Source organism: Pedobacter sp. MC2016-24, assembly GCF_015223055.1.
Classification (GTDB): Bacteria; Bacteroidota; Bacteroidia; order Sphingobacteriales; family Sphingobacteriaceae; genus Pedobacter.
Genome location: NZ_JADFBX010000001.1, coordinates 691,534 through 806,876, shown reverse-complemented (window position 1 = coordinate 806,876; position 115,343 = coordinate 691,534). Strand labels below are relative to the sequence as shown.

At 42.2% G+C, this 115,343-nt stretch carries 99 protein-coding genes and 2 riboswitches (1 of these 101 running past the window's edge); of the genes, 57 read left to right on the top strand and 42 right to left on the bottom strand.

Going from position 1 to position 115,343, the window contains the following annotated elements:
- Together IM797_RS03655 and IM797_RS03650 are read left to right on the top strand one after the other, a co-directional pair.
- Positions 1 to 279, top strand: partial view of an STAS domain-containing protein gene (locus IM797_RS03655; protein ID WP_194125723.1) — the 3' portion only. The gene continues 108 nt to the left of window position 1, outside the view; the window shows 279 of its 387 coding nt (coding positions 109–387); the start codon falls outside the window, past its left edge; the stop codon is at positions 277 to 279.
- Complete coding sequence (locus tag IM797_RS03650) at positions 279 to 1,190, top strand: ribonuclease Z (protein ID WP_194125722.1); 912 nt, start codon at positions 279 to 281, stop codon at positions 1,188 to 1,190. The genes IM797_RS03655 and IM797_RS03650 overlap by 1 nt, the downstream gene beginning before the upstream one ends.
- Positions 1,191 to 1,296: 106 nt before the next feature.
- On the opposite strand, the gene IM797_RS03645 is transcribed toward IM797_RS03650, so the two are convergent.
- The 3 genes from IM797_RS03645 to IM797_RS03635 are packed head-to-tail and all read right to left on the bottom strand — an operon-like array spanning position 1,297 to position 4,041.
- Positions 1,297 to 2,253 carry an MlaD family protein gene (locus IM797_RS03645; protein ID WP_194125721.1) on the bottom strand — a complete coding sequence of 319 codons (957 nt, stop codon included), beginning with the start codon at positions 2,251 to 2,253 and terminating at the stop codon, positions 1,297 to 1,299.
- Between the two features lie 34 nt (positions 2,254 to 2,287).
- Positions 2,288 to 3,130, bottom strand: coding sequence for an N-acetylmuramoyl-L-alanine amidase (locus tag IM797_RS03640; protein WP_194125720.1), 843 nt, complete (start codon positions 3,128 to 3,130; stop codon positions 2,288 to 2,290).
- A 32-nt stretch (positions 3,131 to 3,162) separates the two neighbouring features.
- Positions 3,163 to 4,041: an N-acetylmuramoyl-L-alanine amidase gene (locus IM797_RS03635; protein WP_228098700.1), complete on the bottom strand. Its 879-nt coding sequence runs from the start codon at positions 4,039 to 4,041 to the stop codon at positions 3,163 to 3,165.
- Between the two features lie 56 nt (positions 4,042 to 4,097).
- On the opposite strand from IM797_RS03635, the gene IM797_RS03630 reads away from it, so the two are divergent.
- The 3 genes from IM797_RS03630 to IM797_RS03620 are packed head-to-tail and all read left to right on the top strand — an operon-like array spanning position 4,098 to position 9,437.
- On the top strand, positions 4,098 to 6,806 hold the full coding sequence (locus tag IM797_RS03630) for a putative LPS assembly protein LptD (protein WP_194125718.1): 2,709 nt from the start codon (positions 4,098 to 4,100) through the stop codon (positions 6,804 to 6,806).
- 10 nt (positions 6,807 to 6,816) lie between these two features.
- Positions 6,817 to 8,064, top strand: a complete 1,248-nt coding sequence (locus IM797_RS03625) for a competence/damage-inducible protein A (protein WP_194125716.1) — start codon at positions 6,817 to 6,819, stop codon at positions 8,062 to 8,064.
- A 50-nt stretch (positions 8,065 to 8,114) separates the two neighbouring features.
- Positions 8,115 to 9,437: a dihydrolipoamide acetyltransferase family protein gene (locus IM797_RS03620; RefSeq protein ID WP_194125715.1), complete on the top strand. Its 1,323-nt coding sequence runs from the start codon at positions 8,115 to 8,117 to the stop codon at positions 9,435 to 9,437.
- A gap of 74 nt (positions 9,438 to 9,511) precedes the next feature.
- Here IM797_RS03620 and IM797_RS03615 read toward each other — a convergent pair whose 3' ends face one another.
- The 4 genes from IM797_RS03615 to IM797_RS03600 all read right to left on the bottom strand — a co-directional run bounded on the left by IM797_RS03615 (position 9,512) and on the right by IM797_RS03600 (position 14,728).
- The gene (locus IM797_RS03615) at positions 9,512 to 10,753 is read right to left on the bottom strand and encodes a homoserine dehydrogenase (RefSeq protein ID WP_194125714.1); all 1,242 of its coding nucleotides are present in this window, start codon (positions 10,751 to 10,753) and stop codon (positions 9,512 to 9,514) included.
- Positions 10,754 to 10,757: 4 nt separating this feature from the next.
- Positions 10,758 to 11,816 (bottom strand): homoserine O-acetyltransferase, encoded by a 1,059-nt coding sequence (gene metX / locus IM797_RS03610; protein WP_194125713.1) that lies wholly within the window; start codon positions 11,814 to 11,816, stop codon positions 10,758 to 10,760.
- A gap of 6 nt (positions 11,817 to 11,822) precedes the next feature.
- Positions 11,823 to 13,127 carry an O-acetylhomoserine aminocarboxypropyltransferase/cysteine synthase family protein gene (locus IM797_RS03605; RefSeq protein ID WP_194125712.1) on the bottom strand — a complete coding sequence of 435 codons (1,305 nt, stop codon included), beginning with the start codon at positions 13,125 to 13,127 and terminating at the stop codon, positions 11,823 to 11,825.
- 200 nt (positions 13,128 to 13,327) lie between these two features.
- A riboswitch (SAM riboswitch) is annotated at positions 13,328 to 13,441 on the bottom strand.
- A gap of 165 nt (positions 13,442 to 13,606) precedes the next feature.
- The gene (locus tag IM797_RS03600; RefSeq protein WP_194125711.1) at positions 13,607 to 14,728 is read right to left on the bottom strand and encodes a PLP-dependent aspartate aminotransferase family protein; all 1,122 of its coding nucleotides are present in this window, start codon (positions 14,726 to 14,728) and stop codon (positions 13,607 to 13,609) included.
- A gap of 115 nt (positions 14,729 to 14,843) precedes the next feature.
- On the opposite strand from IM797_RS03600, the gene IM797_RS03595 reads away from it, so the two are divergent.
- The 6 genes from IM797_RS03595 to IM797_RS03570 all read left to right on the top strand — a co-directional run bounded on the left by IM797_RS03595 (position 14,844) and on the right by IM797_RS03570 (position 21,748).
- Positions 14,844 to 15,332, top strand: a complete 489-nt coding sequence (locus tag IM797_RS03595) for a lipocalin family protein (RefSeq protein WP_194125710.1) — start codon at positions 14,844 to 14,846, stop codon at positions 15,330 to 15,332.
- A gap of 212 nt (positions 15,333 to 15,544) precedes the next feature.
- Positions 15,545 to 16,264 (top strand): DUF4397 domain-containing protein, encoded by a 720-nt coding sequence (locus tag IM797_RS03590; protein WP_194125709.1) that lies wholly within the window; start codon positions 15,545 to 15,547, stop codon positions 16,262 to 16,264.
- Positions 16,265 to 16,274: 10 nt separating this feature from the next.
- Positions 16,275 to 19,091 carry a TonB-dependent receptor gene (locus IM797_RS03585; RefSeq protein ID WP_194125708.1) on the top strand — a complete coding sequence of 939 codons (2,817 nt, stop codon included), beginning with the start codon at positions 16,275 to 16,277 and terminating at the stop codon, positions 19,089 to 19,091.
- Positions 19,082 to 19,894: a DUF4249 family protein gene (locus tag IM797_RS03580; RefSeq protein WP_194125707.1), complete on the top strand. Its 813-nt coding sequence runs from the start codon at positions 19,082 to 19,084 to the stop codon at positions 19,892 to 19,894. Before IM797_RS03585 ends, IM797_RS03580 begins: the two co-directional genes overlap by 10 nt.
- Before the next feature lie 74 nt (positions 19,895 to 19,968).
- Positions 19,969 to 21,039 carry a sensor histidine kinase gene (locus IM797_RS03575; protein WP_194125706.1) on the top strand — a complete coding sequence of 357 codons (1,071 nt, stop codon included), beginning with the start codon at positions 19,969 to 19,971 and terminating at the stop codon, positions 21,037 to 21,039.
- A 1-nt stretch (position 21,040) separates the two neighbouring features.
- Positions 21,041 to 21,748 carry a LytTR family DNA-binding domain-containing protein gene (locus IM797_RS03570; protein ID WP_194125705.1) on the top strand — a complete coding sequence of 236 codons (708 nt, stop codon included), beginning with the start codon at positions 21,041 to 21,043 and terminating at the stop codon, positions 21,746 to 21,748.
- 21 nt (positions 21,749 to 21,769) lie between these two features.
- Here IM797_RS03570 and IM797_RS03565 read toward each other — a convergent pair whose 3' ends face one another.
- The 3 genes from IM797_RS03565 to IM797_RS03555 all read right to left on the bottom strand — a co-directional run bounded on the left by IM797_RS03565 (position 21,770) and on the right by IM797_RS03555 (position 23,556).
- Entirely contained in the window at positions 21,770 to 22,390 is a 621-nt protein-coding gene (locus IM797_RS03565; protein WP_194125704.1) for a hypothetical protein, read from the bottom strand.
- 87 nt (positions 22,391 to 22,477) lie between these two features.
- Positions 22,478 to 22,900, bottom strand: a complete 423-nt coding sequence (locus tag IM797_RS03560; RefSeq protein WP_194125703.1) for a cytochrome c — start codon at positions 22,898 to 22,900, stop codon at positions 22,478 to 22,480.
- A gap of 2 nt (positions 22,901 to 22,902) precedes the next feature.
- Positions 22,903 to 23,556, bottom strand: coding sequence for an SCO family protein (locus IM797_RS03555; protein ID WP_194125702.1), 654 nt, complete (start codon positions 23,554 to 23,556; stop codon positions 22,903 to 22,905).
- A gap of 196 nt (positions 23,557 to 23,752) precedes the next feature.
- Here IM797_RS03555 and IM797_RS03550 point away from each other — a divergent pair, with 196 nt between their 5' ends.
- Together IM797_RS03550 and IM797_RS03545 are read left to right on the top strand one after the other, a co-directional pair.
- Positions 23,753 to 24,370 (top strand): GNAT family N-acetyltransferase, encoded by a 618-nt coding sequence (locus tag IM797_RS03550; protein ID WP_194125701.1) that lies wholly within the window; start codon positions 23,753 to 23,755, stop codon positions 24,368 to 24,370.
- A gap of 20 nt (positions 24,371 to 24,390) precedes the next feature.
- Positions 24,391 to 25,728: a sigma-54 dependent transcriptional regulator gene (locus tag IM797_RS03545; RefSeq protein WP_194125700.1), complete on the top strand. Its 1,338-nt coding sequence runs from the start codon at positions 24,391 to 24,393 to the stop codon at positions 25,726 to 25,728.
- 2 nt (positions 25,729 to 25,730) lie between these two features.
- Here IM797_RS03545 and IM797_RS03540 read toward each other — a convergent pair whose 3' ends face one another.
- The gene (locus IM797_RS03540; RefSeq protein WP_194125699.1) at positions 25,731 to 27,140 is read right to left on the bottom strand and encodes an MFS transporter; all 1,410 of its coding nucleotides are present in this window, start codon (positions 27,138 to 27,140) and stop codon (positions 25,731 to 25,733) included.
- A gap of 365 nt (positions 27,141 to 27,505) precedes the next feature.
- Here IM797_RS03540 and IM797_RS28630 point away from each other — a divergent pair, with 365 nt between their 5' ends.
- The 14 genes from IM797_RS28630 (at position 27,506) to IM797_RS03470 (ending at position 43,443) form a co-directional block, all read left to right on the top strand.
- Complete coding sequence (locus IM797_RS28630) at positions 27,506 to 27,583, top strand: potassium-transporting ATPase subunit F (RefSeq protein WP_084240239.1); 78 nt, start codon at positions 27,506 to 27,508, stop codon at positions 27,581 to 27,583.
- Positions 27,584 to 27,592: 9 nt separating this feature from the next.
- Positions 27,593 to 29,311, top strand: coding sequence for a potassium-transporting ATPase subunit KdpA (gene kdpA, locus IM797_RS03530; RefSeq protein ID WP_194125698.1), 1,719 nt, complete (start codon positions 27,593 to 27,595; stop codon positions 29,309 to 29,311).
- Between the two features lie 6 nt (positions 29,312 to 29,317).
- Positions 29,318 to 31,348 (top strand): potassium-transporting ATPase subunit KdpB, encoded by a 2,031-nt coding sequence (gene kdpB, locus IM797_RS03525; protein WP_194125697.1) that lies wholly within the window; start codon positions 29,318 to 29,320, stop codon positions 31,346 to 31,348.
- A 15-nt stretch (positions 31,349 to 31,363) separates the two neighbouring features.
- On the top strand, positions 31,364 to 31,930 hold the full coding sequence (locus tag IM797_RS03520) for a K(+)-transporting ATPase subunit C (RefSeq protein ID WP_194125696.1): 567 nt from the start codon (positions 31,364 to 31,366) through the stop codon (positions 31,928 to 31,930).
- Positions 31,931 to 32,053: 123 nt separating this feature from the next.
- A complete protein-coding gene (locus IM797_RS03515) occupies positions 32,054 to 33,124 on the top strand; it encodes a porin (protein ID WP_194125695.1) in 1,071 nt (356 codons plus the stop codon).
- A gap of 174 nt (positions 33,125 to 33,298) precedes the next feature.
- Positions 33,299 to 34,429, top strand: a complete 1,131-nt coding sequence (locus tag IM797_RS03510) for a sensor protein KdpD (RefSeq protein ID WP_194125694.1) — start codon at positions 33,299 to 33,301, stop codon at positions 34,427 to 34,429.
- A 207-nt stretch (positions 34,430 to 34,636) separates the two neighbouring features.
- Entirely contained in the window at positions 34,637 to 36,391 is a 1,755-nt protein-coding gene (locus IM797_RS03505; protein WP_194125693.1) for an ATP-binding protein, read from the top strand.
- Positions 36,392 to 36,561: 170 nt separating this feature from the next.
- Positions 36,562 to 37,569 (top strand): beta-ketoacyl-ACP synthase III, encoded by a 1,008-nt coding sequence (locus IM797_RS03500; protein WP_194125692.1) that lies wholly within the window; start codon positions 36,562 to 36,564, stop codon positions 37,567 to 37,569.
- Positions 37,570 to 37,573: 4 nt separating this feature from the next.
- Positions 37,574 to 37,960: an acyl-CoA thioesterase gene (locus IM797_RS03495; protein ID WP_194125691.1), complete on the top strand. Its 387-nt coding sequence runs from the start codon at positions 37,574 to 37,576 to the stop codon at positions 37,958 to 37,960.
- A gap of 140 nt (positions 37,961 to 38,100) precedes the next feature.
- On the top strand, positions 38,101 to 38,430 hold the full coding sequence (locus IM797_RS03490) for a hypothetical protein (protein WP_228098699.1): 330 nt from the start codon (positions 38,101 to 38,103) through the stop codon (positions 38,428 to 38,430).
- Positions 38,431 to 38,722: 292 nt separating this feature from the next.
- Positions 38,723 to 41,026: a TonB-dependent receptor domain-containing protein gene (locus IM797_RS03485; protein ID WP_194125689.1), complete on the top strand. Its 2,304-nt coding sequence runs from the start codon at positions 38,723 to 38,725 to the stop codon at positions 41,024 to 41,026.
- A 10-nt stretch (positions 41,027 to 41,036) separates the two neighbouring features.
- The gene (locus tag IM797_RS03480; RefSeq protein WP_194125688.1) at positions 41,037 to 42,317 is read left to right on the top strand and encodes a sialidase family protein; all 1,281 of its coding nucleotides are present in this window, start codon (positions 41,037 to 41,039) and stop codon (positions 42,315 to 42,317) included.
- A gap of 53 nt (positions 42,318 to 42,370) precedes the next feature.
- A complete protein-coding gene (locus tag IM797_RS03475) occupies positions 42,371 to 42,805 on the top strand; it encodes a hypothetical protein (protein WP_194125687.1) in 435 nt (144 codons plus the stop codon).
- A complete protein-coding gene (locus IM797_RS03470) occupies positions 42,805 to 43,443 on the top strand; it encodes an SCO family protein (protein ID WP_194125686.1) in 639 nt (212 codons plus the stop codon). The genes IM797_RS03475 and IM797_RS03470 overlap by 1 nt, the downstream gene beginning before the upstream one ends.
- Before the next feature lie 114 nt (positions 43,444 to 43,557).
- On the opposite strand, the gene IM797_RS03465 is transcribed toward IM797_RS03470, so the two are convergent.
- Positions 43,558 to 45,348 (bottom strand): hypothetical protein, encoded by a 1,791-nt coding sequence (locus IM797_RS03465; RefSeq protein ID WP_194125685.1) that lies wholly within the window; start codon positions 45,346 to 45,348, stop codon positions 43,558 to 43,560.
- 136 nt (positions 45,349 to 45,484) lie between these two features.
- Here IM797_RS03465 and IM797_RS03460 point away from each other — a divergent pair, with 136 nt between their 5' ends.
- The 4 genes from IM797_RS03460 (at position 45,485) to hemN (ending at position 49,645) form a co-directional block, all read left to right on the top strand.
- Entirely contained in the window at positions 45,485 to 46,672 is a 1,188-nt protein-coding gene (locus IM797_RS03460) for a PAS domain-containing sensor histidine kinase (RefSeq protein ID WP_194125684.1), read from the top strand.
- The gene (locus tag IM797_RS03455; protein WP_194125683.1) at positions 46,673 to 47,731 is read left to right on the top strand and encodes a response regulator; all 1,059 of its coding nucleotides are present in this window, start codon (positions 46,673 to 46,675) and stop codon (positions 47,729 to 47,731) included. It begins immediately after the preceding gene.
- Positions 47,732 to 47,814: 83 nt separating this feature from the next.
- A complete protein-coding gene (locus IM797_RS03450) occupies positions 47,815 to 48,303 on the top strand; it encodes a lactate dehydrogenase (RefSeq protein WP_194125682.1) in 489 nt (162 codons plus the stop codon).
- A complete protein-coding gene (hemN, locus tag IM797_RS03445) occupies positions 48,281 to 49,645 on the top strand; it encodes an oxygen-independent coproporphyrinogen III oxidase (protein WP_194125681.1) in 1,365 nt (454 codons plus the stop codon). Before IM797_RS03450 ends, hemN begins: the two co-directional genes overlap by 23 nt.
- Before the next feature lie 77 nt (positions 49,646 to 49,722).
- On the opposite strand, the gene IM797_RS03440 is transcribed toward hemN, so the two are convergent.
- From IM797_RS03440 to IM797_RS03405, 8 genes are all read right to left on the bottom strand, one after another.
- A complete protein-coding gene (locus IM797_RS03440; RefSeq protein WP_194125680.1) occupies positions 49,723 to 50,409 on the bottom strand; it encodes a sulfite exporter TauE/SafE family protein in 687 nt (228 codons plus the stop codon).
- Entirely contained in the window at positions 50,406 to 50,831 is a 426-nt protein-coding gene (locus tag IM797_RS03435; protein WP_194125679.1) for a FixH family protein, read from the bottom strand. The genes IM797_RS03440 and IM797_RS03435 overlap by 4 nt, the downstream gene beginning before the upstream one ends.
- Before the next feature lie 3 nt (positions 50,832 to 50,834).
- Complete coding sequence (gene ccoG, locus IM797_RS03430) at positions 50,835 to 52,232, bottom strand: cytochrome c oxidase accessory protein CcoG (protein WP_194125678.1); 1,398 nt, start codon at positions 52,230 to 52,232, stop codon at positions 50,835 to 50,837.
- Position 52,233: 1 nt separating this feature from the next.
- Positions 52,234 to 53,031: a cbb3-type cytochrome c oxidase N-terminal domain-containing protein gene (locus IM797_RS03425; RefSeq protein WP_194125677.1), complete on the bottom strand. Its 798-nt coding sequence runs from the start codon at positions 53,029 to 53,031 to the stop codon at positions 52,234 to 52,236.
- Positions 53,028 to 53,195, bottom strand: a complete 168-nt coding sequence (locus IM797_RS03420; RefSeq protein ID WP_194125676.1) for a hypothetical protein — start codon at positions 53,193 to 53,195, stop codon at positions 53,028 to 53,030. Before IM797_RS03420 ends, IM797_RS03425 begins: the two co-directional genes overlap by 4 nt.
- 20 nt (positions 53,196 to 53,215) lie before the next feature.
- Positions 53,216 to 55,327: a cytochrome-c oxidase, cbb3-type subunit I gene (gene ccoN, locus IM797_RS03415; protein WP_194125675.1), complete on the bottom strand. Its 2,112-nt coding sequence runs from the start codon at positions 55,325 to 55,327 to the stop codon at positions 53,216 to 53,218.
- Between the two features lie 72 nt (positions 55,328 to 55,399).
- Positions 55,400 to 55,585, bottom strand: a complete 186-nt coding sequence (gene ccoS, locus IM797_RS03410; RefSeq protein ID WP_194125674.1) for a cbb3-type cytochrome oxidase assembly protein CcoS — start codon at positions 55,583 to 55,585, stop codon at positions 55,400 to 55,402.
- Positions 55,582 to 57,984 (bottom strand): heavy metal translocating P-type ATPase metal-binding domain-containing protein, encoded by a 2,403-nt coding sequence (locus tag IM797_RS03405; protein WP_194125673.1) that lies wholly within the window; start codon positions 57,982 to 57,984, stop codon positions 55,582 to 55,584. The genes ccoS and IM797_RS03405 overlap by 4 nt, the downstream gene beginning before the upstream one ends.
- 247 nt (positions 57,985 to 58,231) lie before the next feature.
- Between IM797_RS03405 and IM797_RS03400 the strand changes: the two genes are divergently transcribed.
- The 5 genes from IM797_RS03400 (at position 58,232) to IM797_RS03380 (ending at position 67,318) form a co-directional block, all read left to right on the top strand.
- Positions 58,232 to 59,431 (top strand): Pycsar system effector family protein, encoded by a 1,200-nt coding sequence (locus tag IM797_RS03400; RefSeq protein WP_194125672.1) that lies wholly within the window; start codon positions 58,232 to 58,234, stop codon positions 59,429 to 59,431.
- Positions 59,432 to 59,437: 6 nt separating this feature from the next.
- A complete protein-coding gene (gene ppk1 / locus IM797_RS03395; protein ID WP_194125671.1) occupies positions 59,438 to 61,411 on the top strand; it encodes a polyphosphate kinase 1 in 1,974 nt (657 codons plus the stop codon).
- A gap of 5 nt (positions 61,412 to 61,416) precedes the next feature.
- Positions 61,417 to 62,274 carry an SdiA-regulated domain-containing protein gene (locus IM797_RS03390; protein WP_194125670.1) on the top strand — a complete coding sequence of 286 codons (858 nt, stop codon included), beginning with the start codon at positions 61,417 to 61,419 and terminating at the stop codon, positions 62,272 to 62,274.
- Positions 62,275 to 62,341: 67 nt separating this feature from the next.
- The gene (locus tag IM797_RS03385; RefSeq protein ID WP_194125669.1) at positions 62,342 to 64,696 is read left to right on the top strand and encodes a GAF domain-containing protein; all 2,355 of its coding nucleotides are present in this window, start codon (positions 62,342 to 62,344) and stop codon (positions 64,694 to 64,696) included.
- A 15-nt stretch (positions 64,697 to 64,711) separates the two neighbouring features.
- Positions 64,712 to 67,318, top strand: coding sequence for a BamA/TamA family outer membrane protein (locus IM797_RS03380; protein ID WP_194125668.1), 2,607 nt, complete (start codon positions 64,712 to 64,714; stop codon positions 67,316 to 67,318).
- 113 nt (positions 67,319 to 67,431) lie between these two features.
- On the opposite strand, the gene IM797_RS03375 is transcribed toward IM797_RS03380, so the two are convergent.
- From IM797_RS03375 to thiS, 9 genes are all read right to left on the bottom strand, one after another.
- Entirely contained in the window at positions 67,432 to 68,280 is an 849-nt protein-coding gene (locus tag IM797_RS03375; protein WP_194125667.1) for a S1 RNA-binding domain-containing protein, read from the bottom strand.
- A gap of 69 nt (positions 68,281 to 68,349) precedes the next feature.
- A complete protein-coding gene (locus IM797_RS03370; protein WP_194125666.1) occupies positions 68,350 to 69,390 on the bottom strand; it encodes a HesA/MoeB/ThiF family protein in 1,041 nt (346 codons plus the stop codon).
- 14 nt (positions 69,391 to 69,404) lie between these two features.
- Positions 69,405 to 70,517 (bottom strand): 2-iminoacetate synthase ThiH, encoded by a 1,113-nt coding sequence (thiH, locus tag IM797_RS03365; RefSeq protein ID WP_194125665.1) that lies wholly within the window; start codon positions 70,515 to 70,517, stop codon positions 69,405 to 69,407.
- Between the two features lie 29 nt (positions 70,518 to 70,546).
- Positions 70,547 to 71,311, bottom strand: a complete 765-nt coding sequence (locus IM797_RS03360; protein ID WP_194125664.1) for a thiazole synthase — start codon at positions 71,309 to 71,311, stop codon at positions 70,547 to 70,549.
- Positions 71,312 to 71,340: 29 nt separating this feature from the next.
- A complete protein-coding gene (locus IM797_RS03355; RefSeq protein ID WP_194125663.1) occupies positions 71,341 to 71,970 on the bottom strand; it encodes a thiamine phosphate synthase in 630 nt (209 codons plus the stop codon).
- Positions 71,967 to 72,722 carry a hydroxymethylpyrimidine/phosphomethylpyrimidine kinase gene (locus tag IM797_RS03350; RefSeq protein ID WP_194125662.1) on the bottom strand — a complete coding sequence of 252 codons (756 nt, stop codon included), beginning with the start codon at positions 72,720 to 72,722 and terminating at the stop codon, positions 71,967 to 71,969. The genes IM797_RS03355 and IM797_RS03350 overlap by 4 nt, the downstream gene beginning before the upstream one ends.
- Positions 72,710 to 73,306: a thiamine phosphate synthase gene (locus IM797_RS03345; RefSeq protein ID WP_194125661.1), complete on the bottom strand. Its 597-nt coding sequence runs from the start codon at positions 73,304 to 73,306 to the stop codon at positions 72,710 to 72,712. The genes IM797_RS03350 and IM797_RS03345 overlap by 13 nt, the downstream gene beginning before the upstream one ends.
- An 11-nt stretch (positions 73,307 to 73,317) precedes the next feature.
- Positions 73,318 to 75,201, bottom strand: coding sequence for a phosphomethylpyrimidine synthase ThiC (gene thiC, locus IM797_RS03340; protein ID WP_194125660.1), 1,884 nt, complete (start codon positions 75,199 to 75,201; stop codon positions 73,318 to 73,320).
- A gap of 36 nt (positions 75,202 to 75,237) precedes the next feature.
- The gene (thiS, locus tag IM797_RS03335; protein WP_194125659.1) at positions 75,238 to 75,438 is read right to left on the bottom strand and encodes a sulfur carrier protein ThiS; all 201 of its coding nucleotides are present in this window, start codon (positions 75,436 to 75,438) and stop codon (positions 75,238 to 75,240) included.
- Between the two features lie 74 nt (positions 75,439 to 75,512).
- A riboswitch (TPP riboswitch) is annotated at positions 75,513 to 75,600 on the bottom strand.
- A 118-nt stretch (positions 75,601 to 75,718) separates the two neighbouring features.
- Here thiS and IM797_RS03330 point away from each other — a divergent pair.
- The gene (locus tag IM797_RS03330) at positions 75,719 to 76,873 is read left to right on the top strand and encodes an MFS transporter (protein ID WP_194125658.1); all 1,155 of its coding nucleotides are present in this window, start codon (positions 75,719 to 75,721) and stop codon (positions 76,871 to 76,873) included.
- A gap of 47 nt (positions 76,874 to 76,920) precedes the next feature.
- Here IM797_RS03330 and IM797_RS03325 read toward each other — a convergent pair whose 3' ends face one another.
- Positions 76,921 to 77,325 (bottom strand): YtxH domain-containing protein, encoded by a 405-nt coding sequence (locus IM797_RS03325; RefSeq protein WP_194125657.1) that lies wholly within the window; start codon positions 77,323 to 77,325, stop codon positions 76,921 to 76,923.
- Positions 77,326 to 77,531: 206 nt separating this feature from the next.
- Here IM797_RS03325 and IM797_RS03320 point away from each other — a divergent pair, with 206 nt between their 5' ends.
- From IM797_RS03320 to IM797_RS03305, 4 genes are all read left to right on the top strand, one after another.
- Complete coding sequence (locus IM797_RS03320) at positions 77,532 to 78,707, top strand: MFS transporter (RefSeq protein ID WP_194125656.1); 1,176 nt, start codon at positions 77,532 to 77,534, stop codon at positions 78,705 to 78,707.
- Between the two features lie 149 nt (positions 78,708 to 78,856).
- The gene (bla, locus tag IM797_RS03315) at positions 78,857 to 79,774 is read left to right on the top strand and encodes a class A beta-lactamase, subclass A2 (RefSeq protein ID WP_194125655.1); all 918 of its coding nucleotides are present in this window, start codon (positions 78,857 to 78,859) and stop codon (positions 79,772 to 79,774) included.
- 36 nt (positions 79,775 to 79,810) lie between these two features.
- The gene (locus IM797_RS03310) at positions 79,811 to 80,329 is read left to right on the top strand and encodes a hypothetical protein (protein ID WP_194125654.1); all 519 of its coding nucleotides are present in this window, start codon (positions 79,811 to 79,813) and stop codon (positions 80,327 to 80,329) included.
- Between the two features lie 65 nt (positions 80,330 to 80,394).
- Complete coding sequence (locus IM797_RS03305) at positions 80,395 to 81,177, top strand: DUF3050 domain-containing protein (RefSeq protein ID WP_194125653.1); 783 nt, start codon at positions 80,395 to 80,397, stop codon at positions 81,175 to 81,177.
- 4 nt (positions 81,178 to 81,181) lie between these two features.
- On the opposite strand, the gene IM797_RS03300 is transcribed toward IM797_RS03305, so the two are convergent.
- Entirely contained in the window at positions 81,182 to 83,113 is a 1,932-nt protein-coding gene (locus IM797_RS03300; protein ID WP_194125652.1) for a DUF2207 domain-containing protein, read from the bottom strand.
- Positions 83,114 to 83,117: 4 nt separating this feature from the next.
- Positions 83,118 to 83,669: a LemA family protein gene (locus IM797_RS03295; RefSeq protein ID WP_194125651.1), complete on the bottom strand. Its 552-nt coding sequence runs from the start codon at positions 83,667 to 83,669 to the stop codon at positions 83,118 to 83,120.
- 200 nt (positions 83,670 to 83,869) lie between these two features.
- Here IM797_RS03295 and IM797_RS03290 point away from each other — a divergent pair, with 200 nt between their 5' ends.
- Genes IM797_RS03290 through IM797_RS03280 form a run of 3 tightly spaced genes read left to right on the top strand, consistent with a single transcriptional unit; the run spans position 83,870 to position 88,734 of the window.
- Entirely contained in the window at positions 83,870 to 86,104 is a 2,235-nt protein-coding gene (locus IM797_RS03290; protein ID WP_194125650.1) for a transferrin receptor-like dimerization domain-containing protein, read from the top strand.
- A gap of 49 nt (positions 86,105 to 86,153) precedes the next feature.
- Positions 86,154 to 88,268: a prolyl oligopeptidase family protein gene (locus IM797_RS03285; RefSeq protein ID WP_194125649.1), complete on the top strand. Its 2,115-nt coding sequence runs from the start codon at positions 86,154 to 86,156 to the stop codon at positions 88,266 to 88,268.
- Positions 88,269 to 88,299: 31 nt separating this feature from the next.
- Positions 88,300 to 88,734 carry a nuclear transport factor 2 family protein gene (locus IM797_RS03280; RefSeq protein WP_228098698.1) on the top strand — a complete coding sequence of 145 codons (435 nt, stop codon included), beginning with the start codon at positions 88,300 to 88,302 and terminating at the stop codon, positions 88,732 to 88,734.
- Positions 88,735 to 88,765: 31 nt separating this feature from the next.
- On the opposite strand, the gene IM797_RS03275 is transcribed toward IM797_RS03280, so the two are convergent.
- A complete protein-coding gene (locus tag IM797_RS03275; protein WP_194125648.1) occupies positions 88,766 to 89,248 on the bottom strand; it encodes a redoxin domain-containing protein in 483 nt (160 codons plus the stop codon).
- Between the two features lie 100 nt (positions 89,249 to 89,348).
- Between IM797_RS03275 and lspA the strand changes: the two genes are divergently transcribed.
- Positions 89,349 to 89,867: a signal peptidase II gene (lspA, locus tag IM797_RS03270; protein ID WP_194125647.1), complete on the top strand. Its 519-nt coding sequence runs from the start codon at positions 89,349 to 89,351 to the stop codon at positions 89,865 to 89,867.
- Here the strand turns inward: lspA and IM797_RS03265 are convergent.
- The 3 genes from IM797_RS03265 to IM797_RS03255 are packed head-to-tail and all read right to left on the bottom strand — an operon-like array spanning position 89,864 to position 92,153.
- Positions 89,864 to 91,198, bottom strand: coding sequence for a HAMP domain-containing sensor histidine kinase (locus tag IM797_RS03265; protein WP_194125646.1), 1,335 nt, complete (start codon positions 91,196 to 91,198; stop codon positions 89,864 to 89,866). The two genes, lspA and IM797_RS03265, sit on opposite strands and share 4 nt — an antisense overlap.
- Position 91,199: 1 nt before the next feature.
- A complete protein-coding gene (locus IM797_RS03260) occupies positions 91,200 to 91,874 on the bottom strand; it encodes a response regulator transcription factor (protein WP_194125645.1) in 675 nt (224 codons plus the stop codon).
- A gap of 9 nt (positions 91,875 to 91,883) precedes the next feature.
- On the bottom strand, positions 91,884 to 92,153 hold the full coding sequence (locus IM797_RS03255) for a hypothetical protein (RefSeq protein ID WP_194125644.1): 270 nt from the start codon (positions 92,151 to 92,153) through the stop codon (positions 91,884 to 91,886).
- Between the two features lie 233 nt (positions 92,154 to 92,386).
- On the opposite strand from IM797_RS03255, the gene IM797_RS03250 reads away from it, so the two are divergent.
- On the top strand, positions 92,387 to 92,962 hold the full coding sequence (locus tag IM797_RS03250; RefSeq protein WP_194125643.1) for a hypothetical protein: 576 nt from the start codon (positions 92,387 to 92,389) through the stop codon (positions 92,960 to 92,962).
- A gap of 68 nt (positions 92,963 to 93,030) precedes the next feature.
- Here IM797_RS03250 and IM797_RS03245 read toward each other — a convergent pair whose 3' ends face one another.
- Complete coding sequence (locus tag IM797_RS03245; protein WP_194125642.1) at positions 93,031 to 93,750, bottom strand: DUF4397 domain-containing protein; 720 nt, start codon at positions 93,748 to 93,750, stop codon at positions 93,031 to 93,033.
- A 204-nt stretch (positions 93,751 to 93,954) separates the two neighbouring features.
- On the opposite strand from IM797_RS03245, the gene IM797_RS03240 reads away from it, so the two are divergent.
- The 3 genes from IM797_RS03240 (at position 93,955) to IM797_RS03230 (ending at position 98,943) form a co-directional block, all read left to right on the top strand.
- The gene (locus IM797_RS03240; protein WP_194125641.1) at positions 93,955 to 96,240 is read left to right on the top strand and encodes a c-type cytochrome; all 2,286 of its coding nucleotides are present in this window, start codon (positions 93,955 to 93,957) and stop codon (positions 96,238 to 96,240) included.
- 611 nt (positions 96,241 to 96,851) lie between these two features.
- Entirely contained in the window at positions 96,852 to 97,487 is a 636-nt protein-coding gene (locus IM797_RS03235; protein WP_194125640.1) for an outer membrane beta-barrel protein, read from the top strand.
- Between the two features lie 106 nt (positions 97,488 to 97,593).
- Positions 97,594 to 98,943 carry a PhoH family protein gene (locus IM797_RS03230; RefSeq protein ID WP_194125639.1) on the top strand — a complete coding sequence of 450 codons (1,350 nt, stop codon included), beginning with the start codon at positions 97,594 to 97,596 and terminating at the stop codon, positions 98,941 to 98,943.
- Here the strand turns inward: IM797_RS03230 and IM797_RS03225 are convergent.
- Entirely contained in the window at positions 98,940 to 99,128 is a 189-nt protein-coding gene (locus IM797_RS03225; protein WP_194125638.1) for a hypothetical protein, read from the bottom strand. The genes IM797_RS03230 and IM797_RS03225 overlap by 4 nt on opposite strands.
- Positions 99,129 to 99,276: 148 nt before the next feature.
- Here IM797_RS03225 and IM797_RS03220 point away from each other — a divergent pair, with 148 nt between their 5' ends.
- Both IM797_RS03220 and rpiB read left to right on the top strand, forming a co-directional pair.
- Positions 99,277 to 101,139, top strand: a complete 1,863-nt coding sequence (locus tag IM797_RS03220; RefSeq protein WP_194125637.1) for a M1 family metallopeptidase — start codon at positions 99,277 to 99,279, stop codon at positions 101,137 to 101,139.
- A gap of 199 nt (positions 101,140 to 101,338) precedes the next feature.
- Positions 101,339 to 102,184 carry a ribose 5-phosphate isomerase B gene (rpiB, locus tag IM797_RS28580; protein ID WP_194125636.1) on the top strand — a complete coding sequence of 282 codons (846 nt, stop codon included), beginning with the start codon at positions 101,339 to 101,341 and terminating at the stop codon, positions 102,182 to 102,184.
- Between the two features lie 49 nt (positions 102,185 to 102,233).
- Here the strand turns inward: rpiB and IM797_RS03210 are convergent, their stop codons facing one another.
- Positions 102,234 to 103,970, bottom strand: coding sequence for a thiamine pyrophosphate-dependent enzyme (locus IM797_RS03210; RefSeq protein ID WP_194125635.1), 1,737 nt, complete (start codon positions 103,968 to 103,970; stop codon positions 102,234 to 102,236).
- Between the two features lie 222 nt (positions 103,971 to 104,192).
- Between IM797_RS03210 and IM797_RS03205 the strand changes: the two genes are divergently transcribed.
- Entirely contained in the window at positions 104,193 to 106,781 is a 2,589-nt protein-coding gene (locus IM797_RS03205) for a phosphatidylglycerol lysyltransferase domain-containing protein (RefSeq protein WP_194125634.1), read from the top strand.
- A 3-nt stretch (positions 106,782 to 106,784) separates the two neighbouring features.
- On the opposite strand, the gene IM797_RS03200 is transcribed toward IM797_RS03205, so the two are convergent.
- Complete coding sequence (locus IM797_RS03200; protein WP_194125633.1) at positions 106,785 to 107,477, bottom strand: alpha/beta fold hydrolase; 693 nt, start codon at positions 107,475 to 107,477, stop codon at positions 106,785 to 106,787.
- A gap of 17 nt (positions 107,478 to 107,494) precedes the next feature.
- Positions 107,495 to 108,259 (bottom strand): AcvB/VirJ family lysyl-phosphatidylglycerol hydrolase, encoded by a 765-nt coding sequence (locus IM797_RS03195; RefSeq protein WP_194125632.1) that lies wholly within the window; start codon positions 108,257 to 108,259, stop codon positions 107,495 to 107,497.
- A gap of 565 nt (positions 108,260 to 108,824) precedes the next feature.
- Here IM797_RS03195 and IM797_RS03190 point away from each other — a divergent pair.
- The 5 genes from IM797_RS03190 to IM797_RS03170 are packed head-to-tail and all read left to right on the top strand — an operon-like array spanning position 108,825 to position 114,779.
- Positions 108,825 to 109,925 carry a porin gene (locus IM797_RS03190; protein ID WP_228098697.1) on the top strand — a complete coding sequence of 367 codons (1,101 nt, stop codon included), beginning with the start codon at positions 108,825 to 108,827 and terminating at the stop codon, positions 109,923 to 109,925.
- A gap of 17 nt (positions 109,926 to 109,942) precedes the next feature.
- A complete protein-coding gene (locus IM797_RS03185; protein ID WP_194125630.1) occupies positions 109,943 to 111,418 on the top strand; it encodes an anion permease in 1,476 nt (491 codons plus the stop codon).
- Between the two features lie 10 nt (positions 111,419 to 111,428).
- Positions 111,429 to 112,097, top strand: a complete 669-nt coding sequence (locus IM797_RS03180) for a succinate dehydrogenase cytochrome b subunit (RefSeq protein ID WP_194125629.1) — start codon at positions 111,429 to 111,431, stop codon at positions 112,095 to 112,097.
- 6 nt (positions 112,098 to 112,103) lie between these two features.
- A complete protein-coding gene (locus IM797_RS03175) occupies positions 112,104 to 114,020 on the top strand; it encodes a fumarate reductase/succinate dehydrogenase flavoprotein subunit (RefSeq protein ID WP_194125628.1) in 1,917 nt (638 codons plus the stop codon).
- Positions 114,021 to 114,032: 12 nt separating this feature from the next.
- The gene (locus IM797_RS03170) at positions 114,033 to 114,779 is read left to right on the top strand and encodes a succinate dehydrogenase/fumarate reductase iron-sulfur subunit (protein ID WP_194125627.1); all 747 of its coding nucleotides are present in this window, start codon (positions 114,033 to 114,035) and stop codon (positions 114,777 to 114,779) included.
- Positions 114,780 to 114,782: 3 nt separating this feature from the next.
- Here IM797_RS03170 and IM797_RS03165 read toward each other — a convergent pair whose 3' ends face one another.
- Positions 114,783 to 115,274 (bottom strand): Lrp/AsnC family transcriptional regulator, encoded by a 492-nt coding sequence (locus IM797_RS03165; RefSeq protein ID WP_194125626.1) that lies wholly within the window; start codon positions 115,272 to 115,274, stop codon positions 114,783 to 114,785.
- Between the last annotated feature and the right edge of the window lie 69 nt (positions 115,275 to 115,343).

Sequence of the window (115,343 nt, the reverse complement as noted above, 5' to 3'; positions counted from 1 at the left end):
AACGCAGAAGGACATTGTAACATTGTGTTGGATTTATCTTCGATTAAACAATGTGACGATTCTCAGGATCTGAGCAGCTTGCTGTTTGGCCACCGTTTATGTAAAAAAGACAATGGTTTATTTATTTTAACCGGCGTTAATCCAGTAGTTTCTGAAATTTTAGCAATGTCTAAACTGGATCAGCACCTGATCATTGTATCTAATGTAGCTGAAGCTACCGATCTGATTTTTATGGAAGAGATCGAAAAGGAATTGTTGGGGAGTGTAGATAAAGGTTAATGAAATTTGAGGTTACTATTTTAGGCAGTAGTTCTGCAACACCTGTATACAATAGGAATCCTACCGCGCAGTTGTTAAACTGTAATGAGAAATTTTACCTGATCGATTGTGGCGAGGGCACCCAGCAACAGTTGATTAAGTTCGGCTTCAAAGCGAGCAAAATTGACTATGTTTTTATCAGTCATTTACATGGAGATCACTATTTTGGCCTGATCGGGTTATTGTCGAGCCTGCATTTAAATGGTCGTGTAAAACCGATCCGGATTTTTGCTCCTGCGGCGCTGGAAGAAATTCTGGCTGTCCAGTTTAAATATTCAGAAACCATCATCCGGTATCCGATCGAGTTTACAGCGATTGAAGCGATTGAATCTTCAGTGATTTTTGAAAATGCAGATTTAACGGTTCAGACTGTTATTTTAAACCATCGGATTCCCTGTACAGGCTTTAGATTTACACAAAAGAAGCGTTTGCGTAAGGTATTGGTAGAAAAGTTAACTGCCGAATCCATTGCTCCGGAATATTATCCTTTGCTCAAAAGGGGAGTAGATCTGGAATTGCCTGATGGCCGGGTTTTGTTGAATGCCGACTATACGATAGACTCTGATCAGCCCAAATCTTATGGATATTGTTCTGATACACTGATGGATGAGCGGTATTTTGATAGCATCCGCAATTGCGATACCTTATATCATGAAGCCACATTTTTACATGAAATGCTGGACAGGGCAAACCATACACATCATACGACTGCTTTACAGGCTGCTGAAGTAGCTAAAGAAACTGGCGCAGGTAAGTTGCTGATTGGTCATTTTTCATCGCGTTACAAGGCCTTATTGCCTTTGCTGGAAGAAGCAAGATCAGTATTTGAAGATACCGAGCTGGCACTTGAAGGAAGTACGTATACGATTTAAAGATTTAGCTCACAAATGCATGTGCAGCGACGCTGCAAATGTATTCCATAAAAAAAATCCCCTGCTCATTCCTGAACAGGGGATTTTTTTATGGAGTTTATGAAAGTTAATCGTCTTTTTTCTTGTTACCGCCACCAAATACAGAGAAGTGGACATAACGTTTAGGATTTTGTTTCAAATCGATCATTAGGTTATCCAGATTTTTAGAAGCATTGGTCAGGTTTTCATACATTTTGCTGTCGTTAACCAACATGCCTAAGCTACCTTGTCCATTGTTCACTTTAGATACAATACTTTGTAAATCAGCAACAGCTTTATTCGCGTTCTCTATCGTTTGTTTAAAGTTTGCGGCAGCTACCTGATCGGTAATCGTATTCACATTCGCCAAAATGCTATTGATCTTTTGATTGTTCTGTTTAAGGTTGATTGTAATCGCTTCTACATTAGAAAGGATGGATGCGATTCTGGATCCTTCAGAACCTACCAGGTTATCTACTTTTTTAGAAGTCGACTCTAATGAAGCCAATGTTGCAGAAATGCTATTGAAGCTCTTATCCACGTTTTTCTGAAAGTTCGGATTCAGGATCGTATTTACACTGGTTAAGATGGAATCCATTTTGCCGATGATCAGCTCTGCTTTTTTCTGTACCGGTTGTACAGTTTCCAGCAGGCCTTTGGCTACATTCGCATTTAAGGTATCTCCATCTTGTGCAAAATCCTGTCCGGTTCCCAATTCCATAACTATGGCTTTACTACCCAGAAGATCTGTGCCTTCCAGTTTAGCAATGCTATTTTTAGGAATTTCGTATTTCCCTTTAATTTTTAAAGTGGCCAGGATACTTCCATCGGCCTGCAATTGAAGTTTGTCTACGCGACCGATTTGAAATCCATTGATGAGTACAGGTTTGGAAACACCCAGTCCATCTACCCGGGAATACTTCGCATAAAGTACCGTTTCATTTGAAAAAATGGCATTCCCTTTTAAGAAATTATAACCAATAATTAATAAGGCAATAGATATGGCGGCCATTATACCTACTTTGGTTTCGTTTGCTATCTTCATTTACGATCAGTTATATTTCTAATAATTTGAATGTTTAATTTATTTCAGTTTCTTTTTTATAGGTGTGTACAGCTTTGAAAATGGCATTTACAATTTCAGCCTGTCCACTGGCAGAGTTCATATAGCTTTCTTCATCCGGATTGGATATAAATCCGATTTCTGTGAGCACTGCAGGCATTCCGCATCTTTGCAAAATCAGAATTCCCTGCTCTTTAACCCCTCTGTTTACTCTGTTGTTGTCGTTTGTATAGGCATTTTGCATCAATCGTGCCAGTTTCAAACTTTTGTCTCTAAATGTATTTTTGAACAAAGATAATATAATAAATGTTTCAGGATCATTGGGATCATAGCCATCGTAATTTTGTTTGTAGTTTTTTTCAGATTTGATGTCGGCATTTTCCCTGATGGCTACATCCTGCTCATCCAAACGGTGAGATCCCGCTACAAAAGTTTCGGTTCCGCTGGTGCTTTTATTTTTTACATAGCCATATTGTGCTACTTTTTTGCCACGTACCGTTTTGTACCCGGTCACCACCCGGCGGTCGGGCATGGAATTGCAATGGATGGAAATAAATATATCTGCTTTGTTGTCGTTCGCCAGTGCAGCGCGTTTATGAAATTCTACGTCAACATCAGTTTTCCTGGTGTACAGAATTTTAACATCAGGCATGTCCTCTTCAAACTTTTTGCCCAGTTTTAAGGCCACTTGCAGCGCGATGTTTTTCTCCATAGAAAAACTGCCCACGGCACCAGATTTTGCTCCGCCGTGTCCGGCGTCAATTACAATGGTTTTAACTTTGTATCCCTGTGCAAAAGTCAATTGAGAGGTTATCAGTAGTAAGGAGCTAAATAGGAATAGGTTTCTTTTCAATCTCATCGTGCTTCGCGCTTTTTTGTTTTTTTGGTGTGTTAGCCTTCTATACTTTTTTTATAGTTTTCAATAGCCTTCAATAAGCATTCCGTTATTTCATGCTGACCGGCCTGAGAGTTCATATAGTTCTCCTCTTCGGGATTGCTGATGAATCCAATTTCGGTTAAGATTGCCGGCATACCCGCCCTGGCCAGCACAGCCAGACTTTTTTCCTGAACACCCCTGTTGACACGTCCCACAGCTACATATTGATCCTGGACCAATTTGGCCAGTTTTAAACTTTGTGTACGGAAAGTGTTCTTCATTAAAGACAGGATGATGTAATTTTCAGGGTTGTTCGGGTCAAATCCTTCGTAGTTTTCTTTGTAGTTATCCTCCAGGAAAATGGCCGCATTTTCACGTTTGATCACTTCATCCTGTTCATTCAGTCTACCCATACCCGAAACGAAGGTTTCTACACCTTTTGTAGAAGTACTTTTCCTGCTGACAGTTTCTGTGACCGGTATTTTTTTGCCTTTTTTTCCCTTTCTGTAACCGGTTACGACAGTGGATCTGAAAACCGGCATGTCGTTACAATGTATAGAGATAAATAAATCTGCTTTTGCGTTATTGGCGATGGCAATTCGCTCATATAAGGGGATAAAAACGTCTGTACTCCGGGTATAAATTACTTTTACATCCTTCATATTTGCTTCGATCGCCGCGCCAAGGTTCAATGCGGTTTTTAAAGCCACATCTTTTTCCGTTGAATAAAGCCCTCTTGTAGAGCCGTCACGGCCACCATGCCCGGCATCAATTACAATAGTTTTTATTTTATATTCTTGCGTAAACGCCTGATTACTAGTTGTAATGTTGATCAGCAAAGAAATAAATACAATCAAAATTACATTTGACCTAAGCAATGGTATATTTTTCATTAATTTTGAACGTTTTGGATTAAACATTAATGCAAAAATAACATTCACACACGAATTTGAAACTTTTACGCGATATCATTTTTTTTAAAACACTTGTTTTACTAGTATTTATTGGTAATCAGGCGTTCGCTTTAACCAACTTTTCACCATATCAAGACATTCGTCAGCAGCTGGACACGGCTAAGAAATCGCCTGTTAAAACGAAGTTGAATGACACGACCAAAAAGACTCTGGTTAAAACCAATCCTAAAGATACCGCGGCATCTGAAAAGGTACAGTATGGTGCACGTGACTCGGTGGTATTGGACAAAGAAAGTGGTGTTGTTTATTTGTATGGTAAAGCGCGGGTTTTGTATCAGGATATTGAGCTGGATGCAGACTACATTACTTATAACAGCAAGACCAATATGATCTATGCGCGGGGCACCTACGATAAAAAAGGAAAGTATATCGGGCGACCTATTTTTAAAATGACCGGCCAGAGTACTTCTATGGCCGATTCACTGAAATTTAATGCCAAAACCAAGGCGGGTCAGATTCATGGGGTGTTTACCGAGCAGGAGGGTGGTTTCTTTTCAGGCGGGATCGCAAAGAAACAACCGGATGATGAGATTCACAGTAAGGGCCAGATTTACAGTACCTGTAATTTACCACATCCGCATTTTGGATTGCACATCACCAAGGGAATTGTGACTAAAAATCAGATTATTACCGGACCCGTATACCTGGAGATTGAAGATATACCCTTGCCACTGGCTTTGCCATTTGCCTTTTTTCCCAAACCCAATAAAAAGAGTTCCGGGGTGATTTTGCCTACACCAGGCGAAGAGGCGACCAGAGGATTCTTTTTACAGGACGGTGGTTACTATTTCGGACTGAGTGATTACTGGGATGCGAAAGTTACCGGATCAGTGTATAGCTACGGTTCCTATAGTGCACGCGTGGCCTCTACGTATACCAAAAGATATAAATACAATGGTAATGTTGATTTGAGTTATGCCTACACCAAAAGTGGAACGCAAGGTACAAGAGACTATCAGACCGCTAAGGATTTTCGGATCAACTGGACGCACTCCCAAAACGCCAACGCTAATCCAGGTACTATTTTTTCTGCCAGTGTGAACGCGGGAACTTCTGGTTATGGAAAAAATACTGCTGGTGGGGATACTTACAATCAAAATCTGATTGCCAATAACATCCTGAACTCTTCCATTTCTTACGGTCGTACCTTCTCGAACGGAATTAACTTATCAACTTCCTTTAACCACAGTCAGGAAACCCGTGCTAAAACGGTATCCTTAACCTTGCCAAACGTGAGTTTGTCGGTGCCTACTTTTAATCCTTTCGATTCCAAAAGCCGGGTTGGTGAGCAGAAATGGTATCAGAAGATTACGGTGGGCTATACCATGCAGGCAACCAATACCATCAACACAGCAGATTCATTGTTGTTTACCAAGCAAAGTTTAAGTCAGTTCCGTACGGGAATTCAGCACAATGTACCGATCAACATGTCGTTTAACATATTGAAATATTTTAACTTCAATACCAATGTAAATTATAGTGAAAAATGGTATTTTCAATCCATTCGTAAAACCTATGGCAAACTGGCCAATGGAAGTGATGTGACTTTTATAGATACGATTCCAGGTTTTAACCGCTCCAATGAGTACAGCGTGGGCGGTGGTTTATCTACAAAGGTATACTCTACAGCACAGTTTAAAAACCTGGGCAAATTGAAGGCCATCCGTCACGTGATGACGCCTAGTGTAAGTTTCAGTTATAAACCAGATTTCTCCTCACTTAGTAAAGGCATTTACAAAATCGCCAAATATCAGAATGGGGAGACCGTGTATACTAAAGATTACAACACCGGAGAACTGGTGCCCATGAAGTATTCTATCCAGGAGCAGGGCGTATACGGAGGGCCGTCTATTGGTAGAAGTGCCACGATCAATTTTGGTATTGACAATACGGTGGAAGCTAAAATTGCTTCGCTGAAAGATACAACCGGTACCGGCGAGCGAAAGATTGCAATTATCCAGGGCTTAGGGATTAACGGTAGTTATGATTTATTGAAAAAGGACTTTAAATTATCTGACCTGAGCTTTAGCGGGCGTTCACAGTTTACCGATAAATTGGGGATCAATTACCGTGGTACACTAAACCCGTACCTGTACGAAGACATTGCAAACGATCAGGGTGTGGTGACCAGGACCTTGGTAGATAAATATACCTGGTCTAAAGGGCAATTGCCAAGGCTGACCAATTTTGGATTCTCTTTTGATTATAGTCTGAACCCGGAATCTTTTAAAAAGAAGAATGAAATAACCGACAAGCTCAATGAAAAAAAGGTTGGCGGCGGAATTACACCAGAGCAGGCTGAAGCACTGGCACAGATCAGCCGTGACCCCAATGCCTTTGTTGATTTTAACATTCCATGGAACTTTAGTTTTCAGTACAGTTTTGATTACCGGACCGATGCAGTAGGCCAAAACAGTTCCATAACGAATAACTTAAGCTTTAGTGGTGATGCAAACGTGACACCCAAATGGAAAGTAACCTTTACTTCGGGCTGGGACTTTCAACGGCAGACCATCTCCATGACCAATTTTGCGATTTACAGGGATTTGCACTGCTGGGACATGAGTTTCAACTGGGTTCCATTTGGTGCTTATCAATCGTACTCGGTGATCATTAAGGTGAAAGCTTCAGTTTTGCAGGATTTGAAATTGAGCAAAAGAAAATCTTACGTTCCTAAATTCTAAACCAAATCATATGTTAGCCGAAATTATAACCATAGGAGATGAAATCCTGATCGGTCAGATTGTGGATACCAATTCTGCCTGGATGGCGAAAGAATTAAACCTGATCGGCGTTAAAGTGAAGCAGGTCACTTCTGTGTCTGATGATGCAGCGCACATTACAGAGGCTTTAAAACAGGCGATGCAACGCGTGGATGTCATTTTAATTACTGGTGGCCTTGGGCCAACCAAAGATGACATTACGAAGTTGACCCTGGCTAAATATTTTAACATGGGCATGCGCAGGGATCAGCCTACGCTGGATCATGTGACCAGTTTTTTTACCCGTTTAAACAGACCGATGATTGAGATGAACCGGCAACAGGCGGATGTACCGGATGGTTGCGAAGTGATTCAAAACAAAAACGGAACAGCGCCCTGTATGTGGTTTGAACAGGAAGGCCGGATCATTGTATCTATGCCCGGTGTGCCTTTTGAAATGATGTACCTGATGACCGAGGATATTTTACCGCGGTTAAAGCAAACCTTTAACTTACCTGCTCTAGTTCACCAGACCATTCTTACTGCGGGTTTAGGGGAGTCTTTTTTAGCTGCAGAAATTGAAGATATTGAGGATAGTTTACCCGCTCATATTAAACTCGCTTATTTGCCCAAGCTGGGACAAGTAAGGCTACGTTTAAGCGGTTCGGGAAGCGATGAAGTTGCGCTGAAAGCAGAGATCGCCGGTTATGTTCGCCAATTGGTGAACCGCGTACCGAAATATGTGGTGGTTGAAGATGATATTGCGCTGGAAAAAGCTTTGCTAAACCTCATGGCTGAAAAAGGTTTGACTTTGTCAACTGCCGAAAGTTGTACCGGAGGCTATATCGGGCATCTGATCACACAACATCCCGGCAGCTCTTCAGTATACCTCGGTGGTGCAGTTACGTATTCTAACGCGCTTAAAACTGCCATATTAGGCGTTTTGCCAGAGACATTGGCGAATTATGGTGCGGTAAGCGAAGAAACGGTTAGGGAAATGGCCATGGGTGCTGTGAAAAACTTTAAAAGTGACTATGCCATTGCGGTAAGTGGCATTGCCGGACCGGATGGTGGAACAGCTGATAAACCAGTTGGAACGGTATGGATTGGTATCGCTTCAAAGGACAAAGTAACAGCACGTTGCTTTAGTTTTGGAAGCCGCAGAACACAAAATATTGAGCGTGCCGCCATCGCTGCATTAACGCTTGTTTTGAATGAGATTAAACATCATGTAGTTTAAGTCTGCAAAAAACTTTACTTTTGCAGCCGATATCAATCATAAAATAAAAAATGGCTCAATACGAATTATTGTTACCTAAAATGGGGGAGAGTGTTGCCGAAGCAACCATCATTAAATGGACTAAACAGCCTGGAGATACAATAGAACTGGACGATACGATTCTGGAAATTGCTACCGATAAAGTAGATTCTGAAGTGCCGTCTCCAGTTACAGGTAAGCTCATCAAACAGTTGTTTAATGAGGATGATGTCGTACAGGTCGGCGCTGTGATTGCTATCATTGAAACAGACCTGGCTGCTGAAAGTCCGGCAGCGGAGGTGCAAGCGCCTGTAGCTGTTGAGGAAGTCGCACCAATTGTTGAAAATATACCAGGCACGGAACAACTGACAGCAACTGCTTCAGCAGAATCTATTCGCTTTTATTCGCCATTGGTTAAAAATATTGCTGTTCAGGAAGGAATCAGTCTTAAAGAACTGGATAACATCCAGGGAACAGGCGCTGAGGGGCGTTTGACCAAAGACGATCTTTTGGCGTATATTCAAGGTGGCCGAAAAGAGTCTGCTGCCCCTGTTGCAAGTCCGGCTACAGCTGAAAAACCTGCAGCGAATAATTTGACTCCTGCTGCCAAAACGGCTCCAACTCCCGCCACTGTAAGTATGGCTGGCGGCGATGAGATCATGGAGATGGACAGGATGCGTAAGCTGATTGCAGACCACATGGTGATGAGTGTACAAACTTCACCACATGTGACTTCATTTGTAGAAGCTGATGTGACCAATATGGTGATGTGGCGTGAAAAGGTAAAGCGTAATTTTGAAAAACGCGAAAATGAAAAGATTACATTCACACCTATTTTTATTGAAGCGGTAACTAAAGCGATTAAAGATTTTCCAATGATCAACGTTTCTGTGAACGGTACCCAGATCATCAAAAAGAAGGACATCAATATCGGTATGGCTGCGGCTTTACCAAGTGGAAACCTGATTGTACCGGTGATTAAGAACGCGGATCAGTTGAACCTGGTTGGTTTAACCAAGGCTGTAAACGACCTGGCGGGACGTGCACGTAATTCTAAATTGAAGCCTGACGAAACACAGAACGGAACATTTACATTGACCAATGTGGGTTCATTTGGTAACGTGATGGGGACGCCGATCATCAACCAACCTCAGGTAGCCATCCTGGCTGTTGGCGCCATTAAAAAGAAACCAGCGGTGTTGGAGACTGAATTTGGTGATGTAATCGCCATCAGGCATATGATGTTCCTTTCCTTATCATACGATCATAGGGTAGTGGACGGTGCTTTGGGCGGATCTTTTGTACGTCGCGTAGCAGATTACCTGGAAAACTGGGATGTCAACAGGGAGATGTAATCATTTCCTTTATCACATATCAAAAAAAAACGGCCCTGTTGAAGGGCCGTTTTCATATCAAAACAAAACAAAAATTAACTAAAAAGTACTTCTTCATCTGCAACAGTTTTAATCTGCTGCTCGGTATAGGTATATTTACCAGTATGTGCAATAAATACGTCTTTCTGTTCTAACAAATTTTTGTTGGCCAGTAAGCTTTTTAAGCTTACGCTACCAATGATGTACTTATAGTCATCACGTGAAAAACGTTCTACAATATTTTCAATTTTAAGTTTCTCAACGGTATACTCATGTGTATAACGCAGGTACACTTCTATATTTACATTGTCTGTATGTAACAGGCCATTGTGCTGGTGATATTTTTTATATTCATAACGGTAACCGTAACGCAATGCTGCAATGTCTGACAATACCGCCGCACCCGTTGGGTGACCACCTGCACCTTTTCCAAAAAAGAACTGTTTATCGGCAAAGGCAGCTTGTACCGTTACACCATTGTATTCATTCTCTACGTTAAACAGGAAATCATCCGATTTTACGAATTTAGGCAATACATAAGTAACCACCTGTTTGGTGCTGATTTTACGCGCTGTAGGCACCAGTTTGATTTTGAAGTTCTTTTCCCGCGCATAGCGGATGTCATTTTCAGAAAGGTTCTGGATACCAATATTCAGAATCTTATCCGGATTGATGAACAGACCGTAGGCATGGGCAGTTGCAATGGCCAGTTTAAATTTAGGATCATAGCCTCCAACGTCCAGAATCGGATCTGTCTCGGCAAAACCTAAGTCCTGCGCCTGTTTCAATGCTACACCATATTCCAGGTTCTCATTGAATATCTTTGATAAAATATAGTTGGATGAACCGTTAAAGATACCGCTGATGCCATGTAACAACTCATTGTCGTAATATTCTTCGAGATTCCGGATGATCGGAATACTTCCGCACACTGCGCCTTCATACAATAAAGAAGCGTTGTGTTTTTCTTGTAGTTCTACCAGTTCTGCAAGGTGTGTGGCAATCATTTTTTTGTTTGCTGAAACTACATTTTTGCCACTTGTTAATGCTCTTTTGGTAATTTCAAAAGCCACATCCGCATCATCGATCAATTCTACAATGGTATTGATCTCCGGATTATTTAAGAGTTCATTGTGGTCTGTCGTGAAAAGATGTGCATCTAAACTGCGCTTCTTATCTGGGTTTTTAATGGCGATTTTAATGATTTCAAGGTTTAAATCCTGACCACGGATAATGTCGTGTAATCCCTGGCCAACTACCCCAAAACCAAATAAACCGATCTTAAGTTTTGTGCTCATCTAATTATGCTGTTTTATGTAATTTAACTATTTTCTTATTTATACTTTCCTTTAAAAAATTGCCAATAACGCGGGTTAAAGCATCTGTCTCGATGAGGAAACCATCATGACCATAGGCAGATTTCAGACTGTGAAATGCTGCTCCTGCGATGTGATTTGCCAGGAATTCCTGTTCCGTAATTGGAAACAATACATCATTCTCTATGCCGATGACCAGGGTATTCGCCTTAATCAGGGCCAGTGCGTGGCTGGTGCTTTGACGTCCACGTCCAACATTGTGGCTGTCCATCGCCTTGGTGAGGTACCAATAGCTATAGGCGTTGAACCGTTTGCAGAGTTTTTCTCCCTGATAATTCTGGTAAGATGAAGCCCTGAAAGATCCGGTTTTATCATTTACACTTTCCAGTTGTGTCGCGGTATATGCGTCATATGTTCTGTAAGAAAGTAAAGCGATACTGCGGGCAACTTTCAAACCTTTTAATCCGCCATCAGGTTTTTGCGCGTAAAAACTACGGTCGGCTGTAATGGCCAGCCGCTGACTTTCATTAAAGGCTATGCCCCATGGAGAGTGCACTGCATTGGTAGCCATGAGGATCAGATTTTCAATGTACTGCGGAGCGGTAATTGCCCATTCCATAGCCTGCTGACCGCCTAAAGAGCCTCCAACGAGCACTTTAATGTGCTGAATGCCCAGGTGGGCAGCCAACAACTGGTGTGCAGAAACCAGGTCCCGGATGGTGAATTCCGGAAATGCCAAATAGTAAGGCAAACCCGTCACCGGGTTTGTGCTTAAGGGATTGGTACTTCCATAATGTGAGCCTACAATGTTGGCACAAATGATGAAATGCTCATCCGGATTGAAAAGTGCATTGTTACCAAAAAGACCTTTCCACCAGTCCAGCACGTCTGCATTTGCAGTCAGCGCATGACAAGCCCAGATCACGTTGTCTTTACTGGCATTTAATTTACCATAGGTTTGATAAGCAATTTCCAACTTGCGCAGCTTTTTGCCGCTTTCCAGTTTGAAAACCTTATTGTAACTATATGTGGAGGTCGTACTCATTTAATTTTACTTTTTTATACTTGCAAATGCTTGTTCAAAATCGGCTTTGATATCGTCGATGTGCTCAATACCTACAGATACACGCAATAAATTTGGCGTAACACCTGCTTTGGCTTGTTCTGTTTCAGACAGTTGCTGGTGTGTTGTTGCAGCTGGCTGGATGATCAGCGTTTTAGCATCCCCTACATTTGCCAGGTGGCTTACCAGTTTTAAATTGTCAACCAATGCGATGGCCTGGTCTTTATCTCCATGCAGTTCAAAAGACAATACTGCACCAAAACCATTTTGCAGGTATTTTTTTGCATTGCTGTGGTATGGGCTGCTTTCCAGGCCAGGATAGTTTACACTTTTCACCGCATCATGACCTTCTAACCAGGTTGCAAGTGCCAGGGCATTGTCAACATGACGTTGTACACGAAGCGATAAGGTTTCCAGTCCCTGGATCAGCAGGAAAGAATTGAAAGGGGAGATGGCCGGACCAAAATCCCTCAAACCTTCTACACGGGCACGAATGATGAACTGGATGTTTCCAAATGGTCCGCCGATGCCAAAAACATCGTTAAATACCAAGCCGTTATAACCTTCAGATGGTTCTGTGAACTGAGGGAATTTACCATTGCCCCAGTTGTAATTGCCGCCATCTACAATCACACCACCAATACTTGTTCCATGGCCGCCAATCCATTTGGTAGCGGATTGAACTACGATATGTGCGCCGTGTTCTAAAGGTTTGAACAGGTAACCTGCAGCACCAAAAGTATTGTCTACAATAAGTGGAAGGTCGTGTTTGTTGGCTATGGCAGATATCCTTTCAAAATCAATGATGCTGAAAGCTGGATTTCCAATGGTTTCCAGGTAAATGGCCTTGGTATTGCCATCAATTTTAGCCGCAAAATCATTTGGGTCATCGCCATTGGCAAATTTAACTTCAATGCCTAAGCGTTTAAAGGCTACTTTAAACTGATTGTATGAACCTCCATATAAGTGAGAAGAAGAAACGAAGTTATCTCCCGCCTGTAGTATATTGTTTAATGCAATGAATTGTGCGGCTTGTCCGGATGAAACAGCCAATGCTGCAACGCCACCTTCGAGGGCAGCAACACGTTTTTCAAATACATCTGTGGTCGGATTCATGATCCGGGTATAGATGTTTCCGAATTCTTTTAAAGCGAACAGGTTTGCACCATGTTCGGAGTTTTTAAAACCGTAAGAAGTGGTTTGGTATATAGGAACAGCCCGGGAACCTGTTGTAGGATCTATTTCCTGACCGGCATGAACTTGTAGGGTTTCGAATTTATGAGACGTTGACATATGATCTTATGGGTTAAATTTTTTAAGAAATCAGACAGCACTGTATAAGTGATTAGCGTACCCTATAAGGGCCTTCCAACTGAATAAGAAAATGCAAAAGGAAGATTTTTGGAAATTATCGCATGCAACAGCACATACAGTTCGTATGCGGCATACAATAATGATCGGAGTAATTGGTGTAAATCGTTTTCATTCGTTTTAATTTATCTTTCCAGGTAACACCATGTTATCTGGTCAGGAATTGGCACCTTCTCCATTTTGGGAGGGTTGCCAGTGGGTCAATGAGCCTGTCTCTCGCCACTTCTTTATAAATCAAACCTTAACATAAGAAGGTTGACTTTAACAGCTTTCACTGTTTAATGCTTCAAATGTAAATCTAACTTGCAAAATAACCAAAATATAATTCTGATTATTTTTTAATGCATTGATTTATAATGATATAAAATACATCGTTATAAATCAATGCGGAATATTCTAGCCTATATTTGGGCGAAAGCTTGTTCGAAATCTGCAATAAGATCGTCAATATGTTCCAGTCCTGCAGATATCCGAATTAAATTCTGTGGCGTTTTGGTATCCGGACCTTCTACAGATGCGCGGTGTTCGATTAAACTTTCTACACCACCCAGACTGGTTGCCTGGGCAAATATTTTTACTTTATTGACCAGGTTGCGTGCTTCCGGGGCACCTCCTTTGACTAAAATGGAAAGCATGCCACCGAAATCACGCATCTGCGCTTTGGCTGTTTCGTGGCCAGGATGTGATGTCAGACCGGGATAGTAAACTGCCGCTACTTTGGGATGTTGTTCCAGGTATTGTGCCAGCGCCATACCATTGGTGCTGTGTCCACGCATTCTATAGGCCAGTGTTTTGATGCTCCTGACCAATAAGAAGCAGTCGAACGGTGAAGGTACCGCACCCCCAATCTGTTGTACATTCCTGATCTTTTCCCAGAATTCGTTTTTTTCTGCGGTTATCAGTGCGCCACCCAATACATCGCTGTGACCACCAATGTATTTGGTTGTGGAGTGCATCACAAGATCTGCACCCAGTGCGATTGGATTTTGCAGGCAAGGAGATGCAAAAGTACTGTCGCAAGCCAGGATCAGGCCATGAGCCTTACTGATTTTAGCAATGGCTTTCAGATCTGTAATTTTTAATAGCGGATTTGAAGGGGTTTCGACCCAGATCATGACGGTATTGCCTTTGATGTGCTGCTCAATCAGATTTAGATCAGTCAGATCAATAAAATCAATCGCAATGGTATCGGCAAATATCGTTTGCAATTGTTTTTTAAAGCCCCAGTACATATCGTCAGGTGCGATGATGTGACTTCCGGGTTTGATTGCCTGAAAAACGCTCATCCCGGCTGTATTGCCCGAAGAAAAGGCACAACAATCTGCGCCCTGTTCCAGTTCTGTGAGGATATTTTCCAGTGCAGAGCGGTTTGGATTGCTTACCCTGCTATACATGTGTCCACCGGAATAGCCACCATCCTCGTTCCTTAAAAAGGTTGTCGATAAATTTATTGGGGGCGTTACGTCCTGTGTACTGATTTCATATAAATTTCCTGCATGTATCGCAATCGTTTCTGCTCTCATTATTATGGGGTTATTTGTTTAACTGATGTTCATCCTGCGGTGACGGTTAAAGGTAAAAATTATTCTGCGCAAGTTTTGGCAAGATTTATGTAATTGAAAAAGAAAGTAAAAAGATATGAAAAGAATATTCCTTATAGCAGCCATTTTTTGTAGTGCATTGATGGTTTTGCAAGGCTGTTCACCTAAGGGTGCGGCTACTCCAACGCTTAAGAGAGGTAACATTACTGGGAACTGGACTTTAAGTGACATTACATTTGAAGGTATTCCGCAATCGTCGGTAAAATCATTATTTGGTGAGGGTTCATATACTTGCTTTGTGGGTAGTAGCTGGAGATTAACCAATAGTGGAAATGGTAGTTATAGCCTACCTGGCGGTGGTACCTGTGCAGCTAAAACACAAACCATTTACTGGTCTGCCAGTACTAAAGAAGATACTTTCCAATTTAAAAAACTGTATGAAGGTGATAAAGCCAAAAATGTAACCGAAGGCTACAGATTGGTGCTTTCATCTACCAACGGTGAAACTATGGTTATCAAAACACCTGTTGAATATGGCAATTCTACAGCTTACATTGTCCTGAATTTCACCAAAGCGGCAAAATAAGTTATTTCATTTACCTATGGATAACGGGGGAAGGCATAATTGTCTTCCCCTTTTTGTTTTCGATGTGATTTCTTCGCAGAAAAAATCGGTTTAATATAAATTTAAAGCCTGTTCATCTCAATTAACATTTGTTAACACCTTAATTTTTAAAATTCGCTTCATAAACCAGGAAATGGATTTAAAAATTGTTTAACATTTTAATCTCAATTGTGATGAAAATTTTTACCAAACGAACCGCTCAGGCGCGTGCAAAACGAGCGCTCCCACTCATTTATGCAACTTTATTACTGTGCAGCTTATTGCTAAATTCCTGCACCAAGGATGTAGCAACGACAGCTACTGCTTATTTAAGTATGGTAAACGCTTCTCCAACATTGGGTACCTATAATTTCTATCTGGATGGTACGAAACTAAATACGGCAGCGGTACCTTTTGGAGGTACAACGGCTTATGCAAATTATACTGCAGGCGAGCACACTGCTAAGTTTACGACCGAAAGTGCTTCGGAAAGCTTATTGAGTAAAAGCATAGCGCTGGATGCAGATGGGGTTTATTCCCTGTTTTTAATTGAACGGCCTGAAAAGCTGGATGCTTTACTGGTCAGGGATGTCATGACCGTTGCCTCAACTAGTCAGGCCTTTATCCGTTTCATCAATTTATCTCCCGATGCACCGGCATTGGATCTGTCAGTTGCTGGTGCAGCAACCCCATTGGTTTCTGGAAAGTCGTATAAAACAGCCAGTGATTTTCAGGCAATCGATCCGAATACTTATTCCTTTGACATTAAGGACAGCAGTACCGGAAATGTTAAAACCACTTTGACCTCTGTGACGCTTACTGCCGGAAAATATTATACCGTGATGTCAAGAGGTGTACTGAATGTTGGAGAAACTGACCAGCCCTTTTCGGCGCAATTGATTACTAATTTGTAAAGGCAGGTATATGAGGATATTTTTATTGCTGCTGGTGCTTACGGCAACCACAGGTTATACTGCTATGGCCCAAAGGCCCCTGGTAACCGAGGCCAAGATTAGTGGCTTTTATACGCTGTCATTGGATAAAATGATGGATACCTTAAATGCAAAATGTCCGGTTCATATAGTATACGATCGCGACATGCTTAGTCAGTACGATGTGGTCGACCATTTTAACGATGAAAACCTGAAAGATTTATTGGCGGCTGTATGCAAAAAAAATGGCTTGCGCTATTGGGTTGATGCCGATCAGACGATTTATATTATCCGCATTCCGGAAGATGTAAACCGCTTAAAGAAAAATAAAGCCGCAATTGGCCTCAAAGATGAGGGCCGGGGTGTTCATGTCGGGCAAACGGTGAATTCCGTAAAAGATGTGGTGGAGCGGAAAACACCAGCCCGACAAATCCCTTTCAACATTACGGGTAGGGTGATCGACCGGTCAAGCGGAGAGTCTTTACCCTCTGCCCATGTCCAGTTGCGCCATTTAAACATCAGCACATCGACGAATGCTGACGGTTATTTTACTTTGATCAATGTCCCTGCAGATACCTGTCGACTGGATATTAATTTCTCCGGATACCAGCAGGATACCTATTACCTGAATGCCGAAAACATCAAAAAGGAAATTGTAATTGGTCTTTTCCCGGCTGTGCGGGCTTTGAATGAAGTTGTCATTACCGATAAGCGTGCGGAGGGCTTGATGAGCACCAATAAACGCAGGGTTAGCGTATTACAGATTTCGCCTTCGAAGCTGGAGGAACTGCCCAATATCGGAGAAAAAGATATTTTACGTTCTTTTCAGCTTATGCCGGGCATTAGTGCAAGCAACGAGTCTTCTTCAGGCGCTTATGTGAGAGGCGGAACTCCCGATCAAAACCTGGTGCTGTTTGATGGTTTTACCGTTTACCAGGTTGATCACCTGTACGGCTTTTTTAGTGCATTCAATAGCAATGCCGTAAAAGATGTAACTATGTATAAGGGCGGTTTTTCAGCCAAATATGGCGGCCGTTTGTCGAGTGTTACCGATATTGTGGGGAAGGAAGGAAACAGTAAGGAAACCAATATTGCGGGGGATCTGAGTTTATTGAGTGCCAATGTTTTTGTTGAAAAGCCGATTAATGACAAATCAACCTTGCTGCTGGCTTATCGCCGGTCTTATCAGGGACCTTTATACGATAAGATTTTCAATAAATTCAATAGCAGCAGCGCCACAACAGCTGCCGGAGGAAACAGACCTGCCAATGCTGGTACTGGTGGTCCGCCAGGTGGCGGTGGGGGAGGTTTTGGCGGAAATGCGGCTTCAGTGAGTACACCTGCTTCTTATTTTTACGATTTAAATGCGAAGTATACTTATGCGCCCGATGATCAGAACAGGTTTTCCTGGAGCATTTACCAGGGTAATGACAACCTGGATAACAGCCGTACGCTAACTTTGCCTGCTGCAATCAATAGTGGCAGAGACATCAGTATGTCGGATAAGACCACTTATGGTAATCTTGGATCCAGTTTAAAATGGTCTAGTCGCTGGAATTCTAAATTGTATTCGAATACGCTGTTGAGCTATTCTACTTACCATAGCGATCGTGACAACAGCACGAAGCTTACGGTTCAGGATGATGATGGGAATGACCAGGAAATCAGTACGGGTACTTTTGAGAAAAATAACCTGAAAGATTTTAGTTTAAAATCCGATTGGGAGTACCAGCTTGGTGGTCAATTTAAGGCCTTGTTCGGAGCCTTCGGATCCAGGCAAAATGTGAGTTATGAGAGCAGCCAGAATGATACCAGTAAACTCATTGATCAGCATACCAAAGCCTTAATACTTGGTGGCTATGGGGAACTGGAGGCTGATTTAACCACGCAGTTGCAGGTTAAAGCAGGTTTACGGGAAACCTGGTATGATCAAACCCGGAAAACCTATTTAGAGCCCCGATTTTCTGCAACCTATGCGGTGACGGATAAATTTACACTCAAAGCATCAACGGGTAAATTCTACCAGTTTACGAATCGTGTGCTCAGGGAAGATATTTTATCCGGAAGCCGTGATTTTTGGGTGCTTTCTAATGGAGATGCCATTCCGGTGAGTGCGGCAGTGCATTATATTGGTGGATTCAGTTATGAGACCGGACAGTTCTTGTTTGATGTAGAAAGTTATTACAAAAAGCTGGACAATCTATCCGAATACGCTCAAAGGCTTACCGGAAACCGGAGGGGGGGCACTGTTTCACTGGAAGAGCATTTTTACAATGGTAGCGGTTATGCCAAGGGAATTGAATTGATGCTGCAGAAAACCAGGGGTAGGTATACCGGGTGGATCAGCTATACCCTGGCTGAAGCCACCAATAATTTTGCAGCCTATGGTGGGGAGTTCGCTGCCAGTCAGGATACCCGGCATGAGTTCAAAACTGTCAACTTATACCACTATGGCAAATGGACTTTTTCGGCGACCTGGATTTTTGCTACCGGAAAACCTTATACTGCACCATTAACCAGTTATACGATAGACGACTACACTGGTACCGCTAAAACATTTTTGACCATCAGTGATAAAAATGCTTTACGGATGCCGGCCTATCACAGACTGGATGCATCGATTACTTACGATCTGATCAAGGTAGACAGTCGCAAAACAGGTAGCATCGGTTTTTCCCTGTTTAATATTTACAACCGTGCCAATGTATGGTATAAACAATATAATGTTGTGAATAACCAGGTGGTTACCTCCAATGTCAATTATTTAGGACTTACACCCAATTTAACCCTTAGCTTAAGATGGAAATAAAAGAAATATACAGGTATGTTGTGCTGGCCGGTATTGCCGTCATTGTGGTCACTTCCCTGTTCTCCTGTAAAAAAGAAAATGCAGTACTGGCAGATTATACAAGACCGGTAGTACAGGCTTACCTCATCCCAGGAACAATTGTAACCGTAAAAGTCTATTATCAGAAGTACCTGGATGATACCATTTCGCATGGTTTTCCTTTAAAAGCGCTGAAACTGAAATTGTCTGATGGAACGCAGTCGGTTTCGCTTACGGAAACCGCAGATGGTGTATATCAATATGCAGATTCCAGTTTTATCAAGGACAGAATGACCTATAAATTGAGCTTTGACTATCTGGACAAGACGATAAGTGCAGAAACTACCGTTCCGGATAAACCTGTTGGTTTTTCAGCCTCGGCCAATACCCAGGCTGTTCCCGTGTTTTCTTTTGGTACGGAGCCAGAAGCATTTGTTCCAGTTGTTTTCAAATGGAGTAATCCCGATCAGGGACACTATATGATGGTTTTTAAGAATACGGATGCTTACCCAAGTCGCGTTAATTCACGTGACACCCGTGCGTATAAGGATGCTGAAGAAATCCTGGGCCAGGTGTCTTCATTCCAGACGCAGCAGATGACTTTTAACTTCCTGGGAAATTATAAGGTTTTGCTGTTTCGCATCAACAAAGAATACAGTGATGCATTGAACAGTGGTGGAGGAACCTCTTTAAATTTAACCAATCCCTATACCAATGTTGTCAATGGTTTGGGTGTTTTTACAGCTATGCGTGCCGATACTTTGGATTTAAAAGTCTATCAATAGAAAAGTTAAAAAATGTGAAACTTTCGTTTGAACCGGCCTGAAATTCGGTACTTACACCTTCATTTGATCAACTCATGCACAAAACAAAATATAAACAAGTACTCCATGCCCTGGTACCCATGTTGATTTGGCTGGTTGTACTTAGTTTGCCCTTTTTTTCCAGGGTGGTTAATTTGCCCCCGGAGATGCGGAATGGTTTGCTGAAAAGCCAGGTGCTGACCAATGTGTTGCTGATTGTAATTTTCTATGTGCATACGTATCTGGTCTATCCGCTAAAGGATAAAAAGAATGGTATGGTTATTTACATTACGCTGTTATTGGTTTGTTTTGTTGTATTCATTATCGCCAACAGGTTTTTAATGCCCGAGATACCCCGATTCCCCAGGCATGATTTTCCTCCAGGTGGCACAGATCATTTTGGTAAAGGCAGGCACGGATTTATGCCAGGGCCACCGATGGCCTTTTTGCCTTTTGCTTTCGTAATTATGGTCAGTTACTGTTATAAGCTTTACCTGGATAAACAACAACAGGAGCGGTTAATTGCGGAGCGGGAACGCATCCATTTAAAAACGGAGCTGGAGTTTTTATCTTCTCAGATTAGTCCGCATTTTATGTTCAACCTGCTCAATACCTTAGTTGGGATGGCGCGTAAAAAATCGGAACTGATGGAGCCTTCTTTAATCCGGTTGTCGCAGCTGATGCGCTACATGCTGTATGACAACGACGGAAAGCAAATCAACCTGGGCAAAGAGGTTGATTATTTGAAAAACTACATCAACCTGCAACTTTTGCGTTTTGCTGATGACGTGCGCATTGAGTTGCAGTGTTCTGGTCCGTTTGAGCGCTATACGATTGCACCGATGTTGCTGATTCCTTTTGTTGAAAATGCTTTTAAGCATGGAATAGGGATGCTGGAGGATCCAATCATCATCATCAAGCTTGCGCTGGATGAGAAAGAAGGTAAACTGCGTTTGCAGGTCATGAATGAGGTAGTCGCTGCACAAGTCGGGAGTCCGGAGCGTTCTTCCGGTATCGGATTGGCCAATGTCAGGCGCAGACTGGAACTTTTATATCCCGGAAGGTTTGTTTTTGAGATCAAAAGGGCGGACCATATTTTTTTAATTGAACTTGAAATCACGTTATGATATGAATTGTATACTTGTAGATGATGAAAAGCCTGCATTGGAGCTATTGGAAGATAACGTAAGACAAATACCTTATCTGCACGTTTCGGCTTGTTGTCGCAAGCCAATGCAGGTATTGGAAGTTTTGAAAACGCAGCAAATTGACCTGATGTTCCTGGATATCCACATGCCTGGTTTGAACGGTCTGGAGTTGCTGCGGTCGCTGAGCAATCCACCTATGGTGATCCTGGTGACGGCTTATGCAGAACATGCTTTGGATGGTTTTAACCTCGATGTGGTAGATTACCTGGTGAAACCAGTGCCCTTTTCCCGGTTTTTAAAAGCAGTACAAAAGGCGCATGAGCTTTACCAGGCCCGGCATTTGCAGTCGAGGAGCATTTTAACTGAGCATGACCATGTTTTTGTGAATGCCAATTATTCCCTGGTAAAAATCAGGATACAGGACATTACCTTTATTGAAGGTATGAAAGATTACGTGAAAATTAACCTGGTAGATGGTAAACCGGTAATGACCAGGATGGGCTTAAGGTCAATTGAAGAGAAGCTGGGCACGGAACGCTTTATGCGGGTGCATAAATCTTATATCATTGCGCTTGATAAAATTGAATCTGTGCAGAAAGCACAATTGGTAACAGCAGGTGTAGAAATTCCGATAGGTGAGGGCTATCGGAATTCTTTGCAAACTTATGTCGCTGACAAAAATTTATAGTTCAGTCTTGTTTTTTAGGCTTTATTTTGAATAAGGAAAGTTTTTTATGGGTTTTTTTGTGACCTCATCAATCATATTCATACTTGAATATACACTGTAATAACTCAGATCATTCGTGTTAAATCTCCAAAGTAAATTGCCGGATCTACTGTCATTCAGAAACATGGTTAGCGCTGCTGAACCTGTAATCGATGCAGCTGCTGTTGCCGGCGCTGGCTCTTGCCTCGTGTTGAAATATTCGACTTCGTACTTTTCTGAAATGATCGCATCAACACTCAGTACTTTTGCAATTTCTTCTTTCGTAAAATTACCGAGACTGTCCAGCATTCCTGCTTTTTTTAATAAGAGATTCGTTTTGTCAAGATCCTGGTAAGTGATTTTGTTTTTTGTTTTACGGCTTAATAAAGCAGAATATATCGCCGACTGAACTTTATAGGAGAGTTCAATTTCTTTATCTCTATTCGCTCCATAATCGGTATACCGGGGTGGAATCTTGTAACTTAGCTTCACTTCCGCGGGCAAAATTGCGAGTGTTTTGTGCTGGTTACTCAGTTGTTTGAAGTCTGGACTGGTGTAAATCTTTTGCGCGTAGCCGAAGGTACCAATAGCCGTAGCTATGGTTAATAAAAAAAATTTTTTCATAATTTAAATGTTTCATTAGTGTGTAACCAATGATAAAGAAAAAAAAGGATTTACCGTGTAATAATTAATATAAACAGCGAAAATTTTTTACCGGCAGTTTTTAAGGTCCCGGGCTATTTCTTCCTGTGTATACATGCCTTGTTTGTTGCCAAATGAATTGCTGATGTAGACTACCAGTTGTGCCATATCGATATTGGCCAGTGTTGGAAAATCAGGCATGCTGCCTTCATACATCTGGCCATTTACAATAATCGGGGATTTGATCCCGTTTTTGATGAAACAGGCAATCTGTTGTTTATTCTTTTTTAAAAAAATGGTATCTGTTAATGGGGGTGTTAATTTTCCTAAACCTTCACCATTAGCACCGTGACAATTCTGGCAGTGTTTGATGTAAAGATCCCGGCCATTGACATAATACACATCTTGTTTGATTTTACCAGCATCCTGACAAGAATAGATGATGGTGGCGATTACCAAAAGAAATAATGAGCCGATCAGGAACTTTCGCATGCTTATTTTTTATCTTCAGCCAGTAAAACAGGGATATCTTTCATCAATTGCTCCACCTGTTTTGGATTTGTTCCGTCATAAGCACCACGTATGCGCTTTTGTTTGTCGATCAATACCAGCCAACCCTGGTGTACATAACCTTCTCTGGCAGTCGTATCTTCCATGACCGCAACCAGGTAGCTGTGCTCTGCAATTTTGTAAATGCTGTCTTTTGATCCGTAAGCAAATTGCCATTTACCATTGTCAACACCCAGCTTTTGTGCATATTTTTTAAGTACAGCTGGTTTGTCATATTTAAAATCAATGGTATGTGAAAGGTACATCACTTCCGGATTGTCTTTGTATTTTTCAAATATGGTTTTCATATTCCTGTGCATGGTTGGACAGATGGTAGAACAGGAGGTGAAAAAGAAATCGGCAATGTAAATTTTATCTTTGAAATTGTCATTGGTGATGTAAACGCTATCCTGGTTTAAAAAACGAAAATCAGGAATGGTTTGATAAACGGTATCTACGTGACTTGTCCCGTCTGCATTTTTTACCGTTTCAGCAGCGCGTGGGCCCAGAATTGGTAATTTTTTATCTCCTGTACAAGAGGAGAGGAACATAACAGCAGCAGTGAAGAGGATTAAGGATGTGGAAAGTTTAAACTTCATGATAATCGATTGTAAAACCTTGGCAAAGGTAACTAAAATGAAATTAACCCTGTCATTTTGATAAGGTATTGAATTGCCATGATAGGGTCATGAAATAAATACCGGCTTTAAGGGCTTGATAATTATCAGGTTGAGTTTACATGTGGCATTCCGGCACAGGACTTGGAATGGTGTCTGTAACAAAAATAAAATGATCATGGAACATCCAATGATATTTGTGCGTATTGCCACAATGAATGATATTAAATACGCCGATGAGATCGTGCAGGAAATAGAAGCCTCAGCCATTTTACGCGGCTCCGGAATCTCCAAAAGAACTCCAGCTTCAATTGCCGAGAAAATGCGGGCAGACAAAGCAGTAGTTGCAGTTACGGCAGCCGGGGAATGGGCAGGTTTTGCCTATCTGGAAGTTTGGGAAGGCGGAGCCTTTGTTTCCAACTCTGGTCTTATTGTTGCACCTCGTTTTAGAAATGCGGGGGTTGCAAAAGCCATTAAAGAAAGGATATTTAAGATGTCACGCCGACTTTATCCAGACGCAAAGGTTTTTAGCATCACCTCTGGAACGGCGGTAATGAAAATGAACAGCCGTTTGGGTTTTCAGCCTGTTGGTTTTGAAGAAATCACACAGGATGATATTTTTTGGGCTGGCTGTAAAAGTTGTGTGAATTACGATATTCTTCAAGGTAAAAAGAAGTGTAATTGTTTGTGTACTGCAATGTTGTTTGATCCTCAGACCGCAGTGGTGAGCCCTGAAAATTCTGCTGTATTGACAGAACAGGGTTATAAATCGCAACTTGTCTCGAATAATTACTAATATTGTCGAAATTATCAGCTATGCAATACACGGTTCTAATTATAGATGACGAAAAAAAGATTTGCAGCCTTTTGGCACGCATCATAGAACTGGAAGGTTTCAAAGTTTTTCAGGCCAATACCGGGAAGGAAGGTTTGAAAATCTTAGCCGCTCAGGATGTTTATGTCGTAATCAGCGATGTTAAATTACCTGATTTTAATGGCGTAGCACTGGTTAAAGAAATTAAAAAGATCAAGCCTCATGCAGAGGTAATCAATCTGACTGCTTTTGGAACCATTGCAGATGGCGTAATGGCCATGCGTAATGGTGCATTTGATTACATCACCAAGGGGGATGATAACGATAAGATCATCCCCCTGGTTTACAAAGCGCTGGACAAGGCGAAATTGCAATACCGGGTTACAGAACTCGAAAATAAGGTGATTAAGAAATACAGCTTTAGCAGCATTTTAGGTCAGTCTAAAGCACTTAGGGCAGCTGTAGATTTGGCGCAAAAGGTAGCAGTAACAGACACTACGGTGTTGCTTCTTGGCGAAACTGGTACCGGTAAAGAAGTGTTTGCCCAGGCCATTCATTACGAAAGTCTGCGGAATACCAAACCATTTGTGGCCATCAATTGCAGCGGCTTCAATCATGAATTGCTGGAAAGTGAACTTTTTGGACATAAAGAAGGGGCCTTTACTGGTGCAACCCGCGATAAAAAAGGTTTGCTGGAAGAGGCGAATGAAGGAACCATTTTTTTAGACGAGATCGGGGAGATGAACCTCGACTTACAAGCCAAATTACTTCGCGTACTGGAAAATCAAACCTTTATTAAAGTTGGGGACACACAGACCAGCAAAGTTAATGTGCGTATCATTGCGGCCACCAATAGAGATTTGAAACTGGAAGCCGAAGCGGGTAAATTTCGCCTCGATCTTTATTACCGCCTATCCGTTTTTTCTATTGAGCTGCCGCCGCTTTCCCAACGTAAATCTGACGTGCTGTTACTGGCCAGATACTACCTGAAAGAATTTGCCATGAAGGTAAATAAACCAGATTTTCAGATGAGTAACGGTTTTGAAGCGCTATTGTTGAAACACAGTTGGAAAGGCAATATCAGGGAGCTTAAAAATGTCATGGAAAGGGTCGTGATCCTGGCGGATAGCCAGGAGTTGAATTCGGCTCTACTTCCCTATGAGTTTCATGTGGACACCAAGGGGGCGGAAGCCGATGTGCTTAGAATGGAGACTGTTGAAAAGCAGCACATCATTAAAGTCCTGAAGCATACCCAGGGAAACAAGACGGAAACTGCCCGTTTACTCGGTATTGGACTGACTACTTTATACCGCAAGATGGAAGAATACCAGATCAGCTGATTTTAGCCAGCCTTTCTTTTTTGTGATAGCTGAATGAGCACTGCACATAAGGGCATCAATGCAAATAAGCCAAATAACCATAAAGAAGCCTGTTGCGCGCCTTGTAGTCCGCCGGGTTTAATAATCCCTGCCGAATTGACGACAAGGCCAGTTAGCGCCGTGCCAACGGCCGTTGACAAAAGTTGGACAGTAGTTATGGATGCCGAGGCTTTTTCTTCTTCTCCTTTGGCACTGGACGTCAGTACCCTGGTTAGCAAATGTGGCCAGCCCATACCTACGCCAATCCCTATGGAAAACAAGCAGATGCACATCAGAATGAAGTAAAGGCCCTGACTGCTTTGCGTTAAAGGCATCAGGATGGCGAAGCCAACCATACCTGCCAAAACCGTAAAAGGGCCGAGTGTCATCAACAATTTGGCTTTTTCTTTCGGAAATCCAGAAAAGGATATGGAGGCAAATGACCAGCCAAAAGCAATCACAACGGTCAGGTATCCCGATGCCAGTGGTGAAAAACCGTGAATAACCTGCATGAAATAGGGGATGTAAATTTCAACAGCCGTAGCAATGCTCAGTAAAGCAATAACCAGGTAAGTTGCGCCCAGCGGCCTGGTTATTTTGTATGCACCTGTTGGAAGTAAACGGTTGCCCGATTTTTTTTCTATCCACAACAAATAACCAAAAAGTAATGCAGCAAAGGACAGTCCTGCGATATTTGCGGATAAGGAATCGGTAATGCTGCCTACCGAAATGGCCAGTGTTGCTATGGTCAGTAACAACAGCTGTACTCCAGGTAATTTTTGTCGGGTAGGATTTGATGAAGCCTTTGCAGGTAATATGTTTTCTGTTAACACCAATAACAGGATGGCAATGACTACGAGTGTGAAAAATGCGGATCTCCAGTGACCATATTGGGCAAATAATCCGCCGATGAATGGTCCGGAAAATGCAGAAATGCCCCACATTGCCGAAACCAGCGCCATTGCCCGGGGCCAGAGTTTTTCTTCAAATACAATTCTGATCATGGCATAGGAGAGGGCAAACAGTAATCCGCCACCAACTCCCTGGATGAAGCGTCCGATCAATAATATACCCATATTGGGTGCAAGGGCACTTACGGTTGAACCTGCCGCAAATAAAACGGCTGCAATTCTATAGGCCACTTTCGGTCCCCGCCGGGCCAGATGTTGAGAAGATATTACAGAACCCATAATGGCCGCCACTACATAAACGGTGGTTGCCCAGGCGTAAAAAGATAAGCCGCCAAGTTCGGTAGTGATGGACGGCATGATGGTGGTTGCCAGGTATACATCGGTAGCATGCAGCATGACACCTCCTGCAAGTGCAATTGATCTGAGTCCGTTTTTACCAGATAATAATTCCGACCATTTGGTTGTTGTGCTGCTATTTTCCATCGTTTAGTAATATCCAACAAAGGTACCTCAATAAAGTAATTAAACAAGCTTAAGCTTGTTTAATTACTTTATTTCAACTTTCAGGAAAAGTCAGAAGCTTGACGCTGCCTGTCGTTTTGATAAAAAACCCTTCCATTTTGAAAGGGTTTTTTTAAGGTGTAAGATTGGTGGATTGTGATTTTTATTTGTTTGTTTCTGATAATCAGTGTTTTAATGGTTGTTTATTTATTGTGGTATGCCAATTGGCTAGGGCTTACCAAAAACAATACAACTATGTTAACAATCCTTTTATTGCTGCTGGCCTTACTTATCATGTGCTGGTTATTTTACAAATCTATCGACTGGTTCGAAAAAATCTAACAATTATGATTGCATTATTCCTTATCGCTATCGCCGTATTCATTTATATGATTTATGTGCTGATCAAACCCGAAAAATTTTAATTATTTGTTATGAACACTGAATTACTTGGTATCATTTTTACCTACGCAATCACCTTATTGATCGGGATCCCTTTGGGTATTTACCTGGCCAAGATGTTTGCGGGAGAGAAAGTCTGGACAGACTTTCTAAAGCCTATTGAAAAGGGCATTTACAAATTGTCAGGGATTAATCCCGATGAGTCCATGAACTGGAAACAACACATGAAGGCGTTATTAACGATCAACATGGTTTGGTTGGTGTATGGCTTTTTTGCGCTGATGTTCCAGGATAAATTGCCATTAAATCCAGATGGCAATGCCGGACAAAGCGCTGATCTTGCTTTCAATAGCGTCATCAGTTTTGTGGTAAACTGTAATTTACAGCATTATTCCGGCGAAAGCGGTGCCACTTATTTTACACAGCACTTTGTATTTATGTTTTTACAGTTTGTTAGTGCTGCTACGGGTATTGCTGCTGCTGTTGTGCTGTTCAAAGCTTTCAGAGATAAAACCACTACCAATTTAGGTAATTTCTGGGTATTTTTTGTCCGCTCTATTACCCGTTTGTTGCTGCCACTTTCTGTTGTCATGGCTATTGTTTTGGCTTTCAATGGAACAACAACCAGCTATGAAGGTAAGGATCAGTTTATTTCGCTTCAAGGTGATACTGTACATGTTTCCCGGGGTCCGGCAGCAGGTTTTGTGGCCATTAAACACCTGGGTACAAATGGCGGGGGCTGGTTTGGAGTGAACAGCACGCATCCTATAGAAAATCCAAATTACCTGACCAATATGGTCGAAGCCATTTCCCAGGTGATTATTCCAATTGCCATGATCTTTGCCTTCGGATACTTCATCCGAAGAAAGAAAATGGCCTGGGTCATTTTTGGAATTATGACACTCGGCATGATGTTGCTCCTGGTGCCGACCATCATCAGTGAAACTGGTGGAAGTCCAGCCATAGCAAAAATGGGTATTTCACAGCTTACCGGTGCTATGGAAGGAAAAGAAGTCCGCTTCGGGCCAACGGCTAGCGCCTACTGGAGTACCATAACCACCATCATTTCTACCGGCTCTGTTAACGCCATGCACGATAGTACGATGCCACTTACCGGCATGTATCAACTCATTGCCATGATGATGAATTGCTTTTATGGGGGCTGTGGCGTAGGTATATTAAACTACTTCATTTTTATCATCATTGCTGTGTTCATTTCAGGCTTAATGGTTGGGCGAACGCCAGAGTTTCTGGGACATAAAGTAGAAGCCCGGGAAGTAAAAATTGCGTCCATCATTGCGCTGTTGCATCCTTTTATTATCCTGGTAGGTACAGCACTGGCGGCATATACCATCACTTATTTTCCTGGTGCCGACTGGGTGGTTAAACCTTCGAGCTGGTTAAACAATCCAGGTTTCCATGGCTTTTCAGAGATGTTATATGAAAACACTTCTGCAGCGGCAAATAACGGTTCTGGATTTGAAGGGCTGGGCGATAACAATACCTTTTGGAACGTGCTGACTGGTTTTGTGTTGATCCTTGGCCGTTTCTTACCCATCATCGGTCCGGTGGCCATTGCAGGTTTACTGGCATCGAAAAAATATATCCCAGAATCGGCCGGTACCCTGAAAACAGATACACTGACTTTCGGATTTATGACTTTCGTTGTGATCGTGATCATCGCTGCACTGGCCTTTTTCCCAGCGTTAACCTTAGGTCCTTTGGCAGAATATTTTACCCTTATTAAGTAATTTCCAATGAAAAAATCTAATATATTATTTGAACCTGCTTTGGTCAATACGGCATTAAAGCAGTCGTTTATCAAACTTGATCCTCGTTTGATGATTCGCAACCCGGTTATGTTTACTGTCGAGATCGGGACATTTGTGATGTTGTTTGTAACCATTTATTCAGTAAGCAACCGCAGTCAGGGTTCTTTCGGATACAACCTGGCGGTGTTCATCATCTTATTGCTTACCGTACTTTTCGCCAACTTTGCAGAAGCAATTGCAGAAGCAAGAGGAAAGGCACAGGCCGATAGTTTACGCAAAACGAGGGAAGAAACACCTGCAAAAGTAGTTTTAAGCAATGGTGATGTGGTGGTGCGTTCATCCAGCCAATTGCAAAAAGGCGATGTGTTTTTTTGCGAAACAGGTGATACCATCCCTACGGACGGCGAGATCATTGAGGGGATTGCTACGATTGATGAATCGGCAATTACCGGCGAATCTGCCCCGGTTATCCGAGAGTCTGGCGGTGATAAATCTTCGGTTACCGGTGGTACCAAAGTCCTTTCTGATCAGATTAAGGTACAGGTTACTACTCAACCTGGGGAAAGCTTTCTGGATAAGATGATTGCACTTGTTGAAGGGGCTTCCCGTCAAAAAACACCCAATGAAATTGCCCTAACCATTTTACTGGCAGGCTTTACCCTGGTGTTCATTATTGTATGTATCACACTTAAACCTTTTGCTGACTATGCCAATACACCGATCACCATTGCAGCATTCATATCTTTATTTGTTTGTCTGATTCCAACGACTATTGGTGGTTTACTTTCTGCGATCGGTATCGCGGGTATGGATCGCGCCTTAAGGGCAAATGTGATTACCAAATCTGGTAAAGCAGTAGAAACTGCCGGTGATATTGATGTTTTGCTGCTGGATAAGACCGGAACCATTACTATTGGTAACCGTAAGGCTACGCATTTTTACCCTACCGCCGGTATTGTCATCAAAAAATTCACAGATGCTTGTGTACTGAGTTCACTTGCTGATGAAACGCCTGAAGGAAAATCAATCCTGGAACTTGCCGCAGCAGAGGAACATGCCATTTTAACTGAAGCACCGGCGGGAGCTAAATTTATCAAGTTTACAGCTGAAACACGTTCCAGTGGTTTAGATACACCTGATGGAAGAAGGATCAGAAAGGGAGCATTTGATTCTATCCGGAACATTGTACTGACTGCCGGAAATCCTTTTCCAATGGATATTGAGGAGCAGGTTAAAAAGATTGCCAGCAATGGCGGTACACCCCTGGTTGTTTCAGAAAATGAGCAGGCTTTGGGCGTTATTGAATTACAGGATATTATTAAACCCGGGATCAGTGAACGTTTCGAGCGCTTGCGTAAAATGGGTGTGAAAACAGTGATGGTTACTGGCGACAATCCGCTTACAGCTAAATTCATCGCTCAAAAAGCAGGTGTGGATGATTTTATTGCCGAGGCCAAGCCAGAGGATAAAATGAATTATATCAAGGATGAGCAGGCACAAGGTAAGCTGGTGGCCATGATGGGTGATGGTACCAATGATGCTCCGGCATTGGCCCAGGCAGATGTAGGTGTGGCGATGAACAGTGGAACGCAAGCCGCTAAAGAAGCTGGAAATATGGTGGATCTGGATAATGATCCAACCAAGCTGATTGAAATCGTAGAAATTGGTAAGCAATTGCTGATCACACGTGGTACGCTGACTACCTTTTCTATCGCCAATGACGTGGCCAAATATTTTGCCATTGTGCCGGCCTTGTTCATTGTCTCTATTCCTGCTTTGCGCAGTTTGAATATCATGAACCTGCACAGTCCGGAAACGGCAATTCTTTCTGCTGTAATTTTTAATGCGCTGGTTATTCCATTGCTGATTCCTGTTGCACTTCGGGGGGTATCCTACAAACCAATTGGTGCTAGTGCATTGTTGCGCAGAAACTTACTCATTTATGGAATCGGTGGCGTTATTGCCCCATTTATAGGAATCAAATTAATAGACATGCTGATCAGTCTGATCGCTTAATAAAAAAATAATATTATGAAACGATACATCATACAATCGCTCAGGTTAACCGTAGTACTGATGGTACTGCTGTGTGTTATTTATCCATTAGCCATTGCTTTTGCAGGCAAATTTACACCAGGTGCCGGTAGTGGGGAAAAGGTGATCAAAAATGGAAAAGTAGTGGGTTATGCCTTAATCGGACAATCTTTTACCAAACCAGAATATTTCTGGGGAAGGCCTTCTGCTGTCGGTTACAATGCGGCCGGATCAGGTGGTTCAAATAAAGGTCCTTCTAATGCCGACTATTTAAAAGAAGTGTCAGCACGTGCTGATACGCTTTTGAAATACCACCCATATCTTAAAAAGTCAGATATCCCGGCAGATCTGGTAACCGCTTCAGGTAGTGGTTTAGATCCTGATATCTCAGAACAAGGCGCGATTATACAGATTAAAAGGGTTGCTAAATACCGTGGGTTGACCGATAGAGCAGTGGCAGAATTGGTAGTGAAAAATACCGAGGGACCGCTGTGGGGGATGTTCGGACCTTCCAAAGTGAACGTGTTGAAATTGAATGTAGCGCTTGACGAGTTAAAAAAATAGGACCGGTAGGCGACTGCGGACATCCTGAAATCAATTCAGGATGACGACCGTAGAAACAGGGATACACTATAACAACAGATAATTCAACAAATTGATAATTCAACAATAACAAACATTATATAAATGAAAAAACTTTTAACATTAGCCCTTGCCCTTTCAACAGGATTAATTCTGCGTGCGCAGGATGTATCTAAAATTAAAGTATCTGGTTACCTGGAGACTTATTATGGCTACGATTTCAATAAGCCGGCTGATAACAACAGGCCTGGTTTTATTTATTCGCACAACCGCCACAATGAGGTCAATCTGAATCTGGGATTTATTAAAGGCAGTTACGATAACGGAAACATTCGCGCGAATATGGCGGTGATGGCAGGTACTTATTCAAATGCCAATCTGTCTGCAGAACCTGGGGTCCTGAAGAATATCTACGAAGCCAATGCAGGACTAAAGCTCTCTAAAACAATTAATTTATGGGTAGATGCTGGGATATTTTCATCGCACATTGGTTTCGAAAGCGCGGTGTCTAAAGATTGCTGGGTGTTGACCAGAAATATTTCTTCAGAGAATACACCTTATTTTGAGTCGGGTGCCAAATTGAGTTATGCAACCGATGATGGGAAATTCTCAGCTGCGCTATTGTATCTGAACGGTTGGCAACGAATTACGCGCCAAAATGGGAACAGTAAACCTGCGGGGGGTGTACAGCTGACCTGGAAACCTACAGATAAGATCACCATCAATTATAGCAATTATTTGGGTACGGAGGGTGCCGATTCTGTACGTGTAAATCGTATTTATCACGACGTATATGGTATATTTCAAGTGACAGATCAGTTCGGTCTGACACTTGGATTCGACTATGGTACGCAGCAAAGCAGTAAAGGGTCTGACCGTAAATCGGAAGTGTTATCGCCAGTAGCGATAGCGCAATATGCCATCTCCGATCAATGGAAAGTGGCTGGAAGGTTTGAATATTATCGGGATAAAAATGGTATTTTTATAGCTACAGGAACTCCGGATGGATTTAATACCAGGGGCTATTCACTGAACCTGGATTATGCACCGATCAGTAATGCTGTGGTACGTTTGGAAGGTAAATTATACAACAGTAAAGATAAGGTCTTTGTCAGGGATTTAAATGCCGTAAATAACAATGCCGCAGTAACGGCAAGTATTGCGGTGTCTTTTTAACAGCGGTTTTGGTATATAGGGCCGGATTGGTACACCGGTCCTGTATTAATCTTGTATGGCAAAATGAAACAGAAAGTAAAAGAGATACCCATATTGATCTTAGTTTTATTACTCCTGGTAGGTGTGTGGTATTTAATTAGTGAAGCCTATATCATTATCAAATGGTAAGCAATAATGGAAGACGAACATAAAGAAACTTCGGTCAGAAAATTTCTGGATCTTGTGAAAAAATCGAGACGTGGAAAGTTTAAAGTATACATTGGCATGAGTCCTGGTGTAGGTAAAACCTATCGCATGTTGCAGGAAGCACATGCTTTGCTGAACAATGGAATTGACATCAGGATCGGGTATATTGAAACGCATAACCGGGCAGAAACACATGCATTGCTGGCCGGGGTACCTGTAATTCCACGCAGAAAAATCTTTTACAAAGGTAAAGAGCTGGAAGAAATGGATGTCAGTGCCATTTTAAATGTGCATCCTGAGGTTGTGATTGTAGATGAGCTGGCGCATACCAATGTTGAAGGAAGTAAGAATGGCAAAAGGTGGCAGGATGTTGCGGATCTGCTGGAGGCGGGTATCAGTGTGATTTCTGCGGTGAATATTCAGCACCTGGAAAGTATGAACGAAGAGATTGAAAAAATCACCACCATACCGATTACCGAGCGAATTCCAGATAAGATATTGGAACTGGCAGATGAGATTGTAAATATTGACCTGACTGCCGATGAGCTGATCGATCGTCTGAAAGCAGGCAAAATTTATGATCCAACTAAAATTGAACGTGCATTGAGCAATTTTTTCCAGCCGGAACGCATTCTTCAACTGCGGGAACTGGCGTTGAAAGAAGTTGCGCACCATGTTGAACGTAAGATCAGCATTGAAATACCGAAGCAAATTAAGTTAAGGCCGGAAAGGTTTATGGCCTGCATTTCGACAAATAGCGCGACTGCAAAAATTGTGATTCGCAAAACTGCACGCCTGGCTTCGTACTATCGTTCGCCATGGGTGGTATTGTATGTACAGAATGACCATGAGCGCGGCGACCGGATTAAATTGGATTTGCAGCGGCATCTGATCAATAATTTCAAATTGGCTACAGAATTGGGCGCTGAAGTGATTAAGGTGAAAAACAATGACATCACCAAAACGATATTGAATATTGCATCAGAAAAGGAGATCACCACCATTTGCATTGGAAAGCCGCATTTAAATTTATTTCAAATTATCATGAGAACTGCAATTTTTAACCAACTTTTGCGAAGCATTTCAACAACAGAAACAGATCTGGTGATTTTGAGTTAGTTTAAGGCGATAGGTAGCTCGTACGCTGTTTGTTTATTTCTGCGTCCTTCTTGAATAGGTTGTAACTGCAGGTCCGAATCCTGAAATAAATTCAGGATGATGACGGGGAAGCGAGAGCGACGGGCAAAAAGACACGATGGAGAAAAAATATGACGGTTAACAAAACATGACGATGGCTAATATAAATGCAGTAAAAGAAACAAGACCATGAAAATTAAAACAAAACTTCGCCTCGGATTCGGATTCTTATTCCTGGTGATCCTCTTTTTTGGAGGTATATCTTTGTACTATATGAACGAGATTTCGATTCGTTCCAAAGTGATATTGAAGGACAATTACGAAACGCTTAATTTCACCAGTAAGATGCGTTCTGTTCTGGATGAAAATCCCTTGCCTTTATCTGCAAAGTCCATTCAGGAGTTTGACAAGCAATTGCAACTGGAAGCCAGGAATGTAACCGAGCCGGGAGAAGGCGCTGCGGTAGCCCAGGTAAAAAAGGCTTATGCTACGATCGTTGATTCGGAAAAGTCTCTGACTGTCAGGCAAAATGCGGTATCTGAGCTGCGCAGGCAGCTTAAAGATATCGATTTGCTCAATATGAATGCCATTGTACGTAAAAACGGACTTGCGCAGCATGCCATTGAAAGGGCAGCCATGTATGTGATCTTTGCGGCTTCCATCTGTTTTTTGATCCTGTTTTCGTTCATTGTAAATTTTCCGGGCTTTGTGGCCAATCCTTTGCGTGAGTTTGCCGATGCGATCAGGGAAATTGGCAGGAAGAACTACAAACAGCGATTGGAATTTAAAGGTTCAGATGAGTTTTCCGAACTGGCTAGTTCCTTTAACGTGATGGTGGGGGAACTGAACAAATGGGAAAATAGCAATCTGGCCAAGATACAATCAGAAAAGTTACGTATTGAGACGATCATTGAACAAATGCAGGATGCGATTATTGGTTTAAATGAAAAGCAGGAAATCTTGTTTTTCAATAAAGTCGCAGAACAATTGCTCAATCTGAACCAGCAACAGGTCATTGGTATGAATGCCCTGGAATTGAGTAAAAAAAATGATTTGTTGAAACGCATACTTCAAGGGAGTAAAGGAGAAAAGCACATGAAAATTTATGCTGACAACAAAGAATCCTATTTTCAGCTGGAACGCAGGGAAATTACGGTTCCGGGCTACGATGACGATGGCGAAAGCGCAACGGTGGTTACCGGGAAAACAGCGGGAGAAGTATACGTCTTAAAAAATATTACCCAATTTAAAGAGCTGGACGAAGCTAAGACCAATTTTATCGCTACGGTTTCGCATGAACTTAAAACACCCATCTCATCCATCAAAATGAGTTTAAAGCTGATGAACGATGATCGGGTGGGTAGTATGAATCCAGAGCAAAAAGAATTGCTGCAGCACATCAGTGAAGATTGTGGTCGTTTATTGAAAATTACCAGTGAATTGCTCGACCTTGCACAGGTTGAAACTGGTAATCTGCAGCTTAATTTTGTGCAATCTGATCCACGTAAAATTGCCATATATGCCATGGATGCCGTTCGTTTTCAGGCTGAACAAAGAAATATAGAACTGGAATTACTGGCTAAAAATAATTTGCCAATGGTGAATGTCGATGTGGAGAAAACAGCCTGGGTATTGGTTAATTTCTTGTCCAACGCGTTGCGCTACAGTCCCGAAAAGACAAAGGTGATCATTGAGATTCTTGAAAAGGACGCTGAGATCGAATTTTCCGTCCGGGATTTTGGAAAAGGTATCGAAGAGCAATATCAAAAGCGCCTTTTCGATAAATATTTTCAGGTACCTACCGATGGGAATAACAAGACAGGTTCGGGGCTTGGACTAGCGATTTCTAAAGATTTTATTGAGGCAGAGAATGGCCGGATCTGGGTGGAAAGTGCATTGGGTGAGGGAAGTAAATTTTGTTTTTCTTTACCGCCCATACATTAATATCAGCCAAATACCTTGTCATTTTAAAACAGAAAACAAAAAAGCTGTAAGAGAAATTGCAACAGCTGCAAAAGTCCTGCGGGAATATCTGCAAGAACCCGTAACTTTGCAAAAAAAATGTAACAGGCAAGTGGTATACTTGCCTGTTTTTAATTGATACAGCACACACAATGAGAATACGTAAAAACGCAGTGATAACTGCGGTAGGTGGTTATGTTCCTGATACTGTTTTAAGTAACCTTGACCTAGAAAAAATGGTGGATACCAATAATGAGTGGATCGTAGCCAGGACCGGAATAAAGGAGCGACGAATTGTCAACGATGCGTTAATCGCGACTTCCGACATGGCGACATATGCTTTAAATCGCTTAATGGAAGATGGTGATGTTGATCCTGATGAAATAGATTGTGTGATCGTTTCAACTTCAACTCCTGATTATGTGATGGTATCTACCGGCAGTATGGTTTGCGAAAAAGCTGGTTTGAAAAATGCATGGGGTATTGATACCAACGCAGCCTGCAGCGGATTTTTATATGCACTAACACTGGGTGCAAGTATGATAGAAAGTGGTCGTTGTAAAAAAGTCGTGGTTATTGGAGCCGATAAAAACAGTTCTATTGTGAATTATACCGATCGCAATACCTGTATTCTTTTTGGAGATGGTGCCGGTGCCGTTCTACTGGAGCAAACGGAAGAACCGGTAGGATTAATGGATAGCTTTTTCAGAACCGATGGAACGGGAAAGGAAAACCTGATCGTTACTGCCGGCGGATCAAGACATCCTGCTTCTCAGGAAACTTTAGATGAGAAACTGCATTATGTTCGCCAGGATGGCCGTGTTGTATTTAAAGCTGCGATTAACGGCATGACCAATACCTGTAATGAAATTCTAAAATCGAATGATTTGTTGGCAAGTCAGATCGATTACCTGATTCCGCACCAGGCCAATTTACGGATCATACAAGCTGTGGGAGAGCAACTGGGCTTGTCTGAAACGCAGGTCAAAGTAAATATCGATCGTTATGGCAATACTACCGCTGCAACAATTCCATTGTGTTTGTGGGATTTTAAGGATGATTTTAAATACGGAGATAAACTGATGTTGACTGCTTTTGGTGCAGGATTCTCCTGGGGCGCAACTTATTTGAAATGGGGTACACTCCGCAAAAAAGATTAATTGGATGACAGTAGAAGAAAAAATACAAGCTTCGGAAACCCGCATTTTTAAAGCGGTATTTCCCAATACAACCAATCATTATGACACGCTATTTGGCGGTACTGCCATGCACATGATGGATGAAGTTGCCTTTATTACCGCAACAAGATTTAGCCGACAGATCATGGTTACAGTAAGTAGCGACCGGATCGATTTTAAAAAGCCCATTCCTGCGGGTACCATTGTAGAACTGATTGGCCGGGTTAGCCATATTGGCAATACCAGTTTAAAAGTGAGCGTTGAAATATACATCGAACAGATGTATTCTGACAACCGCGAAAAAGCGGTAACAGGCGAGTTTTCATTTGTTGCAATCGACGAAAATAAAAAACCGATTTCTATCATCAAGTAGAAAATCTTCTCCGCAACTGAGAAAGCTATTCTATCTAAAAGAGTAGCTTTTTTTATGTTTCCTGTTGGATCATCGGTAATGATGATTACATTTGCAGCAAAATGTTGCTAAAACCCATATCCATATTGCTTTTGTTAAGTTTGATCAGTTCAAACTTCGCAAATCTATTTGTATTTGCAGGTTTTGAACTCAATCAAAAATATATCGCAGCAGAACTCTGTATCAATAAAAACCGTCCGGAACTTCATTGTAATGGAAAGTGTTATTTGATGAAAAAACTGAAACAAGCTCAGGATAAGGAGCAGAAACAGGAACGTCAGTCGCAAAAAACACAAATTCAAGATGCAGTAGTGGTGACGCCAATGGTATTTAAACAATATGCACTAGCGGAAACAAAACTTCACATTCCCGGTTCTATGGGCATGTTGCAGAGTATTAAAAATTCTATATTTCATCCGCCACAAGGGTAAAATTGACCGTTCTCCTCTGAGACTGGAATCTTTTGCCCTGAAGAAGGACAAAATTTCCTAGGTCTCTTCGGAGAAGGTAAATTTTCCACCGACAGACAGAGCAGGGCGGCAAAGCAGGGTTACTGTTGAATTGCAAAGCAGGGTTGCTGTTGAATTGCGTAGCAGGGTTACTGTTGAATTGCAAAGCAGGGTTACTGTTGAATTGCGTAGCAGAATTATTGTTGTATTGCCAGGCAGGTCTGTTTAGTGTTTACTCATTTGTTTTTTTTAGAATTTTTATACCATTTGTTTAATGGATCGATACAGATATATTTTATTATCTATTGGCCTGGTGTTTTGCTTTTTGCAGAGCCAGGCCCAGACACAGCCCATAAAAGGGCATATTTATGATTCACAAACCCGCCAGCCTTTGGCCGGGGTTGTGATTGCTACCGGTCAGACGGTATTGGCTAAATCTGATGCACAAGGTTATTTTGAACTTGTAGCTGCTCCAGCAGGCACTGCGTTGAATGCCCGATTATCTGGATACAAGGTTCAGATGATTAAATTGATTGCCGGTGTAAGCGAGCTTAATGTACAGCTTGATGCGGATGCAGTAAGTTTAAATGAAGTCAGGATAGGCAGTTACAATGGCAATAAAAGCAGTAAAGAAACGCCCGGATCGATTGCGGTAATTACTGCGAGGGACATTACCCGCGGAAGTGCCGTCTCGCTTCAACCGGCCTTAAACGGAATCCCGGGTGTGCGCATGGAACAGAGTACTTTATCGGAAGCCCGGATTTCCATTCGTGGAAATGGCGTAAGGGCGGCATATGGGATTCGAAATGTAAAGGTTTACCTCAATGAGATTCCGGTTACGGAAGCCGATGGTACCACTCGGATTGAAGCCTTAGATGTGAACAGCATCGGCAGGGCAGAAGTGATTAAAGGTCCGGCTTCCAGCATTTATGGCGCGGGAACGGGCGGAGTCATCAATTTTCAATTGCAGCGTTCACCTTATCAGGAGCAGAGTATAGAGGCTTCCGGACTAATTGGTGCTTATGGTTTACATCGCCTGGCTACAACTTACCGCAGTGGTGGGGATAAGCTGAATAGTTATGTTTCTTATGGTTGGCAGGAATATGATGGCTATCGCGAACACAGCAATGACATGCGTCGCTTCCTGTCGGGTAATTTTCAGCTTTTTCCAAGCGACAAGCGCATTGTGACTTTGTTACTCAACCGGACTACTCAATATTCGCAGATTCCTGGTTCCCTAACACAGGATCAGGTGTCTGCCAATCCCCTGCAGGCAAATGCTACAAACCTGGATAAACAGGCCGGCAGGTATCAAACCTGGACCCGGGTTGGATTGGGGCAACAGTATCGTTTTAATGCGCAATTTTCCAATTCTACCAGTGTATTCACGTATTTTTACGACTTGAACCATCCCCTGCCTTACGCTTACATTCGCAATTTTTACCAAAGCTATGGCGGTCGTACACGTTTTAGTTATGATCCTGACTTTAAGGTCCTGCCAACGCATTTTACAATGGGTGCAGAGTTTAACGAAGGCCTTACCAAAGGAACCCAATATGTGAACAATCAGGGTAAAGAAGGGGCTGTAAATTCCAATATTGATTATAGAAATACACAGTTTTCTTTGTTTTATCAATCCGAAACAAAGCTTAGTCCACAAACAACTTTAACATTGGGACTGAGTTATAACAGTTTGAAATATGATGTGCGGGATTATCTAAAACAAAACCAGAGCGGGATCAAGAAATTTGATCCGCAGGCTAGTCCCCGTATTGCTTTGAGCCATAGCTTTGGTCAGGCTTTAAGCTTACACGCCAGTGTCAGCTCAGGTTTCTCCCCACCTTCAAGTTCTGAAATTAAGAATGTTGATGGTTCGATCAACCCGACGCTTCAGGCTGAAAAGGCCATGAATTACGAGATCAATGCCAAAGGAAATTTGTTGAAATCCAGATTAGCATATGATCTGGCTGTATTTAAGATGGATATGAAAGGTGAATTGATCGCACAGTCTATACAGCAGGGAATTACCATTTATAACAACGCTGGAAAAACCAGCCACAATGGGCTGGAACTGGCCTTGTCTTACCAGGTGTTTAAACCCGAAGACCATCAGGAGCTGGTTAGCCTACGGCCTTTTGTGGCCTTGACCTATTCAGATTTTAAGTTTAGAGATTACAAAACGCTGAATGCCCAAAGCCAGGTTACCGCAACATACGATGGTAATAAGCTTACCGGGATTGCCCCATGGGTTTTAAACGCAGGAATAGATCTTGAAACCCGGACGGGTATCTATTTTTATGGCAGTTATTTCTACAGCGATCGCCTTCCTTTAAATGATGCCAATGTTGATTTTAATCCGGCTTACCAGGTTTTAAATGCCAAGCTGGGTTATAAAAAACAGTTGGGCAAGTTTTTGGAAGCCAATGTGTATGCTGGCCTGGACAACCTGTTGAATAAAAGTTATAGTTCAATTGTTTCTTTAAATGCAGTAGGTTATGGCGGTGCTCAGCCTGCTTATTATAACCCATCGCCAAAAAGAAACGGCTACGCCGGATTAAACCTGAAATATCTATTCTAATTTAATGATCATGAACAAAGCTATCACAATTGCCCTTAGTGTACTGGTTATTTTTGCTTCTTGTACAAAGAAGAGCAGCAGTCCTGCAGATCAGCGACTGCAAACCGAAGGTATCGCGGCTGTTGGACCTTATTTCACAAAGGACCACAAAGGCATTCCCGTGCTCTGCTGGACAGAACAAAATGGTAAAGATTCCTTGTATATCCTTAAATATGCCCGGTATGATCTGGCCAAAGCAGTTTTTGGTCCTGCGATTACTGTGCCTGCATCTGCGGGATGTAGTGCAACAGCCGAAAGTATGGGGAAAATTGCTTTTAAATCTGATGGATCGGTCGTTGCATTATTTTCCCGACGCTTCCCTACAGAGAAAAACCCTTATGCGGGGGCGATTTATTATAGCCTGTCGGCAGATGCCGGCAAGAGCTGGTCAGCGGCTAAGTTCCTGCATTCTGATACCTCGCATGCTTATGGGCGCAGCTTTTTCGACATTGCCAGGTTAAAGAATGGTGAGCTTGCTGCCATTTGGCTGGACGGACGTTTTGGTAAAGCCCTTAAAGGTTCTGCGCTTTTTTACAGCCAGACAGAAAAAGGGAAGGGCTTTGAAAGGGATACTTGCTTAGATCAAGGAACCTGCGAATGCTGCCGGACTGCCATATTAACTGATGCTGCGGGAAATATTCACCTGGCTTATCGAAGTATCAGTTTTCCTGACCCTTTAGCGGGAAAGCAAGTACGCGACATGGTATATAAGCTTTCAACGGATAATGGCAAAACATTTTCTGAAGTTAAACCCATTAGCCATGACAATTGGGAAATTGAAGGATGCCCGCATTCCGGCCCTACATTGGCGGTGGTAAAAAACACCTTACATGCAGTCTGGTTTACGGCAGGAGGCAGTCCGGGCTTGTACAGTACCCAGGCCGACATAGGAGCCGATTTTGCCAAAAGGCAGTTGGCAACGGCTGAAGGCCGGCACCCGCAAATGATTGCTTTAGTGGATGGTCAAACAGCTATGGTTTGCGAAGAATCGGCCATTGCTGAACCTGAACACCATATGAAAATGGATCACAGCAAGGGTACGGGGATGATGCAGCATGGGCCGGCTGCGGTAGCAAAAATTGTACTGCGCATCCAGGCTGCGGATCATAAAACCACCAGTCTTAATGTCAGCGATGGACTACTTCTGGATCATCATGCGGTTTTAACTCAAGCTGGTAAACAGATTCTGATCGCCTGGGTGAGAGATGCGCATCATGGTGCTCAGATCCATTATGCCAGTGTAGAACCTTAAATACTTAATTTTAAAATCACAAAATATACATGAATATCATAAAATATATAACCATGAAAAAACGAGTTGGATTGTTCTGTGTGAGCCTTGCGGCAATTGCCTGCACACCAAAAGAAGATTACAAAGCTGTCCGTGATGAAGTGATGAAGTTTCACGATGAGGTAATGGTAGATCAAAGTACGGTAGTCAATAACCAGATGCAATTGGATACTTTACTGAAAGATTTAAAAGGACTTAAGACGCGCTTTCCAGAGGCAGATACCGCGAAGGAAAAAGTTGCAATTACTGCATTGATCGCTGATTTAACCAGGGCTGAAGATAGCATGAACGATTGGATGCATAAATTTGAGCCTGATGTAACCGGCAAATCAAATGAGGTGGCTGTTGAATATTTCAAAGCTGAAAAAGCAAAAATTGCGGCAGTGGACAGTCTCTATAAAAAAGAAATCAAATCATCTGGAGATTATCTGCGTAAATTTAAAAAATAATGAGGACGATACGATTTGGCCTTGCCTTAATTTGTCTGGCCTTATATAGCTGTAAGGATAAACAGCAGCGTCTGCCTTTTTTGCAAATGGATATAGCAGAAAAAATAGTAGATGGCAAGAAAGTTCCGGACACCAGTTTCAGGACCATTCCGGATTTTAAATTGTGGAACCAGGATAGCACGGTAGTTACCTCGAAAAATTTTGATGGGACGATCTATGTAGCTGATTTCTTTTTTACTTCTTGTCCGACAATCTGCCCGGTGATGCACCGCAACCTGCTGAAGATTTATAAAAAATACGAAGGAAATCCGGAGGTCAAATTTGCCTCGCATACCATTGATGTCAAATACGACACACCTTCGAGGATGAAAAGTTATGCAACAAAATTGGGGGTCCAAGGTACGCAATGGGAATACCTATGGGGAACGCGGGATGAGATTTATGCCCTGGCAGAAAGAAATTATCTGGTTGCCGCACAGGAAGATCGTAAAGCTCCCGGTGGCTTTGTACATCAGGGCTACCTGATTCTGGTTGACAAAGAAAAAAGGATCAGGGGTGCATATGATGGCGTTCAGGATAAGGATGTGGCCAAATTGATGAAGGATATGGACATCCTGTTGGCTGAATACAAGAAATAATTTCTTTTTATAGAGATCCTGAAATAGCATAGGGCTTACGTTTCAGCAGGCCTTGAATGATGTGGTAGTAGGAGACCCTGAAATTATTTCAGGGTCCCGAAGCCATGACTTTAATTAAGACAGGCTGAGTTTTAACGCATTTAAACGTTGTTCTGCTTGTAGCAACTGGTTTTGCATTTCTGTAACCGCGATGCTGTTTTGCCATTTCAGTTCAGGTACCAAAGCCTTGTAATAATTGATCCCATGTAAAAGCTCATCTTTGAATTTGCTAAAATATTTGCTCTTTTTTGCACTGATTTCATTTAACTGCGCAGCCAGATCTTTTTTCAGATAATCGACATATAGGTTTAGCTCATTGATGAACAGATTGGGTCTGTTTACATTAGCCAGGAGGTCTATGCGTCCATAAATGTGGTTAACCATGTCTTTCAGGCTATATTTACGCGAGAAATAAGCCAGGTTGGGTCCAGGACAAATGCTTACGGCTCTGTTTTCCCTGGGTTTTAATAGGTCGTTCTTGATGTAAGCCGAAGCGCACAAGCCTTCACAAAGGCACACTTTTTCGGTAATTGCATTCAACTGTTCCTGGTAAAGTTCATGGCTGATCGCCTGTTGCTGCAGGTCTTTAATCTTTAAATTTTGATATTCCCTGGAAGCGGTACAAATGGGAAGGGCGGTAAATTCCGTATTGGTACAGAGAAACTTTTTGGTGCAGGGACTTCCGGGCCTGCCTTTTTCTATCCGTTCCAATCGTTGCTTTTCGATGCTACTGCCTTTGAAATTGTTAAAAAGAACTCCTAATGGTGAGGCGTTGCTGAGGTAATAATCGGTTGTTTTTGCATCAGCCAGTCGATTTAAAGTTTGCTCGTCTACGTTGGTCGCCTCAGGTACCAATAAAAACGGGCTTCCCCAGCCAGCCGCATCAAGGTCATAGTAATTTAACAAAAAAGCATGTTCTTCGGCTGTACCAATTCCGCCCTGTGCGGTAATGCGTTGTTCGAGCCTGGTCAATACAGGTATCGCTTTAGCATCCAATGCTTTCGAATATATTTCATACAGTTCCAGGTAAAGATCCGCTCTTTTTTGTTTAAACTCTTCCAGGATCGGCCCCAATAAAAAGCCTTCTGTAGCAAAGGCATGACCGCCACAATTTAAACCTGATTCTATACGGAATTCTGATACCCACAATCCTTTTTTGGCAAGCATTTTTGCCTGTATGGTGGCCGACCTGAAGTCGCTAACCTTCAGGATGATACTTTTAGTCACGGGGATATTCGCAGCCGGATAAAATGCTTCACATTTTTCCATATAGCTATACAATCTCGGGTTCAAACCGGCAGAAATGACTACCGCTGCATTGATCTCGCTGTTTACAAAGCCGCGCATGGCAGCCAGGGCATCTGTATGGTCATCTCCCAGATATTCATTTTCAGCATTGTAATTTGCCTTGTCTACTTTCGACATGATGTTTACGTCAATAGCGCCAGGTTTAATGCTGGCTTTCAGGCTGTTGGCTAGTTCGGATTTTTCGTTCGTGTCTTCCGTTTGGAGCATGGCTGTGAATTGCGCTTTCAACACCGAGTTCTCTGGCAAAAGTTCAAAGTACCGCCAAAGATCTGTACCAGCTTCGAACAAACCTTTTTTAAGCGTGCTGAACTGCTGGTTTACGAGTTTGTTCAGTAAGTTCAGATAGGCAGTTATGCGTAGGGCCCGGCTATCGGGCATTTTTTTGTCAATTGGCTGATAGTCTTCCTGGTTAGCCTGGGCGTGGAATTTACGCATGCGTTCCGTGAGTTCATCATCTACGATCGATACTACCGATGAAATGCCATATTTTGCGATTTTTAACGGTGTGTCTATAGAATAACCCAGCCCAAGGACAGGAATATGAAAAGTATGATTCATGAATTGATTTTAATAGTTCAGAATACAAAATAGCATACTATATTTAGGTTAAAATATGATGAGGATCACGATATAATATGACTGTCGCGATGAAACGAACATCTGCAAAAATTATATACATTTGTGCAACTAAACTATGGAAGAGAATTCAAGATTATTGAAAGCGATTATTGAAACTGCAATTGATGGCATCATTACCATTGATAATCGTGGTAACATTGAAAGTCTTAATCCGGCTGCATTGCGGTTGTTTGGTTATAGTATAGAAGATGTAAGTGGTAAAAACATCAAGATGTTGATGCCTGAACCTGACAAAAGCGGTCATGATGGTTACATTTCCAGGTACCAGACCACTGGTGAGAAACGCATTATTGGTAAGGGCCGGGAGGTTCGCGGATTGAGGAAGGATGGTACCACATTTCCTTTTCGCCTTGCGGTAAGTGAGGTAGAATATGAAGACCGCATCATTTACACGGGTTTTATCCATGACCTTTCTAAAGAAAAGGAAGCTGAAGAACGTTTGCGTGAATATGCTGCGGAGCTTGAAGAACTGGTGGAGGAAAGAACACGGTCCCTTAAAAAGACCGTTCGGGCGCTGAGTGAGGCCAAGGAGGAGGTGAGTTTATCGCTTGAAAAAGAGAAGGAACTTAACCAGATGAAGAGTCGTTTTGTATCTATGGCATCCCATGAATTCAGAACACCTTTAAGTTCTGTACAGCTTTCTTCATCACTGATCGAGAAATATGCCCTGCCTTTTGACAATAAGAACATTACCAAACATGTGGGCAAAATAAAAAATGCAGTTGGTAATTTAACCACGATATTGAACGACTTCCTGTCCCTGGAAAGATTAGAAGCAGGTAAGGTGGAGCCTAATTTTAAGAAATTTAACCTGGTCAAGCTGGCGGAGGAGGTTACCGAAGAGATGCAGATGATTGCCAAGCAAAACCAAAACATCATTTACCAGCATACGGGTTTGGAAAGCGAGGTGGTTTTAGATCCGAACCTGTTGAAAAACTGCATGTTTAACCTGATCTCGAATGCGATCAAGTATTCCGGAGAAAATACCTTTATAGAATTTAATACAGAAATTACTGCGGACCAGTGTATGGTTGTCGTTAAAGATAATGGGATAGGGATTCCGCAAGGCGACCAAAAGCATTTGTTCCAGCCCTTTTTCAGAGCCAATAATACCGGAAATATTCCAGGAACCGGCCTGGGTTTAAATATTGTTTTACGTTATGCCTCCTTAATGGGTGGCTTATTACATTTTGTAAGCCGCGTAAACAAGGAAACTACTTTTACACTTTCTTTTAAAAAATAGATGAAGAAGACCAGCATATTGATCATAGAGGATAACGAAGATATCAGAGAGAGCGTAGTTGAGATTTTGGAACTGGCAAACTATGATGTTTTAGAAGCCATAAACGGGAAAGTAGGCGTGGATCTCGCTGCGAAGCATTTACCGGATCTGATTCTTTGCGACATTATGATGCCGGAACTGGATGGTTATGGTGTCCTTTATTTGTTAAATAAGAATCCGCAGACAGCGGCAACGCCTTTTATCTTTTTAACAGCCAAAGCTGAGCGGATTGATATGCGTAAGGGAATGGAAATGGGGGCAGACGATTACCTGACCAAACCTTTTGATGATGTGGAGCTGCTTAACGCAATTGAAACGCGTTTGAGTAAGAAAGATAAACAGCAGCAATTTTACAGCCAGAGTCTGGACAAACTGACAAACCTGTTGCAAGGTGCTTCGGGTATGGAAGAATTGCACCAGATGATTGCCGACCGTAAAGTTCGTACTGTTAAAAAGAAACAGGTCATTTATTACGAAGGTGATGCAGTTTCTGGAATTTACCTGGTGCTGACCGGAAAGGTAAAGACCTTTAAAATGAGTGCTGATGGACGCGAGTTGTTAACGGGCATGTATACTTCAGATGAATATTTTGGTGTGCCTGCTTTATTAAGTCACGAGGCCCACGCCGAAACAGCCGAAGCCATGGAAGATACAGCCATTTGTTTATTGCCCAGGGATACGATGGAAACCTTATTGAATAAATTTCCCGATGTGGGCAAGCAGTTCATCAAGATATTGTCGAATAACCTGATTGAAAAGGAAGAGCAATTGTTGCAATTGGCCTATCATTCGGTTCGGAAACGCATGTCGGAAGTGTTAATCCGCTTGTGTAAGCAGGAAAAAGATGCTGATCATTTGACACTTAAAGTGTCGAGGGACAATCTGGCGGCAATGGCTGGCATGGCAACTGAAACGGTAAGCCGAATTTTAAGCGATTTTAAAGACGAAGAAATTATCGAGCGTAAAGGTAGTCAGATTGTGATTTTAGACTTGCTGAGGCTCAGAAATATGAAAAACTGACGAAGATCACTTTTTTTTCTGACGAGCGTCATTCTTTAGGGTAGCTTATGCTGGTAAATTTGATTGATCAAAATCAAGTTTGGATGAAAGTAGTTGCCTACAGTATAAAATCTTTTGAGAAGGAACCCCTGGCTATAGCCAATCAGAAAAAGCATGAAATAACCCTTATTTCTAATGCCTTAAATGCCGATACTGTAAGTTATGCTGCTGGTAAGGAGGCTGTTATCGTTTTTGAAGATGATGACGTTTCTGAAAGCGTCATTCATAAACTTGCCGATCTGGGTGTCAAATACATAGCTACCCGTTCCACTTCAGTAGCGCAGATCAATCAGCAGGCGGCCGCTGCACGCAACATCAAAATAGCAAATGTTCCACTGGGTGTCTTAAATGGCATAAAGGATCGGAACATGGCCATGAAGCTGGCCGAAGAAACCATTCTTAACCTGGATAAATGGCAGCATAAAACGTGTCTGGGGATGGCTTGTGCCTGCGCAAAATCTTGCCATAAAACGACTCAAAGTACTATAGAACCAAATAATCCGCTCTATAATGACCACAAACAAGTTAGTTGAGAAATATCACGTGGCGGCGCCGCGTTATACCAGTTATCCTACTGTTCCTTATTGGGATACCGATAACTTTGATACGGAAAAATGGGTATCTTCTGTTTCGGAAGTTTTTAAATTGAGCAATTCCAGCGATGGAATCAGTTTGTACATTCATTTGCCATTTTGCGAAAGCTTATGTACTTACTGTGGCTGTAATACCCGTATCACTAAAAATCATACTGTAGAATTGCCATACATTGAGGCTGTTCTAAAAGAATGGCAGCTTTATCTGGAGCTCTTGTCTGAAAAGCCGGTAATCCGGGAACTACATTTAGGAGGTGGTACACCAACCTTTTTCAATCCTTCTAATTTAAAATTGCTTATTAAAGGTATTTTGAAGTATGCCCGCGTCCACAAGCAGGCTGAGTTCAGTTTTGAAGGGCATCCTGCCAATACCACAGTAGAGCATTTGATCGCTTTAAATAAGCTTGGCTTTAAACGGATCAGTCTTGGAATACAGGATTTCAATCCCAAAGTACAACAGGCGATCAATCGTGTTCAGACGGTTAAAGAAGTAAAAGAAATTACCCATTTGGCCAGAGCATATGGCTACAATTCCGTAAATTATGACTTGATTTACGGTTTGCCGCTGCAAACTATGGATGGTCTGATCAGTACCATTGAAAAAGTACTGAAACTGAGACCAGACCGCATTGCTTTTTATGGTTATGCACATGTACCCTGGGTAAAACCAGGTCAGCGCCGGTATACTGAAGCAGACTTACCCTCAAGTGTAGAGCGCCAGAATCTTTATGAAATTGGGCGCAAACTGTTAAAAGAAGGTGGGTATACCGAAATCGGGATGGACCATTTTACATTACAGTCAGACAGTCTTTTTAAAGCGGAGACTACAGGTACCTTACACCGCAATTTTATGGGGTATACGCATCAGTATAGTAAATTGATGATCGGTTTGGGCGTATCTTCCATCAGTGATACCTGGAATGCCTTTGCACAGAATGTAAAAAAAGTAGAGGACTACATCGGCATTGTAAACAGTGGCCAGTTGCCTGTATTTAAAGGACATATTTTAAACGAGGAAGATTTGGTGATCAGAAAGCACATCATCAATATCATGTGTCAGGGTTACACCAGCTGGGACTTGCCTGAAGAGCGAAATGAGGCCCTGGAAGAAGGCTTAAAACGCATGCGCTGGCTGGCACAGGACGGACTGGTGATGTTGTCTTCAGCTGGTTTGCACGTGACCCCTTTAGGTAAAAGATTTTTAAGAAATATATGTATGACACTCGACGCACGTTTATGGGAGAATCAACCCCAGAGCCAGTTGTTTAGTGTCGCCGGATAACCTTGTCAAATTAATTTCTCTCAAGTTGGCATGCATTAATGCTCAAAATACCGGTCTGATTCAGGCTGGTATTTTTTTTAACGACAATCGCTAATGCCATTCGGATTAGCTGGGGGACTCAGATAAGGAATATCTAGGGCCAAGCCTCTGCAGATGAACCAGATGCCCAGGCAAAGCATCATGTAAGGAATAACCCGGTTGATTTTATTTCTCAGCATACTGCCTGTAAAGCTCATACTGATGGTTGCGATGAACATGAGGGGTAAGGTACCTAGTCCGAACCAGAACATATAAGTTACGGCATGGGTTACACCGTTGGTATTTAAAGCACCCGCCAATGCGAGGTATACGAAACCACAAGGTAAAAAACCATTAATGAAGCCGATGATCAGGTGATTGGCTTTGTGTTTCAATGCGTAATTGAACATCCGGTTAAAAGGGGCCAATAACCATTGATTTTTAGGTTTAAACCTGCTTAACTTAAAGATACGGGAACAGGCAGCCATTAGGATCAGGATTCCACTAAAAATGCTTACCCCTTGTTGTATCCCGGCCAGCCACAATTGCTGGCCAATTAAGCCGATGATTATACCCAGGCTGCAGTAGGCCAGGATCCGGCCAAATTGATAAAACAGTTTGTCTGCAACCAGGAACAGCCAGCCAGGTTTTACAACAGGTACCGAAAACGCCAGTGGCCCGCACATGCCAATGCAGTGCAGGCTACCTAGTAAGCCAATCATGAAGGCCAGTTTCTCGTTACTCATGGTATGTGGATTTCCTGTTCATCAAGATAAGATTTGCCATCACTGATCCAGGAAATGATGACGTGCCACTGGCCCCTTGCGATTCCCTTCAGCGGAATGACGGCCTGGTGTTTTTCATCGGTTTGTAAAGCAATCCGCTGGTCCATAGATTTGTCCGAGCTGCGCTGCAAATTGATGATGCCAGAAGCTTCTGTTTTGAAACTTAAAACGATGTTTTGCTGATCTATGGATAGCTTCGGACCGGCATCATCTGTTTTGACTTGTTCTTTTCGGTTGTAATCCGCATTGTAGGTTAAGCCCTTTTCATAGTAGTCGTTATCTACCAGGGCATCCGTTTTACTATTGAACATCAACACACCCAATACGACGATAAAAGTCATAAAGCTGAGCATTCCGATTACTAATTTTGTTCCCCAGTTCATCTTTTAATTGTTAGGAGGTGCAATAAATGTAGTTTCAAAGCGGTCTATGATTTTGCCATTCGCTTCGAGTTTAAACTTTATTTCAGATTTGTATTGTTTGATTTCACTTTGCGGTAAAATCACGAAAAATGTCAATTTAGCCGTTCCACCATAAGCAATAGAATCCTGATTTTGAATGTACTGGATTTTTGCTTTTGGATTTTCTGGCACAATCTGCACTTTGATGCCTTTGCTGGTTTTATTGATCAACTCTGCATTGTATAAATTACTCACGGCTTTTTCCTGATCGCGTAATTGATATAAAGTTCCGCCGGCACGCAAAATGGTAGTTTTGACATCGCTGCGTGTCAGGAGTAAATAGGAGAGGCCTGTCATCAAGATGAGTAGGACAGCGCTGTAACCATAAATTCTTTTATTGATATGGAATGGCTTTTTACTGTTAATCTCATCTTCGGATTTGAAACCGATGAGTCTTGCGGGCCGGTTGATTTTTTCCATCACCATATCGCAGGCATCAATACATGCTGTACAATTGACACACTCCAATTGGGTGCCATTGCGAATGTCAATCCCGGTAGGACAAACATCTACGCATAGTTTGCAATCAATACAATCTCCCTTTGCATTTTCCGCTCCTTTAACCCGTTTTCCCCTGGGTTCACCACGTTCATAATCATAGGCTACAATGATGCTCTCGTTATCAAGCAGTACACCCTGTAGCCGACCATACGGGCAGGCTACGGTACACACCAGTTCGCGCATTTTAGAAAAGACCAGGTAAAAGACAAAGGTGAAGATCCAGATGGAGATAAAACCCGACAAGTGTGCGGAAATTGGCTCGGTGATAATTTTGATCAGGGTTTCTGATCCGATGAGGTAGGCCAGAAAGATATTGGCGATCAGAAAGGACAAGAATAGGTAAATGCTGTGCTTGAGTATTTTTTTAACAATTTTTTCAGTCGTTAGCGGCCCATCGTCCAGTTGCTTACGTTTCAGGTGATCACCCTCAATCCAGATTTCTATTTTACGGAATACCATTTCGAGGAAGATGGTCTGCGGACAGGCCCAGCCGCAAAATACCCGGCCAAAAACTACGGTAAACAGCACGATGAATACCATAAAGGTCAGCAGCGCGAGTACAAACAGAAAGAAGTCCTGTGGCCAGAAAATGATGCCAAAAAAGACAAATTTGCGTTCCAATACATTTAAGAGAACCAGCTGCTCGCCATTCAGTTTAATGAAGGGGGCTGTAAAAAGTAGGGCCAGGAAGAAATAGCTAACTGCCGAGCGATATTGATACAACTTCCCCTTGATTACCTTTGGGTAAAGCCATTTGCGGCTTTTTCCATCGTCTGTAAGGGTGGAGATCTGGTCTCTGAAATGGTTTGGACTTTGTGACATGTTATTCTTTTGTTCCTTGTGGTGCTTTGGCGCCGGCAGGATTACTTCCTTTTAAGGATAAAACATAATTGGCGATATCTGAGATCTGTTTGGCATTCAACTGTTTCTCCCAGGCGATCATTCCTTTTTCGGGGATACCATATTTAATGGTCTTGAATACGGATTTGATCGTTCCGCCGTGTAACCAGTAGTCATCAGTCAGGTTAGGGCCAACAGCCCCTTGCCCATGTTCACCGTGACAGGGTGTACACACGTTTTTAAATACCGTTGCTCCGGCCTGCAGAACGGCTTTGTCCGTACTCAGCTCTACGGTGTTTTCATTGATTTTATTGGTACTGCCGCCACCAGGTTTTTGGAGGAGCGCAATGCGGTCATCTTCTGCCTGCTGCAGTTCCGCAGCATATTCCTGTTCCTGGTTTTTACCCCAGTCCATCACATGGTAGGTAAACATATAGCCTGCGGCGAAGAGAATTGTTCCATAAAACAGGACCATAAACCATGCCGGCGTAGGATTATCCAATTCGGCAATGCCGTCAAATTCATGCTCCATAACCAGGTCTTTCTCTTCAGAAATTGGTTTGAGTTGCATGATTTTTGTCCAGAAGCTTTTTTGTTCTGGTTTTTCGGCTTCCAGTTTTTCTTGTTCCAAACGGTATCTTTCCCTTTCTGCTTCTGATGCGAAACTGGTTGGATGTATACTTTCCTTAACAAAGATCTTAATGACCTTTAAAACCAGGATGGAAACGATCAATATGCATACTGCCAGTAACAGTAAGCCCCAAATTAAGATATCTGTCATTTTATATCGTCTTTTAAAGGGAGTTCACTCATATATTTAACTTCGTCTTTTTTCATGGTGATCAGCATAATTCCCACGACAATGAAAAAGAGCATAAAAATTGCGAGGGAGGAAAGCAGGTAAAACTGATTTCCGGTTGCCTGATCTAAAAATTGCTTAAACATAATGTTGTCGGTTTAATGTTCTACTTTGCTTTAATGTCTGTTCCCAATCGTTGCAGATAGGCAATCAAGGCAATGATTTCCTTATCACTTTTAACCTTTACATTGTTTTTTTGCAGATCTGCCGCTATTTCTTTAGCCTGTTCATCCAGATCCTTATTTGCCTTGTGTTCGTAACCCAATTCATAAGGTACGCCAAGTGTACGCATGGCGTTGATTTTACTGATTGTGGTTGTGGTATCGAGGGGCTGGGTAATCAACCATTCGTAAGGAGGCATGATGCTACCCGGCGACATGGTCTGCGGATCCAGCATGTGGTTGAAATGCCATACATTTCCATATTTACCCCCTTCACGTTGTAAATCTGGTCCGGTACGTTTAGAACCCCAAAGAAAGGGATGGTCGTACACGAACTCACCGGCTTTGCTGTATTCGCCATAACGTTCTGTTTCTGAACGGAACGGACGGATCATTTGGGAGTGGCAGTTGACACAACCTTCGCGGATGTAGACATCTCTTCCCTGTAGCTCCAGGGGACTGTAAGGTTTTACGCTACTGATGGTTGGTACATTGGATTTGATGGTGAAGGTTGGCATCATTTCGATCATACCACCAATCAGGATGACGATTAATGAAAGCACCAGGAACACCATAGGTTTACGTTCCAATACCCGGTGTAATTTACGGTCAGATCCCTGAGGTTTGTAATCTTTTGCCAATGGCATGGCTTCCGCAGGCTCGTTGGCCCAAAGTTTACCTGTAGCTACAGTTTTGATCAGGTTGTAGGTCATGACAATTACACCAGTAAGATATAGCGCACCACCCAAAGCCCGCAACATATACATCGGGATGATCTGGATAACAGTTTCCAGGAAATTTGGATAACGCAGCATGCCTTCTTCAGTAAATTCTTTCCACATCAAGCCCTGGGTGAAACCTGCGAAGTAAAGGGGTACGGCATAAAAAATAATACCCAGTGTCCCAATCCAGAAATGAAAGGCTGCTAATTTTTTAGAATATAAGGTTGTTCTATAAATTCTTGGAATTAACCAGTACAGGATACCGAAAGTCAGGAATCCATTCCAGCCCAATGCGCCAACGTGTACGTGTGCAACGATCCAGTCGGTATAGTGCGCAATGGCATTGATCTGTTTAAGTGCCAGCATCGGGCCTTCAAAAGTGGCCATGCCATATGCCGTGATACCAACCACCATGAATTTAAGCGTCGGATCCTCCCTTACTTTATCCCAGGCACCTCGTAGTGTGAGCAAGCCATTGATCATCCCACCCCAGCTCGGTGCAATCAGCATAATCGAAAATGCCACACCCAACGATTGGGCCCATCCCGGAAGGGAGGTGTAAAGCAAGTGATGCGGACCGGCCCAGATGTAAATGAAAATGAGCGACCAGAAGTGCAGGATACTCAGTTTGTAGGAATATACCGGTCGCTGGGCCATTTTAGGTAAGAAATAATACATCATACCCAGGTAAGGTGTAGTTAAAAAGAAGGCTACTGCATTGTGACCATACCACCACTGTACCAGGGCATCCTGGACACCGGCATACAGGTAGTAACTTTTAAATGCTGAGATGGGTAACTGTATGGAGTTCACAATGTGTAGTACTGCTACGGTAACGAAGGTTGCGATGTAAAACCAGATGGCTACGTACATGTGTTGTTCCCGGCGTTTGATGATGGTACCAAACATATTGATCCCAAATACGACCCATATTACCGTAATGGCAATATCTATCGGCCATTCCATTTCTGCATACTCATGCGAGGTAGTTAAGCCTAAAGGAAGCGTAATTGCAGTGGCGATAATGATCAGTTGCCATCCCCAGAAGTGGATTTTGCTCAGTACATCACTGTACATCCGTGCTTTTAACAAGCGTTGCAGTGAATAGTATACCCCCATAAAAATGGCATTTCCTACAAAAGCAAAAATAACGGCGTTTGTATGGAGCGGTCTGATCCGGCCAAAAGTGGTATACTGGGAGCCCATATTTAAAGCGGGCTTAAACAGTTGCATGGCAATGAGCAATCCGACCGTCATGCCAACGATACCCCATACAATGGTGGCGATGGCAAAGTTCCTGACGATCTTGTTGTCGTAGTAAAATTTTTCAGTCATGTGAAAATGGTGAGTGTTTATGGATGTAAAAGTACTGGTGTGTTTTTGCTTGCAGAATGACCTCAGTTGGGCTTAAAGGTGATCTTCGTCATTTTTTAATGACTCTTTTTCGAGTTCAGTCACATCATCAAAAAGGATGCGTATTGCAGGTGTATAAGTATCATCATGTTGTCCCGTTTTGCTTGCCCAGAAAAAAGCCGCCAGGAAAATCAGTGCCAGCAAAATGCTGCAGCCAATTAGAAAGAAGATCATGTTCATAGCAAATTATTTTTATGTCCGTAAAGCCGGGTTACGGTACTGGTGAATAAAATGATGGTTACAGTGCTTAATGGCATGAGTACCGCTGCGAAGAGGGGCGAAAGGAGTCCTTGTACCGCAAAGTATAAGCCTATGAAATTGTAAGTTAAGGAAATGCCGAAGCTCATATGGATGACCTTCACTGCATCTTTTGCCTGTTGGATGAGCTGTGGTATTTTGGAAAATGCTGCGCCATCCAGTATGGCATCACAATCCGGTGAGAAGTTGTTGATGTTGTCCGTTACGGCTACACCAAGATTGCTTTGCCGAAGTGCTCCGGCATCATTGAGTCCGTCACCAAACATCAATACTTTTTTATGCTGCGCCTGTAGCGAGGCGATGTAATCCAGTTTTTGTTGCGGATTTTGTTTAAAATGCATTTGCTGCGTTCTGGGAAAGAAAGGGACCAGGGTTTGTTTATCATGGTCCTGATCACCGGAAAGCAAGTGTAAATCAGCGGTTTTACCCAATTTAAAAACGAGCTCTTTAAAACCTGGCCGCCATTGTTGCTGAAAACTAAAATACCCCAGGTATTGTTCGTTGATCATGACATGAACGGCACTGCCTAATGGAGAGTTGATCAGTGGCAGACCAATAAAAGCGGAACTTCCTAATTTTACGCTATTACCATTAATTTTGCCACTGATCCCCCGTCCAACTTTTTCTGTATAATCATCAACCGGAAAAATCTTTTTTAAATCTAAACGCTTGCTGAGTTCCCGGCTTAGGGGATGCCCTGAATTTCTGGACAGGTCGCTCACGAGTTGCTGTTGTGCCATGGTTATGTCGCCATGAAATCTGATGCCTTTTGCCTCCGGATTGGTGATGGTCCCTGTTTTGTCGAAAACAAAGGTGTCTATCCGCGCCAGTTCCTCCACAACGGCTGTACTTTTCAGGTAGAACCTATTTTTATCAAAAATACTCAGCGCTGCTGCCAGGGTAAATGGAGAGCTCAGGGCCAATGCACAAGGGCAGGCAATGATCAGTACGGCCGTTAATGCCGCAATAGCCCTGGTGGCGTTACCTTCGGTATACATCCAGAAAAATGCGGAGCCAAATGCAATGCAAAGCAGGACTACGCTGAAATATTTGCTGGCGGTATCGCTAAAGGTTTTGATGCGGTCTTTTTCCGTGCTGAATGCTTCATTGTTCCATAAACGGGTTAAATAGCTTTGTGATACGGGTTTAACAACTTCCAGTTCTATAGCGCCAGACAATTGCCGCCCCCCTGCATACACCACTTCACCCAAGGTTTTTTTAACAGGAAGGGACTCTCCGGTTACGAAACTAAAATCTATTTCTGCCTCGCCTTTTAATAGTATGGCATCGGCCGGGATAATTTCATTACTTCTGATCAGTATACGGTGCCCGGTGGCCAGTTCCTTTAGTGGTACGGGTTTTTCTTCACCATCGAGGATCAGTGTGACTGCAACGGGGAAGTAGGACCGGTAATCGCGTTCAAAAGACAAGTGATGATAGGTTCTTTGCTGCATCCATTTGCCAATCAGGAGGAAGAATACGAGTCCGCATAAAGTGTCTACGAAACCTGCGCCTGAATTGGTGATAATTTCTGCAATAGAGCGGATAAACATCACGGCAATTCCGAGTGCCAGTGGAAAATCAAGGTTTAGTACTCCCTTTTTTAGATTTTTATAGGCAGAAATAAAATAATCCTTGCCACTGTAGAATACAACTGGAAGGGCAAATGCGAGGTTTAGCCAGCCAAAAAAAGATCTGAACTGTTGTTCCAGTTCCGATAGTCCGAAATAATCGGGAAAACTGAGGAGCATCACGTTCCCAAAACAAAAGCCGGCTACGGCAATTTTGGCTACCAGGTTTCTTTCTGAGTAGTCCGATTGCTGCTTTTTAACCACATCCTGTAAGCTGATCAAAGGCTCATAACCGATGGAAACCATGGTTTCAACGACTTTTCGCAGGGAAGTTTCCTGATTTTTGAAGGTTATGGCTACTTGTTTCTTTAAGAAGTCGATCCGCGATTGTGCGATCGCCGGATTTATTTTATGGAGGTTTTCCAATAACCAGATACAGGAACTGCAATGGATGGCAGGAACATATAAAGTAATGACCGTAATGCGATCATCTGTATAATCTACCAGTTCGTTGACAATGTTAAGCTCCTCAAGATATTCAAAATGATGGTTTTGAGTTTGTTGGGTTTGTCCGGGTATGTCGTTGTATTCGTAGTAATTGCACAGGTTGTGGCTGGATAGGACCTGGTATACGCCTTTGCAGCCGAGGCAGCAGAATTGCTTGTTATCGAGCGTGTAGGGGCTGGCTGGTAAATCATCACCACAGTGGTAACAATGGCTTTGTACTTTAATGGTTTTTTCAGCAATCATAACAATCAATTAATGTGCACCAAAGTTCCGAGTAGCTGTGAGCTTTTAACATGACAAGGATCACCATCCGGGGTGATCTCAATCACCTTTTGAACTGTGTCTCAGAAACAGAATAAAAACATCTTTTAAAGTATTTTAAAATATGAAAATTAAAACTCTCATATTTATGCTGGAAAGGGCTTAGTTAAAAGGGCATCAGTAAAAGCACTATACTTAAGTTTATTTTAGTAAAAAGCAATAAAAGAAGATGGATTACCGGGAAGTATTAGATCAATTGAAAAATCATGTTGTAAACTTGTTTTACTCGCATAAAGATGAGCGGTTTATATACCATAACTTGACACACACCGAGCAGGTAGTAGGGAACGTTGTAAAGATTGCAAACCACTATCAATTGTCTGACGCTGATTTTTTTATCGTAGTGGCCGCAAGCTGGTTCCATGACATGGGCTATTTGTTTGATTGTGCTGCGCACGAGTCAAAGGGTGCAGAGATGGCCGTTCAGTTTTTAAAAACACAGGGTTTAAGCGAAGAAGTTATTGAGCAGGTAAAAGGTTGCATCCTGGCTACAAAAATGCCTCAGCGCCCGGTGGGCTTGTTACAACAGATTGTTTGTGATGCTGATCTTTTCCATTTGGGAAGTGATCGTTTCCGGGACCGTAATCGTTTGATGCGGAAAGAAGCGGAAGCATTTTGTAACCGGGTGATTGATAAAGCCGATTGGCGAGCTAAAACCATCGCGCTCTTTAAGGCGCATCATTATCACACTGATTTTTGTCAGCAATTGCTCAACACCAAGAAAGCGGAAAACCTGGCCGAACTGGAACACAAACAATTGATGCAGACCAAGGCTGAAGTTATGGTAAAGCCTGATAAAGACCTGGAAAAAGAAGAAAAAAAGAAAAAGAATAAAGACCGACCCGACCGTGGTATTGAAACGATGTTCAGGATTGCCTCTACCAATCACCAGCGACTGAGTGATATGGCGGATAATAAAGCGCACATCATGATCTCTACCAATTCGATTATTTTATCCGTAATCTTGAGTATTCTGTTACGTAAACTGGAGGACAATCCGCACCTGATTATACCAACTATGATTTTGCTGGTTGTTTGTGTGGTAACCATGGTCTTTTCTATACTGGCTACCAGGCCTTCCATACCTTCAGGGGTATTTACACCTGAGGATATCAGTGCCAAGCGGGTGAACTTATTGTTTTTTGGTAATTTTTACCGGATGAGTTTGCCAGACTATGAAGGTGGGATGCATAAGCTGATGGAAGACCGTGATTTTTTGTATGGTAGTTTAATTAAAGATGTATATGCTCAAGGTGTGGTACTTGGACGTAAATACAGGTTGTTGAGAATTGCTTACAATGTATTTATGTTCGGTACGGTTGGTGCAGTAATTGCTTTTATTGTTGCATCAGGCTTTGTAGCTATGTAATACGGGATGGAAGAATTGGTGTTTTTAAACCGCGATTTAAGTTGGCTCAGCTTCAATGAAAGGGTGTTGTTGCAGGCTGCCAGAGCTGAAGTGCCCCTTTTGGAAAGAATTAAATTTCTATCCATTTATTCGTCCAATCTGGACGAATTTTACAGGGTGCGTATTCCGGTTTTAATGGCCGTGGATGAGCATCGTGAGCTGACTGCCGGTCCGGGCAATTATGAGCTTGCAAAAGCTGAAATTGGCAGGCAACAGGAGTTGTTTGGTCAGATTATCCATAGACAAATCCTGCCGGCACTTTCTGCCTGCGGGGTACACTGGGTGTATAATGAAAATTTTCCTGAACATGTTGTGGAACAGGCCTCGCACCTTTTTTTTACGGAAATTCTAGCCTACATCCATACCGTAAATGTAGATGATGACCTGACTGATTTTTTTGCGGAGAACAACAAACTTTATCAGGCTATCATTTTAATGGACAAACATGGGCATGAGCGTCTGGAACTGGTCAACGTGCCTTCTGATGTATTGCCGCGTTTTTACGCCATTACAAATGATGGAGGCAGTTATGTGGTATTTCTGGAAGACATCATGAAGCAGAACATGACTTACTTTTTTCCCGAAGACGAGATTAAAGGCATGTTTAACCTGAAAATTACCAGAGATGCTGAACTGAATCCTGAAAACAGCAGGGACGAGGAAGATATGACCGCTGCATTGGAGCGTCAGCTGGAAAGCCGTGATCTTGGCTTTGCCACACGTTTTTTATATGAACCTGGTATTCCTTTGCGGAACCTTTACCGTTTAATATATGGCCTGAATCTGCAGAAAGCTGCGGTGGTAGCCGGGGGGAGGTACCATAATTTAAAAGATTTAAATGATTTTCCGCTCAAGGGTGCGGCGTATTTTTATCCGAAATGGCCTGCTGTGCATTTTGAAATTTCCAGAACGGAAACATTATTTGAGCTGATTCTGAAAAAAGATATCCTGGTGAATGTGCCTTACCAAAGTTATGATCCGGTACTCCGCTTTTTTAACGAAGCTGCCAATGACGTCTATGTTACGGAGATTTATGCCACGTTATACCGTGTAGCAGAACGTTCGAGAATTGTAAGCGCTTTGATGACTGCCGCACGCAATGGAAGAAAAGTTGTGGTGATGGTTGAGCTGAAAGCGCGGTTTGACGAGGCGAACAACATCAAGTGGGCCAAACAAATGAAAGCTGCTGGGGTTAAGATCATTTACAGCAACCTGGATTTGAAGGTACATGCTAAAATTGCACTGGTGAAACGCATGGTTAATGGAAACGAGCAATCTGTTGGTTTGCTGGCTACAGGCAATCTCAATGAAAACACGGCCAGATTTTATACCGATCAGGTTTTGCTGACTGCCCATCGGGGGATGCTGAAAGAACTGGAACTTTTATTCGGTTTTTTGAGTAAAAGTAAAAAATCACCTGCTGCAGATGATTATATTGATTTTCAGTATCTTCTGGTAGCTCAATTCAACCTGATGGATCGGTTCCTGACTTTAATCGACAGAGAAATTGAACATGCCAGAAGTGGTCGCATTGCGGGAATTACCATTAAGCTGAACAACCTCGAGGAAAAGACACTGATTGCCAAATTGTATGAAGCATCCCAGGCAGGCGTGGTGGTTAAGATGATCGTCAGGGGGATTTGCTGCCTGGTTCCTGGTTTAACCGGCTTAAGTGAAAACATCACCGTGACCAGGATTGTAGACCGCTACCTGGAGCATGGGCGGATCTTTATTTTTGAAAATAATGGAGAGGCAGCGTTTTTCATGGGATCGGCAGATTGGATGAACAGGAATATTTACAGCAGGATAGAGGTTTGTTTCCCGGTTCTTGACTCAGAATTGAAAAGAATGATCCGCGCAATCATTAACTTACAGTTAAATGATGATGTTCAGCAATCTATTTACCTATTTTTGCAACAAACAAAACAAAAGCACATCTAAATTACATGAAGAAATTATACAAAAAATGCCTTCTTATCCTCTCTTTGCTTTGCATTTTTGGTACTTATGCTTGTAAGGCACCCCAAAATCGTTTTACGAGTCCGAAGGGGTATGACCTCAACAAACCGGAAAAATTAAACATGCCTTCCAGTTTGCTGGAAATATCTGGGATAACCTTTCATCATGGTGATAGTAAAATGGTTTATAGTATACAGGATGAGGATGGTAAGCTGTTTAAACAACATTGGGGGATTAAAAAACAAACCAATACGAAGTTTGCGCCAAAAGGTGATTTTGAAGACTTGGCCATTTTAAATGAAATGGTATTCGTTTTAAAAAGCAATGGTTCTGTTTATGCTTTTCCAATTGAGGACACTGCGAAAACAGAAACAGAGCGTGTTAAAGAATATAAACACCTGTTGCCTAAGGGAGAGTATGAAGGTATGTATGCTGATGAAGCCAGTGGCAACATTTATTTTTTGTGCAAAAATTGTGAAATTGATAAGAAAAAGCCAACAATAACGGGATATGTATTCAATTATCAGCGGCAGACTGCTGATCTGGTTTCTAAAGGCGGCTTTAGCATTGACCTATCAAAAACTACCGCTGTTAAAGGCGGTTTAAGACCTTCTGCATTAACTAAAAATCCTAAAACAGGCGAATGGTATATCGTTTCCTCTGTTCAGAAATTGTTATTGGTAGTTGGACAGGATTGGAAAGTTCGCGCATCTTATAAGCTTAATTCTTCGATTTTTAATCAGCCTGAGGGCATTGCTTTTGATAAAGACCTGAATCTCTTTATTTCCAACGAAGGGGATGAACTGACCGAAGGTAATATTTTAAAATTCAAACACATTCAGTAATTAATTACTTTTGTTCTTGAAGTTTACCGGGTTCTAATGACTGATTAGACTCATAAAGCGTAATTAAATGCAGGCAATAACTTTAAATCTAAATAAAAGCATCACGGGATCCGGACAACATCTGGTTGGAGCTGATATTCAGCTTTCTTTAAATCCTTTTATTGAATATATCAAACGCCGGCTGGCCACGGAACAAACGGCCAAAATTAATTTTTACCGCTATATCCTGGAACAGTTTGAGCAGTACCCGGAACTTAAAAATCCAATTTTACCTGAAGATGCGGGGAAGTATACTGCACTTTTTGAATTGATTTATACCGCGTTATCGCCAATTATTAACGATGAAAGTCAGCAATACTGGGCCTTGAGTACACCGATATCTCCTTGCTTCCACTACGGTACAGATGCATTTTACAATGTGCTGATGGATACCAACCAGTGCCGGTTGAAAACGGATCTTTCCCTGCCGTCTAAAAGAGAGATGGAAAAGAACCTGCTTTCTACGTTCTATAACATTGTACTTGAGCGATTCTATAATTTTTCATTAACTGGTAATCAGCTGATCATCCATTCTTTATTGGATCCGGATACGCATTTGTTGAAGTATTACCGTTTAAATCTGGATACGCGCTTTTTGGAGATTAAATCCAGTGTTGAATTGCCCCAGTACAATCTGCGTGATGTTAAAGACTACATTAAAGACGAAAGAAACACGCTTAAAATATTAACCAAGCTGATCCCACCACAAATATTTAGTATTGAGGGAATTTCTATTGTCACTTTAACGGATGTTACTGGCGAATATGTACTGGAAACGATCAAAAATCTGATCATTGAACACAATGAAACCCAAAAAGGTTTACATACCAAGGAGATCATCACCGCATTAAAAACTTTGGTTGGTACAGATGCTATTGATTTTGGAATGGTTCCTTATTTGAAATTGAATAACCATTTGCAAATCAATGAGCTTTCAGGTTTTAATAGTGTATTGATACAGTTGGCCAGGGAGCAGGGACAGGACGATAGTGAATACCTGAAGTTGATCCAGGAATACATCGAAAATCCGCGGACACTTATTTTTCCGGAAATTACAGATGAGGAATACATCACCTATCCCATGCTGAAATTGTTGGGGGTGGTAGGCATCAAGTCTTACGCGTTATTTCCGCTATATTATAACGCGCGTTTGGTGGGGTGTCTGGAACTGTATACCAAAGATCCGGCTGCATTTAATGGTCAGACTTTAACAAAAATTGAAGCGGCTTTTCCTTTATTGGCACAGCTTTTTCAAAATGTAATTGTTGATTTTGACACAGAAATTCAGGAGGTGATCACGGATAAATTTACGGCACTACAACGCTCAGTGCAGTGGCGCTTTCATGAAGTCGCTTACCATTATATTCAATCGGGTGGAAAGGATCGGAACTTACCGATAGAGCCTGTATTTTTTAAAGACGTTTATCCTTTCTATGGAGCTGTAGATATTCGAAACTCCAGTATACAACGAAATGCCGCAATCCGGAAAGATTTGTATGCGCATTTTGAAATTCTGGAACGTAGCCTGGCTGCGATCAGAAAAACAATTAAAATGAGCGATCATAGTGAAATTCCTTATGAAGAGGCGATCTGGAGTTATAAACACCTAGAAGAATTATCCGACAGGGAGATTTTGAAAACTGAAAACTACCTTTTGCTGCAAATCCCACAAGCACTTACACATTTGAAAGGTGCTTATCCTGAGGTGACGGCTATTGTTGACGATTATTTCAGGCAGACTGGCGAAGAAGGTAAAATATTCGAAAACCGCGAGCGCTATGAGAAAAGTATGCAAATGATTAATGTCGCGGTAACGCGACACCTGGATCAGTTTAATACGGAAATACAAACGCTTTATCCTTGCTACTTTGAGAAGTTCAGAACGGATGGAGTAGAATTTGACGTATATCTGGGGCAATCCATTACACCCAATATTCCTTTTCCGGATAATATTGTCCATGAGTTCAGGTCAAAGCAATTGCGTGTACTTGCAGAGATTGCGCAAACAACGAATAACCTTGGCCCTTATTTTTCTACGCCACTGGAAACCACGCAACTTATTTTTGTTTATGAGAAACTGATTGATGTCAGTTTCCGGATTGATGAACAAAGGTTTGATGTGGAGGGTAGTTATAATATTCGTTATCAAATGGTTAAGAAAAGAATTGATAAAGCATTGGTTAAAAATACTACCGAACGCATTACTCAGCCCGGAAAGATTACGATTGTGTATTTTAACAGTAAAGAAGCCCAGGAATACATGGTTTACATTAAGAAATTGCAGGCGCAGCGTTTGTTGAACCATGATGTGGAATATCTGGATCTGGAAGAGCTACAAGGCGTAGAAGGTTTAAAAGCCTTAAGAGTAGGTGTGAAGTACTAAAAATTTAAAGAATATATGCAATTGAAAAAGAATCTGGTTGCCCTAGCGGCTTTTTGTCCTATGCTGTTATGGCCTGGCATTGCAGTGAAGGCCCAGTTGTCTGCCGGTAAGGATTCCATAACGATTGCTGTCGCCCCGGAATATAATCAAGTGAGTGGTTTTCACCGTTTCTGGCTGGGAGAAAGCTATCGTAAAATCTGGGCAACGCCAGTTAAAATGCGCATCATTCAACTTCAAAAAGAAAAGGGAGGATTGAAGATTGTGAAGCTTGGCGGCGGCATGCAGACACGATCCCTCAGATTGGTTGATCCGACGGGAAAAGAATGGGCACTGCGCACGGTACAAAAATATCCCGAGCGTGGTATGGCTGAAAACCTGCGTGCTACCATTGCCAAGGATATTGCACAGGATCAGGTATCTACCAATCATCCTTTTGCAGCACTGGTTGTTCCAATGTTGGCCGGGGCTTTAGATTTGCCACATGCCAAACCTGAGATTGTTTATGTTGGTGATGATCCGGGATTGGGCGAATACCGTAAAGATTTTTCAAATGCCGTCTATCTGATTGAGGAAAGAAGTCCCTTTGAGGAAAAAACTGACAATACGGACAAAGCGCAGCGCAAGATTCAAAAGGACAACGATACAGATGTCGATCAGAAATTAACTTTAAGGGCCAGACTACTTGACTTTTTATTGGGGGACTGGGACAGGCATGAGGACAACTGGCGCTGGCGGCCTGAGGAAAACGAGAATCAAACCACTACCTATTTACCGATTCCGAGGGACCGGGATAAAGTGTTTTATAAGACTTCGGGGGTATTTCCATGGGTATTGACGCATCAGTGGCTTAAAACGCATTTACAACCCTATAGTGATGACATCAGGGATGTAGAGCACTGGAGTTTTAATGAAAGGTATTTTGACCGTTATTTTTTAAATGAACTGAATGAGAAAGATTGGAAGGAAGAGATCAAATATGTTCAGGGAAAAATGACCAATGAACTGGTGCAACAAGCTTTTTCACAAATGCCTGAGCCGGTTTATCAATTAACAGGGCCGGAGTTGATACATCATTTTATATCCAGACGGGATAAGCTGGACAGCCTGGCTATGAAGTATTATCGTTTTCTGTCTATTGCAGTTGATGTTCCGGCCTCCGCCAAAAAAGAATATTTTGAAGTTAAAAATGAGGATGATGGTAGTGTAAAGCTGAGTGTTTACAATATCAAAAAAGACGGAACAAACGGAAGGTTGATTTATAAACGTAAGTTTGACCCGAAGGTTACCAAGGAGATCCGTTTGTTTGGACTGGCCGGCAACAATGTTTTTGATGTGCAGGGTACTGGTAAGTCGCCCATTCGGGTAAGGCTAATTGGCGGAGAAGAGGCGGATGTGTATAAAATTGACAAGGCGGTTCAAAATAAGCCATTTATATACGACCGGACCGATGAGGAAAATCAATTGCCAGCAAAGGGCCTGGCAAAGATGCGTTTGGGAAAAGATAGTACTGTGACCAGTTTTGATAAAAATGGCTTCTTATATGACCGTACCGGGATATTGGTGAACGGTGGTTACAACATTGACCAGGGTATACAGATTGGCTTAGGCTATATCATCGAAAAGCAGGGCTTCAGGAAAAGTCCGTATGCCAGGAAACACGAGTTCTGGGCCAATTATAACAGTGGCCGGCGTTCATTTGTATTGGACTACAGCTCTGATTTTAAAAAAGCCATAGGAAATAATGATCTTACTGTTCATGCCAATTTGCTTGGTCCGAATAACCTGAGTAACTTCTTCGGGCTTGGAAACAATACTGAAAATATAGATCACGATTTTGATGACATTCCTGGAGTTGACCGGGAAGATGGAATATCTTATTACCGGAACCGCTACAATTATCTGAATGCTGATGTTCGGTTAGGCAGACAGCTGGCTAAGCATTTAAGAGTAGATGCGGGGGTATTGTTTTCTTATTATACGAGTACAGCATCTGGTAATGAAGAACACTTTTTTAACGATTACAATGCTGCCAATCCTGATCAGGATATCTTTTCTGATAAGTATTATGGCGGTTTAGTTGGTAGCATTGTTTACGATACCAGGGATAATGCAGGTATACCAAAGAAGGGGGTATATTGGAAGACTTCATTGGTTGGGCAACATCGAATTGATCAAACCAATGCCAGTTATGGTGCGATTACTTCAGAGTTTCGTTTTTACATCAATCCGGGTAAATCGGGCCTGGTGATTGCTGACCGCGTTGGCGGTGGTACTACAATTGGTGACCCGACTTTTTTTCAACGCATGCAATTGGGTGGTGTGAATAGTTTAAGGGGTTTTAACAGCAAACGTTTTACAGGTACCAGCATGTTTTACAACAACCTGGACCTGAGGTTGAAGTTGTTTAATTTTACATCTTACCTGGTTCCTGGAACTGTAGGGATGATTGGTTTTACCGATGTTGGCCGGGTGTGGGAAAAAGGTGAGCAATCGGGCAGATGGCACCAGGGCTATGGCGGTGGTTTATTTGTGATGCCTGGTGAAGTGATTTTGATTCAGGGTACACTAGGGGTATCTAAGGAAGCTTCGATGGTCTATTTGTCCGTAGGATTTAACTTTTAATCTTTGTGCTATAAAATTTACCTTCTAAGATGAGACCCGGGCACTCTTGTTCCCTTCAGGAACCTAGAGATGCCAGGCTCAGCGTAGAATGGTTAATTTTTTATTAGAATTGATTAGTCCGCCTGATCGTCAACAAACAACCTGATCTCATCATCTGATACCGTGATCAACCTGTCTTTGTACAAACCACCAATTGCTTTTTTAAACGCGCTTTTGCTGATTTTGAAACGGTGGTAAATGTCTTCAGGACTACTTTTGTCGCCTAATGAAATGACACCTCCGCTATCTTTTAAATCTGCAAGGATCACATCTTTAGTTTCCAGGATATGACCGTACCCCATAGGTTGTAAGCTCAAATCGATTTTACCTTCTACACGAATCTTCTTAATCCATCCTTTTCGTTCCTCTCCTGGATTAAGTTCATCAAACAATTCATTGGTATATAATAAACCGATGTACTTGTTGTCGATGATGGCATTGTAACCTAAGTCAGAACGATCAACAATCAATAAGCTCACTTCATCGCCTTCTTCCAGGTCGAAATCTTCTTCCTCTACATAATTTACCAGTTTAGAAGAAGCCAGCATCCTGTCGTTGCTTTCATCTAAAAACACATAAACCACATGTTTGTCGCCCTTAAACATTGGTCGTTTTTGCTCACGCTTGGGTACATATACATCTTTTCCAATGCCGATGTCCATAAAAGCACCACCATCTTCAGCCTCGTCAACTACGGTTAAAAAAGCGAAATCACCAACGCAAGCCAATGGTCTTTTCGTTGTACCATGCAAGCGCCCATCTTTGTTCATGAAAACGAAAACATTGATGTTTTCTCCTATTTCTGCATTTTTTGGTACATCAGTATAGGGCATGACGACCTCTTTTTCACCATCTGTTAAAATAAGGCCTGTTTCTGTTTTATTTATAATTCTCAGGTCGTTGTATTGTCCTATTGCTATCATGTATGTGCTTATTGAACCCTATATCGGGCAGATGTATTTTTTATCGAAATACAAAGGTAGCAATCTGCTTTAGATTTTGCAGTCCTGAGGCAGGATCAATGTGAATACTTCCTGATTGTTTTTCTGTGGAATTAAGTTTACCGCAATCCGGCTCCGCAGACCGCTGGTACAGCAAAAGACAATTTTTGGCTGATCTGCCAGTTGATCCAGCTGGCTGCTGAGTTCGTAAAGTGGAATGCTGATGCCCCCAATATTATTTTCTTCGAATTCATAACGCTCTCGAATATCTACGATTTGAAAGGGAATATTTAAGGCATTCCAGGCTTCTAATTGTGTCATCTGGATCTCAGCGGCGTTTTTTTTTGTTGCATCGACAGGTTGTTTCTTTACTTTGGTTTTGCTGAATGGAAAGATCTGGATGTTGTTGTTGAGCATGTTAAAAATGAGTAGTTCTCCCGAAAGCGTTTTCCCGATGCCAGTCAACACCTTGATGGTTTCATTGGCCATCATGGTGCCGATGGTGCCGGGAAGGGTACCGATAACTCCTGCTTCAGCACAGTTTTGTACTTCATCCGGTGCAGGAGGTTCCGGGTATAAACTTCGGTAATCCGGGCCTTTAAGATGGTTAAACACAGCGATCTGGCCTTCAAATTGGAATATGGAACCGAAAACCAGGGGTTTGTTTAATGCTACACAGGTATCATTGACCAGATATCGCGTTGAGAAATTGTCTGAGCCATCTATAACCACGTCATATCCGGAGATGATTTCCCTGGCATTGGCTGCGATTAATCGTAAAGGATAAGCCACCAAATGAACATCAGGGTTTAGTTGTGTCAGTTTCTGCACAGCCAGCTCCGCTTTTAGCTTGCCCAGATCATTCCGGTTAAATAAGATCTGTCTGTGCAGATTTGTTTCATCTACTGTGTCGTGATCTACAATGCCGATTTTGCCAAGGCCAGCGGCAACCAGGTAAAGTAAGGCCGGACAGCCTAGTCCGCCGGCACCAACAACCAGCACCTTGCTGTTCATTAATTTCAATTGGCCATCCAATCCTAGTTCGGGCAAGATCATCTGGCGGTCGTACCGTTTCAATTCTGCTGTATTCATCCCTTTGATTAAAATTATACAAAACTGGTATCCCAATCCTTCCAAACTGGTTCATAACCCTGTGCTGTAACCATTGCCGCAATTGCTGCGGCGCTGCGTTCATCTGAAATTTCAAATTGTTCTAAGGATTGTGGTTCCACGGCATACCCTCCAGGATTGGTTTTAGAGCCTGCACTGATTGAAGTAATGCCGAGTTTGATGATGTTATTTCTGAAATCCATGGATTCCCGGGTCGAGATAGACAGCTCTACTTCTTCGTTGAACAGACGGTAAGCGCAGATCAATTGTACCAGCTCGCGATCGTTCATGACCACCTTAGGTTCCAATCCTCCGCTAAAAGGTCTTAAGCGCGGAAAAGAAATGCTGTATTTGCTTTGCCAATAGGTTTTTTCCAGGTAATCGAGGTGTAGTGCGGTGAAAAATGAGTCTGTACGCCAGTCTTCCAGACCGATTAATACGCCCAGGCCCATTTTATGAATGCCTGCTTTTCCAAGGCGGTCTGGTGTATCCAACCGGTATTGAAAATTCGATTTTTTACCTTTAGGATGATGTTTTTTATAATCTTCCTCGTGATATGTTTCCTGATATACCAATACGGTATTTAAACCGTAAGGCCTCAGTTCTTCGTAATCTGAGCGGTCTAAAGGCTGCACTTCCATGGAGATGTGGGAGAAATGTGGACGAATCAGCTCCAATACCTTTTTAAAGTACTCGGTGTGTACGGTTTGATTGGCCTCTCCGGTAACCAAAAGCACGTGATCGTAGCCCATTTCTTTGATGACTGCTACTTCCTGCATGATCTCCATTGGAGATAGTGTTTTGCGACGTACCTTGTTGTCGTAGCTAAAGCCGCAATAGGTACAAATGTTATTGCATTCATTGGATAAGTATAGTGGTACATACATTTGTACCACTTTACCAAACCTTTTGAGCGTTAAAGCCTGGCTGATCTGTGCCATCTGCTCCAGATAAGGTGCTGCGGCAGGAGAAATTAAAGCTTTGAAATCTTCCAATGTACGTTTTTTAGTGTCTAATGCACGGAGTACATCTTCGGTGGTTTTGTTATAAATGCTTTGGCGGGTTTCTTCCCAGCTGCAGGCATCAAATATATCGTTAAAACTGGCCATGGTATGTAATGGTAAAATAAACGCCTGGATTAATCATCTAAAAATGAGGTTAGGGGGCTACTGGCCCTGGCTTGGGAGTTTACCAATCCTAACTTGGCTTCAAAAGCCATTCTTCCGGCTTGCACTGCAATTTTAAAAGCTTGAGCCATGAGCACCGGATTGCCGGAGACTGCAATAGCTGTATTGACCAGTACAGCATCTGCACCGATTTCCATGGCTTTTGCAGCATCAGATGGAGCACCAATGCCTGCGTCTACAATGACAGGAACCTTACTTTGGCTGATGATGATTTCCAGGAAATCTATGGTTTTTAAGCCTTTGTTGCTGCCTATCGGCGCGCCTAAAGGCATTACCGCGGCGGTGCCGGCATCTTCAAGACGCTTGCAAAGTACCGGATCTGCATGGATATAGGGTAGAACAATGAAACCCAGTTTGGCCAGTTCTTCTGTAGCTTTTAACGTTTCAATTGGATCGGGCATCAGGTATTTAGGGTCAGGATGGATTTCCAGTTTGACCCAGTTGGTCTCAAGTGCTTCTCTGGCCATTTGTGCTGCAAATACAGCCTCCCTTGCATTTCTAACACCAGATGTATTGGGTAATAAATTGATGTGCGGGTATTTAAGATGCTTTAAAATGTCATCCTCCTGGGCCTTGATGTCTACTCTTTTCAGGGCCACTGTGACCAATTCTGAGGCAGAAGCAAGCAAAGCTTCCTCCATTGTCGTGGCCGAACTGAATTTCCCGGTTCCGGTGAAGAGGCGGGAGTTAAATATTTTATCTGCTATTTTTAACATGATGGTTGATTTATGTGGTTTACTTAAGCTCAGTCCTGCAATAAAGCGTTATAAATACCAGTTAGAATGTCTGCGGTATCATTTCTATTGCTTAATGCTCCTGAAATTGCTACGCCATGTATACCCGTTTCTATCAGGGAGGGGATGTCTTGCGGATGGATCCCACCAATGGCGATGACCGGTATAGAAATACCTGCTTCACGGGTCTGCTTCATCAAAATGGCATATCCCTGTAATCCGATCACCGGGCTTAAGTTTTCTTTGGTTGTTGTAAAACGGTATGGGCCTAATCCAATGTAATCTGCACCTTCATCGGCCCTCAATTGCATGTGTGCAAGCGTATTTGCAGTACCGCCAATAATCATATCCGGACCTACAAGCGCTCTTGCTTCAGCAACAGGCATATCATCAAGTCCGAGATGTACGCCATGGGCATTCGCTTTCAAAGCTACCAGCGGATAATCATTGACGATCAGTTTTGCCCCGAACTGCTCACAAAGTTTAACTGCGGCTATGGCAATTGGCAACACGGTCTCTTCTGTTTGGTTTTTAACACGTAACTGTATCCACTTGCCACCAGCAACCAGTATTTTATTGATGGCTTGGAGATGACTAGCAGCATCTGGTGCCTGCGAGATGTAATGTAATTTATTGATCATAGTTTGTGATACCCCAATAGGGAGGTATTGCTGTTTAAAAATTGTTCAACATATTTTTTAGCCAGTATACAGGCTTCCGGTAATTGGTGAGCAAGGGCAAGTCTGGCCGTAATTGCTGCCGACAGTACACATCCTGAGCCATGTTTCTGTGAAATGTTGTTTACAGCGGGGAATAGCTCCTCTACGGTACCATTTTCAAAGAGATAATCCGTACCCGTATTGAGGGGGCTATGACCACCTTTGAGTAATACTGCACAATATGATGACCATTGGATGGCAGCAGATGTTATATCCAGCGGCCCGCTCAGTTGCTTCATTTCGGGATAATTTGGTGTGATCAGATCAATCTGTTTCAAAATAGGCTTGAGCTTACCCAGCCCTTCATTCCAGTCGTGGAAGTGGTAACCTGCACTGGCTTTCAGCACCGGATCCAGTACAATCTTAATTGCCGGCACCTGTGCTTTCAAAAAGTATAACACCTCTTCCAGAACTTCCAGGTCTTTAATTAACCCTATTTTACAGGCCTGTACCTTAAATTTTTTAAGCAGGGGAGTCGTCTGATCAATAATCTGCCGGGCAGTTTGCCATTCGTTGCTTAAAAAATCGCTATCGGTTTGTGTGGTCATTGCAGAACAGACGCCAAAGCCATAAACCCGGTGTTGTTCAAAACACTTGATGTCGGCCAGGAGGCCGGCACCCGCGCTGGGGTCAAAACCCGCAATGCTCATGACGTAAGGTCTTACTGTCTGCATTTTTCCTGAATGTATTTAAAATGTGTTATTGCATTGCTGCGTTTGTTCCAGATCGCACCCAGTACAGCCAGTCCGTCAAATCCAAATGCTTTAATCTGCTCCAGATTGTCCGGTTCAATCCCCCCAATTGCGATGATTTGAGCAGGTCTTACGTCAGGAAGTTTAAAACCTGGCCGCAGGAAGCCTGCGTATCCAGGTTTCGAAATGCTGTCGAACACAGGTCCGTAAAAAGTGTAATCAAAACGGTTAGTTTCCTGCAGGCTTGCCAGTTGATGGATGGAAGTACTTAAAATCTTTCCATCCATCTTATTGGGTAATTCCTGTTTTAATGTTTTCCGTCTGAACCATTCCGGGTAGTGTAAGCGTTTAATGTCAGCAAAATCCAGACTAAGTTCATGAAACTGATGTAAAGCGATTCTGTTGTGGTATTGTTTCGGAATTGCTTCGATCAAATTGGCATAATGAGACCTGCTCATTCCTTCTTTTCTCAGATGGAAAACCGACATGCCCAATTCAAAAAGGGAATTGATCAGTTCAGTTTCTCCTTCAAAAGCAAGTGGGTCAGAAATTATAAACAGTTCCATCAGGCAAGTGCTTATAGATAAATTTCACTGCCTTTTTCTGCAAACTCTTTCGACTTTTCAGCCATACCTTGCGCTAATGCTTCCTGCTCATCAACGCCTTGTTTGGCTGCATATTCGCGCACGTCCTGGGTAATTTTCATCGAGCAGAAGTTTGGTCCGCACATGGAGCAGAAGTGTGCGATTTTTGCACCATCGGCGGGTAAAGTTTCATCATGGAACTCTTTTGCCGTGTCTGGATCCAGTGAAAGGTTAAACTGATCTTCCCATCTGAACTCGAAGCGCGCTTTGCTCAGGGCATTGTCGCGGTATTGCGCACCCGGATGCCCTTTGGCCAAATCTGCCGCGTGCGCTGCAATTTTATAAGTGATTACCCCATCCTTCACATCTTTTTTATTCGGTAGGCCCAAATGTTCTTTTGGTGTTACATAACACAACATCGCCGTACCAAACCAGCCAATCATTGCAGCGCCAATGGCTGATGTGATGTGGTCATAACCCGGTGCGATGTCGGTTGTCAACGGGCCTAAGGTATAGAATGGGGCTTCCGAACAATGTTCCAACTGTTTTTCCATATTTTCCTTAATCAAGTGCATCGGCACATGACCGGGGCCTTCAACTATGGTTTGTATGTCGTGTTTCCAGGCGATTTTAGTCAGCTCACCCAGCGTTTCCAATTCACCAAACTGGGCTGCATCGTTGGCGTCAGCAATACATCCAGGTCTTAAACCATCACCTAAAGAGAAGGCAACGTCATAGGCTTTCATAAGCTCACAGATTTCTTCAAAATGGGTATACAGGAAGTTTTCTTTGTGGTGTGCAAGACACCATTTGGCCATGATGGAACCACCACGGGAAACAATACCCGTTACCCTTTTAGCCGTTAGTGGTACGTAACGCAGTAATACACCGGCGTGGATGGTAAAATAATCTACCCCTTGTTCAGCTTGCTCAATCAACGTGTCGCGAAACAGCTCCCAGGTTAAGTCTTCGGCTTTACCATTTACCTTTTCCAAAGCCTGATAAATGGGTACGGTTCCGATTGGGACAGGGGAGTTGCGGATGATCCATTCCCGGGTTTCGTGTATGTTTTTACCAGTAGAAAGATCCATAATGGTGTCAGCGCCCCATCTGCAGGCCCAAACTGCTTTTTCTACTTCTTCTTCAATGGAAGAAGTTACTGCCGAGTTGCCGATGTTGGCGTTTATCTTAACCAGGAAGTTACGCCCGATAATCATGGGTTCCAGTTCCGGGTGGTTGATGTTACAAGGAATGACTGCACGGCCTGCAGCTACTTCAGCGCGTACAAACTCAGGAGTAATGTAACCTTTCGGCGTATTGGCTCCAAAGCTATGGCCTTTATGTTGATGGTTCATGACTTCGTGCTGATCGCCCAGTTGTGCTTTGAGTAAGTCAATACGCTGGTTTTCGCGGATCGCGATGTATTCCATTTCCGCAGTGATGATACCTTTCCTGGCATAATGCATTTGAGAAACATTCATTCCCGGCTTGGCCTTATAGGGCTTGTTTTGGTAGGCAAACCGCAAAACATCAAGCTTGGCATCAGCCAAACGCTGCTGACCGTAATCAGAAGAAATGTGATCCAGCTGGTCTACATCTTCACGATTGGTGATCCACTTTTCTCTCAGGCGAGGTAAACCCGCTTTCACATCGATGTGCACATTTGGGTCGGTGTAGGGACCGCTGGTATCGTAAACGGTTACCGGGGGATTGGGTTCTGTTAAGCCAAAACCATTGTGGATTTTGGTGTCAGTCAAGGAGATTTCACGCATAGCCACTTCAATGTCGTGCAACTGTCCTTTAACAAATACTTTGCGTGAAGCAGGAAATGGAGTTCTGCTAATCACTTCTGCATTGGGCGTTTTTTCTGTCTTCATAAAAATTGATTTGATAATGAAAGATTGGTTAGTGGTTTATCCGCCTTGCGTGGCTTTGATGAGCATGATCTGATCGCCGTGTTTCAACACATGGTTTGGCCAGTCCGATTTCGAGATGATGGAATGGTTGACGGCAACGGCAATGCCTTTGGCCGGAGCTTCCAGCATAAACAGCATTTGTTCGACCGAGCATGGTTCGTTAAGCTGATGATTTTGTTGATTTACAGTGATTTCCATTGATTGTAGTTTTTCTAAAACAAAATGAAAAACTGTAGGAATAGCCTGTAACAGGAATGGAAAAAGAACAACAAGAGGTTGCTCTTACTTTTCCCTTCGGCAGTACTAACTGCATCAGGTTCAAAGGGTATATCTCAGCGCAAGGCACCCCTAAAGTTTTTTGTAAAGCTATGTTATTTTTTTTATAAAATGTAAATTTGGCAAAGAGATTTATCAAATGACGGAAAAGAGGGGCCTTGTCAAAATGAATCCTTAGTTTTGCAACGCAAACACCAGTGCAATGATCTCTACAACAAAACACCGTTTTTTCTTAAGTCTGTTTTTCTTTATTTCAGGTTTCACCTTTGCTACCTGGGCCTCCAGAATACCCACCATCAAAGCCATTTTCAATTTTAATGAGGCGGAATTGGGATCATTGTTATTGGCAATGCCAGTCGGATCATTAATCGGATTACCAATTTCCGGCTGGTTAGTTTCCCGGTTCAACAGCCGCGTACCGCTTGCTGTAGCTTATGGTGTGAATACCTGTGCTTTGGCGCTGATCGGATTTACCAGCAATACTGTCAGCCTGGTTTTTGCAGTGGCTTTGTTTGCTTTTAGTACCAGGATATTTAACATTTCGGCAAATACCCAGGCCATTACTTTACAGAAGCAGATGGATAAGAAGATTATGGGTTCCTTACACGGTTTCTGGAGCACTGGTGGAATTGCCGGTATTGCTTTTTCTACTTTGATGCTTAGCCTACATGTAGACTTGCAATTACATTTTATAATAGTTGGGGCGATGGCATTGGGCATAACCTGCTTTTCTTACCAGTTTTTAATTACCAATGACCGGGCAGAAAGTGGTAATAAGATTGTGTTGAGCAAAAAGCCGGATCCGTACATTTTATACCTGGGCCTGGTCTGCTTTTTTGCAGCCATCTGCGAAGGGGGTATGTTTGACTGGAGCGGAATCTATTTTCAGAAAGTAATTAAGGTGGAGATATTTACTTATGGCTATCTGATTTTCATGACCTTTATGGCTTTGTCGCGGTTTGCATCAGACCTCATTGTGGTCCGGATTGGCATGCCGGCAACTTATATCATGAGCGGATTGTTCATCGCCTGTGGTATCAGCCTGGCGATCCTATTGCCTTATTTCTGGACAGCGATGATTGGTTTTTCTATGGTAGGTTTTGGTACGGCCGCAGTAGTACCCATGTCCTATGCACTTGCCGGGGCATCGAAAAAGTACTCAGCCGGAATGGCCATTTCCATCATTACTACGTATGTCATCACAGGGATGTTGCTTGGTCCGCCGCTTATTGGCTACCTGGCTCATGCATTTAACCTTAGGGTGTCTTTTGTCATATTTGGCTTGTGTGGTTTGTTACTTATTCCAATCACACAATTGTTCTTTAAACACCAACGCGCATTAACATCAGCAGATTAATCTGCTGATGTTAATGCGCGTTGGCCTAATCAGTTGACTATTTTATACTAAATGCTTTGAACTGAATCATTGGCATCATCAGCTGCATCTTTAACTGCTGATTTTGCTCTTTCCAATTCGGCATCTTTAAAGTCTTTAAACTCTTGTGTAACGGAATTGGCTTTGCTTTTTACATTGTCTACCACCCGGTCTTTTAAACCAACCAGGTCCTCTTTTCCGGTTGAAACCCGGTCTTTCAATGTATGATAGCTATCTTTTAAATCATCAGTTAGATTTAAAGCTTTATCTGATATACGTTCTCTTGTTTTTTTTCCACTTTCAGGAGCAAACAATACACCCAGTACAGCACCTACAGCAAGTCCCGTTAACAAGGCCACCACTGCACCTGTAGTATCTGTTGATCTATGTGGGATATTGGAGAGACGGCTAGTTATTAATTTCTTATAATCCATATCGATGTTTTTATTTATTAAACATATACTGTGCCATAGTGTTTTAATAAATTTAAAATACTGCCAGGAAGTTCTGGAATATCCTGGTGCGTTATTTAGATATGTAAGTTGTTACGGCTATAAATTTACGTTTGTAAGACTTAACCGGGGCGTTTTTTTAGGTAGTTTTGCATCGTGTATATTTTACACTAACATCAGTACGTACAATGAAGAAAAGCTTACTAACTTTAACGCTCGGTGGACTCGGAATAGGGATTACAGAATTTGTAATGATGGGTTTACTACCTGATATCGCTAAAGATTTATCCATTACGATTCCCCAGGCGGGGCATTTAATCTCGGCCTATGCGTTAGGCGTTGTGATCGGCGCCCCATTATTGGTGGCCATTGCCGGAAGTTACCCTCCAAAAAAGATACTGATTGCTTTAATGATGATGTTTACTGCTTTTAATGCATTGTCGGCCTTTTCCCCAGGTTATCATACCATGTTGGTTGCGCGTTTGTTGGCCGGGTTACCACATGGTGCCTTTTTCGGTGTAGGCTCGGTAGTGGCCAGCCGCATTGCGGCCAAAGGTAAAGCGGCTCAGGCCGTATCGTTAATGTTTGCCGGATTAACTGTTGCCAACGTGATTGGCGTGCCGCTGGGCACCTATATTGGTCACCATTATTCGTGGCGTTATACATTCGTCATCATTGTTATTGTAGGTTTAGTTACGTTGCTGAGTTTAAAATTGTGGATGCCAAACCTTCCGGCTACAAAAGACAGAAACCTGAAAAAAGAGCTTGGATTTTTTAAATTACCAGAGGCCTGGTTGATTATTTTTATGGTTGCTATCGGTACTGGCGGATTGTTTTCGTGGTACAGCTATATTGCGCCATTGTTAACAGAGGTGTCAGGCTTTTCTGCCGACTCAATTACTTACATCCTGGTGTTGGCTGGTTTGGGGATGCTGGTTGGTAATTTCATTGGCGGCCGTCTGGCAGATCGCTTTTCGCCGGCAAAAGCTTCCATCTCTTTATTGATTGCTATGGCTATTGCTTTAACTATAGTGCACTATATTTCTACGAACCAGACGCTGTCTCTGATCATGACCTTTATTACTGGTGCTGTTGCATTTGCTTTAGCTGCGCCAATCCAAATGCTGATGATCAACAGTGCAAAAGGTTCAGAAATGCTTGCAGCATCGGTTAGTCAGGCCAGTTTCAATATTGGAAATGCACTGGGTGCTTTTCTGGGCGGATTGCCATTGGCAGCGGGTTACGACTATACTTCTCCAGTATGGGTTGGAACGGTAATGGCCTTAACGGGAGCCGTGTTTGCCTGGTTGCTGATTGCCAGAAATAAACGTTCTGCAGTTGCATTGGCGTTAGCAAAGGCTTAAAAGGACCTCGTTGTAAGGCAGCGCGGCATGCCATTCAGGTGTCTTGGTAAGAGATTAAATTTTGTGTAAGGTGTAGAAAATGACGAGTGCTGTTTTTTCTCTTTACCTTTGCTGACCATTGAAATGATAACCATTGTAATTGCGCAGATATGAAAAATTTTAAAATTCCTGGTCAGATCAGCATAGTTATATGCTTGCTATTGATTGCAACAAATGGCTTTGGCCAAAAGGGTCAACCAGATTTAAAAAAAACAATTGAAATTATTGCAGGTAAGCATGATGCTAAGATTGGTTTTGCGGTACTTGATCTTCAGCATGGGGACACTGTAGGTTTTAACGGAAAAGTTCATTATCCAATGCAAAGTGTATACAAATTTCATTTGGCACTTGCTGTCCTCAAAAAAGTGGATGAAGGTAAGTTGAAGTTGAATCAACAATTGTGGGTTACACCCAAGGATCTTTTGCCCAATACCTGGAGTCCCCTTAGAGAGAAATACCCCTTGGGAAATGTATCCGTTTCACTTGCTGAAATACTGAGTTATACGGTTTCACAAAGCGACAACAATGGTTGTGATATCTTATTTAGATTACTTGGTGGGCCGGCAAAGGTAAACCAGTTTATCCATCGCATCGGGATTAAAGATGTAGCAATTTTAGCTACTGAAGAGGAAATGCATTTGGATGAGCAGGTTCAGTTTAAGAACTCAAGTACGCCGTTTTCTACTGTTCAGTTGCTGAAGCTATTTTATGATAAAAAAATACTGTCTGAATCTTCTGGCGATTTTCTTTGGGATATCATGGTAAAAGCTTCATCAGGACCTAATAAGATTAAGGGTTTACTTCCCAAAGGAACCATTGTGGCTCATAAAACGGGAAGTTCTGGTGCAAATGCAGCAGGAATCACTGCCGCAAGTAATGATATTGGGGTGGTTACGTTACCAAATGGCAAACATTTTGCGATTGCGGTTTTTGTATCCATGACGAAAGAATCGGAGCAAGTGACGGACCGGATTATTGCAGAATGTAGTAAAGCAGCGTGGGATTATTTATTGGGAAACAAAAGCTAGCTTTTTGCGTTATGCTATCTCAGTATGTTCAATTTTATGTTAAAATATCATTTCCGTTTCTTATTGCTATTCTTTTTCACGTTCATCCTGATTTTGACTTCAAGAGCTCAAATTGTTAAAAAAAGCGACCTAAGCATCTTTCAGCTAACAGAAACCATAGATACTTTAATTACTGGCATTAAAGACATTAAAAAAGAATTGTTGTTTGATCAGCAACAGATGATCTCTTATACTTTCAGTAACAGTAAATTTGAATTTGCGGGTTATGTGCCGCAAAATGTTGATTTGTTAGCTTACAACGGGGTACTGGCTGGTTTTGCTTTTAAAATAACATCGTTTGAAGGACAACAAAAAGTAGCCAGTTATTTGAGCTTAAAGTATAAGGGCCTGGAAGCGGGAGAGGCCAATTGGGAAACGAATTATAAATACAGCAACAGGCGTTTGGCGCTGGAGATGCAATCCATTACGGAAGATCAGTTTAAAAAAGGGGCGAATGGTTGCCTTTCTATTAAACGGGCTGATTTTGCCAAAGCTTATGATGCTTTGAAAAAATAAAAATGACAAAAAGTTTATGCTTGGCTGTGTCATAATTATTTACTTTTGCGCATTATTTAAATAGGATGAATAAAGCGATTCAAAAAATACAGGATGCCATTGAGCCATTAAGACAGGAAATTATTAACCATAAAGTTTATGGCGTAATCAATGACCTTGAAGATCTTAAAATCTTCATGCAATTTCATGTGTATGCCGTATGGGATTTCATGTCCTTATTGAAGTCGCTTCAGATTAACCTGACTTGTACTTCGTTACCCTGGTTTCCGGTTGGTTCTGGTAACATCAGGTACCTTATTAACGAAATCGTAGCAGGTGAAGAATCGGATGTGGATCATTCTGGTGTACGTAAAAGTCATTTTGAAATGTATCTGGATGCCATGGACCAGTGTGGCGCTGACACCGCTGAGATCTATAGTTTTGTAAATGCGTTAAAAGCTGGCGAGGATTTGAATGCTGCTTACCTGACAGCAGGTACGCCTGCCGAAGCAAGGGCTTTTGTAGACTTCACTTTCGAGATCATCAATAGCGGGCAGGCTCATTTACAGGCCAGTACTTTTACTTTTGGTCGCGAAGATTTGATTCCAAACATGTTTTTGTCAATTGTTAACGATTTAAACCAGAAGTTTCCGGATCAGATTTCCTTATTTAAGTACTACCTGGATCGTCATATTGAAGTGGATGGTGATCACCATAGCCATCTGGCTTTGGAAATGACTGCCGACCTCTGTAGCGACAATCAAGCCTATTGGGAAGCTGCAGAAACCGCCAGCATCGAATCCTTGAAAAAAAGACTTTTGCTTTGGGATGGCGCTTTTGAAATGATCAAGGCCAAAAGTCTGGTTTAACTGTTTACCAGCCGCCCCCGCCTCCGCCACCACCTCCACCACCGGATGATCCACTGTCGCTGCTGCCGGAACTCCAGCTGGAACTTCCGGACGAGCCGGATGATGATCCTGTATCCGGTCTGCTGTCGCTAACTGCGCTGTTAAAAGGCTGTATAAAACCAGCCGCCATGTTTCTGTGATTGAAATTGTCACCTTCATACCAGTCGGGCAAGTAGTCTGCGTCATTTAAAATGCTTTCAAATTTAGCAGCCCAGGCATTTTCTACATCCAGTGCCAGTGCATAGGGCAGGAATTTCTCAAATAATGCAGGCGTTAAATCCGGTGGATTCAGAATGTTCAAGCGGTCTGCTTCTGCGGTTTCCAGATACATTTTAAAGCCTTTGATTTGATTGATCACTGTTGAACCGGCTTCTGTAGGCGCTTTGATCAGGAAAATATACAGAACAAACATGGGGATACTGACCGTAAAAAAAATGGTGGAAAGTAGGGGTAAGTGAGCCAGGCTGCCGAATATCATGAACAGCGGACCACCACCAAATCCTGCTCCCCAGACGATTAAGAAAATAGCTGCTGCCTTTGAGGTTTTAAACATTCTGATGCCGGAAATGAAACATGCGCCGCCAATTACAATAAAAGGGCTGAGAAACAATAAGGTTAGTGGCCCACCTTTTTCTACAAAAATCATAAAGATGACATTTGCTCCAATCGTAATTCCAATCGCCTTCATGAGGTGTGCCTTATGCTCAACAAAGAATTCCTTTAAATTTAATTGCGGTTTAAGCCGTTCCCGATGTGCATTCTTTCCGGCATTGATGGTAGCACCGTTGGCTTTGTTGATGTAGATTCTTTTTTTCGTATTTAAAAAGCGGAAATAAATGGCCTCTTCTTCATTAGATAGTGAATTGGTCAGACCGGTAGACCGCTCTATTGCATAATCTTCTTTTTTACCTATTCCCTTACTAATTTTAATGACTTTTTTTACAGCCATATTGATGATGGAAATGGCAAATGATTTGTCGTCGATTTTTTTCTTGTAAAAATACCGGAGCAGGGCGGGCGACCAGTCGTTTGGCACTTTGAACGTAGGAATGACAACTTTCTCCTTTGGATCGCGACCGTAACGTGACCAACTTATGTAATAATACGCTGCAAGTCCAATCAGCAAAACAAAAGTTAGGGCAATTTTAAGGAAATCGTTAAAAAATAATGCCAATGCAGAAGGTCTTTGAATTACGTTCCTGGTAAATGCCTCGGCTATGGTAAAACCTTCACCACTGTTCAGTTCTGCAACGGTTTTAAAGGTTACAGAATGGTCTGGATTTACAGTGATGTTGCAATTTTTAGCCTTAGAACCTGTAGGGCCGGTATAACAGGCAGTATTGCCGGGCATAGCAGCTTTGGGAAGTACAATGGTTGCCGATGCGCTGTCTATTCTGAATGACCATTCACTGCCGGTTACGTTCCAATAAATTTCGTCATAATCCTCAAAAAAGCCAACCTGTCCCTTGGTTTCGTAATTGATTTCATAGGCGTAAACCCCGGGGTCCAGGATGATGTCTTCATTACCTATATATATACTACGCGCTCCATTGTCTTTCTTCGTTTTGTAGTTTTCCTTTTTTCCATCTCTTAAAATGCTGGTTATTTTAAAATCAGCCGATTTCTTTTGTCCGAAAATGTCTTTTCTGAAAATGGGTATTGTTCGGACCAGACCGCGTTTAATTTCTGAACCCGATGCATAAACTTTGATTTTCTCGCTCACATACATCATTCCGGTACTGTCTATCCGGATGTCAGAATGAAAGGACATGATTCTTTCAGTGGTGTTTTGTGGCTCCGGGTAAGTTTCCTGAGCGCAGGCAGTGCGGCTAGCGTTACCGATTAAGAACAAAAGAACAAGAAGTCCGATGCCTGAAGATAAAGTTCTGGAGATCATGTGGCTATTTGAATGAAACGTTTAGGGATTCGCGTTCTTCGGTATTGCTGATTTCAAAGAAGATGCCATCTTTAAAACCAAATGCAGAGGCAATCAGATTTCCTGGGAAGGACTGTACCGAGATGTTGTTTTCGCGGACGGTGCCATTGTAATACCTTCTGGAAAGTTCAATCTCGGTTTCCAAAGTTTCCAGTTGGGTTTGAAGTTGCAGGAAATTGGTATTTGCTTTTAAGTCCGGATAGTTTTCTGCAATGACCATTAACCGGGTAATTTGTTGCGACAGGTTGTTTTCTGTATCTATCTTTTCCTGACTTTGGGCCTTTTGCCCTGCCTCAGAACGGAGAACAGTAAGGTTTTGCAATACTCTTTGTTCATATCCTGCATAACCTTTAACAGTCTCGACCAGGTTTGGAATTAGCTCGTGCCGCTTTTTGAGGTAGACATCAATGCCACTCCAAGCCTCGTTCATCCGATTTTTCCGGCGTACCAATTGGTTGTAATAGTAAATGCCGCCACAAATAAGCAGGCATATCAGGGCAATAGAAATATATAACATAGGCAGGTTCAAGATAGAAATTATTATGAATTAATAAAAATGGGTTTATTATTAAATCTATTAATTTAGTAGTCTTTATTCTGTATCTTTGTGGTAAGGTCACATTGTCGTAATTATTAAGGGTATTTTGTTATCTTTAATTAATTATTGTTGGCTGGTGAAATTGAAGATTCTATGGATAAACTTTTACACAACAAAGCATGAAAACACAGGGGGTAATTTTGGCTTTGCTTTTAGCGGCCAATTCCAATGGGCTATTTGCTCAAACAACTGATTTGCGGGGATTCAGTTCAAAATCCTCCGTATTACAACGTACTTTAGAAGAGCGCTTTGACCAGCAGCTGAATGCTGCAAACATTGGTCGTACCATTAAGGAGCTGAGTGCAAAACCACATCATTTGGGGTCTGAACAGGGTAAAATCGTAGCCGAAACCATTTTAAAGCGATTTAAGGATTATGGTTGGCTGGATAGCAAGATTGAACGTTATGAGGTGTTGTTTCCAACACCGAAAACCAGGGTGCTGACTTTGACTGAACCCATTCAGTTTACAGCAAGCTTAAAAGAACCGGCTTATGCTGACGATGCCAGCTCCGGACAATCGGGTCAGTTGCCTGCTTATAATGCCTGGGGCGCAGATGGCGATGTGACCGGAGAACTGATTTATGTAAATTTTGGTTTGCCCGAGGACTATGATCGATTGGAAAAGTTGGGACTAAATGTTTCAGGTAAAATTGTGATTGCGAGATATGGAAGGTCGTGGCGCGGACTTAAACCTAAACTGGCCTATGAAAGAGGAGCCATTGGTTGTATCATTTACTCCGATCCCAAAGAAGATGGATATTATAAAGGTGATGTTTATCCGGCAGGTCCTTTTAAAAATGAAAATGCCGCTCAAAGGGGTTCGGTACTGGATGTGATGGTGCAACCCGGTGATCCTTTAACACCAGGAATCGCGGCTACGCAAACGGCAGAAAGGATACTTAAGGAAGATGCGCAGAGCATTTTGAAAATACCGGTTTTGCCCATTAGCTATCATGATGCTTTGCCTTTATTGTCTGCCCTTGATGGTCCTGTAGCACCCGAAAGCTGGCGCGGAGCCTTGCCGATTACGTATCACATCGGTGCCGGACGTGCTAAAGTACATTTGAAAGTAGCATCCAACTGGAACCGCGTATCGGCTTACAATGTGATCGCGAAAATTAAAGGGACAGTTTATCCGGATCAATGGGTCGTTCGTGGTAACCATCATGATGCCTGGGTAAATGGGGCTGCTGACCCGGTAAGCGGACTTGCTGCCCTGCTGGAAGAAGCAAAAGCCATTGGCGCATTGCTCAAAACGGGTTATAAACCAAAAAGAACATTGGTGTATTGTGCCTGGGATGGTGAGGAGCCTGGTTTGCTCGGTTCTACAGAATGGGTGGAAGATCATGCAGATGAACTCAGCCGCAAAGCGGTAGCTTATATCAATACCGATGGAAACGGGCGTGGTTTTCTAAAGGCCGGTGGGGCCCAGCAATTGGCAAGTCTGGTGACCGATATTGCACAGGAAGTGCCTGATCCTCAGACCCAGGTTAGTGTGTTGGAAAGGCGCAAATCGCATGATCTGGTGACAGGTACGACTTTGAAGTTAAAAAAAGAGCGCTTTGATCTGAATAAATTTCCTTTGGATGCCCTGGGTACAGGATCGGATTATTCGCCTTTCTTTCAACACCTTGGTATTCCTTCGCTTAATTTTGAGTTTGAAGGCGAAGATGAAGGTGGAGAATACCATACTAATTTTGATTCGTATGAGGATTATGTCCGCTTTAAGGACCGTAACTTTGATTATGGAATTACGCTGGCCAAAGTGACCGGGCGCACCTTGTTGCGCCTGGCTGAAGCGGATGTTTTACCTTTTGAATATGCTGATCTTCATGTGGCATTGAAAGGCTATGTTCAGGAGTTAATTAAGCTGGGCGATGATTTACGTGAAAGTAATGCGCAGGAAAACCGTTTGATCAATGAAGGTAAATACCAGCAGGCAGCAGATCCTTTGACAGTTTTTTACGTTCCACGCAATAAGCCTGTGGTGCCGGAACTTGATTTTGCCAATCTGGATAAAGCGATTGCTGCACTCGGCAAATCGGTTGAAAACGTTTCATTACGTGCGACAAAGGCATTACAGGATAAAAAAGAACGCGCGGGCCTAAGTGAAATCCTATATCAGGCCGAACGTCAGTTGCTGCTTACAGCCGGGTTACCGCAAAGACCCTGGTATAAACACAGCTTGTATGCACCTGGTTTGCATACGGGTTACAGCGTAAAAACCTTGCCAGGTATTCGCGAAGCGATAGAGCAGGGCGACTGGTTCGAAGTGACGAAGCAAGTAGATCTGACTGCTGAACGCATCCAGCAACTGGCTGTTTTTTTGGCTACCGGACTGGGAACAAAATGATAGATTTCTTTTTTTAATTCCTAAATTCGGAATTGAAAAACATCAGGAAATGATTTCATTAAAAAACAGTTTAATCTTATTGGGCTTGCTGCCACTATCAGGCATGGCCCAGCAAAAAATAACAATGACCTACCCACAGACGAAAAGAACAGAAATTAAAGATACTTATTTTGAAACCGTAGTTGCAGATCCATACCGTTGGTTGGAAGATGACCGTGCTGAAGATACCAAAGCCTGGGTAATTGAACAAAACGCCGTAACCAGGGCATATTTTTCTAAAATTCCTTATCGGAATGCGATTAAAGATCGTTTAACCAAGCTAATGAATTACGAAAAGTATTCGCAGCCATTTAAAGAGGGGGCTTATACCTATTATTCTAAAAATACAGGCTTACAGAATCAAAGTGTATTGTACCGGGAAAAGGATGGTGTTTCGGAAGTATTTCTGGACCCCAATACTTTTTCGAAAGACGGCTCGACTTCATTGGCCGGAGTCAATTTTTCAAAAGACGGGAGCTTGCTTGCCTATCAGATTTCAGAAGGCGGGTCGGACTGGACTAAGGTTATTGTACTTCATGCTGCTGATAAAAGTGTGATTGGCGAGACCCTGGTCGATGTGAAGTTCTCGGGGATTGCCTGGAAAGGGAATGATGGTTTTTATTACAGCAGCTATGACAAGCCTAAAGCTGGCAGCCAACTTTCTGGCTTAACACAACACCATAAATTGTATTATCACAAATTGGGTACGGCACAGGCTGATGACGTGTTGATTTTTGGTGGTGACCAGACACCCAGGCGTTATGTAAGTGCGGATTTGACTGAAGATCAGCATTACCTGATCATTTCTGCTGCAAATTCTACTTCCGGCAATGAATTGTATATACAGGATTTAAAAAGTCCGGGTTCTGCAATTGTGCCTGTGGTAACTGATTTTGAAAAGAACCACAGTGTAATTGCCAATATGGGCAGTAAATTATACATCTACACGAACTTAAATGCACCGAATGGTAAGGTGGTAACGGTAGATGCAGGCAACGCGAAACCGGAAAACTGGAAGGATTTAATTGCAGAGACTAAAAATGTATTGACACCTGCTACTGGTGGTGGCCGCATTTTTGCCAATTACATTAAGGATGCTGTATCAGTGGTATTGCAGTACCAGATGGATGGTAAGCTGGAACATGAAATTAAACTTCCGGGACTGGGTACAGCTACTGGTTTTGGCAGTAAAGAAGGGGATAAGGATTTGTACTATACGTTTACCTCTTACGTTTATCCGACAACGATCTTTAAATATACCATAGCCTCCGGGAAATCGGACCTATATAAAAAGTCGGGTGTTGATTTTAATCCGGACAATTACGAGTCGAAACAGATATTTTATACTTCTAAGGATGGGACCAAGGTACCCATGATCATCACTTATAAAAAGGGCTTGGTATTGAACGGGCAAAATCCGACGGTGCTGTATGGTTACGGAGGCTTTAACATCAGCCTGACGCCAAGCTTCAATACCGCAAATATCATTTTACTGGATCAGGGGGGTATTTATGCGGTTGCCAATTTGAGAGGTGGAGGCGAATATGGTGAAGAATGGCATTTGGCCGGTACCAAATTAAAAAAGCAAAATGTGTTTGATGATTTTATTGCAGCAGCAGATTATCTGATCACCAATAAATATACGTCTAAGGATTATCTGGCCAGCATGGGTGGTTCTAATGGTGGTTTACTTGTGGGTGCAACTTTAGCACAGCGTCCGGATCTTTTCAAAGTAGCTTTTCCGGCAGTAGGGGTGATGGATATGTTGCGTTATCACCAGTTTACTGCTGGTGCAGGCTGGAGCTACGATTATGGAACTTCGGCAGACTCGAAAGAAATGTTTGATTATTTGTACCGCTATTCTCCGGTACATGCTTTAAAACCGGGAGTGAAATATCCGGCAACATTGGTTACTACTGCTGATCATGACGACCGCGTGGTACCTGCGCATTCGTTTAAGTTTGCTGCTACCTTACAGAAAGACCAGGCTGGCGATGCGCCGGTACTAATCAGTATACAAACCAATGCGGGACACGGAGCCGGAAAACCGACAGATAAAGCTATTGAGGAAATTGCTGACCGATGGGCTTTTATGTTTTATAACATGGGCCTGAAGTATAAATAACCTAATCTTTTAACCTTAATACAACGAGCATATGATGAAGAAACCAATCACTTTAATTATTTTAATGTTTATGACGCTATTTGCCACGGCACAACAATCTAAAGAGGAAACTAAAGTAGCTGCGGCTGTGGAGAAAATGAGACTGGCTATGATTAGTGGAAATAAAGCCGATCTGGAAAGTATCGCAGCGGATAACCTGACATATGAGCATTCTAATCTTAGACTTCAGCATAAAGCTGATTTTGTAGAGGCAATTGCTACTAAAAAGTCGGACTTTTTGAAAATTGATTTGCTGGACCAGACCATCACAGTTGCAGGAAATACGGCCATTGTGAGACATGTCTTAAAAGCAGATTCTAACGATGGTGGGGTTCCAGGTAAAGTAAGTCTTGGAATTGTACTGGTTTGGGAAAAACAAAAAGGGGACTGGAAATTATTAGCCAGACGCGCGTTTAAAGTAAACTAGCCCCTGGCTATATGTTAAGGACGTAGCTAAATTACTTGAATAATTTGAAGAATTTAGCTACGTCTTTTTCATTGCTGGAATAAAGAATTAGTTTCCGGTCTTTACCATAAAGATATAACGAAGGATATTGTTTGGGTTGGAATAAAGGGATGAATACATGATCCTTATCCTGTAAAACCGTCACATTTTTAAGTTCTTTTAAGGGCTTTGCAAAGTTATCCATAAAATAATTGATCGAACGTTGCTCATCCTGAGTAATCATATACATCTGAACTCCGGTAATTTCTTTGCTTCTTGAAGAGACTTCTTTAGCCACCTTCTGGCAATGCTCACAGGTCGCATCAAAAAACATCAGTAATGATTTAGTGCCTTTGGAAAATTGATCGGTCGTAAATACCTTACCGTCTGAAGTGTAAAATTGTGCTTTGGGCAGACTGGCACCGGGTGTTAAAGCTTGTGCAAATGTGCTGAAAGACAATGCTGCTATTATAAAAGATAAAAGAAGTCTTTTCATGATGAATAGTTGTTTTTTGCTAATATCTAATTCTATTTGATGTTTTGTGTCATATGAATTCAAAAAAAGTATCCCTATATTTATCAAATAAGCAATTGCGATGAAGGTAAGAGAAATAAGTGACCTGCTAATCAGGGTTTTAATCCTGGTATTTATCCTTTTTAATATTGGATGTGACCAGGTGACTAAAAATATGGTGCGGGAGCGGGTAGATTATCATGCAAACATTAAAGTTATTAATGACCACATTACCTTAACCAAGGTAGAAAATACAGGCGCTTTTTTAAGTGCCGGAGATACTTTAAGTGCGCCACTTAAGTTTGTGCTGCTTACCCTTTTACCACTACTGACACTTCTTTTTGGCCTCTATATGGTGATGCGAAAACAAAACATGCCTGCAATATTAGTTGTCGGGATCTGTTTTGTAATTGGTGGGGGTGTCGGCAATTTGTACGACCGGATTATTTATGGCTCTGTGACGGACTTTTTACATATTGATTTCGTGATTTTTCAAACCGGGGTTTTCAATGTTGCCGATATGTCTATTATGGCAGGAATGGCCCTGATCATCATCAACTCTTTTTATAAAAAAGAGATTTTAACGCCAACTGAAGCTTAAGCTTTTGTTTTGTACGTTTCTTTTGGGAAAGTTAAAGTAAAGGTTGTTCCTGTCCCTGGCATAGATTTGACCTGGATGTCGATGTTGTGATACAAACCAATACTCTTTACAATAGAAAGCCCTAAGCCATGTCCTACATTTTCTGAAAGGTTAGTCTTTCTGAAGCGGTCAAAAATGAAAGGAAGTTCGTCGGCTGAGATGCCGATTCCGGTGTCTGATAAAATGATGACATCATCACCCTGGGCAGAAACTTTACTTTCAATAAGGATACTGCCATTTTCCACGTTGTATTTAATGGCATTGTTGATCAGGTTGTAAAACAATTGAAAGAGCAGATCTTTATTGATTCCTGTTAAAGCCTTTTCGACTTCGAGCCTGACCGTGATCGTCAGGTTTTTTTCTTCCAGACGGTGACTGATTTCTTCAATCACCTCATTGACCAGGTCGATTGGTCTGGCTGTGTATGATTTTGCAAATTGTTCGTTTTCAATACGTGAGATCAGCAGCAAAGCATTTGAAATTTTCTTTAACCTGTTGAGCGTTTTCATCATTTCAACAATCCGCATGATGGCAGCGTCACTGAGTTCCTCGTCGTCAATCAGGTTCTCCATCTTATTTTGCAGGATGCTGATCGGCGTCATGAGCTCGTGCGAGGCATTTGCTGTAAATTCCCTTTCTTTCTCAAAGGCATCGTTAATTTGATCCATCAATAAGATTAAAGACTCGTCGAGGTATTTAAAATCATCAGTTGACGTTTGCACAGGAGGAGAGTGGTCTTTAAACGGGAACTTTCTGTTGATGAGTTTAGAACTGATGATTTTGCCTAAAGGGCGAATGAGTATGCGGGTAAATAAAAGATCGAATAGCAAACTGAGCGCAATCAGACCCATGAGCACAAACAAAGCAATGCGCTGCAATGGTTTGTTGTATTGATTAATGCTAGTGGTCGTTTTACCAATTTCAAGCAGGTAGTTCTTATGCTTATAATTGAAGGTGTGGATGAGGATCCTATAAGTAAGTGTGTCCTTTTCTACCAGTCGCTGCGCAACTTTGATGGTGTCGATGTGCAGATTTTGAGAGTCTGGCTCTAAGGCAATGTATTCTTCTTTCAGCATGGTATAGCTGCCGTAACTGTTGTCGCCTTGCAAATAATGATTTACGCCGTTTTTATTGACAATACTGATTACTTTTTCCTGTTGCCGGCGCAAGGAATAATTGGTGTATTCAGACACGATCCCATCAACCAGAAAAGGTAAGGAAATGATAAATAACAATACCACAGCCAGTTTAGAGCCGGTAATGAATAAAATTAATTTGGAGGATAATTTCACGTTATTTTTTAATTCTATAGCCTACGCCACGAACAGTTTCCAGGAAATCCGTGGGTGCCCAGGCATTTAGTTTCTTCCTGATGTTCTTGATGTGTGCGTCAATATAATTGGAATCATAATCATCATCGGCAAAAGTGCCCCAAATGTGTTCGCTGAGCTGCATTCTCGTCAATACCCGATTGCTGTGGAGGAAAAGATAACTGAGCAAATCAAATTCCTTTCTGGACAACTCAATTTGATCTGCATTGAAAAAGATCATTCTTTTTTGAAGGTCAAGGCTGAAGGTGCCCAACGGCAACAGTTCTTCCTTAACGTTAAATTTTCTACGGGATATGGCCTGCATGCGGCTTTGCAATTCCAATAATGAGAAAGGTTTGGGCAGGTAGTCATCGGCACCAAGATCCAAACCTGCAATGCGGTCTTCCAGATTACCCCGGGCTGTAAGAATAATATACGCTGCATCTGGATTGTGTTTTTTTGCTTTCGGTAGTAAGCTTAAGCCATCCCCGTCAGGCAAACCAAGATCAAGTAAAATGAAATCATAACTGTTTGCTTCAATTTTATCAAGCCCATCCTTAATGTTATGTGCCAGATCACAGATGTAAAAGGCCTTTTTAAGAAAGTCTTCCATTTCATAGGCCAGCGTTTTTTCATCTTCAACAATTAAAACTTTCATGCCTGTATTTTAGTTTTTTCCTTTACGATCTCTGGATCGGTCATCTTTTTTATCTGACTTCACTTCTTCCGGCTTTTCCTGTTTTCTGGATTGCGGAACTTCTTTGACTTCAGGTTTTTTGTCCTTGCCTTGCTCTTGCTTTTTGTCTTTTTTGTCCTGATAAAAATTGATGCCATCAAAGGAAGGCACAGCTGCTTTTCTACCGGCTGTAGACAACAGGGGAAGCCATATGATCAATAGGACTATTAAGACAGAACGGTATAAGCGATTCATGTTCATGATGTAAATATAAAGAAAGTTTGCCTCTTGCGAGGCAAACTGACATCCCCTGCTATAAAACACGATGTGTTTATCATCTGCGCCACTTTATTAGCTACAAAGGTGTGTGCTGAACATGAAATTAACATGAAAAAGAAAAAGAAATAATAATTCGAAAATTTCATGTTGATTTCATGTTCGGTATGGAGATTTGACTTAACAACACACAAATGAAACTTATAAAGTATAATGTTATGAAAAAGTTAATGGTATTAGGGATGCTGGGTATATTGGGATGGTTACCCTATCAGGCTTCAGCTCAGATCAGCGTAAGTTTAAATATTGGATCTCAGCCATTATGGGGTCCGGTGGGTTATGATTATGTAGATAATTATTACCTGCCTGATGTGGAGTGCTATTATAATGTACCCACCCGCAGATTTATTTACATGGACAACAACCGGTGGATTCATTCCGCTTCCCTGCCTTCGAGGTATAGAGGCTACGATTTGTACAGCGGATATAAAGTCGTGGTGAACTCGAGAGACCCATATCGTAATTTTGACAGGGATAGGGTAGCTTATGCCAGATACAGATCTGTAAGAGGTCAGCAAGTGATCCGTTATAGCAACGATTCCAGGTATTATGTGGTTAAAGGACACCCGCACGGAATGGGATCCAGACCTTCAAGGGTTAGGGAAAACGACTGGAACAGGGGCAGGGGTCACGACTATAGAGGTAATGATCGTAGAGATAACGACCACAGAGATCATGATCGTGGGCATGGTAGAGGCGATCGTGGTGATCACGGTGGTAGAGGAAGACATTAACCAACAAACACACACAAATAAACCCAAGGGTGCTTGCGCAAGTAAGCACCCTTTTTTATTGGGTATTGTTATTGGTTTGTAACTACTTTGATTTGAATTTTCTGGTCGCCTTCGGCAGCCGTAACCATACCTACAGCCATAACGGTGTATGTTTTTCCAGCCTTCAATTCAAAAGTCAAATCGTTTTCTCCAACGGCATTGCCATTTGCTTTGTTTTTAAGCTGGAAAGTATAAGATTTGGCTTCTGTTTCGATAAAGCTACTTACCGCTTTATAAGCCTGATCCGGAATTAATGCGGTTGCCACATCTTTTACATTAAGGTTAAGTGCAGGGGCGTCTGGAGACAGGTTCACAAATCTGACAAAAGCTTTAGCAGATGCTGTATTGTTGATCTGATCCGGCGTCAGCAAATAATCCATATTGGTGGATTTATTGATCAGAAAAAGAGAATACGCCTTATTGGCTTCTAATGAAACGGATTTGCTTATTAGCGGATCAGTGCTGCTTGCTGTAGTGAATTTTACAGTATGCGCGCCAGGCGTTGCCTGAAAATAACCTACTGCAGCGCCAAAAGATAGAGGGCCGGCATTGGTTATTTTAGTCTGGTCTACATAGGCATTGAATGTAGCTAAAGTCGGCGTAGCGTTTACGATGCTTAAATAGGAGATTTCAACCACCGGTGCTGTGTCCTTAGAGCAGGATTGCATGAAAAAAGTTGTTGCTGCAAGGATGGAGCAAGTCAGTGAAGTACGTAATCGCGCTGGGATCATCTTGGTAAAATTGTTCATATCAATATTAGGTTTTTTGTTTGTATTTGCCTTTAAGACGAGAATTAACTTTATAACGCTACATTTCCAGGTAGAGATATCTCGAAAAAGTAATAAAATAATGTAAATGAAGGACTATTTTCTGAGATAATTGTTTGGTATTTGTGATAATTTTATTCTTTTGGCTACATTGGAAATGGTTTTTCACACAAATGCCGGGTTGCTATGAGATTATTTGGATATGTTTTTGTTATGCTGTTGCTGCTTTGTTTATATCAATGTCAGAATTATAAAAAGGTTTCTTTGCTAAAAAAGGAAGTACCGATTGTTGATTCTGCAAATGCTCCAGTGATCTCCGCTGATGCGGCTATTCATTTAATGCAGGTTGAACCCGGTTTTGAAGTGAAGCTGGTGGCTGCAGAACCCTTGATCAGTGCGCCTGTTGCCATGAGTTTTGATCCTTCGGGCAGAATGTGGGTGGTTGAAATGATGGGCTATATGCCAGATGTTTCCGGAAAAGGCGAGGACAATCCGAATGGTAAAATTGTCATTCTCGAAGATACCAATGGCGATGGAATTGCAGATACCCGTAAAGTTTTTTTGGACTCCCTGATATTGCCGCGGGCGATTTGCTTGATTGGCGGTGGGATATTGGTGGCTGAGTCTCCAAATCTATGGTATTATGAGATACATGCCGATCATCCGGGAAAACGAACGCTGGTCGACAATCAATATGCTGTAGACGGCAATGTGGAGCATCAACCAAATGGCTTGTTCCGGGCTATGGACAACTGGATTTATAATGCCAAGTCAAGTAAACGCTATAAAAAAACAGGAAACCATTGGCGCATTGAGCGCACGCATTTTAGAGGGCAGTGGGGAATCAGTCAGGATAATTACGGACGTTTATATTATAACGACAATTCCAGTAATTTGATTGGGGATTATTTTAGTCCGGGTTATGGCGCCTCCAATCCAAATCAAACTGTGGTGGCAGGATATGAGGAACGCATTGTGCGAGATAACCGTGTATATCCCATTCGTCCAAATACTGGAGTAAACAGGGGGTATCAACCGGGAGTGCTGGACGATAGTTTACGCTTGAGAAACATGACGGCGGCTTGCGGACCGGTAATTTACCGGGGTGATTTATTTGGAAATCAATACGATTTTAATGCTTTTGTGGCAGAGCCAGCTGCGAACTTAATTAAACGGGATGTGCTGAAGGATGAAGGCATGGTTATAAAAGGTGAAGCGGCATATTCGGGAAAAGAATTTATAGCGAGCATGGATGAGCGTTTCAGACCGGTGAGTTTATACAATGGCCTGGATGGTGCCTTGTACATCGTTGACATGTACAGAGGAATTATACAGCATAAAACCTATGTTACACCTTACCTTAAGGCCGAGATTGAGAAAAGGAAGCTTACAGGTCCGCTAGGATGTGGCCGGATCTATAAAGTTGTTCCAGTAGGAAAGAAAGCAGTTTCAGTCAAGTTTGCGAAGGATCCTCAGCAATTGGTTGCCTTGCTGGGACATCCGAATGGTGCGGTTAGGGATATGGCACAGCAGATTTTGATTGACGCAGGCGGCAAAAAGGCGGTTCCTTATTTAAGGCAAGCCTTGCGCAATTCTTCGAATCCCTTACAGGTGATTCAGGCCATGTGGACTTTAGAAGGTCTTTCTGCGTTAGAGACTCAAGAGGTGCTGACTTTGTTGAAAAGTAAAGAATGGCCTTTGCGTATGCAGGCACTACATGTTTTGCCTGCGGTAATTAGTGGCAGCTCTTATCCGTACTACCTTATTGCTTTAAAAGATATGGTTATTAAAAGTGATGCACTCTCTGCCATTTACATTGCGTACGCCCTCAATGCAATTAAACCTTACCAGGAGGAAACCTGGGAATCCCTGTATTTATCCTTACTAAAAAAATATCCGGCAAATGCCTATCTCGCTTCAGCGATGATTAGTAGTGCGGCTTATAAAGAGGAATATTACAAGGATAAATTCTTTGCCTTATGGCCGGATAGCAATATGGCGATTAATAAGCAACTGAATGTACTGGTGAATAAAATCAGAAGCGCCAGAAAACACAGGGATCCTTTGGCTCTGGCTAAAGCGTTTCCAAAAGGGGCTGCTTTATTTGCTTCAAGTTGTCAGACCTGTCACGGTGCAGATGGTAATGGCATTAAGTCCCTTGCACCGCCATTGAACAAATCAGAATGGGTGACTGGAAATAAAGACAAGTTGATTTCGATCGTGTTGTACGGACTTACCGGGCCGGTGAAGGTAAACGGACATTTGTATGAATCGCCGGAAATCTCAACCGATATGCCAGGAATTGCACATAGTGAAGAGATTTCGGATGAGGATGTGGCTCAGGTACTTAGTTTTATCCGGGGCGGTTGGGAGAACAGTGCCGGCAAAATTAATGTTGGTGATGTGGAAAAGATACGGTCGGGACTAAAAGGCAGGCAGAAAGCCTTCACTATAGCCGAATTGGAAAAATAGCAGTGTGCATAACTTTGTTAAAAACCGGTGGAAAACATGTTGATAATTCTTGTTAATTAATTTTGGATCAGATAGTTATTGTATGTAGATTAGTACTATCAATTACGGAGTACTTTGACAGTCTGACAAAACACTAAAAAGAATACTGGCTTAAGGGCAAAAGGTTCTGGTGATTTTAAAAGATCAGTTTAAAACAATGATATTCAATGGAGACAAAGAATATATAGGTTAAACAAATACAGTTGCTGCGAAGTAAGGGTATAAGCTGAGTCTGAACAGACGATACAGATCAGATAGCACATTTTAAGGAATGACTACGCTGTGGTAAATTAGACGGGTTTTGAAGTTTTTTGGAACTAAGAAATTACGAAATGTTAAAGGATACAGAAGTATTGGTGCTTTTTTAAAGCTAAGGCAATAAAAAGGCGAGAACGGAGCACTGAAATCGAAAGAAGACGGTCTCCGTTTTCTTTTTTTTAAGGATTTTATACGCCTTAATTATAGTCTGGATTGTGATTTGTTGTTTTTACTGAAAATAATTCGGAATTGGATTTTTTTATTAGAAAAGATCTGATTAGATTCGTTTTAACACATAAAAACAAAATACACAAATGAAAAAACAATTATTAACTGCTCTTGTAGTAGCGGCTTCGCTATGCGGCTACGCGCAAACCAAAGGAACTAACGCTCTGGGCTTTGGTATTACTTCTCAAACTTATAAAAGTAAGTATCTGAATGGAGACTCAGCTAATCAGGAAGCAAACGAACAAAAGTTTAATTCTTATGGCTTAAGTTACGGCTTGTTCATTAAGGACAATACCAAGCTGGGTATTGAATTTAATTATGGAAACCAGAACAATAATTTTAAGGATCATGTTTCCGGTAGTAAAACGAAGACTTACGGTGGGGGTATCAATTATCAGCACTATTACCCACTTGTTCAAAGGCTATATGCTTATGCTGGCGGTAGAGTTTATTACAGTATGTCTAAAGACGAAAGTGGAAATGACAATTATGACGATGCTACATCTAATAATTATTCTGTAGGCGTGAATGGTGGCGTTACCTGGTTTGTTTCTAAGCGCTTTGCTTTGGAGACGAGTTTGCTGTCAGCCAATGCCAGTTATTCAAAGATGAAAAGAACCAACTCTGGTACTGGTTCTTATGAAAATACGGTCAGCTCATTTAATTTGAGTAGCACAGGTTCATTGAGTGATCTTGGATTTAAAATCTATGTATTGTTCTAGAGTTTAATGTTCTTAGCAAAAGATATGGAATTAAAGCACGCTTATGGCGTGCTTTAATTGTTTTTGGACCTATCGATTTCAAATCTTTTCGCTATTTTTATAAGTGATGCGTAAAACTAGTAAACACCAGCTTTCTGAACAGAAAATCTTCGTACTCGACACTTCAGTGATTCTTTATGATCATAATGCGTTTAAAAACTTCCAGGAACACGATGTAGCCATTCCCATCCAGGTTTTGGAGGAATTGGATAATATGAAGAATGGAAATGAAACCCGGAATGCTGAAGCGCGCAGCTTTATCCGTTTAATGGATCAGACTTCTGGTGATCGGATGATGACCGACTGGATTTCTTTAAATGGAAGTAAAAGTGGTCGGTTTAAGGTGGTGATGGACCATACGCCTGACCATATTGATGCAGAAGAGGTATTTGGCAAAGGTAAATTTGACCACCGGATCTTAAATGCGGCATTGAGTTTAAAACAAGAGTTTCCAGAAAAAAAGGTGGTGCTGGTTTCTAAAGACATTTGTCTGCGGTTAAAGGCAAAGTCGCTTGAACTGCATGCTGAGGATTACGAGACCGGAAAAATTAAAAATGTAGATGATCTTTATTCTGGAAAGTCGCTGCTGAGCAATATCGCCGATTCAGCTTTTGCTGCACTTAAAACACAAGGGACATTGGAAATAGGAGCTTTGGACCTACCAGAAGACGAAGCGAACCATTTTTACATTTTAAAAGGCAAGCGTAAAACGGCCATCACTTATTATGAAGCGAAAACAAGACAGCTCAGTTTAATCAAGACGCGCAGCATATTTAACATTTCTCCGCTTAATGATGAACAATCTTTTGCGATCAGTGCCTTACTTAATCCGGCCATTAAACTGGTCACTATACAAGGTAAAGCGGGCACCGGAAAAACTTTGCTGGCCATTGCGAGTGCACTGGAGCAGCGGAAAGATTACAGACAGATTTACGTAACCCGGCCCATTGTAGCTTTAAGCAATAAGGATATCGGCTTTTTGCCCGGTGATGTGAAGTCTAAAATTGATCCTTATATGGCGCCCATATGGGATAATTTAAGGTTCATTAAAGAACAGTACAACGACGATCCAAAAATGCAGTCGCGCATTGATGAATTTGTCAGTACGGAAAAGATTGTGATCACACCTTTAGCGTATATTCGTGGCAGAACACTAAGTAAGATCTTTTTTATTGTGGATGAGGCACAGAATTTAACACCGCATGAGATTAAAACCATCATTTCGAGGGCGGGTGAAGACACCAAGATTGTATTTACAGGAGATATCTATCAGATAGATACTCCATATCTGGATGCTGAAAGTAATGGATTGTCTTATTTAATTGAAAGTGCTAAACACCATGATTTATATGCTCACATTACCTTAGATAAAGGCGAACGGAGTGAATTGGCCAATCTGGCTAATGATTTACTTTAGTGTTGCGCTTTTTTAGGCGTGTGAAATAATTTGTCTGCTTCTTCCTTCAGTCTATTTAGCTTTTGATTCACGATGTTGAATTTTTCTTCAATCTCGGCCTTTTTTGCAAGAAGATTTTTTACAATTTCAGTTTGAGTTTGCTCTTTTTCTGTCAACTCTTTCTTGATAGGATTGGAATTTTCCATATTTTGTGGTGGTTTTGATTAAAAATAAAGAAAGCTTCGTTAATGTTGGGTATTCATTTTGTTCATGTGTGTATCTTATCGAGATGTTTGAACAAAAAGCACGTGTTTGAATAAAAAATATTACTTTCATGGCAGCTAATAATTCGTAATGAAGAAACTTTCCTTAATTATTCCTGTCCTGATGATCATTGCTTGTCAGCAGAAAAATAAACACACAACTGCGGCAAATGATCAGCAGCTTGTTAGTGACCCGCATTCCTTTTCTAATCCAGCAATTGCGTATGTGAAGCACCTTGATTTGGACTTAAACGTTGATTTTGAAAAGCAGCAAATCAATGGCAAAGCAAGTTGGACAATTGACAACAAGGCTAAGGCCAAAGAGATTATTTTTGACAACAGTAAGCTGAACATTGAAAAGATTACGCTTGGACCCGATGAAACGCCAACTACTTTCAGTTTCGGAAAAGAGGAGGAGTTTATTGGTAAAGCACTAAAAGTAGCCATATCTCCTGAAACCGATCGGGTTCATGTCTATTATACCACAGATAAGCAGGCAAGTGCCCTGCAATGGTTAACACCTCAGCAAACTGCGGGTAAAAAACATCCTTATTTATTTACACAGTCGGAAAGTATTGCTGCGCGCAGTTGGATTCCTTGTCAGGATAGTCCGGGAATTCGCTTTACCTATAATGCTGTCGTAACAGTTCCAAAAGCGCTTTTGGCCTTAATGAGTGCAGAAAACCCAACGATAAAGAACGACAGTGGTGTATATCATTTTAAACAGGTACATGCCATCCCTTCTTATTTGCTGGCATTGGCAGTGGGGGACATTGCTTTTAAAGCCGTAGATTCCCGTACTGGCGTATATGCCGAACCTTTAGTTTTACAAAAAGCCGTCTGGGAATTTGCCGATATGGGTAAAATGGTTACTGCTGCAGAAAAACTCTATGGCCCGTACCGTTGGGGAAGATATGATTTACTAGTCTTGCCGCCCAGTTTTCCATTTGGAGGAATGGAAAATCCGAACCTGACTTTCATTACGCCCACCATCATTGCAGGTGATCGCTCTTTAGTCAGCATCATCTGTCATGAGCTGGCGCACAGCTGGAGCGGAAATCTGGTGACCAATGCGACCTGGAATGATTTCTGGCTAAATGAGGGATTTACCAATTATTTTGAACGCAGGATAGATGAAGAACTGTATGGCAAAAAGGAAGCTGATATGCAGGCTGTTTTTGCGAGGCATGCGTTAGATGATGCGATTGCAGATATGGGGGCAACAAGTAAAGACACACACTTAAAAACAGATTATACTGGTAGGAATCCGGATGAAGGTACCAATGATATTGCTTATGAAAAAGGTTATTTCTTTTTACGCAGCATTGAGGCTGCGGTAGGCCGGGAAAAGTTTGACGCATTTTTAAGAGGGTATTTTGATGGCCATGCTTTCCATTCCCTGACTACCGAACAGTTTTTAGACTATCTGAATAAGCATTTGATTCAGGGCGACCCAAAATTAGAACAGCAGATTGATGTTAAAGCCTGGGTATACGGTCCCGGAATCCCGGCAAATATTGTTGCTGTTGGGGCTGAACGGTTTAAGGTGATTGATGCGTTGTTGGCTAAATGGCAGAAAACAGGACAGGTCAGCGGATTGAGTAAGGAAATTGTGTCCAGTAATGAGAAACGTTATTTCATCAGTCGGCTTCCTGCAGATTTGACAGCTGTTCAGATGTCAGCGCTAGATGCAACCTTTCATTTTACCGCCTCCAACAATACGGATGTACAATTGGCCTGGTATACCCTGGCCATTCGACATCATTATGGCGCAGCTGATCAGCGAATTAGGGCTTACTTAATTGAAAACGGACGCATGTGGCACATCATTCCCCTCTATAAAGAATTACTGAAGACGCCTGAAGGAGCTAAGACTGCCAAAGACATTTATAAAACAGCCAGGGGAAATTACCATCCAATGACCTATTTGGCCATTGACAAATTGCTCAAATAGTTTTTTTTAAAAAAAATATAACCTTGTGTTTTTTGGCATACTCTTTGTATTTAACATTACGGTTTAGTTTGGTTTAGGTTGATCTGTGGTGGATCGACCTTGTTTAACGGGAATAGTCGCCAGACTTTATTCCCGTTAATTTTTTACACCAATTGATCTTTTTCGATTTCATTTTTTAAAATATTCCTATATTGAATTTATGATTGATGTTTGCTGTGCCTTGATTATAGACGAAAATGGGAGGGTTTTTGTGGCTCAAAGAAGCGAGACCATGAAACTACCCTTAAAGTGGGAATTTCCAGGCGGTAAATTAGAAGCGCAGGAGACTGCCGAAGCTTGTATTGTACGCGAGATCGGAGAGGAGTTGGGCATAGCGATTCAAATTCTGAACAGATTGGCTTCAAATGAACACCATTATGATGATTTTAGTATACGGTTGACTCCATTTGTATGCAAAACAACAACTCCGACTGTCAGCTTAAAAGAACATGTGAATTGTTCCTGGATGAAACCGGAAGAATTGCTAACTTTAGACTGGGCTGACGCAGATGTACCCGTTGTACATGCATATCTGAAATATAATACAATGAATAAACAGATGAAAATTATTATTGGATCGGATCATGCCGGTTTCGTGTATAAAGGGATTATTATACAGTTGCTGGTCTCCATGGGACATGAAGTTTTGGATCTTGGTGCTTATGATGAAGTTCCGAGCGACTATCCGGATCATGCTGCTGATGTGGCAGAGGCGTTATTAGCGAAACAAGGAGATCGTGGGATTTTGATTTGCGGAAGTTCGGTAGGGGTTAGCATTGCTGCCAATAAGTTTAAAGGCATTCGCGCTGGTGTTTGTCACGATACGTATTCTGCCCATCAGTCTGTAGAACATGATGATGTAAATATCTTATGCCTGGGTGAGCGCGTAATAGGTATTGAGCTGGCTAAAGATATTGTCATTGCATTCTTAAACGCAAAATTTTCCGGAGAAGAACGGCATGTAAAGCGTCTGGCAAAAATTACTGCGATTGAAAATAGGGTTTAAATTTTCGTTATCTCGTTTTTGCTGCGGAGATGACGAAAAATTGAATGACTTATAAAAGCTCTTTAAGGTGTTTGTAATTCGATTTAATGGTATCCAGTACTTCGTCCATTTTACCGCCCAGAATCATTTTTCCCATGGTAACCGCATAGCCTTTCATTTGTTCAAATTCAATTTTTGGCGGCATAGCCAGGGCTTCCGGATCTGTCATGATATTGATCAATACCGGGCCAGGATGTTCAAAAGCATCGGCTAAAGCTTGTCTGACTGCATCCGGTTCGTTAACGGTCATTCCCCTGAAGCCCATCGCCTGGGCAACCATTGCAAAGTCTGGATTTACCATATCCGTCTGATTATCAGGTAAGCCTGCAACTTCCATTTCCAGTTTGACCATGCCAAGTGAACGGTTGTTGAATACTACAAGTTTAATGGGTAAGTTGTATTGTTTGATCGTGGCTAAATCGCCAAGTAACATAGATATTCCCCCGTCACCACAAAGGGCCACAACCTGTCGTTCCGGATGTGCCAGGGCAGCGCCAATGGCCATAGGCATTGCATTTGCCATCGAGCCATGATTGAAAGAGCCCAGTAATTTGCGTTGGCCGGTAGAATCAATATAACGGGCACCCCAAACACAGCACATACCGGTATCTACAGTGAATATGGTATCTTTATTGGCCAGTTCATTGATTGCAGCAGCCACAAACTCAGGGTGTATCGCATTTGTTTTACCGCTATCTTTAACATAGGTGAGCAAATTGTCTTTGACCTTTTCGTATAATTCCAAATTGGATTTTAGAAAACTGTCTTCCTCCTTTGTTTTTAATAGAGGTAAAAGTGCCTGGAGCGTGTCTTTTGTTTTTCCGCATAACCCCATTTCCAGTTTTGCCCTGCGTCCAAGTTTTTCTGGTTTTTCGTCAATTTGAATGATCTTTTTATCATCGGGGATAAAAGGGGCATACGGGAAATCTGTACCCAGTAACAACAGCACGTCTGCTTCGTGCATGCTATGATAGGCTGCGGGTAAGCCGAGTAGGCCTGTCATTCCGACCTCATAAGGGTTGTGGTGTTGAATGCCCATTTTTCCTCTGAATGAGTATCCAACAGGTGCTTTGATTATACTTGCCAGTTGAACAACCTCATCGTGGGCCTCTTCGGCACCTATACCGCAGAATATGGTGATTTTATGGTTGCTGTTGAGGATCTCTGCCAGGGTGTTTAGTTCTGTTTCTGAGGGCCTGATGACCGGTTGACTGAAGTAGTTTTGACTTGCCGAGATGCTTTCTTCCGCCGGCATTGCAGCAACATCACCTGGAAGACCAAAAACAGCAACTCCTTTTTTATGGACGGCATGTTGGATGGCTGCTTGTAACATTCTGCCAGCCTGCATGGGGGTATTGGCAATCTGATTGTAGTGGCTGCAATCGTCAAACAATTTAATGGTATTGGTTTCCTGGAAATAATCTGTACCAAATTCCTGGGTGGCGCAAGTGGAAGCAATGGCAATTAGTGGTACACCTGAGCGGTGCGCATCATAGAGTCCGTTGATCAGGTGTACGTGGCCTGGTCCGCTGCTCCCGGCACAACAAGCCAATCCATCCAGTTCTGCCTCTGCTGCTGCGGCAAAAGCACCTGCTTCTTCATTTCTGACGTGGATCCATTGGATTTGTCCGTTTCTGCGTACGGCATCATTCAATTCGTTCAGGCTATCGCCTGTAACGGCATAAATGCGTTTTACATTGTTGCTAATCAGCATTTCTACAATTTGGTCTGCTACCTTTTTACCCATGTTGGTGTGTTGTGATGTTGGAATAGAATAGAATTGTTTCGTATTTGTTTAATTTAAAACACCCAATGATGTAAATAGTTTGGTACTCCGTTATGGAGGATAACCGTTGTTTTGCTTTAAAACTTTTCTACACCCAGGTTGTTGTGGTTTTATGTTGGTAACTATTCATCCAAATGCTTGAAAAATATGCTTAATTCGAGATCTTTTTTTTAGAATTGCAGTATGAACAGAGCTAGATTATACATCTCTAAACTTTTCTATAATAAATTCTTTTGGCAATTGTTTTTGGCCCTTTTTATGATTGCTATGGCTGTTTTTTTTATAAGGCAAGAGCATATAGAGGTCATTAAGATCAAAGCTGAACTGGAAAGAAGTCAGCCCTGGTACATTGGATTGGGGTTGGTCCTGACCATAATTTATATTCTGGCGCAAGGTTTAATGTATATTTATAGTTTTAAAGCACTCAATAAGCGCATTTCGATGGGGGTAGCTGTCAGGTTATTTCTAAAACGAAATCTGGTTAGTGTTTTTTTACCTGCCGGCGGTTTTTCATCGCTGGTCTTTTTTACTGGTGAGATCGAAGAACAGGGTATTACCAAGTCGCAAATTCATTTGGCCTCTACGCTGTTTGGCTTTTGTGGGATTTTGTCTGTAGTTATCGTTGCTGTTCCTGTACTCGGAATTGCCCTGCTTTTTACACAGATCGGAACAGCCGAATTGCTTAGCTTTTTGTTTTTGCTACTGCTAACCGGAGCATTTATCCTGTTGATTTATTCCATTTCGGTTAAGGGAAAGGCGTACCAGTGGATCTCCAGGGTAAGGCCGTCTTTATCGACCATACTAGATGATATGGTTGATCAGAAGATCAACAGGAAACAATTTTGGATGACCTTGTTGGTTTCCATTGGAATAGAGGTGATCGGGATTGTGCACCTTTACATCGCGATGTTAGCACTTGGTTTTAATGCGAGTTGGCCTGCAGCAATTATCGGATATATAGTGATGGTGATTTTGTTGATCGCCTCGCCTTTTTTACGTGGTTTGGGCGCTATTGAGGTATCTCTGACTTTCGTACTTCAGCAATTTGGTTTCCCGGTTTTAGCGGCGGCGACCATTACGCTTTTGTTCAGGTTTTTCGAATTTTGGATTCCATTGATTGCAGGTATATTGAGTTTTATTACCAAGAAAGACAACTTAATCCTGAGGATTTTACCTGCATGTATCATTTTAATACTCGGGATTGTCAATATCATTTCAGCAATTACGCCAGCCATTCCTGCACGACTCAGGATGGTCAAGAATTTGCTTCCTGAAGATCTGATTGCAACCAGTAATTCCCTGGTGCTCGTTTTTGGTTTAATCCTGGTGATTATCAGTATTTTTCTTTTGCAGGGCTCCAAACGCGCCTGGTACACAGCCTTGTGTTTAACCATATTTTCTTTCCTTGGTCACCTGATCAAAGCTGCGGATTACGAAGAGGCGCTGCTGGCTTTTATTGCCGGATCATCGTTGCTTTACACCCGAAGTTCGTACAAATTAAAACCCCATTCCCGACTGGTATCTATCAATTATGCCGTTTTGTTATACGCGGTACTGGCTTTACTTGCTTATGGAGTATTGGGTTTTTATTTTATGGATAAGCGTCATTTTGGTGTGGACTTTAAATTTATTGAATCCTTAAAGGCTGTTGTGAAATTACTGCTGTTAATTGACTATCAGGGCATGGTACCTTTAACCAGATTTGGCGCGCATTTCCAGGATTCCATTTATATTTCCGGCGCACTCATTATTTTATTTGTCATCATCAGTCTGTTGCGCCCGTACTTTTCCAAACCCTATAATTCTGTTGAAGATTTTGAAATTGCGCAGGCATTGGTTGTTCAGTATGGAAACTCAGCCTTAGATTATTTTAAAACCTATCCTGATAAATTGTTGTTTTTTAATCCTGGTAAAACTGGTTTTGTAAGTTTTAAAGTTACCCGTCATTTTGCGATTGTACTCGAAGATCCTGTAGCAGCAGATGAAGTCGGGAAAATGGAGATGATTAACCTTTTTGAAGATTTTTGCCAGCAAAATGGCTTTATCAGTGCTTATTATCGCGTTCCAGAGCGCTCCCTGCCTTTGTACAAATCTACAGGAAGGAAATCTATACCCATTGGGGAGGAAGCTATCCTGGATCTGACTGCATTTAAATTGGAAGGCGGTAAAATGAAAACTACCCGAAGTGCCATCAGCAGATTAACCGCAGAAGGCTATGATTTGAAGGTGTATACCGCGCCAATTAAAGAAGGTCTGCTTCAAAAGCTGGAAAAAGTATCTGACAATTGGCTGGACGAGTTGAAGCAGAAAGAAGTTGCATTTACCCAGGGGGTTTTTGATACCAGTATCTTAAAAACGCAAACCATCATCACTGTTGAAGATCAGGAAGAGAAAGTTTATGCTTTTTTAAACGTCGTACCTGATTATGCTCCTGGAGAGGCCACTTATGATTTGATCAGACGCGTTACGGATGCGCCTAATGGAGTTTTGGATATGTTATTGGCCAAGACCTTCATTTACCTGAAAGAAACCGGCTACACGTCTGTAAATATGGGACTGGCACCAATGTCCGGTATGGAGGATGTGAACATCACTCAGAAAACCATCAAATATGCGTACGAGAATTTTAAGGCATTTGGTCAGTTTAAAGGATTGCGACGCTATAAAGAGAAGTTTTACCCCAATTGGGAGAAAAAATACCTGATTTATAGTCACAATTACCACCTATTACAAGTGCCTTCAGCCTTAAGGCGGGTTTCTGAAGGGAGCTAGCGTTTAAACTCCCTTAATCACACTACCTGCAACTGCTTTCAAGTCGTCCTGGTAATGGTGAGATCCCGGTATGGTGATTTTACGAATTTTGTTAATGTCTTTGAGCTCCTGGCTGAAGTCTGTGGTTTCCTCTGCGCCGAAAATGCATAGCACCGGAACTTTGACTTTCAGCAGCTCGGGGTAAACTTTGTATTTGTCTTTATTGGTGTTCCTGGTCGCAATCATATTGATAAAACGAACTTCGAAACTATTAGAATAGCCGGGTGATAACAAAATCAGCGACTTTAGCTTATCTGCAATTGGATCTGTCAGGTGATTGGGTAAAAATGCAGCTACTTCAGCGCCAAAGGAATAACCAACCACACAGAAATTATCTTTTTTCCAAGCGTCAAGGTAGTGGTTCATAATGACACTCATATCGGCCCCAAACTGGGCGGGGGTTTTCTGCGACCAAAAGTATTTTCTGGTGTCTAAAGAGATTACGGGAAAGCCCAGTCTGTTCAATTCATTAGCAAGGTCAATTGAAAAGCTGTTCCAGCCACCATCTCCGGTCAGGAATACAAGAATGGGTTTATTGGCATTTTTATATTGCGCATGAACCGGATACTTGCTGATGTCAGGTTTGGTCTGGGCATAACTGCTTGTAAAAAGAGCAATTAATGCGAATGCCAGTCGCCATTTAAGTTTCAATATCATGGGCAGGATACTTTGTGCTATTTTTTGTTAACTATGGTTTCGACGATAAGCTGGTAGGCTGATTTGTCGTATTTATGATCTCCAGGCAACAATTTTAAGAAAAAATTCTTTCTTTTCACAGTGCCCAGTGGTTTTGGATCTTCGTCTTCGCCATAGAAACAGAGCGTAGGGATCCTGATTTTTTCAACTTCTGGCTGAACTTTAAAACTGCGGTTATCTCCTCCGATGTTCAGTAAGTCAGAAGTATGTACCATAAAATCGCTGCTGGCAAAAGGTGAAAGCATGGCTAGTTTTAGGGTTCTTAATCTCAAATGTAAGGGAAGCCTGTTGTAAATAAATGGCACTACATCTGCGCCAAATGAATACCCGCAAATGATGATGTTTTCAGCATGATATTGTTTTCTGTAAACGTCAATCAACATGGCCAGATCATTTGCTGTAGCCCTCGGTGTTTTTTGATTCCAGAAATAACTTCTGGAATTGAAGCCTACTGTATTGAAGCCGGCGATGGCGAACTGAAGGGAAATCTGGTCTTCAAATTCAACCCATCCTCCGTCTCCGGATAAGACCAGAATCAAGGTATTTGAGCGCTGGTCTGCGGCAGGGTAGAAGAAGATAGGGAGGTCAAAATCCGAGCGTCTGATGCCATTGTTTTTCGCGTATCGATCTCGCTTAATTAAGCTGCAACTGCTCAGACTGAACAAACAAATGACGCCCACAAGTACCGCACAAAATGCATTTGGAGAGACTGAGGTTTGTGAAGTCATGGAGCTGATATTCATTGTTTATTTTTAATGGCCGAACTACAGGTTTAAATATAGAAATTATCTTCCGCCAGTGCTTCAATTTAATGTTTTTTCGCGTAAAAATGATTTTAAACTGAATAAAATTATTGCTAATATTTTTAGTAATTAAAATGTAGGCCATCGGCAATTTTGGCAGTGTTTCAAAAGTGTATTGTACTGGTGTTTCTGTATTAATTTTTACTTTATATAAATTATGTTTTATTATTAATAATCAGTATATATATGTAGTTTATATAACTTAAAAGTTTAGTTTATTTTGTTTATTTTACTTGTTTATATGTTAAACATTATATTTTTATGAAAATCATCTACAGACCATTTTTATGGCAAATATTTAGTCATTAATTGCCTGCTTTTCCATTCTTATTTTAATGCTGTCCTCTGTTTTTTTCGTCCAATCAAATTAATTTGATTACTTTTAGTTAAGCGCTTATACATGATGTGTGTTACTTTTTTTAGTGACCTGAGACATCCTTTAATCGTGATGTTTTTTTGATCTTTGATGAGTAATCCCTATTCTATGATAAGACATCGACTTTTAATGCTTTTACTTATTTTTACTGTGTACGACAGTTCTGCACAGGAACCCTCAAAGTCAGATTCTGCAAAAACAAAGATCAGTATGAAAGGTCTTTTTCAGGCCAGATATGCTGTTGGCTTTAATAAAGATATTGACTTAAACGGTCTGCATCATTCCGACGGAAAAGCCACGTCAAATGGCTTTGATATTAAGCGGGCGAGGCTTCAGTTTTTAGCGAAAATCTCTGATCGGACCGATGTGGTATTACTGCTTAATCTTGCCGATTTTAAATCAGATCCTAAAAACAAAGTATTGGAAAATGCATACCTGACTTATAAATGGGATTCCCATTTAAATTTGAAAGTGGGTCAGTTCAGACCGGCCTTTGGTCTGGAAGACATGTACCCGGTGGATGTGATTAAATCTATGGATTACTCCAACCAGTATACAGCCTTCGGTAACAATGGCTGGCAGAGTTTTCAGATCGGCGCGAGTGTCTATGGCGATTTTAAAGGAGAAATTCCGGTCAGGTATGAGGTCTCAGTGGTCAATGGAAATAACAGGAACCAGATCATGGACAATAATAATGGCAAACATTTCTCTTCCCGTATAGAACTCGGTATTCAAAAGAGCCTGAATGTGAAGCTGGGCTTAAATGGTGGGATAGGTTCTGTATCGGGCAGCGAAGTTTATGCCACCGGACTCGACCTTTCCGGCATAATTCCTTTGGCAAAAAAATGGTCGCTTGATCTCGAGATGGAAGGCAAACAAGGAAACAACCATACTTTTTTTTATGGACTGGATTCTGCAAGCCGGGTAGGGAATGTGAACCAATATCAGATGCGTGGAATTTATGTGCTGCCCAATCTACGTTATGCAATCAATTATAACCGGTTGAGTTCTTTGGAATTCTCCTGCAGGTACGAGTACTTTGATCAGGATTTTAAACATACCGGAAATCCCAGACAAACCTGGACTCCAATGATCAGTGCCGAGTTTTTGAAAGCTTATAGTGCAAGAATTCAGCTGGGACTAAGTATCGACAGGTATAAAAAGAATATCAAAGGATCTAGCCAATACAACAATGAATTGTTTATTGTGCAGGTACAATCCAGGCTCTAATCATTTAAATTTTTGTTATGAAATCAACTCCAGTTGCAAAGGGAGCTACAGTTGCTCCGGCAAGTAAGGAAATTCAACCCGTTCCGCTGCTCATCACGGTTGCTGTGGCATTAATCATCTGGTTTATTCCGGTTCCTGATGGGGTAAAGCCCGAAGCCTGGCATTTGCTGGCCATTTTTTTAGGTACCATTTTGGGCATCATCTTAAAAGCGGCCTCTATGGGTACCATGTCTATGATTGCCATTGCCATGGTCGCGGTTACGGGCGTATTGGCTCCAGGCAATCCCGGAAAATCCATTTCCATGGCGCTTAGTAGTTTTGGCGATAAGGTGATCTGGTTGATCGGGATTTCATTTTTTATTGCCCGTGGATTCATTAAAACCGGACTTGGAAGTCGCATAGCTTACTTGTTTATCCGGGTATTTGGCAAAAGTTCGCTTGGTCTTGGATACGGCCTGGGGCTTGCAGATCTGGTGCTGGCACCAGCGATCCCGAGCAATACGGCTCGTGGTGGGGGTATCATTTACCCGATCATGAAATCCATGTCGATGAACTTTGGCTCATTTCCTGAACAGCCGGAAACTCACCGGAAACTCGGGTCTTACCTTACTTTAAATTGCTATAACATCAATCTGATTACTTCAGCCATGTTTCTTACCGGAACTGCAAGTAACCCGATGTGCCAGAAGTTTGCTAAAGACCTCGGCATAGACATTACCTGGATGTCATGGATGTGGGCAGCTATTGTTCCGGGGATCATTTCTTTAATCGCCGTTCCATATATCCTTTATAAAATCTATCCGCCAGAATTGAAGAAAACTACCGGTGCTACGCAAATGGCTTCCGATAAGCTTAAAGAAATGGGACCGGTTAGCCGCAATGAATGGTTGATGCTCACCGCTTTTATTTTGCTGCTGATTTTGTGGATCACGGGTGACCTGTTTAAAATAGATGCCACCACAACGGCATTTATCGGTCTGGTCTTTTTACTGCTTTCACAAGTGTTGACCTGGGAGGATGTGAAAAGTGAAAAAGGAGCCTGGGATACCATAGTTTGGTTTTCCGCACTTGTCATGATGGGGAGTGCCCTGAATCAACTCGGACTGATTCCGTGGTTTAGTGGGCTTGTAAAGGCGCAAATTGGGCAATTAAGCTGGACAATGGCTTTTCCAATTATAATTTTGGTTTATTATTACAGTCATTACTTGTTTGCCAGCGCTACGGCACACGTGGCTTCCATGTATGCTGCCTTATTGGGTGTCGGCATTTCTGTAGGTATACCACCCATGTTGCTGGCACTTTCACTGGGGTTCTGCGGAGGAATATTTGGTACGCTTACGCATTATGGACATGGCCCAGCTCCTGTATTTTTTGGAAGTGGGTTTGTGGATGTCAAAAGCTGGTGGTCAAGGGGCTTTATTTTAAGTATTGTGCTACTGGTGATCTGGATGGTAATCGGTGGTGCCTGGTGGGCTTTAATTGGTGTTTACTAAATATTACCCTATGAAACCGAAACCTTTTTCTACCTTATTCAGGAAATACCTGATGGCCTTGACCGGATTGTTCCTTTGTTTTTTTTTAGTGATCCATTTATTGGGTAACCTACAATTATTTTTGCCGGCAGAAATGGCCAGAAATAGTTTTAACTGGTATTCTCATTTGCTTTCAGGTAATATTTTTATCAAAATAATCTCCTATGTATTGTATGCCGCTATTGTCATTCATTGCGTTGATGCACTGTTAATTACTGTGTTTAACCGCAAAAAAGCAGGAAACTATGCGTACGACAAACGTGCAGTGGCCAGTAAGTGGTATTCCAGAAATATGGGGATCTTAGGTACTATTATCCTGGTGTTCCTGGTATTTCATTTTAAAGATTTCTGGTATCAGTATAAGTTTGGAACGATGCCTGTAGATGATGCGGGAAATAAAGACCTCTATGAAATCGTAATCAAAGCTTTTCAAAATATCTGGTACGTGCTGTTCTATGTTTTGGCCATGTTTGCTTTAGGTTATCACCTGCTGCACGGATTTTACAGTGCTGCACGCAGCTTAGGCATCTATCACCCCAGGTACGTTGCTTTTATCCGCATTTTTGGTATCTGGTACAGTTACATCATTACCCTGGGCTTTGTGGCCATACCGTTGTATATCTATTTTATTCATTATTAGAAAGCTATGGAACTAAACGCTAAAATTCCACCGGGTCCTCTGGAACAGAAATGGAGTTATTATAAAGATCATGCAAAATTGGTTAATCCGGCTAACCGAAAAAAACTGGATGTGATTGTAGTTGGTACCGGTCTTGCAGGGAGTGCTGCAGCTGCTTCATTGGCCGAGATGGGCTATAAGGTAAAATCTTTTTGTTTTCAGGACTCTGCGCGGCGTGCACATTCAGTAGCTGCTCAGGGAGGTGTAAATGCAGCGAAAAATTATAAAAATGATGGCGATAGTGTTTACCGGATGTTTTACGATACACTGAAAGGTGGTGATTTTCGTTCACGTGAAGCCAATGTATACCGTTTGGCTGAGTGTTCCCTGGCTTTAATTGATCAGGCCGTTGCACAAGGTGTTCCTTTCGGGCGCGAATATGGCGGCTATCTCAACAACCGGTCTTTTGGAGGTGTGCAGGTCAGCCGGACCTTCTACTCCCGCGGGCAGACCGGTCAGCAGCTTTTGCTCGGTGCATATCAGGCATTGATCCGACAAGTCAGTGCCAAAGCCATCAGTCTGTATACGCGGCATGAAATGCTGGATCTGGTTGTCATAGATGGAAAGGCCAGAGGAATTATCGTCCGAAACCTGGACACAGGAGAAATTGAACGACATGCTGCACACGCTGTGATTCTGGCTACCGGGGGATTTGGTAAAATCTATTACCTCTCCACGCTGGCTATGGGTTGTAATGCTTCGGCCATATGGCGGGCCCACAAAAAAGGGGCATTTATGGCGAGTCCGAGCTGGACCCAGATCCATCCGACTTCGCTTCCGCAATCTGGCGAATATCAGAGTAAGCTGACCTTAATGTCAGAATCTTTAAGGAATGATGGACGCATTTGGGTGCCATTAAAGCAGGCGGACAATCGTAAACCTAATGACATTCCGGAAGCCGAACGTGATTATTACCTGGAGCGCAGGTACCCTGCTTTTGGTAATTTAGCTCCGCGGGACATCTCTTCCAGGGCTGCAAAGGAACGGATTGATGCAGGATTTGGCATTGGCGCTCAAAAAAATGCGGTTTACCTTGATTTTTCAAAGGCAATTAAAGAACAAGGTCAGGACAAAATCAAAGAAAAATATGGCAATCTTTTTAGCATGTACCGCAAAATCACAGATATTGATGCGTATTCAGAGCCAATGATGATTTCGCCTGCGGCACATTTTTCTATGGGCGGACTCTGGGTTGATTATGAGCTCATGACTACGATACCAGGTCTTTTTGCCTTGGGCGAAGCAAATTTTGCAGACCACGGGGCGAACAGGTTGGGTGCAAACTCCCTGCTTCAGGCCTGTGTAGACGGTTATTTCATTGCTCCGTACACCTTGTCGAACTACCTTTCAGACGAAATTAAAACCGGATCGATTGATACCAAACATCCCGAATTTGAAATGGCAGAAGCGGCTGTAATTGAACAATTGCAAAAGTTATCTGCAATAAATGGCAATAAAACAGCTGATTATTACCATAAAAAGTTAGGTAAATTGTTGTATGACCATTGCGGCCTTTCCAGGAATAAATCTGGATTGGAGTATGCCATATCCGAAATTAAATTGCTTAGGGCGGATTTTTACCAGCACCTGAAGGTTCCGGGTACGCCAGCTGAAATGAATGGGGAGTTGGAAAAAGCCGGTCGTGTGGCCGACTACCTGGAGGTTGCTGAATTGATGTGTTATGATGCTTTAACGCGGGAAGAATCCTGTGGTGCACATTTTCGCGAAGAATATCAGAGCCCTGAAGGCGAAGCCATGCGAAACGACGAGAAGTTTTGTTTTGTGTCTGCCTGGGCATGGACCGGCTTAAATCAGGAGCCCAAACTTTATCCTGAACCTTTGGTTTTTGAAAACGTAGCACTCACGGTTAGAAGTTACAAGTAAAATAAGAATCCTATGAAGATCTATCTTAAAATATGGCGTCAGTTGAATGCTGGTGCAGAGGGGAAAATGATAAACTATGAAATGGACAATGTGATCCCGCATATGTCTTTTCTGGAAATGATGGATACCCTCAATGAAAAATTGATCCTGGAGGGGGACAGGCCTGTCGAATTTGACCACGATTGCAGGGAAGGTATTTGCGGACAGTGTGGACTGATGATCAATGGCAGGGCTCATGGGCCTTTAAAACATACGACCACCTGTCAGTTGCACATGCGGGAATTTAAAGATGGTGATACCATCTATATTGAGCCATTTCGCGCAGCCGGCTTCCCCGTTAAGAGAGATCTTAAAGTAGATCGTTCTGCCTTTGACAGAATTATTGGGGCCGGAGGTTTTGTTTCTGTGAATACTGGGCAGGCACCTGAAGCCAATGGCATCCCCATTGCGCACGAAATCGCAGAATCTGCATTTGATTCTGCCGCCTGTATAGGTTGCGGAGCATGCGTGGCCACTTGTAAAAACTCCAGTGCCGCATTGTTTACAGCTGCAAAAATCAGCCACCTGGTCAAATTACCTCAGGGTAAAGTAGAAGCTCAAAAAAGAGCCCTATCTATGGTTGCCCAAATGGATGCAGAGCAGTTTGGACATTGTTCCAATACCGAATCCTGTGAAGTAGAATGTCCACAAAATATTTCGGTACTTAACATTGCCCGGATGAACTGGGAGTTTGGTAAGGCTGCCATCTTTCGTAAGTAAATTTTAAAGCAACTGGTGTGTTTGCTTGATGGTTCCCATGACAAAAATACTATTGGTCTGTGCAATGCCTTTGATTTCGCTGAGCCGGTTTACAAAAAAGTTGTGGTGGCTTTCCATATCCTGCGCAACTATTTTAAGCATAAAGTCAAAATCACCAGAGATGTTGTAGCACTCAATGACCTCTTTGAATTGCATAATGGCCTCAATAAATTCACTCGCTATTTTTTTATTGTGTTCTTTCAGGGATACCTGGCAAAATACCATGATTCCTTTATTTACTCTTCTGTGGTCTAATAAGGCCGCATATTGTTTAATCACTCCGCTTCTTTCCAAACGTTTGATGCGCTCATGGGTCGGGGTTGCACTTAAATGAACCAGACCTGCAATTTCCCTGATGGTGAGCTTCGCATTTTCCTGCAGCGCCTTTAAAATCTCAAAATCTTTCAGATCTAAAGGAGTCGCTGCAGGTTGATCTTGTTCTGTTTTTGCTTCCATTGCTTTCTTTGAATGTGTGTTTTGTTCTGTAAAAATACATGTATATGAGTTTTTGTCCTAAATTTTAAG

Excerpts from the sequence above, each read along its gene's own strand:
- IM797_RS03180 (WP_194125629.1), top strand. The coding sequence starts at position 111,429 with ATGAAACCGAAACCTTTTTCTACCTTATTCAGGAAATACCTGATGGCC.
- IM797_RS03475 (WP_194125687.1), top strand. The coding sequence starts at position 42,371 with ATGAAAAAACGAGTTGGATTGTTCTGTGTGAGCCTTGCGGCAATTGCC.
- IM797_RS03640 (WP_194125720.1), bottom strand. The coding sequence starts at position 3,130 with ATGAGATTGAAAAGAAACCTATTCCTATTTAGCTCCTTACTACTGATA.
- IM797_RS03600 (WP_194125711.1), bottom strand. The coding sequence starts at position 14,728 with ATGAGAGCAGAAACGATTGCGATACATGCAGGAAATTTATATGAAATC.
- IM797_RS03235 (WP_194125640.1), top strand. The coding sequence starts at position 96,852 with ATGAAAAAACAATTATTAACTGCTCTTGTAGTAGCGGCTTCGCTATGC.
- IM797_RS03375 (WP_194125667.1), bottom strand. The coding sequence starts at position 68,280 with ATGATAGCAATAGGACAATACAACGACCTGAGAATTATAAATAAAACA.
- IM797_RS03560 (WP_194125703.1), bottom strand. The coding sequence starts at position 22,900 with ATGCGAAAGTTCCTGATCGGCTCATTATTTCTTTTGGTAATCGCCACC.
- IM797_RS03245 (WP_194125642.1), bottom strand. The coding sequence starts at position 93,750 with ATGAACAATTTTACCAAGATGATCCCAGCGCGATTACGTACTTCACTG.
- rpiB (WP_194125636.1), top strand. The coding sequence starts at position 101,339 with ATGATTGATGTTTGCTGTGCCTTGATTATAGACGAAAATGGGAGGGTT.
- kdpB (WP_194125697.1), top strand. The coding sequence starts at position 29,318 with ATGAAAAAATCTAATATATTATTTGAACCTGCTTTGGTCAATACGGCA.
- IM797_RS03400 (WP_194125672.1), top strand. The coding sequence starts at position 58,232 with ATGGATTACCGGGAAGTATTAGATCAATTGAAAAATCATGTTGTAAAC.
- IM797_RS03480 (WP_194125688.1), top strand. The coding sequence starts at position 41,037 with ATGAACAAAGCTATCACAATTGCCCTTAGTGTACTGGTTATTTTTGCT.
- IM797_RS03250 (WP_194125643.1), top strand. The coding sequence starts at position 92,387 with ATGAAAAAGTTAATGGTATTAGGGATGCTGGGTATATTGGGATGGTTA.
- thiH (WP_194125665.1), bottom strand. The coding sequence starts at position 70,517 with ATGGCCAGTTTTAACGATATATTTGATGCCTGCAGCTGGGAAGAAACC.
- IM797_RS03505 (WP_194125693.1), top strand. The coding sequence starts at position 34,637 with ATGAAAATTAAAACAAAACTTCGCCTCGGATTCGGATTCTTATTCCTG.
- IM797_RS03165 (WP_194125626.1), bottom strand. The coding sequence starts at position 115,274 with ATGGAAGCAAAAACAGAACAAGATCAACCTGCAGCGACTCCTTTAGAT.
- IM797_RS03330 (WP_194125658.1), top strand. The coding sequence starts at position 75,719 with ATGATCTCTACAACAAAACACCGTTTTTTCTTAAGTCTGTTTTTCTTT.
- IM797_RS03590 (WP_194125709.1), top strand. The coding sequence starts at position 15,545 with ATGAAAATTTTTACCAAACGAACCGCTCAGGCGCGTGCAAAACGAGCG.
- IM797_RS03300 (WP_194125652.1), bottom strand. The coding sequence starts at position 83,113 with ATGATCTCCAGAACTTTATCTTCAGGCATCGGACTTCTTGTTCTTTTG.
- IM797_RS03225 (WP_194125638.1), bottom strand. The coding sequence starts at position 99,128 with ATGGAAAATTCCAATCCTATCAAGAAAGAGTTGACAGAAAAAGAGCAA.
- IM797_RS03555 (WP_194125702.1), bottom strand. The coding sequence starts at position 23,556 with ATGAAGTTTAAACTTTCCACATCCTTAATCCTCTTCACTGCTGCTGTT.
- ppk1 (WP_194125671.1), top strand. The coding sequence starts at position 59,438 with ATGGAAGAATTGGTGTTTTTAAACCGCGATTTAAGTTGGCTCAGCTTC.
- IM797_RS03510 (WP_194125694.1), top strand. The coding sequence starts at position 33,299 with ATGGAAGACGAACATAAAGAAACTTCGGTCAGAAAATTTCTGGATCTT.
- IM797_RS03175 (WP_194125628.1), top strand. The coding sequence starts at position 112,104 with ATGGAACTAAACGCTAAAATTCCACCGGGTCCTCTGGAACAGAAATGG.
- IM797_RS03350 (WP_194125662.1), bottom strand. The coding sequence starts at position 72,722 with ATGCAGACAGTAAGACCTTACGTCATGAGCATTGCGGGTTTTGACCCC.
- IM797_RS03260 (WP_194125645.1), bottom strand. The coding sequence starts at position 91,874 with ATGAAAGTTTTAATTGTTGAAGATGAAAAAACGCTGGCCTATGAAATG.
- IM797_RS03575 (WP_194125706.1), top strand. The coding sequence starts at position 19,969 with ATGCACAAAACAAAATATAAACAAGTACTCCATGCCCTGGTACCCATG.
- metX (WP_194125713.1), bottom strand. The coding sequence starts at position 11,816 with ATGAGTACGACCTCCACATATAGTTACAATAAGGTTTTCAAACTGGAA.
- ccoS (WP_194125674.1), bottom strand. The coding sequence starts at position 55,585 with ATGAACATGATCTTCTTTCTAATTGGCTGCAGCATTTTGCTGGCACTG.
- IM797_RS03420 (WP_194125676.1), bottom strand. The coding sequence starts at position 53,195 with ATGTTTAAGCAATTTTTAGATCAGGCAACCGGAAATCAGTTTTACCTG.
- IM797_RS03240 (WP_194125641.1), top strand. The coding sequence starts at position 93,955 with ATGAGATTATTTGGATATGTTTTTGTTATGCTGTTGCTGCTTTGTTTA.
- IM797_RS03295 (WP_194125651.1), bottom strand. The coding sequence starts at position 83,669 with ATGTTATATATTTCTATTGCCCTGATATGCCTGCTTATTTGTGGCGGC.
- IM797_RS03645 (WP_194125721.1), bottom strand. The coding sequence starts at position 2,253 with ATGAAGATAGCAAACGAAACCAAAGTAGGTATAATGGCCGCCATATCT.
- IM797_RS03485 (WP_194125689.1), top strand. The coding sequence starts at position 38,723 with ATGGATCGATACAGATATATTTTATTATCTATTGGCCTGGTGTTTTGC.
- IM797_RS03380 (WP_194125668.1), top strand. The coding sequence starts at position 64,712 with ATGCAATTGAAAAAGAATCTGGTTGCCCTAGCGGCTTTTTGTCCTATG.
- IM797_RS03550 (WP_194125701.1), top strand. The coding sequence starts at position 23,753 with ATGGAACATCCAATGATATTTGTGCGTATTGCCACAATGAATGATATT.
- IM797_RS03540 (WP_194125699.1), bottom strand. The coding sequence starts at position 27,140 with ATGGAAAATAGCAGCACAACAACCAAATGGTCGGAATTATTATCTGGT.
- IM797_RS03170 (WP_194125627.1), top strand. The coding sequence starts at position 114,033 with ATGAAGATCTATCTTAAAATATGGCGTCAGTTGAATGCTGGTGCAGAG.
- IM797_RS03545 (WP_194125700.1), top strand. The coding sequence starts at position 24,391 with ATGCAATACACGGTTCTAATTATAGATGACGAAAAAAAGATTTGCAGC.
- IM797_RS03345 (WP_194125661.1), bottom strand. The coding sequence starts at position 73,306 with ATGGAACTGTTTATAATTTCTGACCCACTTGCTTTTGAAGGAGAAACT.
- IM797_RS03205 (WP_194125634.1), top strand. The coding sequence starts at position 104,193 with ATGAACAGAGCTAGATTATACATCTCTAAACTTTTCTATAATAAATTC.
- IM797_RS03465 (WP_194125685.1), bottom strand. The coding sequence starts at position 45,348 with ATGAATCATACTTTTCATATTCCTGTCCTTGGGCTGGGTTATTCTATA.
- IM797_RS03650 (WP_194125722.1), top strand. The coding sequence starts at position 279 with ATGAAATTTGAGGTTACTATTTTAGGCAGTAGTTCTGCAACACCTGTA.
- IM797_RS03500 (WP_194125692.1), top strand. The coding sequence starts at position 36,562 with ATGAGAATACGTAAAAACGCAGTGATAACTGCGGTAGGTGGTTATGTT.
- IM797_RS03355 (WP_194125663.1), bottom strand. The coding sequence starts at position 71,970 with ATGATCAATAAATTACATTACATCTCGCAGGCACCAGATGCTGCTAGT.
- IM797_RS03435 (WP_194125679.1), bottom strand. The coding sequence starts at position 50,831 with ATGAACTGGGGAACAAAATTAGTAATCGGAATGCTCAGCTTTATGACT.
- IM797_RS03620 (WP_194125715.1), top strand. The coding sequence starts at position 8,115 with ATGGCTCAATACGAATTATTGTTACCTAAAATGGGGGAGAGTGTTGCC.
- IM797_RS03360 (WP_194125664.1), bottom strand. The coding sequence starts at position 71,311 with ATGTTAAAAATAGCAGATAAAATATTTAACTCCCGCCTCTTCACCGGA.
- IM797_RS03570 (WP_194125705.1), top strand. The coding sequence starts at position 21,041 with ATGAATTGTATACTTGTAGATGATGAAAAGCCTGCATTGGAGCTATTG.
- IM797_RS03605 (WP_194125712.1), bottom strand. The coding sequence starts at position 13,127 with ATGTCAACGTCTCATAAATTCGAAACCCTACAAGTTCATGCCGGTCAG.
- bla (WP_194125655.1), top strand. The coding sequence starts at position 78,857 with ATGAAAAATTTTAAAATTCCTGGTCAGATCAGCATAGTTATATGCTTG.
- IM797_RS03275 (WP_194125648.1), bottom strand. The coding sequence starts at position 89,248 with ATGAAAAGACTTCTTTTATCTTTTATAATAGCAGCATTGTCTTTCAGC.
- IM797_RS03325 (WP_194125657.1), bottom strand. The coding sequence starts at position 77,325 with ATGGATTATAAGAAATTAATAACTAGCCGTCTCTCCAATATCCCACAT.
- IM797_RS03450 (WP_194125682.1), top strand. The coding sequence starts at position 47,815 with ATGAAAGTAGTTGCCTACAGTATAAAATCTTTTGAGAAGGAACCCCTG.
- IM797_RS03310 (WP_194125654.1), top strand. The coding sequence starts at position 79,811 with ATGTTAAAATATCATTTCCGTTTCTTATTGCTATTCTTTTTCACGTTC.
- IM797_RS03520 (WP_194125696.1), top strand. The coding sequence starts at position 31,364 with ATGAAACGATACATCATACAATCGCTCAGGTTAACCGTAGTACTGATG.
- IM797_RS03460 (WP_194125684.1), top strand. The coding sequence starts at position 45,485 with ATGGAAGAGAATTCAAGATTATTGAAAGCGATTATTGAAACTGCAATT.
- IM797_RS03255 (WP_194125644.1), bottom strand. The coding sequence starts at position 92,153 with ATGAACATGAATCGCTTATACCGTTCTGTCTTAATAGTCCTATTGATC.
- kdpA (WP_194125698.1), top strand. The coding sequence starts at position 27,593 with ATGAACACTGAATTACTTGGTATCATTTTTACCTACGCAATCACCTTA.
- IM797_RS03210 (WP_194125635.1), bottom strand. The coding sequence starts at position 103,970 with ATGGGTAAAAAGGTAGCAGACCAAATTGTAGAAATGCTGATTAGCAAC.
- IM797_RS03370 (WP_194125666.1), bottom strand. The coding sequence starts at position 69,390 with ATGAATACAGCAGAATTGAAACGGTACGACCGCCAGATGATCTTGCCC.
- ccoN (WP_194125675.1), bottom strand. The coding sequence starts at position 55,327 with ATGACTGAAAAATTTTACTACGACAACAAGATCGTCAGGAACTTTGCC.
- ccoG (WP_194125678.1), bottom strand. The coding sequence starts at position 52,232 with ATGTCACAAAGTCCAAACCATTTCAGAGACCAGATCTCCACCCTTACA.
- IM797_RS03220 (WP_194125637.1), top strand. The coding sequence starts at position 99,277 with ATGAAGAAACTTTCCTTAATTATTCCTGTCCTGATGATCATTGCTTGT.
- IM797_RS03285 (WP_194125649.1), top strand. The coding sequence starts at position 86,154 with ATGATTTCATTAAAAAACAGTTTAATCTTATTGGGCTTGCTGCCACTA.
- IM797_RS03280 (WP_228098698.1), top strand. The coding sequence starts at position 88,300 with ATGATGAAGAAACCAATCACTTTAATTATTTTAATGTTTATGACGCTA.
- IM797_RS03595 (WP_194125710.1), top strand. The coding sequence starts at position 14,844 with ATGAAAAGAATATTCCTTATAGCAGCCATTTTTTGTAGTGCATTGATG.
- IM797_RS03470 (WP_194125686.1), top strand. The coding sequence starts at position 42,805 with ATGAGGACGATACGATTTGGCCTTGCCTTAATTTGTCTGGCCTTATAT.
- IM797_RS03190 (WP_228098697.1), top strand. The coding sequence starts at position 108,825 with ATGCTTTTACTTATTTTTACTGTGTACGACAGTTCTGCACAGGAACCC.
- IM797_RS03385 (WP_194125669.1), top strand. The coding sequence starts at position 62,342 with ATGCAGGCAATAACTTTAAATCTAAATAAAAGCATCACGGGATCCGGA.
- IM797_RS03185 (WP_194125630.1), top strand. The coding sequence starts at position 109,943 with ATGAAATCAACTCCAGTTGCAAAGGGAGCTACAGTTGCTCCGGCAAGT.
- lspA (WP_194125647.1), top strand. The coding sequence starts at position 89,349 with ATGAAGGTAAGAGAAATAAGTGACCTGCTAATCAGGGTTTTAATCCTG.
- IM797_RS03425 (WP_194125677.1), bottom strand. The coding sequence starts at position 53,031 with ATGACAGATATCTTAATTTGGGGCTTACTGTTACTGGCAGTATGCATA.
- IM797_RS03580 (WP_194125707.1), top strand. The coding sequence starts at position 19,082 with ATGGAAATAAAAGAAATATACAGGTATGTTGTGCTGGCCGGTATTGCC.
- IM797_RS03625 (WP_194125716.1), top strand. The coding sequence starts at position 6,817 with ATGTTAGCCGAAATTATAACCATAGGAGATGAAATCCTGATCGGTCAG.
- IM797_RS28630 (WP_084240239.1), top strand. The coding sequence starts at position 27,506 with ATGATTGCATTATTCCTTATCGCTATCGCCGTATTCATTTATATGATT.
- IM797_RS03635 (WP_228098700.1), bottom strand. The coding sequence starts at position 4,041 with ATGAAAAATATACCATTGCTTAGGTCAAATGTAATTTTGATTGTATTT.
- IM797_RS03200 (WP_194125633.1), bottom strand. The coding sequence starts at position 107,477 with ATGATATTGAAACTTAAATGGCGACTGGCATTCGCATTAATTGCTCTT.
- IM797_RS03585 (WP_194125708.1), top strand. The coding sequence starts at position 16,275 with ATGAGGATATTTTTATTGCTGCTGGTGCTTACGGCAACCACAGGTTAT.
- IM797_RS03515 (WP_194125695.1), top strand. The coding sequence starts at position 32,054 with ATGAAAAAACTTTTAACATTAGCCCTTGCCCTTTCAACAGGATTAATT.
- IM797_RS03495 (WP_194125691.1), top strand. The coding sequence starts at position 37,574 with ATGACAGTAGAAGAAAAAATACAAGCTTCGGAAACCCGCATTTTTAAA.
- hemN (WP_194125681.1), top strand. The coding sequence starts at position 48,281 with ATGACCACAAACAAGTTAGTTGAGAAATATCACGTGGCGGCGCCGCGT.
- IM797_RS03230 (WP_194125639.1), top strand. The coding sequence starts at position 97,594 with ATGCGTAAAACTAGTAAACACCAGCTTTCTGAACAGAAAATCTTCGTA.
- IM797_RS03455 (WP_194125683.1), top strand. The coding sequence starts at position 46,673 with ATGAAGAAGACCAGCATATTGATCATAGAGGATAACGAAGATATCAGA.
- thiS (WP_194125659.1), bottom strand. The coding sequence starts at position 75,438 with ATGGAAATCACTGTAAATCAACAAAATCATCAGCTTAACGAACCATGC.
- IM797_RS03390 (WP_194125670.1), top strand. The coding sequence starts at position 61,417 with ATGAAGAAATTATACAAAAAATGCCTTCTTATCCTCTCTTTGCTTTGC.
- IM797_RS03195 (WP_194125632.1), bottom strand. The coding sequence starts at position 108,259 with ATGAATATCAGCTCCATGACTTCACAAACCTCAGTCTCTCCAAATGCA.
- IM797_RS03565 (WP_194125704.1), bottom strand. The coding sequence starts at position 22,390 with ATGAAAAAATTTTTTTTATTAACCATAGCTACGGCTATTGGTACCTTC.
- IM797_RS03290 (WP_194125650.1), top strand. The coding sequence starts at position 83,870 with ATGAAAACACAGGGGGTAATTTTGGCTTTGCTTTTAGCGGCCAATTCC.
- IM797_RS03320 (WP_194125656.1), top strand. The coding sequence starts at position 77,532 with ATGAAGAAAAGCTTACTAACTTTAACGCTCGGTGGACTCGGAATAGGG.
- thiC (WP_194125660.1), bottom strand. The coding sequence starts at position 75,201 with ATGAAGACAGAAAAAACGCCCAATGCAGAAGTGATTAGCAGAACTCCA.
- IM797_RS03305 (WP_194125653.1), top strand. The coding sequence starts at position 80,395 with ATGAATAAAGCGATTCAAAAAATACAGGATGCCATTGAGCCATTAAGA.
- IM797_RS03440 (WP_194125680.1), bottom strand. The coding sequence starts at position 50,409 with ATGAGTAACGAGAAACTGGCCTTCATGATTGGCTTACTAGGTAGCCTG.
- IM797_RS03615 (WP_194125714.1), bottom strand. The coding sequence starts at position 10,753 with ATGAGCACAAAACTTAAGATCGGTTTATTTGGTTTTGGGGTAGTTGGC.
- IM797_RS03405 (WP_194125673.1), bottom strand. The coding sequence starts at position 57,984 with ATGATTGCTGAAAAAACCATTAAAGTACAAAGCCATTGTTACCACTGT.